This is a genomic window from Streptomyces sp. NPDC091272, from assembly GCF_044757485.1.
In the GTDB taxonomy this organism is placed as follows: Bacteria; Actinomycetota; Actinomycetes; order Streptomycetales; family Streptomycetaceae; genus Streptomyces.
In genome coordinates, this window is the sequence record NZ_JBIVVC010000007.1 from 317,288 (window position 1) to 431,879 (window position 114,592).

The window sequence follows — 114,592 nt, forward strand, 5'->3', positions numbered from 1 at the left end:
GATGCCGCGCACCAGCGCGGCCCCGACGCCGAGGCCGCGCGCCGCCCCGCTCACCGCGAGCCGCCCGAGCGAGCCGACCTCCGGGCCCGCGCCCGTCCGGTCCGCCGCGTCGGCCCCGTGCAGCAGCCGGCCCGTACCGAGCGGGGTGCCGTCGTCGGCGACCGCCAGGACGTGCACGGCGCTCTCGTCGCAGGAGTCGTACTCAAGCTCCGCCGGTACTTCCTGCTCGACGACGAAGACCTCCTTGCGCACCGCGAAGCACGCTTCGACGTCTCCGGGCCCCACGGCCTCGCGCACCGTGTACGCCGGGGCGCTCACTGGCTCTCCTCGCGGATCACGTCCAGCGCGTGCTGAAGGTCGCCCGGGTAGGGGCTCTCGAACTCGACCCAGTCACCGGTGCCCGGATGCGTGAACCCGAGCCGCATCGCGTGCAGCCACTGCCGGGTCAGACCCAGCCGCTTGGCCAGGGTCGGGTCCGCGCCGTACGTCACGTCGCCGACGCAGGGGTGGCGGTGGGCCGACATGTGCACCCGGATCTGGTGGGTGCGGCCCGTCTCCAGCTTGATGTCGAGCAGGCTCGCGGCCCGGAACGCCTCGATGAGGTCGTAGTGCGTGACGGACGGCTTGCCCTCGGCGACGACGGCCCACTTGTAGTCGTGCTGGGGGTGCCGGCCGACGGGGGCGTCGATGGTGCCGCTCATCGGGTCCGGGTGGCCCTGGACGAGGGCGTGGTAGCGCTTGTCCACGGTGCGCTCGCGGAACTGGGTCTTGAGCGAGGTGTACGCGCGCTCCGACTTGGCCACGACCATCAGACCCGACGTGCCGACGTCGAGCCGGTGCACGATGCCCTGGCGCTCGGCGGCGCCGGAGGTGGAGATGCGGTACCCGGCGGCGGCGAGGCCGCCGATGACGGTGGTGCCGGTCCAGCCGGGGCTGGGGTGGGCCGCGACGCCCACCGGCTTCACGATGACGAGGACGTCGTCGTCGTCATGGATGATCTCCATGCCCTCGACGGGCTCGGCGACGATCTGGACGGGGGCGGCGGGGGCGGGCATCTCGACCTCCAGCCAGGCCCCGCCGTGCACGCGTTCGGACTTCCCGACCACCGCGCCGTCGACCTGGACCTTTCCGCCGGCGGCGAGCTCGGCCGCCTTCGTCCGGGAGAACCCGAACATCCGGGAAATGGCGGCGTCGACGCGCTCGCCCTCAAGGCCATCGGGAACGGGCAGGGCGCGGATCTCGGGAATCGTACTCACCCGTCGAGTATGCAGGACCGCACCGACAAGCCTTTACCGAAAGCCGGTGCGGGCTGCCTCCCGCCTCAGCTCTTGTGCACGGTCCCGTCCGGGTCCAGGCCCCGGAACGAGAGGATCACGATCAGGATGCCGCCGCAGACGACGGCCGAATCCGCGAGGTTGAAGACCGCGAAGTGCGCGGGCGCGATGAAGTCGACCACCGCCCCCTGGAGGAATCCGGGGGTACGGAAGACGCGGTCGGTGAGGTTGCCCAGCGCCCCGCCGAGCAGCAGCCCGAGCGCGATGGCCCACGGCAGGCTGTAGAGCTTGCGCGCCAGCCGCGCGATCACCACGATCACGGAGGCCGCGATGATCGTGAAGACGATCGTGTACGCCTCGCCGATGCCGAACGCGGCCCCGGCGTTGCGGATCGCCCGCAGCTGCAGGAGCTCGCCGATCAGGGAGATGGTCTCGCCGCTTGGCTCCAGCTTGGCCACCACGAGCAGCTTGCTGCCGAGGTCGAGCGCGTAGGCGACGAGCGCGATCGCGAAGAGGACCGCGAGCCTGCGCCTGCCGCGCCCGGCGGGCGCGGCGGTGGCTCCGCCCTCGGAAGGCGCCGCTGCCTCGGACGACGCCGCTGCCTCGGACCGCGCATCGGCCTCGGAGCCGTCGTCGACGACGGGGCCCGTCGCCCCGGCGGCGCCGTCCGCGGCCCGGCCGTCGGGCCGTCCGCCGGCCATCGGCCCGGTGGCCTTGCTCCCGGCGTCGTGCGTTCCGCCGACGTCCGCGCGGGCACCCTCACCACCCGAGGACTGCTCCGGCCCGGCTCCCTCCACATCTGGCGTACCGATGATGCGCTCCGCCTCTGCCACGTCAGTCCCTCGCCCTCGTACCTGAATGAGCACGAGAGTACGGCACACACGTACGGACCCAGGTGGCCCTCGCCCCGCACCGCGCCCGGATCCGCCGTACGGACCCAGGCCCGCGCGCGTGCCGGGACGCTAGTACCGCCGCTCCTGCTTCTGCTTGCACTCGACGCAGAGCGTGGCGCGCGGGAAGGCCTGCATCCTGGCCTTCCCGATCGGCTTGCCGCAGTTCTCGCAGATGCCGTACGTCCAGCTGTCCAGGCGGTCGCGGGCCCGTTCGATCTGCTCCAGCATCTCGCGCGCGTTGGCCGCCAGGGACATCTCGTGCTCACGGGTGATGTTCTTGGTGCCGGTGTCCGCGTCGTCGTCCCCCGCGCCGTCGCCCGAGTCCCGCATCAGTCCGGCCAGCGCCTCCTCGGACGACACGATCTCGGCCCGCAGCCGCAGGATCTCGCTGTCGAGTTCGGCCCGCGCCTCGGCGATCTCCTCCGCCGTCCAGGGGTCCTCCCCCGGTCGTACGGCGAGCTCGCCCGGCACCACGGCCGCGCCGCCGGCCGATGCCGGCGCCGCCTTCTTCCTGGCCGTCGCCGTCCCCTCCGTCTCCGTCGTGGCGTGAGGCGCACTCTTCTTCGCAACCACCGATTCGGCTCCCGTCTCCGCGGCCTGGGCCGCCCCCTCGGCCGCGGGCGCGGCCACCTGCCCGGCCGCCGCGGCAGGTTCCGCGGCGGCCGCCCTCCCGGCGTCGGCCTTCTTGGCCGGCGCCTTACTCGCCGCGGCCTTCCTGGCCGGTGCCTTCTTCGCCGGTGCCTTCTTCTCCCCGGCCTTCTTCTCCCCGGCCTTCTCCGTCGCCTTCTTTCCGGGCGTCCTCGCGACCGGTGCCTTGTCCGAGGCCTTGTCGGGTGCCTTGTCCGACGCCTTGTCGGGCGCCTTCTCCGACGCCTTCCGGGTCGTCTTTCTCGCGGCGGCGCTCCGCTTCGCGGGCGCCGCGGCGCCCTGGTCCTTCTCGGCGAGCGACTCGGCGAGTGCCGCCGCGAACTCGTCGGCGGACTCGTCGGCGGAAGTGTCTTCGGCCGCCGCTCCGGTGGTACTCATCGACGCCGTCTTCTTCGTTCCGGCGGTCTTCTCAGCCACCATGGCCGCGGCCCCTTCACATTTTGTGATCTTGCACGCGAATCGTGCTGGGACGATAAGTCGACCCCAACGCCGCGGCAACGGGGCACGCCGCCGGTTTCGTCCTCCCCACGCCGTGTCGAGTCGAACCTGCATCCGTTGTGCCCAGCTCTCCGCCGGGTAATCGCGCCCGCGCCGCGGCCCGGGAGCCCGCGGCGCCCCGTATGCCCATTCGGGTCACGCCCGGCCCGCCCACGAGCCCCTCGGCCGTACCGCCCGAGCCCCCCGAAAACCGTCTGCCGCGGCGTTCCCCGCCCCGTACACTGGGCGGAGCGAAAGGCGTCGATGGGGCCGAGTAGCGCCGCACGCAGCGATGAGCGATCCGGGGACGGTGAGAGCCCGGGGGCGAGCACGGCGTGAAGCATCACCCCGGAGCCGCCGGAAGAAAGCCCGCCCCTGCCGGGGCAGGCCGGTAGACCCGGCATCGCGCCCCTAATGAGGGGGCCGCGGACGTACTGCGTCCGGGGCCAAGGAGGGTGGTACCGCGGGAGCAGCAGGACGCTCTCGTCCCTCCGACGGAAGCAACGAGTCCGCCGGAGGAAGAAGACCCCCATGACCAAGCCGACTGAGCCGACAGCGTCGACAGAACCGACTGCGCCGACAGCGCCGATGCCGACGTACAACCCGGTCCCCGCCCAGGTCGACCTGCCCGCCCTGGAGCACGCCGTGCTCGACTTCTGGGAGAGCGCGAAGGTCTTCTCGAAGTCCCTGGAGGCCTCCGAGGGCCGCCCGGAGTGGGTCTTCTACGAGGGCCCGCCGACCGCCAACGGCATGCCCGGCGCCCACCACATCGAGGCCCGCGTCTTCAAGGACGTCTTCCCCCGCTTCCGTACGATGCAGGGCTACCACGTCGGCCGGAAGGCGGGCTGGGACTGTCACGGCCTGCCCGTCGAGCTCGCGGTCGAGAAGGAACTCGGCTTCACCGGCAAGAAGGACATCGAGAACTACGGCATCGCCGCGTTCAACGACAAGTGCCGCGAGTCCGTCACCCGCCACACCGACGCCTTCGCCGAGCTCACCGAGCGCATGGGCTACTGGACCGACCTCGACGACCCGTACCGCACGATGGACCCGGAGTACATCGAGTCCGTCTGGTGGTCCCTGAAGGAGATCTTCAACAAGGGCCTCCTCACCCAGGACTACCGTGTCGCCCCCTGGTGCCCCCGCTGCGGCACCGGTCTCTCCGACCACGAGCTGGCGCAGGGCTACGAGACGGTCGTCGACCCGTCCGTCTTCGTCCGCTTCCCGCTGACCGGCGGCCCCCTGGCGGACCGGGCGGCGCTCCTGGTCTGGACGACGACCCCCTGGACGCTGGTCTCCAACACGGCCGTCGCCGCCCACCCGGAGGTCCGCTACGTCGTCGCCACGGACGGCTCGGAGAAGCTGGTCGTCGCCGAACCGCTGCTGGAGAAGGCACTCGGCGAGGGCTGGACGACGACCGGCGAGTCCTTCACCGGCGCCGAGATGGAGCGCTGGACCTACCGGCGCCCCTTCGACCTCGTCGAGTTCCCGGCCCCCGCGCACTACGTCGTCAACGCCGACTACGTCACCACCGAGGACGGCACCGGCCTCGTCCACCAGTCCCCCGCCTTCGGCGCCGACGACCTCGTCGTCTGCAAGTCCTACGGGCTCCCGGTCGTGAACCCGGTCCGCCCCGACGGCACCTTCGAGGAGGACGTCCCGCTCGTCGGCGGCGTCTTCTTCAAGAAGGCCGACGAGACGCTCACCGCCGACCTCGACGCCCGCGGCCTGCTCTTCCGGCACGTCCCGTACGAGCACAGCTATCCGCACTGCTGGCGCTGCCACACCGCGCTGCTGTACTACGCGCAGCCGTCCTGGTACGTCCGTACGACCGCCGTCAAGGACCGTCTCCTCGAAGAGAACGAGAAGACCAACTGGTACCCCGAGACGGTCAAGCACGGCCGCTTCGGCGACTGGCTGAACAACAACATCGACTGGGCGCTGTCCCGCAACCGCTACTGGGGCACCCCGCTGCCCATCTGGCGCTGCGAGGAGAACCACCTGACCTGCGTCGGCTCCCGCGCCGAGCTCTCCGAGCTGTCCGGCGAGGACCACAGCGCGCTGGACCCGCACCGCCCGTTCATCGACGACGTCACCTTCCCCTGCACCCACGAGGGCTGCTCGCTCACCGCGACGCGCGTGCCCGAGGTCATCGACGCCTGGTACGACTCGGGCTCGATGCCGTTCGCGCAGTGGGGTTACCCGTACAAGAACAAGGAGATCTTCGAGAAGCGCTACCCGGCGCAGTTCATCTCGGAGGCCATCGACCAGACCCGCGGCTGGTTCTACACGCTGATGGCCGTCGGCACCCTCGTCTTCGACAAGTCCTCCTACGAGAACGTGGTGTGCCTCGGCCACATCCTCGCCGAGGACGGCCGCAAGATGTCCAAGCACCTGGGCAACACCCTGGACCCGATCCCCCTGATGGACCAGCACGGCGCGGACGCGGTGCGCTGGTTCATGGCGGCCGGCGGCTCCCCGTGGGCGGCCAGGCGGGTGGGGCACGGCACCATCCAGGAGGTCGTCCGCAAGACCCTCCTCACGTACTGGAACACGGTCGCCTTCCAGGCGCTGTACGCCCGCACCTCCGGCTGGGCCCCCAGCGCCGCCGACCCGGCCCCGGCGCAGCGCACGGTCCTCGACCGCTGGCTGCTGTCCGAGCTGAACGCGCTCGTCGACCAGGTCACCGGCGCCCTGGAGTCGTACGACACCCAGAAGGCGGGCAAGCTCCTGTCCGCCTTCGTCGACGACCTCTCCAACTGGTACGTGCGCCGCTCGCGCCGCCGCTTCTGGCAGGGCGACAAGGCGGCCCTGCGCACCCTGCACGACGTGGTCGAGACGGTCACCTGCCTGATGGCGCCGCTCACCCCGTTCCTCACCGAGCGGGTCTGGCAGGACATGGTCGTGCCGGTGACGCCGGACGCCCCGGAGTCGGTCCACCTCGCCTCCTGGCCGAAGGCCGACCTCACGGCGATCGCCCCGGCCCTCTCCACCCAGATGGCTCTGGTACGCCGCCTGGTCGAGCTGGGTCGCGCCACGCGCGCCGAGTCGGGCGTCAAGACCCGCCAGCCGCTCTCCCGGGCCCTGGTCGCGGCGCACGGCTTCGCCGCGCTCTCCCCGGAGCTCAGGGCGCAGATCACCGAGGAGCTCAACGTCTCCTCGCTGGCCTCCCTCTCCGAGGAGGGCGGCTCCCTGGTCGACACGACCGCCAAGGCGAACTTCCGCGCGTTGGGCAAGCGGTTCGGCAAGGGCGTCCAGGACGTGGCGAAGGCGGTCGCCGCGGCCGACGCGGCAGCCCTCTCCCTCGCCCTGCGCGACGGCGAGGCCCCCCTCGTGGTGAACGGCGAGACGATCCTCCTCACCCCCGAGGAGGTCATCATCACCGAGACCCCGCGGGAGGGCTGGTCGGTGGCGTCCGACTCCGGCGCCACCGTCGCGCTCGACCTGGAACTCACCCCGGAACTGCGCAAGGCGGGCCTCGCGCGGGACGCGATCCGCCTGATCCAGGAGGCCCGCAAGAACTCCGGTCTGGACGTCGCCGACCGCATCGCGGTCCGTTGGACCGCTGCGTCCCCGGAGACGGCCGAAGCCCTCTGCGCGCACGCGGGACTCATCGCGGACGAGGTCCTGGCCACGGACTACGCCCAGGGCCCCGCGGACTCCACCTACGGCTCCCCCTTCACGGACGAGCCTCTCGCCCTGACCTTCCACCTGCGCAAGGTCTGACCGGGGGTCGGCCCACTCGCGCAAGGTCTGACCCGGGATCGGGCCACCCGCGCGCAATCCCCGCGCGAGCAGGCCCGCCCCCACCCCGAAGGGCCCGGAAGCACCCAGCCTCCGGGCCCTTCACCTTGCCCTGCACTCACCTTTGCGGGTACCGCTGCACGCGCCCCTTGCGGGTCGCACTGCACACACCCTTGCGGGTCCCGCTGCGCGGATCCGTGCGGGCACGTCGTGGCTGATCGCGCAGTTCCCCGCGCCCCTAAAAGCCTGCCCCCTCCCTCCCCCAGCCCCCTCGGGCAGCGGGGCCGCCCCTTCCCTCCCCCTCCCAGCCCCCTTGGGCAGCGGGGCCGCCCCCCGGGGGCGGGACGGGTGGGCAACAGGGCGGCCCCTTGCGCGGAGCGCCACGTCCCCCGACCGGCCCGCCCCGCGACCGCTCGTCCCGCGACGGTTCGCACGGCCGATCGCCACCCACCCGGCCGCCCACGGCAAAAGGGCGGGCCCTGGGACCGAATGGTCCCAGGGCCCGCCCCCAGCCTGCCGACGGCTACGCGCTCATCACGCGCACCAACCGCCTCAGTTGTCGTCCTCGTCGATCAGGAACCCACGCATCGGCGAAGGCGCCTGCTGCATCGGCTGCTGGCCCTGCGGCCGCACCGGCGCCATCGGCTGGGTCATCGCCGGCGTCATCTGCTGCTGGCCGCCGTAGGACGGAGCGCCGTTGGCCGGGCCGTTGCCCATCGAGGACGGCGCACCCATCGAAGGGTTGCCACCCATCGAGTGCCCCATCGACGAAGCACCGGCAGGAGCCATCGAGTTACTCATCTGCGGAGCCGGCGGCAGCGAAGCCGTCGCCGGGGTCCGCGGCGGAGCCAGCGAGTCGTCCGCCTGGGTCTCCAGCTGACGCAGCTGCGACTCCAGGTAGGACTTCAGCCGCGTACGGTACTCGCGCTCGAAGCCGCGCAGGTCCTCGACCTTGCGCTCCAGCGTCGCGCGGGCGGACTCCAGCGAGCCCATGGCGACACGGTGCTTCTCCTGCGCGTCCCGCTCCAGCGCGTCCGCCTTGGCGCGGGCGTCCCGCTCCAGACCCTCGGCACGCGAACGAGCCTCGCCGACGATCTTGTTGGCCTCGGAACGGGCCTCCGCGATCGCCTGGTCGGCGGTCTGCTGCGCCAGCGAGAGCACGCGCGCGGCGCTGTCCCCACCGGGCTGCTGCATCTGCTGCGGCGGCTGCTGCTGCATCGGGGGCTGGCCCATGGGGCCGCCCATCGGGCCCTGGCCCATGCCCTGCTGCTGGCCCATGGGGCCACCCTGCTGCATGGGGTTCTGACCCATCGGGCCCGGACCGTGCTGGCCCTGCATCGGACCCTGGCCCATCGGACCGGGACCGTGCTGGCCCTGCTGCGGGCCGGGGCCGTGGCCACCGGGGCCGGCCGGGAGCTGGAGCGGTCCACCCTGCTGCTGCATCTGCTGCTGGGGCGGCTGCTGCTGTTGCTGCTGCTGAGGCGGTCCGGATATGGCCGCGGGGACGGGCGCGCCCGGTCCACCGGGACGGTTGTCCTGCGGCTCCGGCTTGCGCATGCCCTGCTGCTGCTGGTTCTGCGCGGCCGCACGGGTCGCTGCGGCGAGCTTGGCCCGCAGGTCCTCGTTCTCGCGGAGCAGACGGGTCAGCTCGGACTCGACCTCGTCGAGGAAGGCGTCAACCTCGTCCTCGTCGTAGCCTTCTCGAAGGCGGACGGTCGTGAACTGCTTGTTCCGCACGTCCTCGGGGGTCAGCGGCATCTCTTCTTCACCTCTACGTAGTCGTCGGCAGTCGGCAAGACCGTATCGCTCACATCCCGCGCCCAATGTTGTTCACAACACTGATCAGGATGTAGACGATGATCATCAGAACGAAGAAGGACAGGTCGAGTGCCACGCCCCCGAGACGCAGCGGCGGAATGAACCGCCGCAGAAGCTTGAGCGGTGGATCGGTGACAGTGTAAGTGGCCTCAAGAACGACCACCATCGCCTTGCCGGGTTGCCAGGAGCGCGCGAACTGAAACACGTAGTCCATGACGAGCCGGAAGATCAGCACGACGAGGAAGCACATCAGCGCGATGTAGATCACGTCCAGTGCGATGCCCATTCCCCTGCGTCCCTCTCCCCTGGCTCTCGCCTCGGTCCGGCCTCAAGGCCGGTTGTGTCCGGTTGTGTTGCTCTCGGCTCTGTCAGCTCTGGTTGAAGAAACCGCCCTCTGCGATACGGGCCTTGTCCTCCGCCGTGACATCGACGTTAGCAGGCGACAACAGGAACACCTTCTGCGTCACTCGCTCAATGCTGCCATGCAGACCGAAGACGAGTCCCGCGGCAAAGTCGACAAGTCGCTTCGCGTCCGTGTCGTCCATCTCCGTGAGATTCATGATCACCGGCGTGCCCTCGCGGAAGTGTTCCCCGATGGTACGGGCCTCGTTGTAGGTCCGGGGGTGCAGCGTGGTGATGCGGTAGGGCTCCCGCTCGGACACGACCTTGGGCATGATCACCGGTGCGTTCTTCTCCAGGCTCGGTCGTTCAGGTGTGATGGACGCCACGGGGGCGATTCGCGCAGGTCGTCCGCTTTCCGCCGGAAGCTGAACGGGCTCGCGGGGGGCCGGGGGCTGCACCACTCGTACCGGTTCGTCCCGCTCCCGCTCGACCTGGTGCGGGGGCTGGTGGCGGCGGTGGTCACGCTCCGGCTCCGGCTCGGGCTCGAAGTCGTCGTCGGGGTCGAAGCCCCGGCCGTCGTACCCATCGTCCTCCACGAGGCCGAGGTAGACCGCCATCTTGCGCATAGCGCCGGCCATTTCCTGAGTCCTCCGCTCTGTGGTGGATCGGCCTCGTCACCAAGTGCCCGCGATCCACTGGGTCTGCCCCCGAATAGTGGGGATGACCATATTTTCTGCTGTGGTCCGACTGCTTCGCGACGTTACCCGAGGGGAGGGCGGAGGCCGAGTACCGCAGTGCCGACGCGCACATGTGTCGCACCGGCAGCCACCGCCTCATCCAGATCCGCACTCATCCCCGCAGACACCATGGTGGCAGCCGGATGTGCCGTGCGCAGGCGGGACGAGATTTCCGTCAGCGCGGCGAAAGCGGCCCCCGGGCGCCCGGCGTAGGCCCCGGAGAGGGGAGCGACGGTCATCAGGCCGTCCAGCCTGAGCCCTTCGGCGGCGGCCACCGCGGCGGCCAACTCCTCCACCCCGGCGGGGGAGACGCCGCCCCTCTCACCGCGTCCGCCCACCTCGGCGTCCAGGGCCACCTGGAGCAGACAGCCGACCTCGCGCTCGGCCCGCACGGCAGCGGCGGACAGCGAACCGACCAGCTTGAGGCGGTCCACGGACTGCACCTCGGCCGCGTAACCGACCACCGAGCGCACCTTGTTGGTCTGCAACTGACCGACGAAGTGCCAGGTCAACGGCAGATCGGCACACTCGGCAGCCTTGGGGGCCGCGTCCTGGTCGCGGTTCTCGGCGACATGGCGCACCCCGAGCTCGGCCAGCAGCCGTACGTCGCTCGCCGGGTAGGTCTTGGTGACCACGATCAGGGTCACCTCCGCGCGTGCGCGCCCGACCGCGGCGCACGCGGCAGAGATACGTTCCTCCACCCGCGCCAGGTTCGCCGCGAGCTGCTCCTTGCGCGCCGAGGGCCCGGAGGCCTCCGCGCGTTCCGTACGGTCCGTCATGTCCTACCCGTCCAACCAGACATAGCCGGCGAGCCGTCCCGTGGTGCGGTCCCGCCGGTAGGAGAAGTGGTCGCCCGACTCGCGTGTGCACACCGGCGAGCGCGACCGCGACCGCACCCCGAGGGCCGCGAGCTGGGCGTGCACTCCCGCGGTGACGTCGACCGCCGGGGTCCCCCAGCTCGTCTCGGCCCAGCAGGCAGGTTCGATCGCGGCGGCGTCCGCGCGCATCTGTTCGGGCACCTCGTAACAGCGCCCGCAGACCGAGGGGCCCGTCCAGGCCCGGGTACGAGCGGGCTCGGCGCCGAGCGTGACCATTGCCCGCACCGCGGCGGGCACCACCCCCGCCAGCATTCCGGGCCGTCCCGCGTGGGCCGCCGCGACGACTCCGGCGACCGGGTCGGCCAGCAGCACGGGGGTGCAGTCCGCGGTGAGCACCGCGAGGGCGAGTCCCCGACGGGCACTCACGACCGCGTCGGCCGGGGGAATTTCGGCGCCCGGGGCCCAGGGCCCCTCGACCACCGCGACGTCCCGCCCGTGCACCTGGTTCATCCACACCACACCGGCCGCGTCGAGCCCCAGGGACTCCGCCGCGAGCCGGCGGTTGCTGCGTACCGCGCCGGGGTCGTCGCCGACCGCCCCGCCGAGATTGAGCTGCTCGTACGGAACGGCGCTCACCCCGCCCCACCTGTCGGTGAAGGCGAAGTGCGCGCCGTTCTCGTCGTCGTACCGCTGTATCACTGAAGGCTTCCGGACTACTTCAGGAAGTCCGGTACGTCCAGCTCCTCGGCCGCGCTGTCCGCGTAGGACGGGCGGGCCGGCGGGACGTGCGGGGAAGCCGGCGGGGCCGGTGCCTCGTTGACCGGTGCGGGCTGCTCGGCCGGGGCCGGGGCCTCCTCGCGCACCGGGACGGACCCGATGCCGCTCGCCCGCGTGGGCTCCGGGGCCGGGCGCGTGGCCGGGGCCGCCTCCTCGCGCTTGCCCGCTCCCGCGCCGAGCACGTTCTCGCGCCGGGCCGGCGGCTGACCGCCGTCGAACCCGGCGGCGATCACGGTGACCCGTACCTCGTCGCCCAGGGCGTCGTCGATGACGGCGCCGAAGATGATGTTCGCCTCCGGGTGGGCCGCCTCGCTGACCAGCTGGGCCGCCTCGTTGATCTCGAAGAGACCGAGGTCGGATCCGCCGGAGATGGAGAGCAGCACCCCGCGGGCGCCGTCGATGGAGGCTTCGAGGAGCGGCGAGGAGATCGCCATCTCCGCCGCCGCCACCGCGCGGTCGTCGCCGCGCGCCGAGCCGATGCCCATGAGCGCCGAACCGGCCTCGGACATGACCGACTTGACGTCGGCGAAGTCGAGGTTGATCAGGCCCGGGGTGGTGATCAGGTCGGTGATGCCCTGGACACCGGACAGCAGGACCTGGTCGGCCGACTTGAAGGCGTCCAGGACCGAGACCTGACGGTCGCTGATCGACAGCAGCCGGTCGTTGGGAATGACGATGAGGGTGTCGACCTCTTCGCGGAGCTGGGCGATGCCGTCCTCCGCCTGGTTCGCGCGCCGCCGGCCCTCGAAGGTGAACGGGCGGGTGACCACACCGATCGTCAGGGCGCCCAGCGAGCGGGCGATGTTGGCGACGACGGGGGCGCCACCGGTTCCGGTGCCACCGCCTTCGCCTGCCGTCACGAAGACCATGTCGGCCCCCTTGAGGACCTCTTCGATCTCTTCGCGGTGGTCCTCTGCCGCCTTCCGGCCGACGTCCGGGTTGGCGCCGGCGCCAAGGCCTCGGGTGAGTTCACGGCCGACGTCCAGCTTGACGTCGGCGTCGCTCATCAACAGCGCTTGCGCGTCGGTGTTGATCGCGATGAACTCGACGCCCTTGAGACCGACCTCGATCATCCGGTTGATGGCATTGACACCACCGCCGCCGACACCGATGACCTTGATGACTGCGAGGTAGTTCTGCGGTGCTGCCACGTCGAAGGCCTCTCGCCTCGATTTACGTGCCGCCACGGAGTTTGCAGCGCCGCGACGACTGATGCCGATTTGGGACGGTCCGAACGCCGACCCGAACCCTAACGCTGAAGTTTAGGGTTACCAGTGTGTCTGTTCCTTGGACTCTTCCGAACAGGACACTAAGTCGACAAGTGGTGCGCGTTCAACGAACACGCCGAACCTCCCGTTTTTCTTTTCACCCTATGTGATCACCCATATCGATGACCAACCAGGGGGCTGGCCTGGCCGAATGGCCGTCAACTCCCGCTCGCCGCCGGGGCGGTGGGGGCACTTACGTCGAAGTGTCCCGCTTCGGGTGCCGCTTTCATGAGAGCGAGCAGCGCGCGCGACTTGGCCGCACCCTCCTCGCCACTGCCCCAGAAGGCAGTTCGGCCGCGGCCGAGTCCCAGGGTGATCGAGTCGAACGAAGTCACTTTCACCGCCGTCAGGTTACGGGCCAGGGCCGTCGGAAGCTCAACGGTGACGCGCACCGCCTCGTCCAGCAGCCGCTGTTCACCGAAGCGACGCAGGCTCGGGGAGCGCTGTGCCGCCAGTTCGAGAACAGGTACCCCGGCAGGAGCTTTCGTCACAGTGGCGAACCGCACACCTTCCCGGTCCACTTCGGTGAACTTCGCGTCCTTCTCGATGAGGAGCACGGGCTTTCGCTCCGTCACTTTGAGACCGATTCCGTGCGGCCACGACCGGACCACGTCGATCGTGTCGATCCGGGGCAATTGTTCGCGGAGCCGGTCCTCGATGGCTCCCGTGTCGACGGAAATCATCGGTACCCCGGTCACGACCGCGGCGGCGGCGACCACCTCGTCGGGTGTCAGGGCCCGGGTCCCGCTGGCCTTCACCTGCTCCACCCGCAGCCATTCGGAGCCGTACAGCGCCCAGACCGCGCCACCGGCGAGCAGTACCGAAAGGGCGAGCGCGAGAACCACCGGGCGGCCGACGGAGATCCGCCGCCGCCCGTCCCCGCGTTCCTTGCGGGGCGGCCGGGGCGCGGCCGGGCCCGACTTCTCGTCGCTGCCGCGTTCGCGGGTCGTCGGTCCGGCCACGTGGGTGTCGCCTCCTGCGTCGGGGGCCGGTCAGCCGGCCCGGCGTTCTGCGATCGCCTGGTAAACCATGCCGACGAGAAGCTCGTCGGCGTCCCGGCGGCCGAACTCGGCGGCCGCGCGCGACATCTCGTACAGCCGGTGCGGATCGGCGAGCACCGGCAGGACGTTGCCCTGGACCCACTCGGGGGTCAGGGCCGCGTCGTCCACCAGCAGTCCGCCGCCCGCGTTGACCACCGGCTGGGCGTTGAGCCGCTGTTCACCGTTGCCGATGGGCAGCGGGACGTAGGCGGCGGGCAGCCCGACGGCGGAGAGCTCGGCGACGGTCATGGCGCCCGCACGGCAGAGCATCATGTCGGCCGCCGCGTACGCCAGGTCCATCCGGTCCACGTACGGTACCGGGATGTAGGGCGGCATTCCGGGCATGTTGTCCACGCGCGGCAGTTCGTTCTTCGGGCCGACCGCGTGCAGGATCTGGATGCCTGCCCGCTGGAGGTACGGGGCGGCCTGCTGGACCACCTCGTTGAGCCGGCGGGCACCCTGCGAGCCGCCGGAGACCAGCAGCGTCGGCAGGTTCGGGTCGAGCCCGAACGCGGCGCGTGCCTGCGGGCGTACGGCGGCCCGGTCGAGGGTGGCGATGGTGCGGCGCAGCGGGATGCCGATGTACCGGGCGTTACGCAGTTTGCTGTCGGGCGTGGAGACCGCGACCGCCGCCGCGTACCGCGAGCCGATCTTGTTGGCGAGGCCCGGCCTGGCGTTGGCCTCGTGCACGATGATCGGCACGCCGAGGCGCTTGGCCGCGAGGTAGCCGGGCAGCGCCACGTAGCCGCCGAAGCCGACGACGCAGTCCGCCTTGGTGCGCTCCAGGATCTGCTCGGCGGCCTTGATGGTGCCGCGCAGCCGTCCGGGGACGGTGATCAGCTCGGGCGTGGGCTTGCGCGGCAGCGGCACGGCGGGGATGAGACCCAACTCGTAGCCGCGTTCGGGTACGAGCCTGGTCTCCAGCCCCCGTTCCGTGCCGAGCGCCGTGATCCCCACGGTGGGGTCCTGCCTGCGCAGGGCGTCCGCGAGGGCGAGCGCGGGCTCGATGTGGCCGGCGGTCCCCCCACCGGCGAGTACGACATGCACCGAAATTCACCGCTCTCCGGACGGACGCTTCTTGACGCGCCGTCTCATCGTTTTCCATCTCGTCCCGGGCCGCCTCATGGCCAGTGCGGCCCGCGCCGCCGGGTCCTGACGCGCGAAGGCGATCAGCAACCCCACGGCGAACATGGTCGGCAGCAGGGCCGAGCCCCCGTACGAGAACAGCGGGAGCGGGACCCCGGCGATCGGCAACAGGCCGAGCACCGCACCGATGTTGATCGTGGCCTGCGCCATGATCCAGGTGGTCACACCTCCCGCTGCGTACCTCACGAAGGGGTCCTCCGTGCGTCCGGCCACGCGGATACCCGCATAGCCTAGGGCCGCGAACAGGGCGAGTACCGACAGCGTGCCCGCCAGACCCAGTTCCTCACCTGTGATGGCGAAGATGAAGTCGTTGTGCGGCTCCGGGAGTTGGCCCCATTTTTCCACACTCGCGCCCAGCCCGGATCCGAACCAGCCGCCGGACGCGAGCGCGTAGATTCCGTGCACCGCCTGCTGGCACTGCCCCTCGGGGCCCATCTCCGTGCTGAGTACGCAGTCGAGCCGGGCCATCCGGTTGGAGCTGGTCTTCACCAGGACGAAGCCCAGGAATCCGGCGAAGCCGAGGACCCCGGCGAACAGCCGGGTCGGCGCACCCGCCAGCCACAGCAGCCCGAAGAGGATCGCGGTGAGGATGATCGCCGTGCCCATGTCCCCGCCGAGCATGATCAGCCCGAGCAGCATGAAGGCGACCGGCACCAGCGGGACCAGCATGTGCTTCCACTGGGCCAGCAGGTGCTTGTCCTGCTTGCGGGCCAGCAGGTCGGCGCCCCACAGGACCAGCGCGAGCTTGCCGAACTCGCTCGGCTGGAGCTGGAAGGGGCCGCCCAGCGAGATCCAGTTCTGGTTGCCGCCGACCGCGTGCCCTATCCCGGGGACCTGGACCAGCGCCATCAGGAAGACCGTGCCCGCCAGCAGCGGGTAGGAGAGCGCGCGGTGCAGCTTGACCGGCATCCGGGCCGCGGCGAGCAGGAGAACGGCGCCGATCAGCGCGGCCAGGAACTGCTTGCGGAAGAAGTACGAGCTGACCAGGTTGAGCTGGAGCGCCTTGATCATCGACGCGGAGTAGACCATCACCAGGCCGAGCCCGGTGATGAGCAGCGCGCTGCCGAGGATCACGTAGTACGCCGTCAGCGGCCGGTCCCAGGCCCTGCGGAGCTGCTCGTACAGCTTGCGGGGACCGCCGGGGCCGCGCGGACGGCTCACCGTCGCCCGGCCGCGCGGGGCGGCGGGGCGGGTGCCTGACGTTCTTCTGGCCGTGGCCGGCATCTCGATGGTCCCCTCCGACAACAGTTGCGCTGATGAGCCGGGGCGCGGCGCCTGGGGCGGTTGCTACGGCCGGGTCTCAGCCAGTTCGCGTACGGCGTCGGCGAAGGCCTCGCCGCGCTTGTTGTAGTTGGCGAACATGTCCATCGAGGCGCAGGCCGGGGCCATCAGCACCGTGTCCCCGGGCCCCGCGAGTGCAGCCGCTTCGCGGACCGCCGCCGACATCGCCCCAGTGTCGGTCCGGTCGAGGTCGACCACCGGCACCTCGGGCGCGTGTCGCGCCAGGGCTTCGCGGATGAGAGCACGCTCCGCGCCGATCAGTACGACGCCACGCAGGCGCTTCGCGGACTTCTTCACCGTCTCGTCGAAGGTGGCGCCCTTGGCGAGCCCCCCGGCGATCCAGACGATGGAGTCGTACGCGGCCAGGGACGCCTCGGCAGCATGCGTGTTGGTGGCCTTGGAGTCGTCGACGTACGCGACGCCGGCGACGTCCGCGACGTGCTCGATGCGGTGCGCGTCCGGCCGGAAGGCGCGCAGACCGTCCCGTACGGCCGCGGGCTCCACGCCGTAGGCACGGGCCAGCGCGGCGGCCGCGAGGGCGTTGGCGAGGTTGTGCGGGGCGGCGGGGCGCACGTCGGAGACCTCGGCGAGCTCCTGGGCGTTCTTCTGCCGGTTGGTGACGAAGGCGCGGTCGACCAGGATGCCGTCGACGATGCCCAGCTGGGAGGGGCCGGGGGTGGCGAGGGTGAAGCCGATCGCGCGGCAGCCCTCCTCGACGTCGGCCTCGCGGACCAGGTGCTCGGTGGCGGGGTCGGCGGCGTTGTAGACGCAGGCGACCTGGTTGCCCTCGTAGACGCGGCCCTTGTCGGCGGCGTAGGCGTCCATGGAGCCGTGCCAGTCGAGGTGGTCGGGCGCCAGGTTGAGGACGGCCGCGGAGTGCGCGCGCAGGGAGGGCGCCCAGTGCAGCTGGTAGCTGGAGAGCTCGACGGCGAGGACGTCGTACTTCTCGCCCTGAAGGACCACGTCGATGATCGGGGTGCCGATGTTGCCGACGGCGGCGGTGCGCAGGCCGGCCGCGGAGAGGATCGACGCGAGCATCTGCGTGGTGGTGGTCTTGCCGTTGGTGCCGGTGATCGCGAGCCAGGGCGCGGCGCCGGGGCCGCGCAGTTGCCAGGCGATCTCGACGTCGCCCACCACGTCGACGCCCGCAGCCGCGGCGTGTGCGAAGAGGTGGCTGGAGGGCTTCCAGCCGGGTGAGGTGACGACCAGGGCGGTCCCCTCGGGGAGGCTGTCCGCGTCGCCGAGGCGCACGGCGACGCCGTCGGCCTCCAGCTCCGCCGCGCGGGTCCGGTGGGCGCCGCTGTCGCCGCCGTCGACGACGGTGACGCGGGCGCCGAGGCCGGCCAGGGCGCGGGCGGCGCTGACGCCGCTCACGCCGAGGCCGGCGACGGTGACGTGCTTGCCGTTCCAGGTGTCCCGGGAGGTCACTTGCCCGCTGCCCATCCTGCGTAGAAGAGACCGAGGCCGACGATCACGCACATGCCCTGGATGATCCAGAAGCGGACCACCACAAGGACCTCGGACCACCCCTTGAGTTCGAAGTGGTGCTGCAGTGGCGCCATCCGGAAGACCCGCTTGCCGGTCATCTTGAACGAGCCGACCTGGATGACCACCGACATGGTGATGAGGACGAAGAGCCCGCCGAGGATGGCCATCAGCAGCTCGGTGCGCGAGCAGATCGCGAGGCCGGCGAGGGCGCCGCCGAGTGCCAGCGAGCCGGTGTCGCCCATGAAGATCTTGGCGGGCGAGGTGTTCCACCACAGGAAGCCGAAGCAGGAGCCCATCAGCGCGGAGGCCACGACCGCGAGGTCCAGTGGGTCCCGTACCTCGAAACACGCGTTGGGGTTGGTGAGGCTCGTCGCGTTGGCGCAGGACTCCTGGAACTGCCACAGCCCGATGAAGGTGTACGCGCCGAAGACCATCACGGAGGCGCCGGTGGCCAGTCCGTCGAGGCCGTCGGTGAGGTTCACGCCGTTGGACATCGCGAGGATCATGAACAGTGCCCACACCACGAACAGCACGGGCGTGATCGCCCAGCCGAAGTCCGTGACGAAGGACAGCCGGTCGGACGCCGGGGTCTGGCCGCGGGCGTCGGCGAAGTTGAGCGAGAGCACCGCGAAGGCGATGCCGACGATCAGCTGGCCGAGCATCTTGGCCTTGGCGCGCAGACCCAGCGAGCGCTGCTTGACGATCTTGATGTAGTCGTCGAGGAACCCGACCAGGCCCATGCCCGCCATCAGGAACAGCACCAGCCCGCCGGACAGGGTGGGCTGACTGGAGGTCAGCACCTTCGTCAGGGCGTACGCGATGAGCGTGGCCAGGATGAAGGCGATGCCGCCCATCGTCGGCGTACCGCGCTTGCCGTGGTGGCCGCGGGGCCCGTCGTCGCGGATGAACTGCCCGTAGCCCTTGCGGGCGAGCAGCTTGATCAGCAGCGGTGTGCCGATGAGCGTCAGGAAGAGGCCGATGGCCCCTGCGAAGAGGATCTGGCTCATGCGCCTGCGACCTCACCCTCGGTGGCGGGTTCGAGCAGTGCCTGGGCGACCGATTCGAGACCGACCGACCTGGATGCCTTCACCAGCACGACGTCTCCCGGCCGCAGTTCCCCGCGCAACAGGTCGATCGCCGCCTGCGTGTCGGACACGTGCACCGACTCCTCACCCCACGAACCCTCGTTATAGGCGCCCAGTTGCAGCCAGGACGCTTCCCTGCCCCCGACTGCCACGAGCTTGCTGACGTTGAGCCGGACGGCGAGCCGTCCGACCGCGTCGTGCTCGACGAGCGAGGTGTCCCCGAGTTCGGCCATCTGGCCGAGCACCGCCCACGTACGCCGCCCCTTGCCCATGGACACGAGCGCGCGCAGGGCGGCTCGCATGGATTCGGGGTTCGCGTTGTAGGCGTCGTTGACAACCGTCACGCCGTCGGGCCGCTCGGTGACCTCCATGCGCCACCGGGAGAGGGACCCCGCCCCGGAGAGCGCCTCGGCGATCTCGTCGGCGGACAGGCCCAGCTCATGGGCGACGGCGGCCGCGGCGAGCGCGTTCGACACGTGGTGCTCACCGTACAGCCGCATGGTCACGTCACTGCACCCGGAGGGTGTGTGGAGCGTGAAGGACGGGCGGCCGTCCTCGGTGAGGTGCACCGCGGAGGCGCGTACGTCGGCGCTCTCGGACTCGCCGAAGTACAGGACGCGCGCCTTGGTGCGCGAAGCCATCTCGCGTACCAGCGGGTCGTCCGCGTTCAGCACGGCGACCCCCTCGGCGGGCAGCGACTCGACCAGCTCGCCCTTGGCCACCGCGATGTTCTCGCGGCTGCCGAACTCGCCGACGTGCGCGGTCCCGACGTTGAGCACCACGCCGACGCGCGGCGGGACCAGCTCGGTCAGGTACCGGATGTGGCCGATGCCGCGGGCGCCCATCTCCAGGACCAGGTGCCGGGTGTCCTCGGCGGTCCGCAGGGCGGTGAGGGGCAGGCCGATCTCGTTGTTGAGGCTGCCCTCCGTGTAGACGGTGGGGGCCTTGCGCGCCAGGAGCTGGGCGACCAGGTCCTTGGTGCTGGTCTTGCCCGCGGAGCCGGTGAGGGCGACGACGTCGGTGCCCAGGCGGTCGACGACGGCGCGGGCGAGTGCGCCGAGCGCCTCGGTCACGTCGGGCACGACGATCGCGGGCACCCCGACGGGGCGGGTGGCCAGGACGGCCACCGCGCCCGCCTGCACGGCGCGCTGCGCGTAGTCGTGGCCGTCGACGCGTTCACCGACGTACGCGGCGAAGAGGCTGCCGGGGCCGACCTGCCGGGAGTCGATCACGACAGGACCGGTGACGGTGACCGCACTGTCCGGTATGTCGTGCGGCTGCCCGTGGACGAGGTCGGCGATCTCGGCGAGGGAGAGGGCGATCACTGCTTCATCCCATCTCGTGCCGGCGGCGCTCGATGGCGTCGCGCAGCACCTTGCGGTCGTCGAAGGGGCGGATCACTCCGGCGATGTCCTGGCCCTGTTCGTGGCCCTTGCCCGCCACGAGGACGGTGTCACCGGTCTTGGCGCGGGCGACGGCCTCGGCGATGGCGGCGGCCCGGTCCTCGAACACGGCGACGTCGCCGCGCTGGTGGGCCGGCACCTCGGCGGCGCCCGCGAGCATGGTCGCGAGGATCGCGAGGGGGTCCTCGGAGCGGGGGTTGTCCGAGGTCAGTACGGCGGTGTCGGCGAGGCGTGCGGCGGCCGCGCCCATGGCGCCGCGCTTCTGCCGGTCGCGGTCGCCGCCGCAGCCGAGCACGATGTGCAACTCGCCCTCGGTGACCTTGCGCAGGGCGCGCAGCACCGATTCGACGGCGTCCGTCTTGTGGGCGTAGTCGACGACGGCGAGGAAGTCCTGGCCCGCGTCGACGCGCTCCAGCCGGCCCGGCACGCCGGGAACGGCGGCGATGCCGTCGGCGGCGGTCTGCGGGTCGTACCCGGCGGCGGCCAGGGTGACGATCGCGGCGAGGGTGTTGGCGACGTTGAACGGGCCGGGCAGCGGCGCGGTGGCGCGCAGGTGCTCGCCCTGCGGCCCGGTCACGGTGAACGTGCTGGACTGCGGGCCGACCTCGACCTTCTCGGCGCGCCAGTCGGCGTCCGGGTGGCCTTCGGCGGAGAACGTGATCACCGGCACGGTGGCCTCGGTGACCAGCCTGCGGCCGTACTCGTCGTCGAAGTTCAGGACACCGAGCCTGGACCGCTCCGGGGTGAAGAGCATGGCCTTCGCCTGGAAGTAGTCCTCCATGCCGGAGTGGAACTCCATGTGCTCGGGGCTCAGGTTGTTGAAGACGGCGACGTCGAAGACGCAGGCGTCCACCCGGCCGAGCACCAGGGCGTGGCTGGAGACCTCCATGGCGACCGACTTCACGCCGCGTTCGCGCATCACCGCGAACAGGGCCTGGAGGTCGGTGGCCTCGGGGGTGGTCCGCTCGGACTTGATGCGCTCGTCGCCGATCCGCATCTCGACCGTGCCGATGAGCCCGGGGAGGTCTCCCGCGGCCTTCAGACCGCCCTCCACGAGGTACGCGGTGGTGGTCTTGCCCGAGGTTCCGGTGATGCCGATCTGGAGCAGGTCGAGACCGGGGTTGCCGTAGATGTCGGCGGCGAGCTGGCCCATGCGGGCGCGCGGGTTCTCGACGGCGAGCACGGGCAGCCCGGTCGCGGCGGCACGTTCGGCGCCCGCCGGGTCGGTGAGGACCGCGGCGGCGCCGAGCTCGGCGGCCTGCGAGGCGAAGTCGGCGCCGTGGAAGCGGGCGCCGGGCAGGGCCGCGTAGATGTCGCCGGGGCGGACCGCGCGGGAGTCGTGGGTGATTCCGGTGGTCTCCCCGGGTCCTGGGGACGCGATGCCCAGCCGTTCGGCCAGCTCCCCGAGGGTCGTCGGGCGGACCCGGTCCGGCCTGGGCGCTCCGGGGTAGTTCACCGGGGCGTCCTTCTGGGTGGTTTGGGACTGATCAGCGTGTGGCACGGCGGTGAGCGTACCCGGCGGACCGGGCTCCGGGCGAAAGCAGGGGGCCTGCGCAACCCGTTTTCCGGAGTCGTTGGTGAGGGTTGTCACTGAGGGTTTCCGCTTCGGTACGGGGGAATGTGGTGGCGGTCCGCGGATCCGGGCGGCCGGCCCCGGCCGGATTCCGGTGCGGGAGCCGGGCGGATCCCGGCGCGGTGGCAGGGCGGGCCCGGGTCCGGGGGCCGCGCCGGGCCCGCGGGCCGGGCCCTGCCGGTGCGGGGTCCCGCCCCCGGCCAGGGGCGGGATCCGGCCATTCGGCCGGAAGTCCGGGACAGGTCCCCGGCGGGAGTGTCGCGCCCGGCCCTCGGCCGGAATTGCGGCTTCAGGAGCCCGGGGTGATGTTCAGGAGCCCGGAGTGAAGGAGACCGGGAGTCTGGCGGGTGCGCCGCCGGTCGGGGCGACCTGGCGGGTCTTCAGGGCGAACTCCATCACCTGCTTGTAGATCGGGCCGCAGATCTGTCCGCCGAAGTAACTGCCCTGCGTGGGGTTCTGGATGGCGCAGTACACGGTGATCCGCGGCTTGTCGGCGGGCGCGAAGCCGGCGAAGGACGCCGTGTAGCCCTTGTAGCGGCCCGTCTCGGGATCCACCCGGTTGGACGTGCCGGTCTTGCCGCCGACCCGGTAGCCGGGGATGCGTGCCTTGGTCCCGGTGCCCTCCTCGTCGTCGACGACCGACTCCAGCATCTTGGCCAGGGTCCTGGCCGTCGGCCCGCTGACCACCCGGGTCTTCTTCGGGGCGGGGGCGGGCGTGAAGCGCCCGTCCGGGCCCTTCGTACCGCGTACGAGGGTGGGTTCGATCCGCACTCCCCCGTTGGCGATCGTGGAGTACACGGAGGCGGCCTGCATCGCGTTGATCGAGAGCCCCTGGCCGAACGGGATCGTGTACTGCTGCGAGGTGCTCCACCGGTCCGCCGGGGCCAGGATCCCGGACGTCTCGCCGGGGAAGCCGAGACCGCTGCGCCGGCCCATGCCGAACTTCGTCAGGTACGAGTGGAGGATCCGGTTCGACTCGGGCTGGGTGGCGCCGAGCTGTCCGGTGGCCAGGATGGTGCCGATGTTGGAGGACTTGGCCAGGACCCCGTTGAGGGTGAGGTTCCAGGTCGGGTGGTCGACGTCGTCCTTGAACAGCCGGTCGCCCCGCTTGAGCCGGTTGGGGACCACCACGTGGGTGGCGGGGGTGGCGGTCTTCTCCTCCAGGACGGCGGCCATCGACATGATCTTGGAGGTGGAGCCCGGCTCGTACGCGTCCTGGAGGGCGGCGTTGCCCATCGCGGCCGAGCTCGCCCGGGAGAGGTCGTTGGGGTCGAAGCCGGGCGCGTTGGCCATGGCGAGGACCTCGCCGGTCTGCGTGTCCTGCACCATGACGTAACCGCGGTCCGCCTTGGACTTCTTGACCTGTGTCTCGATGGCGCTCTGCGCGGCCCACTGGATGTCGCGGTCGATGGTGAGCTCGATGTCGGAGCCGGGCACGGCGGGGGTCTCGTTGCCGCCCGCCGTGGGCACCCGGCGGCCGTTCGCCTGGGCGAAGGTGACCTCGCCGTCCCGGCCCGCGAGTTCCTTGTCGAGCTGGACCTCCAGGCCGCCCGCGCCGCGGCCCGCCGCGTTCACGTAACCCAGTATCCCGGCGGCCAGGTCCCCGTTGGGGTAGACGCGGGTGCTGCTGGGCTCCTGGAGGATGCCGCCGAGGAGGTTGACGGCCGATTCGGGCTTGCGCTTGTTGGCGGCGGCGGCCCGGTCCCCGTACACGCTCTTGAGGTCCTTGATCTGCTTCCAGACCTGCGGGGTCTGACGGCGGGCCAGCACCACGTACCGCGTTTTGGGTGTGGAGAGCTTCTTCGCCAGTTCGGCGGGCGGCCTGCCGAGGATCGGGGCGAGGATCGCGGCGGCCTGCTGCGGCGCGTCCGCGATCTTGGCCTGCCCCGGGGTGTACAGCCAGGGGTCGGCGGTGATGTCGTGCGCGTCGACGCTGGTGGCGAGCGCGATGCCGCTGCGGTCGGTGATCTCGCCGCGCTCGGCGGTCAGGGTGTGCCGGGCCTGGCGCTGCCGTTCGGCCTTGTCGGTGTACGTGGCCGCGTCGACGGCCTGCACCTGGAACAGCCGTACGACGAAGGCCAGCATCACCAGCGCGAGCCCGAGGCTGACCAGCCGCAGCCGGGGCTTGGGGCTGCCGAGCCGGAGCGTCTTGGCCTTGGTGGCGGGGCGGGCGGCGGGCCGCCGGGCGGCCGGGCGGCCCGGCGCGGGGATCCTTCGGCGCGGTGGTTCCTTCGTCGGGGGCACTGCGTCACCTGCCGGAGGTCGTCGGGGTCTGCCGTACGGGCGAAGACGTTCCGGCGGCTGCCGGCGGGGTGGGGGCGGAGTGGGTCGAGGACGGGGCCCGGGACGCGGAGGGGGCCTGCGAGTTCACGGGCGACGACGGTACGACGGGGGCACGTTGCGGTGTCACGGGCTCGGCGGCCTGCTCCGGCGGCGGGGCCTCGCTCGGCTCGCCACGGACCTTTCCGTCCGGGCCGAGGAAGGCCGGGGGGCCGCCGGGAACCATGCCGAGCTCACGGGCCCTGCGCTCCAGGGCGCCGGGGGCCGAGCGGTCGTCGACGTCGCGCTGGAGGGCCTGCTGCTCGTCGGTGAGCTCGGTGGTCTGCTTCTTGAGGTCGTTCAGCCTGAACGAGCCCTCGTTGAGAGCCGAGTTCAGCATCAGCAGACAGATCAGTCCGCCGCCGAGCAGCACCACGACCAGCAGCACGAAGGGGGCGCGGGCCGCCTGCGGGGGCCCGGAGGGCATCAGTTCGGAGAGCCTCGCGGCCCTTCCTCTCAACTGCTGGCCCCGCACCTGCTTGGCCGGTCCGCTCACTCGGCTTCTTCCTCCCGGATGCGCTGGGCGCCGCGCAGCCGGGCGGGAGCAGCCCGGCGGTTCTCGGCGACCTCTTCCTCGGTGGGCAGTTCGGCGCCGCGGGTCAGCAGCTTCAGGCGCGGCTGGTAGCGCTCGGGCACGACGGGCAGTCCGGCCGGCGCCGTGTTGGCCGCGCCTGCGGCGAAGACCTGCTTCACCAGGCGGTCCTCCAGGGACTGGTACGACATGACCACGACCCGGCCGCCGACCGAGATCGCCCGTACGGCTGCCGGAATGGCGGCCTCCACGCTGTCCAGCTCCCCGTTGACCTCGATGCGCAGGGCCTGGAAGGTGCGTTTGGCAGGGTTGCCGCCGGTGCGCTTGGCGGCCTGCGGCAGCGAGTCCCTGATCAGCTCGACGAGCCGGGCGCTGTTGCTGAAGGGTTCCTTCTCGCGTTCGCGCACGATCGCGGAGACGATCCGCTTGGCCTGCTTCTCCTCGCCGTACTGGCGCAGGATGCGCACCAGTTCGCCGGGCGCGTACGTGTTGAGGACCTCGGCCGCGCCCATCCCGGTCGACTGGTCCATCCGCATGTCGAGCGGGGCATCCTGCGCGTAGGCGAAGCCGCGGTCCGCCTCGTCGAGCTGCATGGAGGAGACACCCAGGTCGAACAGGACGCCCTGCACGCGCGGCAGACCGAGCGTGGCCAGCACCTCGGGCAGCTCGTCGTACACCGCGTGCACGAGGGTGGCCCGCTCACCGAAGGGGGCGAGGCGTTCGCCGGAGAGCCGCAGCGCCTCCTTGTCCCGGTCCAGGCCGATCAGGCGGATCCCGGGGAACCGGGTGAGCAGTGCCTCGCTGTGGCCGCCGAGCCCGAGGGTGCAGTCGACGACGACCGCTCCTGGCTCGGAGATGGCCGGGGCCAACATGTCCAGGCACCGCTGGAGCATCACCGGGACGTGTCGGGACTGGCTCATGCGCCCTCTCAGACAGGGGCGCGCGACGTCGTGACTCCCGGATACGTACGGCCAGGTCCCCACCCGCTCGGGAAGGGGAGCCGGCCGCGGGGGCCGGCGACGAGCGGGCGGAGGCCGGGCCGTACGTCGTGGTGAAGGAGCAGTAGCGCCGCGCGCGGGGAACTTCTGGATTTCGTACAACGCGTCACTTTAGTCCACCGGCCCGCACGGTCAATCAACGGGCGGCGCACCGCGCGCCGTGCCCGCGACAGACCGGCGGGCCGGATGTTCACTCGTACGAAGCAAGGAATCCACCCCTTGGGAAAGGCCTGTGGGTTAGCTCACAACCGGGCCCGTTGACGTTCTTTTCCGCCGCCCCGGCGGGCCCGGACCCGCTGTGACCATTAACGTCATAGGCATGTCGACTTCCCCCTCCTTCTCCGACGGTTCCGACGACCCCAAGGTCATCGACCGCCTCGTCGCGGCCAACCAGCGGTACGCCGCCGGCTTCGAGGACCCCGGCATGGACGCGCGTCCCGTGCTGCGGGTCGCCGTGGTCGCCTGCATGGACGCCCGGCTCGACCTGCACGACGCGCTGGGCCTCGAACTCGGTGACTGCCACACCATCCGCAACGCGGGCGGCGTGGTGACCGACGACGTGATCCGCTCCCTCACCATCAGCCAGCGGGCGCTCGGCACCCGCAGCGTCATACTCATCCACCACACCAACTGCGGTCTGGAGAGCCTCACCGAGGACTTCCGGCACGAGCTGGAGGACGAGGTGGGTCAGCGTCCCTCCTGGGCCGTCGAGGCGTTCCGCGACGTGGACAAGGACGTCCGGCAGTCGATGCAGCGGGTGCGGACCTCGCCCTTCCTGCTGCACGCCGACGACGTGCGCGGCTTCGTCTTCGACGTCAAGAAGGGGCTGCTGCGGGAGATCGACCCGGCCTGACCCGGCCCGGACCGGCCTGTTCCGGCACAAAAAAGCCCCAACTCCGGCATTTCGCATTCACTTGTCCACAGGCGAGTGACACGAAGCGGTAACGGCAACAAGAATGCGTGCAGGACACCCGGCCGGGACCCTCCGGCCGTGTGTCCGTGTTTCGGGGTGGGCCGCTCGCGTCGTCGTGACGCCGGCCCGAAAGGGCCGAGGAGGGCCGGGTGACGACCTATGACGATCGAGCGAGCCTCGCAGATCTGACCACCACCGCGGAGCGGATCCGCGGGTCGGTGGAGGCTGTGATCGAGGGCAAGCCTGAGGTCGTACGGCTTTCGCTGACCGTGCTGCTCGCCGAGGGCCATCTCCTCATCGAGGACGTGCCGGGCGTGGGCAAGACGATGCTGGCGAAGGCGCTGGCGAGATCCGTCGACTGTTCCGTGCGGCGGATCCAGTTCACGCCGGACCTGCTGCCCTCCGACATCACCGGGGTGTCGGTCTACGACCAGCAGCGGCGCGACTTCGAGTTCAAGCCGGGTGCGATCTTCGCGCAGATAGTGATCGGCGACGAGATCAACCGCGCGTCGCCCAAGACCCAGTCCGCTCTCCTGGAGTCCATGGAGGAGCGGCAGGTCACCATCGACGGGCAGACCTACGAACTGCCCAGCCCCTTCATGGTGGTGGCCACCCAGAACCCGGTCGAGATGGAGGGCACCTACCCCCTCCCCGAGGCCCAGCGCGACCGCTTCATGGCCCGCGTCTCCATCGGATACCCCTCCCCCGAGGCGGAGTTGCAGATGCTGGACGTGCACGGCGGGATCTCCCCGCTGGCAGATCTCCAGCCGGTGGCGCACGCGCACGACATCGTGAAGCTGATCGACGCCGTCCGCACGGTGCACGTCGCCGACGCCGTCCGGCGGTACGCGGTGGAGCTGACCGGCGCCACCCGCAACCACCCCGACCTGCGCCTGGGCGCCTCGCCCCGGGCCACCCTGCACCTGTTGCGGGCCGCCAAGGCCTCCGCCGCGCTCAGCGGCCGTGACTACGCGCTGCCCGACGACGTACAGGCCCTGGCGGTCGCGGTCCTCGCGCACCGGCTGCTGCCCACCGCGCAGGCGCAGCTGAACCGGCGCACCTCCGAGCAGGTCGTGCTGGACATCCTGCAGCGGACCCCGGTGCCCACCGGCGGCGGCACTCCCGTGCCGCCGTACGGCACCCCCGGCGGCCGGCCGCTGTGATGCAGGGGGCGGGCCCCGAGGCCGAGCCCGGGGAGCGGAACGGCTTCCGGGCCGCGCTGTCCGGCCTGACCACGCGCGGCCGTTCGTTCCTCGCGGCGGGACTGGCCGCGGGGGCCTGCGCCTACATCCTGGGCCAGGGGGACCTGCTGCGGGTGGGGCTGCTCCTCGCGGTGCTGCCGCTGATGTGCGTGATCGTGCTGTACCGCACCCGCTACCGGGTCGCGGGCAGCCGCCGGCTGACCCCCGCCCGGGTGCCGGCCGGCTCCGAGGCCCGGGTGCACCTGCGGATGGAGAACGTCTCACGGCTGCCCACCGGCCTCCTGATGCTCCAGGACCGGGTGCCGTACGTGCTGGGGCCGCGCCCCCGCTTCGTGCTGGACAAGGTGGAGGCGGGCGGGCGGCGCGAGGTGTCCTACCGGGTCCGCTCCGACCTGCGCGGGCGGTATCCGCTGGGGCCGCTGCAGCTGCGGCTGACCGACCCGTTCGGGATGTGCGAGCTGAGCCGCTCGTTCAGCGCGTACGACACGCTGACGGTGATCCCCCGGGTGGAGGCGCTGCCTCCGGTACGCCTCACCGGCGAGGCCAACGGGTACGGCGACGGGCGGCTGCGGTCGCTCGCGCTGGCCGGCGAGGACGACATCATTCCGCGCGGCTACCGGCACGGCGACGACCTGCGCCGGGTGCACTGGCGTTCCACCGCGCGCCACGGCGAGCTGATGGTGCGCCGCGAGGAACAGCCGCAGCGGGCCCGCTGCACGGTACTGCTCGACACCCGGCGCTCCGCCTACGCGGGGGCCGGTCCCGACTCGGCGTTCGAGTGGGCGGTCTCCGCAGCCGCCTCCTCGCTGGTGCACCTGCTCGAACGGGGCTTCTCGGTACGGCTGCTGACGGACGACGGGACCTCGGTGCCGGGGGACGGCGGGGGCGGGTTCGCGGGCGCCACCCAGGAGTCGGCGGACGCGGCCGGGCTGATGATGGACACCCTGGCGGTCGTCGGGCACTCGGAGGGCGGCGGTCTCTCCCCCTCGTACGAGGTGCTGCGCGGTGGCAACGAAGGCCTGCTGATCGCCTTCTTCGGCGATCTCGACGAAGAACAGGCGGCCGTGGCCGCGCAGATGCGCCAACGCAGCGGCGGGGCGGTCGCGTTCGTCACGGACAGCACGCTGTGGACCGAGGGCGGGGACCCGGCGCAGGCGTCGCGGGAGCGGGCCGAGGAGCGGCTGCGGCTGCTGCGGGACGCGGGCTGGACGGCGGTCTCCGTACCGCCAGGGGCGCCGCTGCCCGACATGTGGCGGCAGGCGGAGGCGCAGCGCACCGGCGGCGCCGGGACGAAGAGCATGAGGACGGGAACATCGGGGATGTCGGGGATCTCGGGGGGCTGGTCGTGAGCGGGCGCGGGCGGATGACGCTCTGTGCGTTCGCGGCCACCCTGATGGCGTCCGCGGCGCTGATCCCGCTGGTGACGGACGCCGGATGGATCGTCACGGCGGCGGTCCTGCTGGCCGTGCAGGCGGGGGTCGGCACGCTCACGCGCCGGGTGCCGCTGGCCAGGGCGCTGACGGTGGCGGTGCAGCTGCTCGTCTCGATGCTGCTGATGACCCTGCTGTTCACGGGGACGAAGGCGGTGCTCGGGGTGCTACCCGGCCCGGAGGCCGTCGAGGAGTTCGGCCGGCTGCTGAGCACCGGCGCCGCCGACATCAACAGGTACGCCATTCCGGCGCCGGCGTCCGAGGGCATCCGGCTGATGCTGATCGGCGGGGTGCTGCTGATCGGCCTCGCGGTGGACACCCTCGCGGTGACGTTCCGCAGCGCGGCGCCGGCCGGACTGCCGCTGCTCGCCCTGTACTCGGTGGCCGCGGGCCTCTCGGGCGGCGGTGCGAGCTGGCTGTACTTCCTGCTGGCCGCGTCCGGTTATCTGCTGCTGCTCGTCAGTGAGGGCCGGGACCGCCTCGCGCAGTGGGGGCGGGTGTTCGGCGGGGCAGCGCCCGGCGGGGCGCGGCAGGGCGCGGGCGCGCTGGACGCGGGCAGCGGATCGCCGCTCGCCCCGGTCCGTACCGGGCGGCGCATCGGCGTCCTCACGCTGGGCGTTGCCCTGCTGGTTCCCGCCCTGCTGCCCGCCCTGGACGGCGGTCTGCTCGGTGGCACGGGCGGGGGCCGTGGCGGCGGTGGGGGCGGCGGCACGATCTCCGCGGTGAACCCGGTGGTCTCCCTCCAGGAGAGCCTCAACCAGCCGGTCGACCGCGAGGTGCTGCGCTACCGCACGACGGCGCCGCAGACGCAGGACATGTATCTGCGGCTGCTGGCCCTGGACGAGTTCGACGGCACGGCGTGGAAGTCCTCGGAGCGCAAGCTCCGTGAGGTGTCGAGCCCGCTCCCCCGCCCCGCGGGCCTGAACCCGGACGTCCCCGCCACGGAGATCTCCACCAACATCTCGGCGGCCGGGTCGTACTCGCAGATCTGGCTGCCGATGCCGTTCCCCGCGTCGCAGGTCGACATCGACGGCCGCTGGCGGTACGAGCCGGAGGGCCGCACCCTGATCGGCGACGGGGGCCAGACCACCAGCGGGGTGAAGTACAGCGTCCGCAGCCTGGCCGTGCAGCCGACCAAGGACGACCTGGTGGCGGCCCCGCAGGCCTCGCCCGGGTTGCGCAGGGAGTACACCAGGGTGCCCGCGGACCTGCCGCCCGTGGTGCGGCAGACGGCCCGCGAGGTGACCAGGGCCGCCGGGAACGACTACGAACGCGCGGTCCTCCTGCAGGACTGGTTCGCCTCCGAGGGTGGCTTCACCTACGACACCCAGGTGCAGTCGGGCACCGGTTCCAAGGCCATCGCCCGCTTCCTGGAGCAGAAGGAGGGCTTCTGCGTCCACTTCGCCTTCTCGATGGCGGCGATGGCGCGGACGCTGGGCATCCCGGCGCGGGTCGCGGTGGGCTTCACCCCGGGCACGGTGAAGCCGGACGGCACGATGTCGGTGGGGCTGCGGGACGCGCACGCCTGGCCCGAGCTGTACTTCGAGGGTCTCGGCTGGACCCGCTTCGAGCCGACCCCGACCCGGGGCACCGCGCCCGCGTACACCCGGCAGGAGGCTCCGTCGGGCGGGGCCAGCGACCCGGCGCAGCCGTCGGCGGGGGCGTCGTCCGCGCCGTCCGCGGCGCCGAGGCCCTCGGACAGCTGTCCGGCCGCCGAGCGGCGCCAGGGCAACTGCGGTCAGAGCGCCCAGCCAGGCGCGGCGGGCCCGACCGACACGGGCCCGCCGGCCGGCACGGTTCTGGCGATCGCGCTGGGAGCCCTGGCGCTCGTCCTGGTGCCGTCGCTCCCCCTGCTGTGGCGGACCCGGGTACGGGCAGGGCGGCTCGGCTCCTCGGGACGCACGCCCACGGACGCGGCGGGGCGGACCCTCGCCGCCTGGCGGGAGATCACCGATTCGGCGTGGGACCTGGGCATCCCGCCCGACGAGTCGCAGACGCCCCGCAGGACGGCGGCGCGCATCGTCCGGCTGGGCTCGCTGACGGGCCCTGCCGCGGAGGCGGCGCACCGGGCGGCGGGCGCGGTGGAACAGGTGCTGTACGCGCCGGTGCCGCAGGCGAGCAGTGGGCTGGTGGACGACGTGCACCGGGTACGGGCCGGCCTGCGGGAGTCCGCGAGCCGCCGGACCCGGCTCCGCGCACTGCTGCTGCCCCGCTCGTCCGTCCGGGTGGTCTGGGCCCTCTCCGCACACCGGGCAGCCCTCACCGCCCGGTGGTCGGCACTTCGGCCCCGACTGGACGGCTGGTCGGCGACGATCCGACGCAGGGCGGCCAGACAGCGGGGGTGAGTGAGTGCGGCGGGGCTTGATGCGGGGGTGCTGGGGGCGGGGTGCCCGCAGGCCCCGGAGGCCCGGGGGCGAGGCTTGGCGGCCCGGGGTCGGGAGACCGGCGGCCCGGGGTCGGGAGACCGGCGGCCTCCGGAGGCCCGGAGGCGAGGCTTGGAGGCCGGGGGTCGGGAGGGCCGGCGGCCCGGGAATGCTCCCAGGCTCGCAGCCAGCTGGTGGCGGGGACATGCGTGAGGGGCGGTCCCCTCGGGGGCCGCCCCTCACACGTTCGCTTGTGCGCACCGCTCGTGTCTGCGGACAGCTGAGGCCCCGCCAGGGCCCGCGCGTCCGCGTCCGCTCAGTGCGTCCGCACCGTCCGCCCGCCTACGTGCCCACGTCGCACCCGCCCTGCGTGCCCGCGTATCGCGTCCGCCCTGCGTGCCCGCGTCACACCCGCCCCGCATGCCCGCGTCGCGCCCGCGCTCCATGCGGCTGGGCGCTTCGGTCAGCGGGTCCGCTGCCGCCGTGCCGTGCTCAGCCGCCCTGCTCGTCGCGGCGGCGCTGCCAGCGCTGTTCGATGCGGTTCATCACCGAGCGGCGCTGCCTGGGCTCCTGGCGGCCTGCGGCCGCCGCTCCGGGCACGGGTTGTTCGCCCGGCTTGGGAGCCTTGCGCCAGCCGGTGACCGCGAGGACCGCACAGCCGAGCATGACAAGGAAGCCGACCACGCTCACCCAGATCTGCTGGGCGACCATTCCGGCCATGAGGAGCACGATTCCCACTAGAAAGCCTGCGACCGCCTGGTAGACCCGTCGCCGGGTGTACGTACGCAGCCCGTTTCCCTCAAGCGCTGTCGCGAATTTGGGATCTTCGGCGTACAGCGCTCGCTCCATCTGCTCGAGCATTCGCTGCTCGTTCTCCGAGAGCGGCACGGAGTCCTCCTACTCGTCGGTCGCGGGGGGCGACCGGATGCGGCCCTTTCAGAATAGGCAGGGAATCGCCCCCGTGAAACCCGCCCTCTACGCCATTTCGCCAATCCCGGGCCGCCGTGCCGGCTTGGCTGTTGAAGCGTGCATTCCCCAACGGCCGACCCGTCATGCCGACGGTGTCCTCCGATCATACGGGGCCCGGACGCGGATCGGGGGGCCTGCGGCGGACTCCGTACCTGACTCCTACCCGGCCCCGTCCCTGATCAGCCCCCGTCGGGGGGCCGTTCGACGGGGGCCCAGGTGTTGCTCCGGACGTGCTCAGGGGCCGCCGTGACGCGTTCCGAGGGCTCAGGCGGCGGCGCGCTTGGCACCCAGTACGTGCAGCTGGGTGGCGACCGCGTGGAACGCGGGGAGCTCGGCGGCGGCGGCCTCCAGCTTCAGGAGGGCCTCCATGGCGCCCGGTTCGGTGTCGACCAGGACGCCGGGCACCAGGTCGGCGAAGACCCGGACGCCGTGCACGGCGCCGACGTCCACGCCCGCGCCGCCCGCCAGCTCCATGAGCTGTTCGGCGGTGAAACGGCGCGGCACCGGGTCGCCCTCGCCCCAGCGTCCCGCCGGGTCGGTGAGGGCGGTGCGGGCCTCGTTGAAGTGGCCGGCCAGGGCGCGGGCCAGGACGGCGCCGCCGCTGCCCGCGGCCAGCAGGCTGAGGGTGCCGGACGGGCGCAGCGCCGCCACCACGTTGCGCAGGCCCTCGGCCGGGTCGTCGACGTACTCCAGCACGCCGTGGCACAGGACGGCGTCGTAGCCCTCGCGCTCCACCACGTCGAACAGGCCGATCGCATCTCCCTGGACGCCTCGGACCCGGTCGGCGACCCCGGCCTCGGCGGCCCGGCGCTCCAGCGCGAACAGGGCGTTGGGGCTGGGGTCGACGACGGTGACGCGGTGGCCGAGCTGGGCGACGGGCACCGCGAAGTTGCCGGTGCCGCCTCCGGTGTCGAGGACGTCCAGGGTGTCGCGGCCGGTCTCCTTGACGCGGCGGTCGAGGGCGTCCTTGAGGACCTCCCAGACCACGGCGGTACGGAGGGAGGCGCGGGGGCGCATCGATTCCGACACGGCATTGACTCCTCGGTGAACAGTGCGGGGCGAACGGTGCGGGCAACCCCGCGGTCAAGGCTCCGTCCAGCCTAATGGGCCCCGGGCCCCGCCCAGGTCACCCCGCCTGTACGGGTCCTGCGCCCGCCTCCTCCTCCCGGGCCCGGGGCAGCACCGGCTGGAGTACGAGCATCCGCTCGACGAGCCGCAGGAACATCGCGGCGTCGCGCACCAGGTCGTCGGCGTCCCGGGCGCTCGCCGCGGCGGATATGCCCGCCTCGGCGCGGGCCCTGCGCTCGGCGCCCGAGGCGAACAGTGCGCTCCACTCCGTCAGTTCGGGCGCGGTCTCCGGCAGCACCTCCCAGGCGCTGCGGATCCGCTGCCTGCGGCGAGGGGTGGATTCGGGGCGGCCCCGGGCGGCGAGGACCGCGGCGGCGGTGCGCAGCGCCGCCAGGTGGGCAGTGGCGTACCGCTCGTGGGCTGCAGCGGTGACGGCGGCCTCCTCCAGTCCCTGACGGGCCTGGGCGAGCAGGTCGAGGGCGGCCGGCGGCGCCGTGGAGCGGCGCTGCACCGGGTGGACGTCGGAGTGAGTATCGGCGTGGACACCAGGTCGAGCCATGACAAGCCTCCTGTCGTCGGGTCAACGGCGCACTGGCCGCATGTGCCCCACTGTGAGGCACGCCACTGACAATCCTTCCTGACCTGCCCTTTTACCCCGAGAGCCGTAGCGCATACTCTTTTGCACTGACCAGTCAGTTCAAAAAAAGGGGGAGGGTGCGTGGACAGCCCGCACACCGGGGCAGCGGTGACCGCAGTGGACTTCGGCCTCAAGGGCCCGCGCGGCTGGGCGTTCCGCGGGGTGCACTGCACCGCGCCCGCCGGGTCGTTCGTCGCGGTGGTGGGCCCTTCGGGGACCGGCCGCACGTGTCTGCTGCTCGCGCTCACCGGACGCATGCGTGCCACCGAAGGCCGCGCCGAGGTGGGCGGACTGCCGCTGCCTAAGAAGATGACGGCCGTACGGCGCCTCAGCGCGCTGGGCCCGGTGGCCGGGGTCAACGAGCTCGACCCCGCCTTCACCGTCGCCGAGCACCTGCGCGAACGGGCCCTGCTGCAGCGCCGCTTCGACGGTTCGCTGCGGTCGCTGCTACGGCGCCCCTCGGTGCGGCGGGCCGCGGCTCGGGCCAGGATCGAGACGGCGCTGACGGCGGCGGGGCTCGACCTCGCCACGCTGGCGAAGGGCGGGCGGACGTCCGTACGGGACCTGGAGCGGCTGGAGGCCCTGCGGCTGTCCGTCGGCCTCGCACTGATGGCGACGCCGCGGCTGCTCGCGGTCGACGACGCGGACCTGAAGCTGTCCGACGAGGAGCGTGCGCAGGCGTGGGAGCTGCTGCGATCCGTCGCGGCGGCGGGGACGACCGTGCTCGCGGTGTGCAGCGAGCCGCCCGAGGACGCGCTGCGGATCAGCACCGTGTCCCACGACGCGCACGACGCGCACAGCAGGTCAAGGACGCAGGACCCGACCGAGGAGGGGGCGGCCGATGCGCTCGCCGAAACTGGCCGCTCTTGAGCTGAAGAGGTTCGGCAGGGGCAGGATGCCGAGGGCCGCGCTGGTGGCTCTCCTGCTGCTGCCGCTGCTGTACGGCGCGCTGTACCTGTGGTCCTTCTGGGACCCGTACGGGCGCCTCGACAAGATCCCCGTGGCGCTCGTCAACGACGACAAGGGGGCGACCGTCGCGGGCAAGAGGATCGCCGCCGGTGACGAGATCACCGGGAAACTCCGCGACAGCAAGGTCTTCGACTGGCAGGAGGTCGGCGCCGACGAGGCGAAGGACGGGGTGGAGAACGGTTCGTACTACCTGTCCCTGACCATGCCGTCGGACTTCAGCGAGCGGATCGCCTCCAATTCGGGCGACCTTCCGGAGACCGGCGCACTCCAGGTGCGTACCAACGACTCCAACAACTACATCGTCGGGCAGATCTCCCGCACGGTGTTCTCCGAGGTCCGCACGGCCGCGTCCACCAACGCCTCGCGCACCTTCCTCGACAAGATCTTCATCTCGTTCTCCGACATCCACGACGCCACCGAGAAGGCGGCCAAGGGCGCGGGCGACCTCAAGGGCGGCATCGGGAAGGCGAAGAAGGGCTCCCAGGACCTCGCCAAGGGGCTGAAGAACGCCAAGAACGGCAGCGGGGAGCTGTCCGGCGGCATCAAGCGGCTCGACAAGGGCGCCGCGGACCTCGCGACCGGCTCCCGGCAGGTCGCCGACGGCACCAAGCAGCTGTCGCAGAAGGTCAACAAGGTCGCGGGCCAGGTCCGCCCCTACCTCCAGGACGACGGCAGATCGATCGCCCGCGCCGCCCAGCTGGTCGCGGACTCCGCGAAGGCGGCCCGCCACCACCTGGAGACCCTGGTGAAGGGCGCCCCGGTGGCCGCGAAGGACGCACGCGCGGCCTCGGACGACCTGGCCGCCGTGCACCAGGAGTTCTGCGTGGATCCGGCCGACGGCGAGGCCACCGCCCCGGACACCGCGGTCAGGGCGCGCGTCTGCCCCGCCCTCAAGAGGGGTGTGACGGCGGCGGCGAACGCTGCGAAGGTCGCGGCCGACGTCGACGCGACGGTCAGGGCCAACAAGGGCGACCTGACCACGCTGGACGGACGGCTCGCGGATCTGCGGACCAAGTCGCAGGCCCTGGTCCGCGAGGCACCGCACCTGGACGACGACCTGAAGTCCGCCGTCGCCAAGGTCAACGCGCTCAACTCCGGTGCCCAGAAGGTCTCCCAGGGCGCCGCCAAGCTGCACACAGGCCTCGCCTCGGCCCGTACCGGTGCCTCCGACCTCGACAAGGGCGTCGGCAGGCTGAGGACGGGGGCGAGCGATCTGGACGGCGGTCTGTTCAAACTCGCCGACGGCAGTTCGAAGCTGGCGGTCGGGCTGCACGACGGCGTGGCCAAGATCCCCGACTACGACAAGGACGCCCGGGACAAGCGGACCGAGGTGATGGCCGACCCGGTGAAGCTCGCCTCGCAGTCGATGCACAAGGCGCCCAACTACGGCACCGGGTTCGCCCCGTACTTCATCCCGCTGTCCCTGTGGGTGGGCGCGATGGTGGCCTACATGCTGATCCAGCCGCTGAACCGGCGTGCGCTGGCCGCCGGAGCCTCCGCCTGGCGGATCGCCTTCGCGGGCTGGCTGCCGGTCGCGGCGCTCGGGGTGCTCCAGATCGCCGCGCTGATGTCCGTGCTCCACTTCGGACTCGGCCTCCAGATGGCGCGCACCGCCGGGACGCTGGCCTTCCTGGCCCTGGTGACGTGCTGCTTCTCCGCGATCGTGCAGTGGCTGAACGCCCGCTTCGGTGCGGCGGGACGCATCCTGGTGCTCGCCGTGCTGATGCTCCAGCTGACGTCGGCGGGCGGCACCTACCCGGTCCAGACGTCGCCGCCGTTCTTCAACGCGATCCACCCGTTCCTGCCCATGACGTACGTCGTCGAGGGGCTGCGCAGGCTCATCTCGGGCGGTCCCCTGGAACCGGTCTGGACGGGCAGTGCGGTGCTGGCCGCCTTCACCTTCGGCGCGCTCGCCCTGACGGCGCTGTCGGCACGGCGCAAGCAGGTGTGGACGCTGGATCGTCTCCACCCGGAGCTGAGTCTGTGAGCGCACAGCGGGAAGTGGGACGCGGACCTGTGAGAATCGACCTCATGGACAGCACCGGCACGCGCCGCCGCAACACCCGGCAGAAGCTCTACGAGGCGGCCGTGACCCTGATCGCCGAGAAGGGCTTCTCCTCGACCACGGTGGAGGAGATCGCCGACCGGGCCGGCGTCGCCAAGGGGACGGTGTACTACAACTTCAAGAGCAAGAGCGAGCTGTTCGAGGAGTTGCTGCGCCACGGCGTCGGACTGCTCACCGCCTCCCTCCAGGAGGCCGCCGACGCGACCGCCGCCGGGGGCGGCGGCAAGGTCGAGTCGCTGGACGCGATGATCCGGGCGGGGCTGGTGTTCATCGACCGCTACCCGGCCTTCACCCAGCTGTACGTGGCCGAGCTGTGGCGCACCAACCGGGCGTGGCAGTCGACGCTCCTGGTGGTGCGTCAGCAGGCGGTGGCCGTGGTCGAGACCGTCCTCACCGAGGGGGTGACGAGCGGCGAGCTGAGCGCGGAGATCGACATCCCGCTGACCGCGGCGGCACTGGTGGGGATGGTGCTGGTGGCGGCGCTGGACTGGCAGGCGTTCCAGAGCGAGCGCTCGCTGGACGACGTCCACTCGGCGCTGTCGCGGCTGCTGCACGGCCGGGTGGGCGGCGCCCCGCACTGAGCACCCGGCCACGCGGCGGGGTGCGGGGTGCGGGGAGCGGGGTGCGGCCCTGAGTATCCGTACCTAGTACGAGAGATGAGTAGGTACACGGATGGGCTCCCACCTGCTCGGACGGCAGAGTGGGAACCACGGAAGGGGCGCTCGCGCCGAGACCGCCGACACGGGGCGGCGGAAGCGGCGCGGCACCCTGGACGCAACGGGGAGCGGGGTCACGGGGGAAGACGCACCGGCCCGGCGAGGCTCGGGGGGATCGGGCCTCACCGGGCCGGTGCTTTTCGTGTGCGCGGCGATGCTTTCGCGTGGGGGCGGTGCTCTCGGGTGCGCTGCGATGCTTTCGCGTGGGGGCGGTGCTCTCGGGTGCGGGCCGGTGTCTTCCGTGTGCCGGGGCGGTCGCGGGCCGGGCATCCGCCGGGGGTGGTGGGGGCGGGGCGCGAGGGATGTCGGTGGCGGCCGTTAGGGTCGCTGGCATGGCACGGATTGTGGTGATCGGCGCCGGGCTCGGCGCGATGGCGACCGCCGCCCGGCTGGCCGTCGCAGGCCACCGGGTGACGGTGTACGAGCGCGCGCGGACCTACGGGGGCTCGGTGGGCCGCTTCGAGCGGGACGGGTTCTCCTTCGACACGGGCCCCGACCTGCTGCACCTGCCCGCCGTGTACCGCGACCTGTTCGTGAAGACGGGCAAGGAGCCCCTCGAAGCGTGTGTCGAGATGGCCCAGGTCTCCCCGGCGAGCAGGCACTTCTTCCCGGACGGCACAACCGTCTCGCTGCCCGACGCCTCGCGCGCGGGCGTCGTCTCGGCGCTGGACGAGGCCCTGGGCGCCGGAATCGGCGCGCGGTGGGGCGAGTTCATGAACCGTGCCAGGGACGCCTGGGACCGGACGCGCCGACCGCTCCTCGAAGAGCCGTTGCGGGCCGACCGGCAGGTGCTGGGCCGCGATCCGTACCCCTCCGTACGGCACAGGCGGCTGCTGCGCCCCGACCGGCAGGCGGCCACCCTCGCCGAGGTCGCCGCCTGGGAGCTGGCCGACCCCCGGCTCGTCGCCCTGCTGGAGAGCTACGCGCTGGCGTACGGCCTGGATCCGCGGGACGCCCCCGCGTCGGCCGCCGTACTGCCCTATCTGGAGCAGACCTTCGGCAGCTGGTACGTGGCCGGCGGCACCGGGGAGCTCGCCCGCGCACTGTACGAACGGTGCCTGGCCCGCCGGGTGGAGTTCGTGTTCGGGGCCGAGGTCGCCGCGGTCGTCGAGAAGGACGGCAGGGCGGTGGGCGTGGAGCTGGCGGACGGGACGGCCGTCGACGCGGAAGCGGTGGTCGCCGCGGTACCGCCGGAGCGGCTGTCCGCGCTGCTGGGCGGGCGGGCGGCGGACGGGACACCGGCGCAGCGGCCGGCGCCGGTGCGGGCCGGCCGGGTGTCGGTCTTCCTGGCCCTCGACGGGGCGCGGGAGCCGGGCGCCGTGCACCGGAGCGTGGTGCACCCGGCGGACCGGGAGTCCGAGCTCGCCGAGGTCTTCGACGGATCTCCCCGCGGCCCTCTCGACCCGACCGTGTTCGTGTCCCGCCCCGACGATCCGGCCCTGCGTCCCGACGGCGGGCACGAGAGCGTGGTGCTCACCGCGGCCGCCCCGGCGCACGGTGTGCACGACTGGCGCACCCCGGGCTCGGCCGACCGCTGGGCCGACCGCATGGTGGCCGCCGCTGCGGTCGCGGTCCCAGGCCTTACCGACCGGATCCGGCTGCGCGAGGTCCGTACGCCCCTGGACACCCGTCTCGCGACCGGCGCGGCGGACGGTGCGGTTCCGCCGCCCTCGCTGGCCGGTCGGTCCGGCCGCTTCCTCGCCCCGTCCAACACCACCGTGCTGCCCGGTCTGTTCGCGGCAGGCGGCTGGGCGCACCCGGGCGGCGGGCTCGCGCACGCCGGGATGTCGGGGGCGCTGGTCGCCGGGCTGATCGTGGAGGGCGACGGCTTCCGCGGCTCGCAGTGACGCGCCGCACGGGAGGCCGGTGACGACGCCCGGCACAGGGTTCAGTACCGGTACTGGCCGTTCGCCCCGGTGTCGTAGCCGTTCGGCTGGCCGGCCGGCTGCTGCGGCGCCTCCGGGCCGAGCGGCTGCTCGCCGTCGCGCTGGTGCGGCACCCACACCCCGCCGGGCGGCGTCTCGCCCGCGTAACCGTCGCCGTACCCACCGCTGTACTGCTGCTGGCCGGCGTACGGGTCGTAGTCACCGCCGCCGTAGGACTGGCTGCCGATGTACGGGTCGGAGTAGGCGGCGTACTGCTGCTGCCCGCCGCCGTACGTGTAGGCCCCGGAATGGTCGTCGCCCTGGCCGCCCTGCGGGTCGTAGCCCGGGTAGGTCCCGCCGCCGTAGGGCGCGGAGGAGCCGTAGATCCCGTACCCGTTGGTGTCGTCGGGCATGGGCTGCGGGTCGTAGAGCGCGCTCTGCGGTTCGGGGTGGGCGGTCGTGCCGTGCTGCCCCTGGGAGGCAGGGCCCGGCGCTCCGTCGAAGCCCTGCGCCGGGTCGTAGCCGTTGGTACCGCTGAAGGCGTTCGCACCTTCGAAGGCGTTGGCCCTGTCGTATCCCGGTGCGGCGTCGTATCCCGAAGGACGGTCGTAGCCCGGTGCCCCGTCGAAGCCGTTCGCCGGCTCGAAGCCGTTCGCCGGCTCGAAGCCGGGTGCGTCGTAGCCCGCGGCGGGCCCGCCCTGTCCCGCGTACTCCAGGTCCGAGACCTGCAACGTCGGCTGCTGTGCGGCGGATTCGTCCGCACCGCCCCTGCGGCGCTTGCTCTCACCCGGACTGCCGCCGATCGCCCAGCCCGTGGAGAAACCGCGGCGGAAGGAGAGCGTGACGTACGTCTGGCCGACGGCGAACGCGACGGCGCCCGCCGCGATCACCAGGACGGACGGCAGCAGCACGCCGACCACGACGACGGCGAAGCCCGCGAAGGCGAGCACCCGCCAGCGCAACCGCGCCTTGTACTGCAACAGCACTTCGCCGAGCAGCCACAGCGCGACGACGCCGAATGCGATGTAGAGGACCGTCCAGCCCATGTACGCCCCTCTCCTGCTGCCGCGGATCCCCTGGTGGACTCGGCGGCGCGAGTACAGCTGTGGTGACTGCGCCGACTACGGCCGCGTCGACGGTGACGTCGGGCCGTGCGTCTCGTGCGTGTCGTGCAGTCCGAGATTCTCGTAGATCTCAAGTGTCGCCGTCGAGTTGTTCAGCGTGATGAAGTGCATTCCCGGTACACCTTCGGCAAGCAGCTTCGCGCAGAACTCGGTGGCGAACTCGATGCCAATGGAGCGTACAGCGGCCGGATCGTCCTTGACCGCGAGGATGCGCTCTTTCACGGCGTCCGGGAAATGCGCGTTGCTGAGCTGCGGAAGCCTGTCCAGCTGCTTGACCAGGGTGACGGGCATCACCTCGGGGATGATCGGGGTGTCGCAGCCGGCCGCCTGGACGCGGTCGCGCATCCGCAGATAACTCTCCGGGTCGAAGAACATCTGGGTGATGGCGTAATCGGCACCGGCCCGGCACTTCTCCACGAAGTGGCGGATGTCGGAATCCCAGCTGTCCGAGCGTGGGTGCATCTCGGGAAATGCGGCGACACCGACGCAGAAATCACCCGACTCCTTGATGAGCGCCACGAGTTCGGAGGCGTACGTCACACCTTCCGGGTGCCGCACCCATTCGCCCATCGGGTCGCCGGGCGGGTCGCCGCGCACCGCGAGGATGTTCCTGATGCCGGCGTCGGCGTACTGCCCGACCATGTTGCGCAGTTCGGCGATCGAGTGGTCGACGGCGGTGAGGTGCGCGACGGGCGTCAGGGTGGAGTCGGAGGCGATCTTCTGGGTGGCCTTGACCGTGCCTTCGCGGGTGGAACCGCCCGCGCCGTAGGTCACGGAGACGAAACTCGGGCCCACCGCCTCGACGCGACGCAGGGCGTTCCAGAGGTTCTGCTCACCCTTCTCGGTCCTGCGTGCCGAGAATTCGAAGGAAAACGACGTCTTTCCGGTCTCCAGCAGCTCACGCACCGTAAGTGCGCGATCGGATCTGGTGGAAGCTGTGCCATGGGCCATGCCGAAAGGTTAGCCAGGGGCACGGCACAGCCCCAACCGAGCAGGCGCCAAAGTTCCGTTATGCCGGTTTCTTGTCCACCCTTCGGACAGTTGACCGGCAACCGCCTGGCGCTATCGGTCGTATGACCTGATCCGTTTGGCCAGGTCGGCCGCGGCCACGGCCGGGTCGGCTGCCTGGGTGAGGGCCCGGACCACCACGACCCGGCGGGCGCCCGCGGCCAGCACCTCGTCGAGGTTCTGCTCGTCGATGCCGCCGATGGCGAACCACGGCCTGGCCGTTCCCAGCGAGGCCGCGTACCGCACCAGGCCGAGGCCGGGGGCGAACCGTCCCGGCTTGGTGGGGGTGGGCCAGCAGGGGCCGGCGCAGAAGTAGTCGACGCCCGGCTCGGCCGCGGCGGCGTCGACCTCGGCCTCCGCGTGCGTGGAGCGGCCGATCAGGACGTCGTCGCTGCGGGAGCCGAGGATGGCGCGGGCGGCAGGGACCGGCAGGTCGCCCTGGCCGAGGTGGAGGACGTCGGCGCCGATGGCGTGCGCCACGTCGGCGCGGTCGTTCACGGCCAGCAGCTTGCCGTGCTTGCGGCAGGCGTCGGCGAGGACGGCCAGGTGCTCCAGCTCCTCGCCTGCCTCCATGCCCTTGTCACGGAGCTGGACGATGTCGACCCCCGAGGAGAGCACCGCGTCGAGGAAGGCCGGGAGGTCTCCCTGTTCCTTCCGGGCGTCCGTGCAGAGGTAGAGCCGGGCGTCGGCGAGCTGCGCGCTGGGCGTGGGCATGGTGCGGTTCCCCCCGGGGCCGACGGGGTGTCCCCCGTCGTAGGTCGGCGGGGTCGTCCCCCGCGCTCGGTCGGCGGGGCGCTCCCCGCGCTCGGTCGGTGAGGTCGGCCGCCGCGGGGCGGCTGGGTCGCTCCCCGCGCTGCGGCGGCAGGGGGGCGTCCCGCGTCGTCACCCGGCGGGGCCGTCCCCGTGGTGGTGCGGCGGCGGGTGTGCGGCGCACCCCGAGGGGCGGACCGCACACCGCCGAGAGGTGGTGCGGCGTCGTTCGTTCAGAGGGCGAGCGCCTGGGCGCGGCGCTTCACCTCCGTGCCGCGATTCTCGCTCAGGGCCTGGGCGGGGGTGCCGGGCAGGGTCGGGTCGGCGGTGAACAGCCACTCCAGCATCTCCTCGTCGGAGAAGCCGTCGTCCTTGAGGACCGTCAGCAGGCCGGGCAGGCCCTTGACGATCTTGTCGCCGTCGAGGAAGGCGGCAGGCACCTGGAGCGCGCGGTTCTCACCCCGCCGCACGGCGATGAGCTGGCCGTCCTTCACCAGCTGCCGCACCTTCGTCACCTCCAGGTCGAGCATCTCCGCGATGTCGGGGAGGTAGAGCCAGGCGGGGACGAGGGAATCGATCTTTGCGTCAATCTCGGTCACAGGACAAGCCTGCCACCTGGGACCGACAGCCGGTACCCGGGCCCGTCCGGGCGGGGGATCCGCCCTGCCCCGCTGGGGCCCCTACAGCTTCCGCACGGCCGATTTCAGCGGTACGGAGGGATCGGCGGCCAGCTCCGGGTCGAGCGCCGCCCCCGCCTCCACCAGCTTGCGCCCCTGCGCCAGGTCGCGCGGGCGGCCCACCGCGAGCAGGGCCACCAGGGCGCCGCCGCGCAGCCAGCACACCGACCAGGAGAGGCCGCCGGGGTCGCCGCGCCAGATCATCTCGTCGGCGTCCGCGTGATGGCCGACGTACTGCACGAAGCGGCCGAACTGCTCGGACCAGAAGTACGGCACGGGGTCGTAGGGCAGCGTGGCGCCGCCCAGGATGTTCGCGGCGACGGTGCGCGGGCCCTGCAGCGCGTTGTCCCAGTGGTGCACGAGCAGCCGGGCGCCGTACCGCCCGGAGGGGAAGGAGGCGCAGTCGCCCACCGCGTGCACGTCGGGGGCCGAGGTGCGCAGGTGCGCGTCCGCCGTGACGGAGCCGTCCGGGCCGAGCTCGATCCCGGAGCCCGCCAGCCAGGCCGTCGCGGGTCTGGCGCCGACGCCGACGAGGACGGCGCCGGCCGGGATGCGGCGGCCGTCGGCGAGGAGCACCGCGCCCGGCTCGACCGCCGCCACGCGCGCGTGGGTGAGGAGCTCGGCTCCCCCTTCGGCGTACCAGGCGGACATCGGGGCGGCGATCTCGGCGGGCATCGTCCCGGCGAGCGGCCGGTCGGCGGCCTCCACCACGGTGACCGTGCAGCCGGCCTCCCTGGCGGCGGTGGTGAACTCGGCACCGATCCAGCCCGCGCCGACCACCACCACGTCCTGCTGCGCCTCCAGCACCGGGCGCAGCCGCAGTGCGTCGTCGAGCGTGCGCAGCAGATGGACGCCCGGCACACCGACGGTGCCGGGCAGGGTGACCGGGTCCGCCCCGGTGGCCAGGACCAGCGAGTCGTACGCGAGAGGGCCGGCCGGGGTGTCGATCTCGTGGTCCGCCGGGCGTACCCCGGTGACCTGGAGCCCCAGCCGGAGCTCGACCCCGAGCGCGTCGAAGTCGACCTCGAAGGCCGTCGTCCCGGTCTTGCCGAGCAGGACCGCCTTGGACAGCGGCGGCCGGTCGTACGGCGGGTGGTGCTCGGCGCCGATCAAGGTGATCCGGCCCTCGAAACCCTGCTCCCGCAGGGCCACCGCGGTCTGCACACCGGCCATGCCCGCGCCGACGACGACGATTCGTTTCTGCTCGCTCACCCGATCACCTTACGTATCTGACGCCCCGTCAGGAAGGGCTCCTCGCACGGGTCCGGGTCCGTCAGGACGCGAGCTCCTCGACCACGCTCGTGCCACTGCCGTCCTGGGAGTCCCATGCCCAGCTCTCCCGGAGCCGAACGCGGCCGTCCACGAGGAGCGTGACCTCGGACAGACAGTGTCCGGACGATGTCGTTCCGTCCCGCTTCAGCTGTACGTACCTGAAGTCGAGCCGGTCCCCCGCGCGCGTGCCGACCAGATGCCCGCGCACCACGTCACCGCCCGCGTAATCGGCCCAGATCACGCCGTCCTGCTCGTGGTAGGCAAAGCGGGTGGCGGTGCCGACCTGCCCCGGGGCCTGGTCGGCGACCGGCGCGAGGAGAAGTCCGTCGAGCGAACGGGGCACGGGGGCGCTCCCTCACAGTACGTGGAACCCAAGGATTAGTCTGGTCACCGTACAAGCACTCACGGGAGCCCGGCGGACCGGGCTGAGAGGGAGGCGCCACCGGCCTCCGACCGTACGAACCTGATCCGGATCATGCCGGCGAAGGGAGGGGCTGGACGCCCATGCAGTCTTCTGAACCCTCGGGACAACGGCCGTACGACGTCCTGGTGATCGGGGGCGGGATCATCGGTCTGGTCACCGCCTGGCGGGCCGCGCAGCGCGGTCTGCGCACCGCGCTCGCCGACCCGGAACCGGGTCGCGGCGCGGCCGGGGTGGCGGCCGGAATGCTCGCCGCCGTCACCGAGCTCCACCACGGCGAGCAGACCCTGCTCGCTCTCAACCTCGCCTCCGCGCGCCGCTTTCCGGACTTCGTGGCCGAGCTCCAGGAGGTGTCCGGGCAGGACACCGGCTACCGCGCGTGCGGCACGCTCGCCGTCGCCCTGGACGCCGACGACCGGGCCCACCTGCGTGAACTGCACACCCTGCAACGGCAGTCCGGGCTGGAGTCGGAGTGGCTGACCGGACGAGAGTGCCGCCGCCTGGAGCCGATGCTCGCCCCCGGCGTGCGCGGCGGGCTGCGGGTGGACGGCGACCACCAGGTCGACCCCAGACGCCTGGCAGCGGCCCTCGTGACGGCCTGCGGTCGCGCCGGTGTGGTGGTGCACCGTGCGGCAGCGGAGAGGCTGTCCGTCGTACGGGACCGGGCGGCGGGCGCCCTGCTGGCCGACGGGAGCGAGCTGGTCGCCGACCAGGTGGTGCTGGCGGCCGGGTCGCTCAGCGGCCGGCTCGCCGGGGTACCGCCAGAGGTGCTGCCACCGGTGCGCCCGGTCAAGGGGCAGGTGCTGCGGCTGACGGTGCCGCCCTCGTACGCGCCGTTCCTGAGCCGTACGGTGCGCGCCGTGGTGCGCGGCGGCGAGGTCTATCTGGTGCCGCGTGAGAACGGTGAGCTGGTACTCGGCGCGACCTCCGAGGAACTGGGCTGGGACACCACCGTCACCGCGGGCGGCGTCTACGAGCTGCTGCGCGACGCCCACGAGCTGGTCCCGGGCATCACCGAGCTGCCGCTCACCGAGACCAGGGCGGGGCTGCGTCCCTGCTCCCCCGACAACGCCCCGCTGCTCGGGCCGACCGCCCTGCCGGGCCTGCTGCTCGCCACCGGGCACCACCGCAACGGGGTGCTGCTGACGCCCGTCACCGGGGACGTCATGGCGGACGTGCTGACCACCGGCGAGCTCCCGGGCCCGGCGAGGCCGTTCACCCCGCGGCGCTTCGCGCCCGTACCCCCGCCCGTACGACAGGAACGACAGGAGCTGTCCGCATGAGTACCTCGGTGCACGTGACCATGAACGGCGAGGGGCACCAGGTCTCCGTCGGCACGACCCTCGGCGACCTCGTCGCGACGCTCACGCGCGCCCACGCGGGCGTGGCCGCCGCACTCAACGAGACAGTGGTACCGCGGGGCCGGTGGGCGGCCACCGCCCTCGGTGACGGCGACCGCGTGGAAGTACTGACCGCGGTCCAGGGAGGCTGAAGGACATGGCGGACGATCTCTTCGAACTGGGCGGCGCCGGCTTCTCGTCCCGGCTGATCATGGGGACGGGCGGCGCGCCGAGCCTGGACGTGCTGGAGCGCTCGCTCGTCGCCTCGGGCACCGAGCTGACGACGGTCGCGATGCGCAGGCTGGACCCGTCGGTGCAGGGCTCCGTGCTGTCCCTGCTGGAGCGGCTGGGCATCCGGGTGCTGCCCAACACGGCGGGCTGCTACACGGCGGGCGAGGCCGTGCTCACGGCGCGGCTCGCACGGGAGGCGCTGGGCACGGACTGGGTGAAGCTGGAGGTCATCGCGGACGAGCGGACCCTGCTGCCCGATCCGGTCGAGCTGCTGGACGCGGCGGAGCTGCTGGTCGACGACGGCTTCACCGTGCTCCCGTACACGAACGACGACCCGGTGCTCGCGCGGAAGCTGGAGGACGTGGGCTGCGCGGCGGTGATGCCGCTGGGCTCGCCGATCGGCTCCGGGCTCGGCATCCGCAACCCGCACAACTTCGAGCTGATCGTGGAGCGGGCCGGGGTGCCGGTGATCCTGGACGCGGGGGCGGGGACCGCGTCGGACGCGGTGCTGGCGATGGAGCTGGGGTGCGCGGGTGTGATGCTCGCCTCGGCGGTGACCCGGGCGCAGGAGCCGGTGCTGATGGCGGAGGCGATGCGCCACGGGGTGGAGGCGGGGCGGCTCGCGTACCGGGCGGGGCGGATTCCGCGCCGGTACTTCGCGCGGGCGTCGTCCCCGGAGGAGGGGCGGGCCAGGCTGGACCCGGAGCGGCCGGCGTTCTGAGGGGGGCGGGGGCTGCGGGGGGGCGCTGCGTCGGAGGGAGCGGGGCCGGGGGCGCGGGCCGGGGCGTCAGCGGGAGTGGGGCCGGGGCTCGGGCGAGGGCGCGGCGTCCGCCGGGGGCCGCTCCCTTGCCCGCCCTGTCACAGCTCGGCTTCAGTACGGGTGGCTGTGGGGATCGTCGTCCGGCCCGTCGCCACCGGCTCGTAGACTCCCTTCGTGGACACGACCCTCCAGGACCCCCTCGTCGGGCAGCTGCTCGACGGCCGCTACCGCGTCGAGGCACGCATTGCCGTCGGCGGGATGGCCACGGTCTACCGGGCCGTGGACACCCGGCTCGACCGGGAGCTCGCGCTCAAGGTGATGCACCCCTCGCTGGCCGCCGACGGCTCCTTCGTCGAGCGGTTCATCCGGGAGGCCAAGTCCGTCGCCCGGCTCGCGCACCCCAACGTGGTCGGCGTCTTCGACCAGGGCACCGACGGGAACTACGTCTACCTGGCGATGGAGTACGTCGCCGGCTGCACCCTGCGCGACGTGCTGCGCGAGCGCGGCGCCCTCCAGCCGCGGGCCGCGCTCGACATCCTGGAGCCGGTGCTTGCCGCCCTGGGCGCCGCGCACCGCGCCGGGTTCGTGCACCGTGACATGAAGCCGGAGAACGTCCTGATCGGGGACGACGGCCGGGTGAAGGTCGCCGACTTCGGTCTCGTACGCGCCGTGGACACGGTCACCAGCACGACGGGGTCCGTCCTCGGCACGGTGTCCTACCTCGCCCCCGAGCAGATCGAGCACGGCACCGCCGACACCCGCGCCGACGTGTACGCCTGCGGTGTGGTCCTGTACGAGATGCTCACCGGCGCCAGGCCGCACTCCGGCGCCACCCCCGCCCAGGTGCTCTACCTCCACCTCAACGAGGACGTGCCGCCGCCGTCCGCCACGGCCGACGGCCTGGCCCCCGAGCTCGACGAGCTGGTGGCGCGCGCCACCGCACGCGATCCGCAGGCCCGGCCGTTCGACGCGGTGGAGCTGCTGGGGCTGACGCGGGCCGCGCGGGCCGTGCTCGACGACGCGCAGCTGGACGTGGTGCCGCCGCGCGCGAAGGAGGCGCCGAGCGCCGGTCCCGAGGAGCGGACCAGCGTGATCCCGCGCACCCTGCCCACCGAACAGCACACCAGCAGGCTGCGGACGCCGCTGCCGCAGGAGCCCGTGCCTGCGCGCCGGCGGCGGCCGTCGCCCTCGCGCCGCGGACTGCTGGCGCTGGTCACGGCCGTGCTGTTGGTGCTGGGACTCGGCGCCGGGGTCTGGTACATCAACTCCGGACAGTTCACCCAGGTCCCGCCGCTGCTGAGCCAGTCGGAGAAGGACGCCCGCACGAAGCTGGCAGCCGCCGGTCTCGACGTGAAGGGCGTGGACCGAAAGTTCAGCGACACCGTCGCGCGCGGCGCCGTACTGAACAGCGACCCGGCGCCCGGCGAGCGGATCCGCACCAACGGCTCGGTGACCCTGGTCCTCTCGCGCGGCCCCGAGATCGTGAAGGTCCCCGACCTCGCCCGGGTGCCGCTCGCGAAGGCCAGGGACGAGCTGAAGGACGCGGGGCTGGCGCCCGGCGTCGTCACCAAGGCGTTCAGCGAGGACGTCCCGCAGGGCGCCGTGATCAGTACGGACCCCGCGGCCGGGAGCGGCCGGGCGCCGGACTCCGCGGTGGCGATGGTCGTCAGCAAGGGCTCCCCGGTGGACGTGCCGTCCGTGACCGGGCAGGACGTCGACGCCGCCAGGAGCAGGCTCGAAGGGCTCGGCCTGAAGGTCACCGTCGCGCCGGGGCAGGTCCACTCCCCCGTGGAGGCGGGCAAGGTGGCACGGCAGTCGGCGGCCGAGGGAACCCGCCTCGGCGAGGGCGAGCGCGTCACGCTCACCGTCTCCAAGGGGCCCCGGATGATCCAGGTGCCCGACGTGGTCGGCAAGGACCGCGACGAGGCGGCCCGCGCCCTGAAGGAGGCGGGCTTCGCGGTCGAGGTGGAGCGGCCGTTCCTGTCCTTCAGCAAGGTGATCGACAAGCAGTCGGTGGCCGGCGGCGAGCGGGCCCCGGAGGGCAGCACGATCACCATCACGACGAAGGTCCTCTAGCCGGAGGCCTGCGGCCAGGGGTGTCGGTGGGGTGCGGCATCCTGGACGGTGATGAGCACCGCAGACACTCCCACCCAGCCCCCCGCCGCAGTCCCCGTGCCCCGCAACCCGGTCGGCGGTCACATCCCCGTCGCGGGCGGACTCGCCTCGACCGGGCTGCCGTACGCCCGTGAGATGGGCGCGGAGGCCGTCCAGGTCTTCGTGGCCAACCCGCGCGGCTGGGCGACCCCGGCAGGCAACCCCGCGCAGGACGAGAAGTTCCGCACCGCCTGCGCCGAGGCGCGGATCCCGGCGTACGTCCACGCCCCGTACCTGATCAACTTCGGTTCGCACACCGCGGCGACGGCCGAGAGGTCGGTGGACTCACTGCGTCACTCGCTGCGCAGGGCCCGCGACATCGGCGCCCTGGGGGTCGTGGTGCACACGGGCTCGGCGACCGGTGGGCGGCCCCGCGCGCAGGCCCTGGCACAGGTCCGGGAGCACATGCTGCCGCTGCTCGACGAGCTGACCCACGAGGACGACCCGTACCTCCTCCTGGAGTCGACCGCCGGACAGGGCTTCTCGCTCTGCTCGCGGACCTGGGACTTCGGCCCGTACTTCGAGGCCCTGGACTCGCATCCCAGGCTGGGTGTCTGTCTCGACACGTGCCACATCTTCGCGGCGGGCCACGACCTGGCGGGACCGGGCGGTATGAAGCAGACCCTCGACCTGCTGGTGGACACCGTCGGTGAGGGGCGCCTCAAGCTGGTCCACGCCAACGACTCCAAGGACGTCACCGGGGCGCACAAGGACAGGCACGAGAACATCGGCGCGGGGCACATCGGCGAGGAGCCGTTCCGTGAACTGTTCGCGCACCCGGCGACCGAGGGGGTGCCGCTGGTGATCGAGACCCCCGGCGGCAAGGAGGGGCACGCGGCGGACGTGGCCCGGCTGAAGGCGCTGCGCGCGTTCTGAGCCCCCGCGGGCCCGCGGGCCGCCCTTCGGGCCCGGCGGCGCTACAGCTCGGGGCCGTCCTTCGGCCCGGCGGCGCTACAGCTCGGGGCCGTCCCCCGGTTCCTCCTGGTAGGAGTAGCGCTGCTCGCGCCAGGGGTCACCGTGGTTGTGGTAGCCGCGCTCCTCCCAGAAGCCGCGGCGGTCCGCCGTCATGTACTCGATGCCGCGGACCCACTTGGGGCCCTTCCAGGCGTACAGGTGCGGGACGACCAGGCGCAGCGGGAAACCGTGCTCGGCGGTGAGCAGGTCTTCGCCCTTGTGCGTGGCGAAGATGGTGCGTGCGTCGGTGAAGTCCTCGATGCGGACGTTGGCGCTGTAGCCGTACTCGGCCCACACCATCACATGCGTGACGTTCGGGGCGGGCGGGGCGAGTTCCAGTACCGTACGGGCGGCCACGCCACCCCATTCGGCCCCCACCATGCTGAATTTCGTCACGCAGTGCAGGTCGGCGACGACCGTGTCGAAGGGCAGTGCGGAGAACTGCTCGTGGTTCCAGCAGTGCTTCTCGCCGTCCGCGGTCGCGCCGAAGACGCGGAACTCCCAGCGCTCGGGCTTGAACTTCGGGACGGGCCCGTAGTGGGTGACCGGCCAGCCGCGCTGCAGCCGTTGTCCCGGCGGAAGCTCGGAGTGCTCGATTTCGCGGTAATCCCGGCTTTCCGGCTGACCCATGCCTTCCATGGTGACAGACCACGGAGGGTGGTCATGACCGGGTCTGGCCCGATTCGGGCAACTCCTACTAAGCATGCACTTACTGGACGGGTCCTCGGGGGCGGTGCGAGGATTCGCGCATTCTGCCCGGCCACACCCCTGGAAGGAGCCCCAGCGATGCAGGGCGACCCCGAGGTCATCGAATTTCTCAACGAGCAGCTGACCGCCGAACTGACGGCGATCAACCAGTACTTCCTCCACGCCAAGATGCAGGAGAACTTCGGCTGGACGAAGCTCGCCGCCTACACGCGGTCGGAGTCGTTCGACGAGATGAAGCACGCGGAGCTGCTGACCGACCGCATCCTGTTCCTGGACGGCCTGCCGAACTACCAGCGGCTCTTCCACGTCCGCGTCGGCCAGACCGTCACGGAGATGTTCCAGGCCGACCGGCAGATCGAGGTCGAGGCGATCGACCGCCTCAAGCGCGGCGCCGAGGTTATGCGGGCCAAGGGCGACATCACGTCCTGCAAGATCTTCGAGGACATCCTGGCGGACGAGGAGCACCACATCGACTACCTCGACACCCAGCTGGAGCTGGTGGAGAAGCTCGGTGAGCCGCTCTACATCGCCCAGCTGATCGAGCAGCCGAGCGGGGCCTAGGCCGCCGCCCTGTCGTCCGTCTCCTGGGCCACCTGCTCGGCCGTGGCGGCCAGTTGACGCTTCTCGATGAGGTCGCGGCGCGGGCACGCACCCCGGCCCAGCAGTCCCTGGATGGTACGGACGCAGTTCCCGCAGTCCGTGCCGGCCTTGGTGACGGAGGCTATCTGGCGCGGGGTGCACGCTCCGGCGGCGGCGTGCGACTTGATCTGCTGGTCGGTCACGCCGAAGCAGGAGCAGACGAACACGCGGACACCTCGATCCCTCAGCCAGGCCGGTCCTTGGTCAGGTAAACCTAACCTTACCCGTGGCGAGGTGTGCGGGAAACCCCCGTTACGCCGGTGGGGCACGGATCACAAGGATCCGTGCCCCACCGTCACGCGTACGCGTCCCGCCTACTGGTCGCGGTACATCTCCGCCACCAGAAACGCCAGGTCCAGCGACTGGCTGCGGTTGAGCCGCGGGTCGCAGGCCGTCTCGTAGCGCTGGTGCAGGTCGTCGACGAAGATCTCGTGTCCGCCGCCCACGCACTCGGTGACGTCGTCACCGGTGAGTTCGACGTGGATGCCGCCCGGGTGGGTGCCGAGGCCCTTGTGCACCTCGAAGAAGCCCTTGACCTCGTCCAGGACGTCGTCGAAGCGGCGCGTCTTGTGGCCGGAGGCGGCCTCGAAGGTGTTGCCGTGCATCGGGTCCGTCACCCACGCCACGGTGGCGCCGGAGGCGGTGACCTTCTCGACCAGCTCGGGCAGCTTGTCGCGGACCTTGTCGGCGCCCATGCGGACGATGAAGGTCAGCCGGCCGGGCTCGCGGTCCGGGTCCAGCTTGTCGACGTAGCCGAGCGCCTCGTCGACGGACGTCGTGGGGCCGAGCTTGATGCCGATCGGGTTGCGGATCTTCGACGCGAACTCGATGTGCGCGCCGTCCATCTGCCGGGTGCGCTCACCGATCCAGACCATGTGGCCGGACGTGTCGTAGAGGGTCCCGGTCCTGGAGTCCACCCGGGTCAGCGCCGACTCGTAGTCGAGCAGCAGTGCCTCGTGCGAGGCGTAGAACTCCACCGTGCGGAACTCGGCCGGGTCGGTCCCGGCCGCCTTCATGAAGTTCAGCGCGTTGTCGATCTCGCGGGCGAGCTGCTCGTAGCGCTGGCCGGACGGCGAGTTCTTCACGAAGTCCTGGTTCCAGGCGTGCACCTGGCGCAGGTCCGCGTAACCGCCGGTGGTGAAGGCGCGCACGAGGTTGAGGGTGGAGGCGGAGGCGTTGTACATCCTCTTGAGCCGCTCGGGGTCCGGGATCCGGGCCTCCTCGGTGAACGCGAAACCGTTCACCGAGTCGCCGCGGTACGTCGGCAGGGTTACGCCGTCGCGGGTCTCGGTCCCCTTGGAGCGCGGCTTGCTGTACTGACCGGCGATCCGGCCCACCTTGACGACGGGCACGGACGCGGCGTACGTCAGCACGGCGCCCATCTGGAGGAGCGTCTTGAGCTTGTTGCGGATGTGGTCGGCCGACACGGCGTCGAACGCCTCCGCGCAGTCGCCGCCCTGGAGCAGGAACGCCTCGCCCTTGGCGACGGCTCCCAGTCGGGCGCGCAGCTGGTCGCACTCGCCCGCGAAGACGAGCGGCGGATACGATTCGAGGTCCGCGACAGCATCGCGCAGCGCCTCAGCATCGGGGTACTCGGGCTGCTGCGCCGCAGGGAGGTCACGCCAGGTGTTGCCACCGTTGAAGGTGGTCTTCGCGTTCACGGTCACTCGGCCAGCCTACGGGGTACGACCCGGTGCTCCGTGCCGCGCTCACAAGATGAGACGTCCGGTCCACCACGGGGACGCGGCCCGTGGGGTATCGTGCGGCACATGTTCGCGCAGCCCCGTACGACCCAGATCCAGAACTGGTGGTGGACCGCTCATCCGGCGGCCCACTGATCGCGCGTACATCCACTGACGCACAGGCCGCCCCAGGAGGGCGGCCTTTTCTGCGTCACCGGCCGTTCCTCCCGCAGGCTTCCCCCCGCCCCGGAAGGAACTCCCCCGATGCTTCCCGCGAACCTCCCGCAACGGCTGCTCGACCCCGCCTGCCCGCCCTTCGCCCTGCTGCGCCGCCGCACCCCCGGCCGCGACCACGACACCGTCGAGGTACTGATCGGCCCGGTGCACGAGGCCCAGCGGCTCGCGGACCTGCCGGTGGGCGAGGAGGGCAGGCCCGCCCTCGCCCTCGTGCCGTTCCGGCAGATCAGGGAGCGCGGCTTCGACGTGCGCGACGACGGGACGCCGCTGAGCGTGCTGGTCCCGGACGAGGTCCACGAACTGCCCCTCGACCGGCTGCGGGACGCGCTGCCCGCGCACGACGTCCGGGTCCTGGGTGGCGCCTTCGACGTCGGCGACGCGGAGTACGCCGAGATCGTCTCCCGGGTCGTCGAGAGCGAGATCGGCCGGGGAGAGGGCGCGAACTTCGTCATCCGGCGTACGTACACGGGAGAGATCCCGGGGTTCGGCGCGGCGGACGCGCTGGCGCTCTTCCGCCGGCTGCTCGACGGCGAGCGGGGCGCGTACTGGACGTACGTCGTGCACACCGGCGACCGGACGCTGGTGGGTGCGAGCCCCGAGGTCCATGTGCGGATGTCGGGCGGGACGGTCGTGATGAACCCGATCAGCGGCACCTACCGCTACCCGGCCCAGGGCCCCACGTCGGACGACCTGCTGGACTTCCTCGCCGACCCGAAGGAGACCGAGGAGCTGTCGATGGTCGTCGACGAGGAGCTCAAGATGATGTGCACGGTCGGGGACATGGGCGGCGTCGTCGTCGGCCCCCGGCTCAAGGAGATGGCCCATCTGGCGCACACGGAGTACGAGTTGCGGGGGCGCAGCTCGCTGGACGTGCGGGAGGTGCTGCGCGAGACGATGTTCGCGGCGACGGTGACCGGCTCGCCGGTGCAGAACGCGTGCCGGGTCATCGAGCGGTACGAGCCCGTCGGGCCGGACGGCGCGGGGCGCGGCTACTACGCGGGCGCCCTCGCGCTGCTCGGCCGGGACGCGTCCGGGGCGCAGACCCTGGATTCGCCGATCCTGATCCGCACCGCGGACATCTCCCGCGACGGCCGGCTGCGGGTGCCGGTCGGCGCCACGCTCGTACGGCACTCGGACCCGGCGGGCGAGGTGGCCGAGACGCACGCCAAGGCGGCGGGGGTGCTGACCGCCCTGGGGGTGCGCGGCGGGCGCCCGCGGGAGGAGTCGGCGCGGCCCCCGCTGAGCGACGACGCCCGGGTGCGGGCGGCGCTGGACGGCAGGCGGGCGCGGCTGGCGCCGTTCTGGCTGAAGATGCAGGAGCGCACCCGGACACTGTCGGGGCACGCGCTGGTGGTGGACGCCGAGGACACCTTCACGGCGATGCTGGCGCACGTGCTGCGCGCCTCGGGCCTCGATGTGTCCCTGCGGCGCCACGACGAGCCGGGGCTGCGGGCTGCGGCGCTCGCGCACAGGGGGCCGGTGGTGCTGGGTCCCGGCCCCGGCGACCCGAGGGACGCCGCCGATCCGAAGATGCGGTTCCTGCGAGCCCTGACCGCGGACCTGCTGAGCGGGGGCGCGGGCGGACGGGTGGCCGGCCTCGCGCCGGGTTCCGCGCCGGGTTCCGCGCCCGGTTCCGCGCCCGGGGTGCTCGGGGTGTGCCTGGGGCACGAGCTGATCGCGGCGGAGCTGGGCCTGGACATCGTGCGCAAGCGGGTGCCCCACCAGGGGGCGCAGGAGCGCGTCGAGCTGTTCGGGAGGCCGGAGACGGTGGGGTTCTACAACAGCTTCACCGCGGTGTGTGACGCGGCTGCCGCGACGGAGCTGGCCGCGCACGGCATCGAGGTGTCCGCGGACACCGGGTCGGGCGAGGTGCACGCGCTGCGCGGCCCCGGCTTCGCCTCGGTCCAGTTCCACCCGGAGTCGGTGCTGAGCCTGCGGGGCACGACGGTGGTGACGGAGCTGCTGGCGGGGCTACTCAGCCCGACCGGGGTCTGAGTGGCGGTGCGGGGCCCGGTCCTCCCGGGCCGGGCCCCGCACCAGGAAGTTGTCGCCTGCGCGGCCCGCCAGGTAGTCGGTGACGTTCTGCACGGTCGCCTCGATGATCTGCCCGAGGGCGTCGACCGTGTAGTAGGCCTGGTGCGAGGTGACCAGGACGTTCGGGAAGGTGACCAGGCGGGCCAGGGTGTCGTCCTCGACGACCTCCAGGGACTTGTCGAGGAAGAACAGGCCTGCCTCCGCCTCGTACACGTCCAGTCCGATCCCGGCGAAGCGCCCGGCGCGCAGCTCATCGACGAGGGCGTCGGTGTCGACGAGCCCGCCCCTGCTGGAGTTCACCAGGATCGCGTCGTCCTTCATGGCGCGCAGCGCGGTGGCGTCGATGAGGTGGCGGGTGCTCGGCAGCAGCGGCACGTGCAGGCTGACCAGGTCGGCCGAGGCGAGGAGCTCGTCCTTGTCGACGTACCGCATGCCGAGGTCCAGGCACTCCTGGTTGGGCGCGACGTCCCAGCCGAGCAGACGCATCCCGAAGCCGTGGGCGATCCGGGTGAACGCCTCGCCGATCTTGCCGGTGCCCACCACCCCCGCCGTACGCCCGCGCATGTCGCGGCCGAGCAGCCCGTCGAGCCGGAAGTCGAAGTCACGGGTACGGCCGGCCGCGCGGACGATGCGGCGGTTGACGGCCATCGCGAGGGTCCAGGCGAATTCGGCGACGGAGTAGGGCGAGTAGTGCGAGACCCGGGCGACACAGAGACCGAGTTCGCGGGCCACGTCGAGGTCGATGTTGTTGAAGCCGGTGGAGCGCTGGGCGATCATGCGGGTCCCGCCGTCCGCGAGCACGCGCAGCACGCGCGCGTTCAGATCGGCGTTGACACTGGTGCTGATCACCTCGTGGCCCGCGGCGATGGGAGCGGTGTCCGCGGTGAGGAAGACCTTGAGGCAGTGCACGCCGACCGGATCACCGCCTCCCGGGGCGGACGCGCCGCCGGCTTCGGCGAAGGCCTGTTCGATCAGCGGCTGCTCGTCGGCCTGCACACCGAATGCCAGGATTTCCACGGTATCCACCAGTTTCGAGAGGCTCGGGCCGGATCAGCCCAATATCGCCGATCTGCCCGGCCCGAGCCACTCACAGGCGTCAGCCGAAGAAGACCTCCGCCTCCGCGTACATCGCCGCCGGCACCGTCTTGAGCTTCGCCGTCGCCTCAGCGATCGGCACCCGCACGATGTCCGTGCCCCGGAGCGCGACCATCGTCCCGAAGTCCCCGTCGTGCACGGCGTCGATCGCGTGCAGGCCGAAGCGGGTGGCGAGCCAGCGGTCGAAGGCGCTGGGCGTACCACCGCGCTGGACATGGCCCAGGACGGTCGTACGCGCCTCCTTGCCGGTCCGCTTCTCGATCTCCTTCGCCAGCCACTCCCCCACACCCGACAGCCGTACGTGCCCGAAGGAGTCCAGCGTGCCGTCCTTGAGCACCATGTCGCCGTCCTTGGGCGCGGCGCCCTCCGCGACGACGACTATCGGCGCGTAGGAGGACCGGAAGCGCGAGGAGATCCAGCCGCAGACCTGCTCGATGTCGAAGCGCCGCTCGGGCAGCAGGATGACGTTGGCACCGCCCGCCAGTCCGGAGTGCAGCGCTATCCAGCCCGAGTGCCGGCCCATCACCTCCACCACCAGGACCCGCATGTGGGACTCGGCGGTGGTGTGCAGCCGGTCGATGGCCTCGGTGGCGATGGAGACCGCGGTGTCGAAGCCGAAGGTGTAGTCGGTGGCGGAGAGGTCGTTGTCGATGGTCTTGGGCACGCCGACACAGGGGATGCCGTACTCGCCGGAGAGCCGGGCCGCGACGCCGAGGGTGTCCTCGCCGCCGATGACGATCAGTGCCTGGACACCGTGCCTGGCCATCGTCGCCTCGATGAGGCGCACACCGTCCTCGCCGTCGGTGAGGGGATTGGTGCGCGAGGAGCCGAGGACGGTGCCGCCGCGGGGCAGGATCCCCCGGACCGCCTCGACGTCCAGGCGTACCGTGCGGTGGTCGTCCAGGACGCCCCGCCAGCCGTCCCGGAACCCGACGAACTCGTAACCGTAGCTCTGCACGCCCTTGCGGACGACGGCGCGGATGACCGCGTTGAGCCCCGGGCAGTCACCACCCCCGGTCAGAACTCCGACCTTCAACGCGGTGTTCGTTTTCAACTGCTGGTCCCTTCGCCGCACCGAGCACTGGGACCCACCAAGCTAGAGCGCCCGCTCAGGCGTCGTCGAGACCGCGCTCGATCGCGTACCGCACCAACTCCACGCGGTTGTGCAGCTGGAGCTTGCCCAGGGTGTTCTGGACGTGGTTCTGCACGGTGCGGTGCGAGATCACCAGCCGCTCGGCTATCTGCTTGTACGAGAGTCCCTTGGCGACCAGCCGCAGCACCTCCGTCTCACGGTCGGTGAGCTGCGGGGCCTTCGGCTCGTCGGGGGCCGCGGGCGCCGGGTCGGAGGCGAGCCGCCGGTACTCGCCGAGCACCAGTCCCGCGAGTCCCGGCGTGAACACCGGGTCGCCGGCCGCGGTGCGGCGGACCGCGTCGCAGAGTTCCTCGGTGGACGCCGACTTGAGCAGATAGCCGGTCGCCCCGGACTTCACCGCTTCCAGTACGTCCGCGTGCTCGCCGCTCGCGGACAGCACCAGGACCCGCAGCCCGGGGTCGGCGCCGACCAGTTCCTTGCAGACCTGGACGCCCGGCATGCCCGGCAGGTTGAGGTCCAGCACCAGCACGTCGGGCGCCGTGGCCCGAGCGCGCCGCACCGCCTGCGGGCCGTCACCCGCGGTGGCGACCACGTCGAACCCCGCCGCGTCGAGGTCACGGGCGACCGCGTCCCGCCACATCGGGTGGTCGTCGACGACCATCACCTTGACGGACGGGTCGCCGTGGCACGGCTCGGCCTGCTGCTCCGTCTGCTGCTCGGCCCGCCCCGCCGTCTGGTGCTCGGCCCGCAGTTCCGTCGACTGCCCGGCCTGCTCCGCCGTCTGCTGCTCGGCCCGCTGTTCCGTACGCCGTTCCGGCTGCTGTTGTGTCACGTCGCTCATCGTTCCGTCTTTCCCCGTGGTGGCCGCGCCGCGCGCGGCACCTTCAGTTCCACTTCCGTGCCCTGCCCCGGGACCGAGAGCAGCTCGGCGCTGCCGCCGAGTTCCCGCAGCCGTCCCCGGATCGACAGGGCGACCCCGAGCCGCCCTTCCCCCTCCGCCTGCGCGAGCCTCCCCTCCGCGATGCCGGGGCCGTCGTCCCGTACCGTCACGATCACCTCGTCCGGCTCGTCCTCGACCAGGATCCAGGCCTGCGCCCCGGTGCCCGCGTGCCGGCGGACATTGTCCAGGGCGGCGCTGACGGCCGCCGCGAGCTCCCTGGCCTCCGTGGGCTCCAGCAGCACCGGGGCACCCGGCTCCGCGAAGCAGACCTTCGCTCCCGCGTGCGGGGCGAGCAGCGAGCGCAGATCGACCGGGCCGGCCGGGGCGCCGGGCCCCTCCGGCTCGTCGACCTCGACGTTACGGACCACCGCGCCCAGCGAGGCGTCCTCGGACGCCCGCGTGGTGGGGACCAGGCCGCTGGAGACCAGGGTTCGCAAGGCGACCTCCTGCTCCCCCGCCATCCGGCCGAGTTCGGCCGCCTCACCGCCCAGTGCGCTGCCGCGCCGCTGCACCATGGCGAGCACCTGCAGGACGCTGTCGTGGATGTCCCTGGCCAGGCGCTCGCGCTCCCGGGTGGTGGCCTCGATCTCCAGGGCGCGGGCGAGGGTGCGCTCGGAGGCGCGGGCCACCTCGACGACGTACCCGATGGCGATGGAGGCGACCCAGACCAGGAGCACGTTGTGCAGGGTGTCGCGGGTGGGCGTGCCGCGCTCGACCAGGTTCGCGACGGCCACCAGCGTGGAGGCGAGCGCCGCCCACCGCCAGCCGCCCTTGATGGCGTACGCGAGGACCGCTCCGGCGGTCCATATGGTCGGCAGGGTCGGCCCGTCCACCTGCTGCGCCTGAAAGTTGGCGAGCGGCGTGAGCAGGATGCCCACGAGGGCGACCGTCAGGTCGGCGACCAGGAAGCGCTTGGTGCAGCTCGCCGCGTTCGCCACCTTGGGGAGCGTGCCGAGGGTCCACAGCGTCATGACCGCCAGATATGCGATCGCCACCCAGGACCGCTCGAAGTCCTCCCTGGTGGCCACGTACAGCAGGACCGCGTACACCATCGTGAGCACGCGGTAGCCGGTGAGCGCGCGCCACAGCGGCTGCTCCACCGACATCCGTACGACGCGCTCGCGCTGCGCCTTGGCCATCTCCCCCACCCCTGGACGGACCTCCGGGGACCGGCGCCCCCGCGGGCCGGCCCCCCTGTACGACGGACGACGCCGTCAGCCCCCGGAACGTTCCTTGTGCGCCTTCTCCAGCTCGGCCTGGTGGGCCTTCTCCGCCTTCTCCAGCTCCGCCTGGTGAGCCTTCTCCGCCTTCTCCAGCTCGGCCTTCTCCGCCTTGGCCGCCTTCTCGGCGTCCGCGATCTGCCGCTTCGCGGCGGTGGCGTAGATGTCGACGTACTCCTGGCCGGAGAGCTTCATGATCTCGTACATGACCTCGTCGGTCACCGAGCGCAGGATGAAGCGGTCGCCGTCCATGCCGTGGTAGCGGCTGAAGTCGAGCGGCTTGCCGATCCGGATGCCCGGTCGCAGCAGCTTGGGGACGACCTTGCCCGGCGGCTGGATCTTCTCGGTGTCGATCATCGCGACGGGAATCACCGGGGCGCCGGTCGCGAGCGCCACGCGCGCGAGGCCGCCGGGCTTGCCGCGGTAGAGGCGTCCGTCCGGGGAGCGGGTGCCCTCCGGGTAGATGCCGAACAGGCCGCCGCCCTCGACGACCTGGATGCCCGCCTTGATCGCCGCCTCGCCCGCACCGCGCCCGCCGGAGCGGTCCACCGGGAGCTGGCCGACGCCCTTGAAGAAGGCCGCGGTGAGCTTGCCCTTCACGCCGGGCGAGGTGAAGTACTCCGCCTTGGCGATGAAGGTGACCTTCCGGTCCAGCACGGCCGGCAGGAAGAAGGAGTCGGAGAACGACAGGTGGTTGCTCGCGAGGATCGCCGGCCCGTCCGCGGGGATGTTCTCGAGGCCCTCCACCCAGGGCCTGAAGGCGAGCTTCAGGGACCCTCCGATGGAGAACTTCATTGCGCCGTAGATCAACGTGTGCCTTCCCTCGTCTGTCGAAAAGACCATAACCCGCGTGCGGCCTGCGCTCCCGCCCACGCGCGCGGGTCTGCCGCCGCCGGCCGGCAGGCCTGCGGATCTGGTCGGTGTCGGTCCGGTCGCGTACGGTGAAGTCATCTTCAGCGCCTCCTCACGTCCTCGGCGTCGCTCCGTATCTCCGTATCTCCGCCTCGCCGACCCGTCCGTCCTCGCGGACACCCGTCCTTCCTCATGAACACCCGTCCTTCTTCATGAACAGGAGACCCCGGTGCCGGTCCTCCCTGGAGCCGAGCCGTTCCGCCACGAGGGCGGAGAGGTAGGCGTCCTGCTCTGCCACGGCTTCACCGGTTCCCCCCAGTCGTTGCGGCCGTGGGCCGACCACCTGGCCGAGCGCGGCCTGACGGTGTCACTGCCGCTGCTGCCCGGCCACGGCACCCGCTGGGAGGACATGCAGCTCACCGGCTGGCAGGACTGGTACGCGGAGGTGGACCGGGAGCTGCGCGCCCTCCGCGAGCGCTGTTCCCGGGTCTTCGTGTTCGGTCTGTCCATGGGCGGCGCGCTCGCGCTGCGGCTGGCCGCCAAGCACGGCGAGGCGGTCGACGGAATCGTCGTCGTCAACCCCGGCAACAAGGTGCACGGCCTCGCGGCCCGCACCCTGCCGCTCACCCGCCATCTCGTGCGCACGACCAAGGGCGTGTGCGACGACATCGCACGGGAGGGGTCCCACGAGGTGGCCTACGCCCGGGTCCCGCTGCACGCCGCGCACTCGCTGCGGCAGTTCTTCAAGATGGTCGACGGCGAGCTGCCGCAGGTCACGCAGCCGCTCCTGCTGCTGCACAGCCCGCAGGACCACGTGGTGCCGCCCGCCGACTCGGCCCGGGTCCTCAGCCGGGTCTCGTCGCACGACGTCACCGAGGTCCTGCTGGAACAGAGCTACCACGTGGCGACGTTGGACCATGACGCGAAGCGGATTTTCGACGAGAGTTACGCGTTCATCGGCCGCCTCGCTCCGAGCGTCGGGAAGAAGGGGAGCACTGCCGGTGGCTGAGCACAACGCGGAGCGCGCGGACCGCGAGGAGGAGCGGGAGCCGGAGGCCGTCACGGGCGGACCGAAGGACGACGCCGCGACGCCTCTGGACGAGGCCGCTGTCTGGGAGGCGATCGTGGCGGGTTACGGGGCCGAGCCGCCGGACCCGCCGGGGGCGAAGCCCTTCAAGTCGGTGGACGACCTGGCACGCATGGAGGAGGGGGTCAACGGGGACGGGCCGGCTGCCGAGTCCGCCGTTCCCGCCGACGACCGGCCGCTGGGCAGCTCCGTCGTCTTCGCCCCCGGTGTCGGTACGTCCGGCCCCCGGGACTTCGCGCCCGCCGAGGCGAAGGACGACGACCTCGACGAGAGCGACGAGGGGCACTTTGTCCCGCCGGACCCGGACCTTCCGGAGGCGGACGTGACCTCCAAGTTCGCGTGGCTGGCGGTGGTCGGCGGTCCGCTGCTGCTGCTCCTCGCGGTGGTGCTGGGGTGGGACATGACCTGGTGGCTCCAGGTCCTGGGCATCGGCGGCTTCCTCGGCGGGTTCGCGACGCTGGTGGCGCGGATGTCGCACGGGTCGGACGAGGACGACGAGGACCCGGGGCGTGGAGCGGTGGTCTAGGGCGACCGGCGGGGGGGTGGGGTGAGGGCTGGCTGGGGTGGGGTGGTACGTGCGGGTCCGATGTGGCTGGTCGCGCAGTTCCCCGCGCCCCTAAAAGCCTGGCCCCCGTTCCTTGCGTGGCTAGCCTTCGGGCGGGAGGCGTAGGGAGGCCAGGAGTGGTAGGTGGTCCGTGGCGGCTTGCAGGTCCGTGGGGGGCAGGTCCGGTACTCCGCAGCCCAGGACCTGGACGCCCTGGGTCGCGAAGAGCGCGTCGATGCGCTGGTGCGGGTTCTCCGGTACGGACGTGTACTCGCCGCCCCACGGCGCCACCGCCCAGCAGTCCTGCAAGGCGCTCGCCAGCAGGCCGAACGAACGGCCCTCGGGGCGGTCGTTGAGGTCGCCGCCCGCGATCACGTGCGGCACCCCGGCCGCCCGCATCTGCTCGACCCGCTCCAGCAACAGCCCCGCCTGCGCGTACCGTTCCTCCGCCTGGAGGCTCAGGTGGCAGCTCAGCACCCCGAGCCGCGCGCCACCGATCCGTACCACCGCCGTGGCGAACCCCCGCTGGTGCAGGCCCGGTGTGCGGGGCAGCAGCACGTCCTCGGTCCGCTCCACCGTCGCCCGCAGCGAGCACAGCAGCAGCGGGCCCGCCGCCGTCGCGCCGCCGCCCAGGACCACCAGGTCGCTGTGGGCGGCGAGCCAGGCTGCCTTCTTGCGCCAGCGGAAGAAGCGCGGCGCCTCCTGGATCAGTACGAGGTCGGGCGCACAGGCCCGTACCACCCTGGCCAGCGCGTCCCGGTCGTCGCGCATGGAGCGGATGTTGTAGCTGAGGACGCGGACGACGGCCGAGCCGTCGGGTTCCGTGACGGACGGGGGCAGAGGATCGGTCGCCATGCGGGCCAACATAGACCGGTGCCCGCCGCGTCCTGAAGAGGACGCGACGGGCACCTTGGACGGGTGCGGGCCCGGCTCAGCCCTGGCGGGCCAGGTCCGCCGCGCCGACCAGCCCGGCCTCGCCGCCGAGCTGCGCCGCGAGCACCTGCGCGTGCGGCCGCCACTGGCCGCCGATCAGCCAGCGCCGGAACGACTTGCGGATCGGGTCCAGGACCAGCTCGCCCTCGTCGGAGACACCGCCGCCGACGATGAACGCGGACGGGTCGAAGAGGGACGCCAGGTCGGCCAGGCCCGCGCCCGCCCAGCGGGCCAGTTCGCGGAAGGAGTCGATCGCGACCGGGTCGCCCTGCCGGGCGGCGGCGCTGATGTGCTTGCCCTCGATGCCTTCGACGGAACCGTCGCCGAGCCCGAGCAGCACCTCGGCGTTCTCGGGGGTGGCGTTGGCGCGCTGGCGTGCGTAGCGCACGAGGGCGCGGCCCGACGCGTACTGCTCCCAGCAGCCCTGGCTGCCGCAGCCGCACAGCAGGCCGTCCGGGACCACCCGGATGTGACCGAACTCGGCCGCCACACCGAAGCGTCCGCGGCGCAGCTTGTTGCCGATGATGATGCCGCCGCCGAGGCCGGTGCCCAGCGTGATGCAGATGACGTCCTCGTGGCCCTTGCCCGCGCCGAACTTGTACTCGCCCCAGGCGGCCGCGTTGGCGTCGTTCTCCACGACGACCGGCAGGCTGACGCGCTGCTCGACCTTGTCCTTGAGGGGCTCGTGACGCCAGTTGATGTTGGGGGCGAAGAGCACGGTGGCGCGCTTGTCGTCCACGTAACCGGCGGCGCCGATACCGACGGCCTCGATCTTGTGGCCCGTGCTGACCTCGGAGACCGCCTTGGAGATGGCGTCGACCATCGCCTCGGGAGTCTTCGGTGTCTTCACCTTGTACGTCTCGAGGATCTGTCCCTCTTCGTCGACCACTCCGGCCGCGATCTTCGTGCCGCCGATGTCGACGCCGATGGTGAGTCCCATGTGTCCCTCAGTTCAGGTCGAGCCCTGCTCGGAGCCGGAGACAGGCTCCAGGGGCCACCGTACCCGAGGAGGGGTCTCAGTCGAGGTCGATGTGTTCACCTTTTGAACGGTCATCGGGGTCGTCCGGTCCCTCTTCGGATGACTTGGGCGACTTGTCCGCCCGGTCCGCCGGGCGGTCCGTACGGCCTGCGGAGTCGGCGGACTCCCGCGTCCAGCGCTCCTCATGGCCGGCGACTGCCGACCGGTAGGCGGCGAGCAGTTCGTTTCCCGCCGCCGCGAGGTGGTCGAAGACCTGCGGGTTGCGCTCCACGACCGGCTCGACGACTGCCTTCGCCTGCTGAACGAACTGCTCGGCCACGCCCTGTGCGGCCATGCCGAGCAGCGGCGACCGGAGCGAGGAGACCTTGCCGGCGACCGCGTCCATCAGCCGGCGCAGTTCCTCGGCGGCCGATCCGGTCTGCGGCCCGTACTGCGCACGGCGGCGGGCCTTCTCGGCGGCGAGGTCCTCCTCGCACGCCGTCGCCCACGCGTCCGCGTCGTACGCCCCGGACGTGCGGGACTCGTCGGGGCGGTCGGTGGCTTCGCTCATGGCGCACTCCTGCGACGCGGGGTGGGGTAACGGGTCCTTGCCCACTCGACGTTACCCGAACAGCGGTACGCCGTTCAGGGCCTCGCCGTCCCCTGCCCGGCCCCGCGCACGGGCCGGCCGGGGTTCAGCGGCCCCGCGGCCACAGCCCGGGGTCGGGGGTGAAGCGCACCCGGAGCACACCGTCGGCCAGGGCGGCCCCCGACACGGTGCACCTGCGCAGCGCGGACGGCAGCGGCAGTGTCCGCCGGAACCGGCCCACGGTCAGGACGAGTTCGTCGCCGCGCCGCACCAGGCCGAGCTCGCTCTTGACGGCCCCCGGCAGCGGCAGGTGCCACACCAGCACCCCGTCCTCGGCGATCCGGTCCTCCACGGTCGGCCGGCTCACGCCGTCCCCCGGCCCCCGCCCCGTCTCGTACGAGAGCAGGGCCAGGTCCTGGACGCCGCGCGGGGCGCGGCCGAGGTGGGGCAGTTCGCACACCGGCTGCGGGCCCTCGCGCACCTCCTTGAGGTGTTCCTGCTGCTGGGCGCCGAGCGCGACGAGCCAGGGGTCGGGCGAGGCGGTCGGCAGCACTCGGTTGGCGACCACCGCGTCGAGTGCGAGGCCGTGCAGGGCGAGGCCGAGGCGGGCGGTGCGCAGGGCGTCGGCGGCGGCCGGTCCCGGCTCGACGACCAGACGCACCGACAGGGCCGGGCTCTCGACCACGGCCTGGGTGGCGGCCAGTTCGGACTGCCAGCGCGCGGCGGTCGCGTACAGCCACTCCGCGGGCATCGGCACCCCGGCGAGCTGGGCCAGCATCGGGCGCAGCGAGCGGGCGGCCTGCCGCTCGGGCGGCAGGAGCCGGCGCAGATAGCGCCGGAGCTGTTCCGGCAGCGCGAGGGCGTCGAGGGTGGCGTGCGTCGGCGGCATGTCGACGACGACCAGGTCGTACCGGGCGGGCACGGTACGCAGGGCGCGCAGCAGCGCGAACGGCTCGGCGCCGGGGAGTTCGGTGAGCTCGTCGTCGTCCAGGGCGGTGGCGCGCAGCAGGTCGAGGGCGGTGGCGGCGCGCTCCTGGAGCGCGGCCAGTTCGGCGCGGAAGTCGGCGGCGGCGTCGACGCGCGCGACGGACAGGTTCGCGGCGACCGCCCGGACGGCCGGAAACGCGGGAACCGCGAACGCCACGGGAGTACCGGACGCACCGCCGGGAGGCACGACGGACGCACCGCCGGGAGCCACGTCGGGTGCACCGCCGGGAGCCACGTCGGGCCCGCCGCCGGGAGCCACGTCGGGCCCGCCGCCGGGAGCCACGTCGGGTGCACCCTTGGGGGACACCTCGGACGCTCCGCCCGCAGAGCCGTCGGGCGCACCGCCCGCAGCCCCCTCGACCTGCTGGGCGCCACCGCCCGGACCCACATCGGCCGCACCCGGTGCCGCCGGCGCCGAGCCGGCGGGTGTCCCGAGGAGGCGGCCCAGGGTGTCCTCCCGGTCGGTGCCCAGCAGCAGCACGCGTGCCCCCTCGCGGGCGGCGGCCAGCGCGGTCGCGGCCGCCACCGTGGTGCGACCCGCACCCCCGGGGCCGGTGACCAGGACCGTACGCACCACGCTCATGCCCGCACCCCGTAACCCCGTCCCGCCACAGCCCGGGTCAGTTCGCGGGACGGTCGGTCTCGACGCGCTTCTTCAGTCCGGCCAGGGCGCGGTCGATGATGACCTTCTCGGCCTTGCGCTTGATCATGCCGAGCATCGGGATCTTGACGTCGACGGTGAGCCGGTAGGTCACCTCGGTCCAGCCGTTCGCGGCCGGCGCCAGGAGGTACGAGCCGTCGAGGGCGCGCAGCATCTGGGACTTGACGAGGGTCCAGCTGACCTCGTTGTCGCCGGTCCAGGTGTAGGCGAGGGTGTGGTCGTCCTTGATCGCGCCGGCGTCGAGCACCAGGCGCACCTTCTCCGCGCGGCCGCGGGCGTCCCTGGCCTGCACCTCGGCCTCCTTCACCTCGCCCGTCCAGTCCGGGTAGCGGTCGAAGTCCGCGATGACGGCCATGACCTCTGCCGGCGGGGCCTCGATGGTGATGCTAGAGCTCGTGTGTTCCGCCATCGCGCTGGCTCCTCAGGTTCCGGACCGGGGTGGGGTGGCTGGTGCGTGCCGCGTGCAGGCTATCGTGACCGGCCCTGTCCACCGCCCCAGGGCCTGCCGCCCCGGGCCTCCGCCGACCCCGGAACCGGGCCCTCGCCCCGCCGGTGGCGCCGCCTCACCACTCCAGGACCCAGGGCCGCCCCGTGGAGGCGAAGTGCCCCACGTTCACGCACTCGGTCGACCCGATCCGCATCCGGCGCACCAGCGGCTGGTGCACGTGCCCGAACAGGGAGTACCGGGGCCTGGTCCTGCGGATCGCCGCCAGGAGGGCCCGGCTGCCGCGCTCGAAGCGGCGCGCCACCGTGTCGTACAGGAGTTCCGGCACCTCCGGCGGGATGTGCGTGCAGAACACGTCGACCTCGCCGAGCGCCTCGACCTTGGCCGCGTACTCCTCGTCGCCGATCTCGAAGGGGGTGTTCATCGGGGTGCGCAACCCGCCGCCCACGAAGCCGAAAACCAGCCCGCCGATCTCGACGCGCTCCCCGTCGAGCACCTGGGTGCCGGGGCTGACGGTGCCGGGCCCGGTGAAGTCAGGCCAGAGCGTCGGCATGTCGACATTGCCGTACGTGGCGTACGTCGGCGCGGGGAGCGCGGCGAACATCTCCCCGTACTGCCTGCGTACCGCGGCGTCGGTGGCGCTCTGGCGGTCGAGGTCGAGACCCTCCCACAGCCGGCGGCTCAGCTCGCGGGCCTCGTCGAAGCGGCGGGCGGTGCGCAGCCGCACGACGAGATCGGTGTTCTCGGTGCCGAAGAGGTCGGGGAAGATGCCGCGCGAGTGGTCGGCGTAGTCGATGAACAGGACGAGGTCGCCGAGACAGATCAGCGCGTCCGCGCCGTCCCCCGCGCGGGCCAGGTCCGCCGCGTTCCCGTGCACGTCGCTCACCACATGAACTCGCATGGCGATCAGCCTAGGACCCCGGCCTGCCGCCGGGTAGGGGCGGCTTCCGGCGCCGTGCGCCCTACCACGAAAGCACTGCCGGGAGCGGGCGGACCTGCGGTTACTTCCGAGTCGCCCGACATGTGGACTACTGTGCGCGAAGAGCGGCCCGAGTGGTGTGACGCAGCGTACATCTGGCCGTGACCCCCTATCGGGAACCTAGTACTGGTGGGTAACGTCCGGGCAGTCCAGTCGTGCTCATCCCCCACTGAGCACCTGCCCGACCTTGGACCGCAGCCGGCTCCACACAGACGTGGCGACCGGTGCCTGATGAGGAGCAGCAGTCTTGCGCGAGTTCAGCCTTCCGGCCCTGTACGAGGTCCCTTCGGACGGCAATCTGACGGATCTCATCCGCCGCAACGCCGCTCAGCACCCCGACACCGCGGTCATGGGCCGCCAGGTCGCCGGTACGTGGACCGACGTCACCGCCACGCAGTTCCTGGCCGAGGTGCGGTCCGCCGCCAAGGGCCTGATCGCCGCCGGCGTCGAGCCGGGCGACCGGGTCGCCCTGATGTCGCGCACCCGCTACGAGTGGGTGCAGCTCGACTTCGCGATCTGGAGCGCGGGCGCGGTCACCGTGCCGGTGTACGAGACCAGCTCCGCCGAGCAGGTCCGGTGGATCCTCGGCGACTCCGGCGCGGTCGCCGTCCTGGTCGAGGGCGAGTCGCACGCCGCGTCCGTGGAGTCCGTACGGGAGCACCTGCCCGCCCTCAAGCAGGTCTGGCAGATCGAGGCGGGCGCGGGCATCCCCGGCGCGATCGAACAGCTGAACGCGCTCGGCGCGGACGTCGCGGACACGACGGTCGACGAGCGCAGCGCGGTCGCGGGCGCCGACGACCCGGCCACCATCGTCTACACCTCGGGCACCACGGGCCGCCCCAAGGGCTGTGTGCTCACCCACCGCAGTTTCTTCGCGGAGTGCGGCAACGTGGTGGAGCGTCTGAAGCCGCTGTTCCGTACCGGCGAGTGCTCCGTGCTGCTGTTCCTGCCCGCCGCGCACGTCTTCGGACGGCTGGTCGAGATCGCGTCGGTGATGGCGCCGATCAAGCTCGGCTGCGTACCGGACATCAAGAACCTCACCGACGAGCTGGCGTCGTTCAGGCCGACACTGATCCTCGGTGTGCCGCGCGTCTTCGAGAAGGTCTACAACTCGGCGCGTGCCAAGGCGCAGGCCGACGGCAAGGGCAAGATCTTCGACAAGGCCGCCGACACGGCGATCGCCTACAGCCGCGCGCTCGGCACCCCCGAGGGCCCGGCGCTGGGTCTCAGGATCAAGCACAAGGTCTTCGACAAGCTCGTCTACAGCAAGCTGCGCGCGGTGCTCGGCGGACGCTGCGAGTTCGCCATCTCCGGCGGCGCCCCGCTGGGCGAGCGCCTGGGCCACTTCTTCAGCGGCATAGGGTTCACGGTCCTTGAGGGCTACGGGCTCACCGAGTCCTGTGCGGCGACCGCGTTCAACCCCTACGACCGGCCGAAGATCGGCACGGTCGGGCAGCCGCTGCCAGGCTCGGTGGTGCGCATCGCCGACGACGGCGAGGTGCTGCTGCACGGCGAGCACATCTTCAAGGGGTACTGGAACAACCCCGCGGCCACCGCCGAGGCGCTGACCGACGGCTGGTTCCACACCGGGGACATCGGCACCCTCGACGAGGACGGCTACCTCGCGATCACCGGCCGCAAGAAGGAGATCATCGTGACGGCCGGCGGCAAGAACGTCGCCCCCGCCGTCATCGAGGACCGCATCCGGGCGCACGCGCTGGTCGCGGAGTGCATGGTGGTCGGCGACGGCAGGCCGTTCGTCGGCGCGCTGGTCACCCTCGACGAGGAGTTCCTCGGCCGGTGGGCGGTGGAGCACGGCAAGCCCGCGCACTCCACGGCGGTGTCGCTGCGGGACGACGCCGAGCTGCTCGCCACCGTGCAGCGGGCGGTGGACGACGGCAACGCGGCCGTCTCCAAGGCGGAGTCGGTCCGCAAGTTCCGCGTCCTGCCGACCCAGTTCACCGAGGAGGCGGGCCACATCACTCCGTCGCTGAAGCTGAAGCGGAACGTGGTGGCGAAGGACTTCGCGGACGAGATCGAGGCGATCTACCGCGGCTGAGCCCGCACGCGGACGGACATGGGTAAGGGGCTGCCTCCTGGAGACAGCCCCTTACCCGTGTCCGTCGACCCCGGGTCAGAGCAGGGTCTTGAGCTTTTCCGCGAGCAGGTCCCAGCGCCACTTCTCCTCGACCCACTCCCGCCCGCGCGCGCCCATCCGGCGCCGCAGGTCCGGGTCCTGGAGCAGGGTCACGACGCGCTCTGCGCAGGCGGCCGGGTCGCCGCCGCGCACCACCCATCCGCTCTCGCCCTCCAGCACGGCGTCCGGCGCGCCCCCGGAGTCGCCCGCCACCACCGGCAGTCCGGTCGCGGACGCCTCCAGGTAGACGATGCCGAGCCCCTCGACGTCCAGCCCGCCGCGCCGGGTGCGGCACGGCATGGCGAAGACGTCACCCGCCCCGTAGTGCGCGGGCAGCTCCGCCCAGGGCACCGCCCCGGTGAAGCGCACCGAGTCCCCGACCCCGGTCTCCCGCGCCAGCTTGCGCAGGTCCTGCTCGTACGGCCCGCCGCCGACGATCAGCAGGACGGCGTCCGGCACCGCGCGCAGGATCTGCGGCATCGCCTCGATGAGGGTGTCCTGCCCCTTGCGCGGCACCAGCCGGGACACGCACACCACGACCGGGCGGTCGGTCAGCCCGAGCCGCTCCCGTACCGCGGCGCCGCCCGAACCGGGGTGGAACGTCTTCTCGTCGACGCCCGGCGGCAGCTGCACCATCCGTCCGGCGGCCTGCGGGGTGAGCGCGGCGGCGATCCGCGAGCGGGTGTACTCGCCCAGGTAGGTGATCGTGTCCGTGCCCTCGCCGATCCGCCGCAACAGCTGACGGGAGCCCGGGAGCTGCGCCCACCCCGCCTCGTGTCCGTGCGTGGTGGCGACCAGCCGCCGGGCGCCCGCGCGCCGCAGGGCCGGCGCCATCAGCCCGAGCGGCGCGGCGGCCCCGAACCACACCGAGGTGCAGCCGTGCTCCTGGAGCAGCCGTGCGGCGCGCCGGGTGACCCGCGGGGTCGGCAGCAGCATCGTCGTGCGGTCCCGCACCACCGGGAAGGGCTGCTCGGCGTCGAAGGCGGCGGTCGCCTCCGCACCCTCGCGCCCGCGCTTCCAGGTGGACGCGTAGACGACCAGCTGCCCCGGTTCGAGGCGCAGCGCCATGTTGTGCAGGAACGCCTGGATGCCACCGGGGCGCGGCGGGAAGTCGTTGGTCACGATCAAGGTCTTGTCCATCGCCGCCGACAGTACCGGGCGGCCCCGGGTCATCGCCCAGGCACGTCCGCGCCCTGCATCATGTCCCTACCGAATTCCCTGGCACAAGGATGGTCATGACAGTGAGCGGCACCGGACGCCCCGGCCTCCCGGCCCCGACCGGCGTACGCGCCGTGGCCCTCACCCGCTTCCCGTGCACCCTGCCCGTCGCCCTGTGGGCCCTGACCCGGGCCCTGCTGCTGCTCTGTGTGTTCAAGGTGCTGACCTTCCCCGGCCCTGACGTCACCAGCGACGTCTCGGTCATCTACCGGGGCTGGTACGAGGTGTTGCGGACCGGCACCTTCCCGCTCGACGACGTCACCTGGCAGTACCCGCCGGCCGCCGCCCTCGCGGTGCTCTCCCCCGGGCTGTTGCCTTTCCTGGACTACGCGCACGCCTTCTTCCTGCTGGCGTTCCTCGCCGACGCCCTGGTGACCGGGCTGCTGCTGTACGCGGGGCGCCGCCCCGGCAAGCGGCTCGCGGGCGCCTGGGTCTGGATCGCCGGTCTCGCGCTGCTCGGCCCCACCTCGTACGCCCGCTACGACGTGCTGGTGTCCGCCGTCGCGGTGGCCGGGCTGCTCGCGGGAGCGCGCAGGCCGCGCGTGCTGGGGGCGCTGGCGGCTCTGGGGGCGCTGCTGAAGGTCTGGCCCGCCGTGCTGCTCGCGGGGACCGCACGCGGGCGTACGACGCGTACGTCGTGGTCGGCGTTCCTGCTGACGGCGGGCGCTCTGGTGCTGCTGTTCTCGGCGTCGATGCCGGGGGCCCTCGCGTTCCTGACGTTCCAGCGGGACCGGGGCACCGAGGTGGAGTCGCTGGGCGCGCTGGTCTTCCACGTGGCCCGGCACTTCGGCTGGGAGGGCGAGGTGCTGCTGAACTACGGCTCGGTGGAGTTCCTCGGCCCGTACGTGCCCCTGGTGAGCAGCCTCGCGATGGCGCTGACCGTGCTGGCCTTCGGCTGGCTGCTGCTGTGGCGGCTGCGGGCCAGGACGTTCGGCGCGTCGACGGCCTGCGACGCCGCCTTCGTGGCGGTGCTGCTGTTCACCACCACCAGCCGGGTGATCAGCCCCCAGTACATGCTGTGGCTGGTCTGCCTCGCGGCTGCCTGCCTGGTGTTCCGGGGCAGCCGGATGGACCGGCCGGCGCACCTGGTGCTGGCGGCGACCCTGGTCACCTGCTTGGAGTTCCCCGTCTGGTTCTCGCACGTGGTCGCGAGCGACGCGCTGGGCGTGCCGCTGCTGTTCGTACGCAACGGCCTGCTGGTGGCGGCGACGGTGCTGGCCTGCCGCACCCTGTGGCGGCACACGGTCACCGGGTCCGCGGGCCCCGATCCGCTGCCCGTCCAGCGGCACGTGCCGGCGAGGAAGCAGCCGACGCGGTCGCGTCAGCCGAGCTGGGCCCGCAGGTAGTCACGCCAGCGGGCGGTGAACGCCTCGGGGCCGGTGCCGAGTTCGCCGTTCAGCGCGTTTTCCACCGCCCCTTCGCGCTGCGGGTGCGCGCCGACGGCCCGGTAGAAGGCCAGCAGCTTCGCCTCGCCCGACTCCTCGGCGATCATCCGGCAGGCCAGCCAGCCGCCCTCGTAGGCCTCCGCGAGCCTCTGCGCGTCCTGGGAGAACCCGAAGTCCGCGTCGGGCGGCAGTGCGGCGGGCGGACCGTTGCGGCTGACCGTCCGGCGCAGTTCGGGCGCGATCTGCGCGGCGGTGCGAGCGCCGCCGCGGTAGGCGACCCAGTCGGCGAAGCCCTCCGAGAGCCACATGGGGGTCGACGCGGTGGTCTGCGTCCTGGTCGCCACGTGCGTCGTCTCGTGGGTGAGCACCACCTCCTGCCCGGCCGCCCCCAGCACCCCGTACGCCTCCGGGTTGACGATCACCCGGTCGGCCGAGGTGCGCCGGCCGCCGCCGCTCGCCCCGGTGGTGACGGCGGCGATGCCCCGGTACCCGGCGGCGGGGGCCCCGAGCAGCGCCCCCATCCCGTCCAGCGTCGGCGGCACCAGCAGCACCTCCTTGAGGTCCCGTGCCCCGGTCCACGCGGCGGCGACCGCCGACACCGCCCGGTCCGCGACGTCCGCGATCCCCCGCAGCTGCTCCCGGCCCTGTCCCGCGCCCAGGACGACCGCGCGGCTGCCGCGCACCACGGTCACCGGCCCCTGCTGCCAGATCTCCTGCTCGCCCGCCTGCCGGGGCCGCTCCCCCGCCACGAACCACCGCCCCCCGCGGCGCACCAGGTCGACGAGGCGGGCGGAGACGGCGGGCAGCGTGTCGTACCCGTCGATCCTGTACCGCAGCTCCACCTGCGCGGTGGCGAGCCCTTCGCCGGTCCGGTCGAGCCCGGTCAGCCGGTACTCCCAGGACGCCAGCGGCACTCCCGCCAGATGGCCGAACTCCTGCTCCTGCCGGTCCCGCAGCCCGTCGGCGCCCGGTTCGAGCACACCGAGGAAGGCGGCCCTGTCCCGGCCGAGCAGCGCGGCGGCCCGGCGTTCCAGCAACCGCCGCACCTCCGGCGACGCGGTGTCCGCGGGGGCGGGCGGGGCCGCGCAGGAGCCGGCCGGCAGAGCGCCCGCGCCGAGCGCCAGACCGAGCACCGCCCGCCGCCCGTACCGTCTGCCGCCCGTGTGACCTGCCATCCGGCGATCGTACGGGGCGGGGGCAGCGTGGCGCGGTGCGCGGGGGCCGGGGCCGCGGGCCGGGGACGGCGGGCCGGGCCGCGCCCGCGGATCAGACCCGGGTGACCGAGGAGACCGGCATCATGCCGACCGGGTCGTAGCGCACCGGGGCGCCGGGGTAGGGCGCGTGCACGACCTGCCCGTTGCCCATGTACATCCCGATGTGGCTGGCGTCGTCGCGGTAGGCGACGAGGTCGCCCGGCTGCGCCTGGTCGAGCGAGACCTGCCGGCCGGAGTGGCGCTGCGCCTGCGAGGTACGCGGCAGGGAGATCCCGGCCTGGCTGTACGACCACTGCATGAGGCCCGAACAGTCGAAGCCGGAGGGGCCGTTGGCCCCCCAGATGTACGGCTTGCCGACCGCGTTGCGAGCCGCCAGGACCGCGGCGGCGGCGCGTGCCGAGGCGGGCATCGCACCGGACATGCCGGGCATCGCCTCGCGTCCGCTGCGGTTCGCGCGGTCGAACTGCGCGCGCTCGGGGTCGGGCAGCGCCTGGAGCATCCGGCGGGCCTCGGCGAGCTTGTGCTCGACGGCGCGCTTGTGGCGCGAGACGACGGCCCGGCTGCGGTCCAGCTCGGCGAGCTTGCGGGTGGCCTCGACGCGCTCCTGGCCGAGCAGCCGCTGGGCCTCTACGAGTTCGCGCAGCTTGCCCGCGTGGCGGGCGCTGATCCGGTCGAGGGCGGCGGCCTTGTCGAGATAGCCGTCGGGGTTCTCCGACAGCAGCAGCGACACCGAGGGGTCCATGCCGCCCGCCCGGTACTGGGCGCCCGCCAGCAGGCCGAGCACCCCGCGCATCCGGTTGATGCGCTCCTGGCCGCGGGCGGTGCGGTCGCGGGCCCTGCCGACGTCCTTGCGGAGCGCGTCGGTGCGCTCGGTGGCCTTGTTGAATGCCTCGGTGGCCTTCTCGGCCTGCGCGAAGAGCCGGTCCACGCCTGCCTGGGTGACCGTGCTAGCACCCGCCGGGTCGGCGGTGGCCGGGGTGGCCCCGAGAGCCGCTGCCGCGGTGGCGGCGGCGGCCGACAGGACGGTGACCCGGGTGCTCTGTGTGAGCCCGGACTGCGAGGGACGACGGTGTGACGCCACAGGAAGCCGCACTCCTTCCACTGCTGGGGGGCAGCGCCCCGCCGCCCGGGGCGGGCGGACTGCTCGACGGGAGCTGCGCGAGCAGACAGTAGCGGGACGCTCACACCACGGCCAACGACCTCGGCCGGCGATCGGGGTGCGCCACAGCACGACGCCCCGCCGGTGACCAGGTCATCGGCGGGGCGGGCAGTCAGCTTCGGGTGCGGCGATTCGCCCGAACGGGCGGTGTGTTCGGCCGCGACTTCCGGGTACCGCGGGCGTGTCGCCGGCGGTTGCGGCAGCGGCCCGGTGTGGCGGCCCCGGCCCGCTCCCCCGGTACGGCAGCGGGCCAGCGCGGTGGGCTCAGCCGCCGACGCGTACTCCGTACATGAACGGGCCGAGGTACTTCATGTCCTCGACGCGCACGTTGGCACCGGGGTACGGCGCGTGCAGCGACATGCCGTTGCCCGCGTAGAAGCCCACGTGCTGGAGGTCGTTGAAGAAGACCAGGTCGCCGGGGCGCAGCTCGGACCGGTTGTAGATCTTCGGGCCGTCGTCCATCTGGCTGTACGTACTGCCGCCGACCTCCCGGCCGACCTGCTGGAACGCCCAGTAGACGAGCCCGGAGCAGTCGAAGGCGTTGGGGCCCTTGTTGCCCCAGTCGTACGGCGCGCCTATCTTCGTCCTGGCCTGGGCCATGGCGGCGGCGCCGATGCCGGAGCCGGCCGCGACCTCGCCGCCGAAGTCGGCGCGCTCCCCCGCGTCGCGGCTGGCGCGCTCCTCCTCCTGCTTCTCCAGGGCGGCCTGCTCGGCGGCGGTCAGCGTGTTGTACAGCCGCTGCGCCTCGGCGAGCTTGCCCTGCACCGTCTGCTTCTTCGCGCTGAGCTCCTTGCGCACCGCGGACAGGTCGGCGAGCTTGCCGCTCGCCTCCTCGCGCTGCTGGGCGAGGGTGCGCTGCTTCGCCTGGATCTTGCGCAGCGACTCGGCCTGCTTGGCCGTCAGCTGGTTCATCGTCGCGGCGCGTTCGAGGAACTGGTCCGGCTCGGCGGAGAGGAAGAGCTGGAGCGAGGGGTCGACGCCGCCCGAGCGGTACTGCGCGGTGGCGAGCGAACCGAGGCCCTTGCGCAGCTCGTTGAGGTCCGACTGGCCGCGGGCCGCGGTGTCCTGGAGGTTCTTGACCTGCTTCTCCAGGGTCCCCTGCTTCTCCTTGGCGGCGTTGTACTTCTCGGTGGCGCCCTCCGCCTCCTCGTGAAGCTTGTCGACCTTCGCCTTGACTTCCTTCTTGTCCGGCTTGGGCGCGGCGTTGGCCGCCTGGGAGGACATGACCACGGCTGCGGCGGCGGTCACGGTGAGCGCGGTCACCCGGAAGCGGCTCGGCTGCTTGGGTCGACGGTGGGACGCCACGGAGGCGAGCTCCTTCTTCCTCAGCCGCCGACCAGCGAGGTTGGCGGGGCCCTTCACTGATACTCCGGATGAGTGATCAACCGCGCGAAGGTTCGAGCCCAGACCTTAGTGACCTTCTTGTGATCAGTTCAAATCCTCACAGGAAAAATCTCGCCCTCGGGCCACATTCCTTACTCCCGTCACACGGTGAGTCATGGGGAGTTGACGGAGCGCCAGCGGCGGGCCGTTTCAATTCGGGCATACTCCACGGAAGTTGGGCAACACGCCCTCGACTCCCCTAAACGCGCGAAAGCCTCTTCAGCAGCACCACGGAAGCGACCGGCCTGGCACCGGACTTCGCGACCCCGTCCGCGACCTCGCGGTCCGTGGAGACCACGATCATCGGCCGTCCGGACGGCTCCGCCCGTACCAGCTGACGGATCAGCTCGTCGGCCGTCACCCCCGCCTTGCTGAACAGCACCCGCACCCCGCGCGGCGGGGCCAGCAGCACCGGGGCGGCCAGCTCAGCGCCGTCGAAGACACAGGTGACCTCGGCGCCGGAAGCGGCGGCCAGCATGGACAGTCCGCCCAGCAGCCGCAGCCGCTGCTTCTCCAGCGGCATGGTCGGATAGCCCGTCTTGGTCACGTTGTAACCGTCCACCACCAGGTGCGCCTGGGGCAGCGCCAGCAGCTGGTCAAGGACGGCCGGATCGGTGTCGGACAGGGCCCGCGCCGCGATGTCCTTGGGCGACATCCGCCCCGGCTCGACCGCGTCCACGGTGTCCGCGGGACGCCCGCTGGACGGCGGCAGGGCAAGCTCCCTGCGCAGCCCCTGAGCGGCTTCGAGGACCGTGTCCAGGAGCAGCCGCAGCCGCATGTCCTCGACACTGCGCCCCTCCCGTACGGCCCGGCGGCCCGCCTCGGCTGAGGCCTCCGCCTCGCCGAGCCTGGCCCGCAGCCGGCGCGACTCGGCCTCGGCCGCGGCCACCTGGGCGGCCGCCTCGGCGCGGATGCCGTCGATCTCGGCCTGGTTCTTGCGCAGCGCCGCCTCGCCGCGCTTGACGTCGCTCAGCGCGCCGCGCAGCTTGCGCTGGGCGGCGTCGGACTCCCTGCGGGCGCCTTCGAGTTCGGCGCGCAGCCGGTCGGTCTCCGCCTTGGTGCGCTCGCGCGCCTCGGCCAGCTCGCCGCGCAGCTGCTCCAGTTCGCGCTGGGTGGCCTCGTCGGCGCGCTCGGCGTCGGCGCGCTGTGCCTCCTCGCCCGCGGCCGCCACCAGCTTCACCCAGCCCGCCGGGCGCAGGACGTACGCCGCCGCGGCGACGTCCACGGGGTCGGCGGCGGCAGGCGGCGACCCGGCCTCCAGCGCGCTCGACAGCTCGGCCTGCGCCTCGCGCAGCCGTTCACCGATGCGCCGACGGAAGAGCGGCTCGCTCTCCAGCGCCGCCGCCATCGCGTTGCCCGCGAACTTGGCGCGCCGGGTGGGGGTGAACCGGGCGTACTGCCTCAGCTGCGCCGGGAGCTCCGCGACGCTCAGACCGCCGAACGCGTCCGAGACCAGCGTCACGACCCGTCGTCGCACGCCCTCCGGCAACGGACGGTCGAGCGCCTCCGCGGCGTCGTCGGCCGGGCCGGCCGGCTCAGCACCGCCTGCAGGCTCCACGATCCGTCACCCCACTACCTTCCGTACCCTCAACGGTACCGGGCCCTGCCGGGCACCGGCGTTCCCGGGGCCGCCTAGGAGGCGGTGTCCGGCCTGTCCACCAGTTCGATCTGGTCCACCGCGTTGCACCAGCGGCAGCGCACCGACTCGATGGTCTCACTGACCACCTCGCGTTCCTCGACCTTCGCCTCCCCGGCCAGGTCGAGGTGGACGTACTCGACGACCTTCGACGAGCGGGTCACGTCGAACCGCGTGAGGTTTCCGCAGAGGGTGCACCGCCACCGGGTGGCGGCGGTGGGCAGGGGAACCGTCGTCGTCATGCGTACCGTCCTCTTCGTCCAAGCCTCGTCACGCGCCTTGCACACGTGCCGTCGTACGTCGTTGCCGCGGTGCGCCGTCGAACTGCGGATACCCTGCGCGCAACCCTACGGCCTCACGGTTGCCCCGCGTGGCGGGCGGCCGACCCTTGAGACCGGTGGGGCCGCGGCGGGGGCGGCTGCGGACGGGAGCGGCGAGGCTGCCCGGCGGGAGCGCGTCGGTGCGCCATGCTCGAACCCATGCTCAAGGTCACGCGGGCCACCGGGACGGTCAGGGACGCCGCCACCCGCCGGCAGGACCTGCGCCACGCGCCCCTCGTGACGTACGCCCTGATCGCCGTGTGCTGCGTGGTCTTCCTGCTCGGCCCCGCCTCCGGCCTCAATCCCGCGTACGGCACGGGCGAGACCCTGAACGCCGCCCAGAGCGCCTACTTCGAGCGCCGCGGCGTCGTCCCCGCCGAACTTCTCACCCTCTCCCGGCACGCGCTGGCCACCCCGTTCACCGCGCTCTTCGTGCACGGCAACTGGCTGCACCTGCTGGGCAACATGCTCTTCCTGTACGTCTTCGGCGCGATGACCGAGGAGCGCATGGGCCGCGCCGCCTTCGTGCTCTTCTACGTCGCCACCGGCTATCTCGCCCTCACCGTGTACGCGCTGGTGCACGCGGACTCCCACGAGACGCTGGTCGGCGCGTCGGGTGCGATCTCCGCCGTCCTGGGCGCGTTCCTGCGGCTGTTCCCGAGCGCCCGGGTCACCAGCGTCTTCCCCTTCCTGTTCTTCCTGCCGCTGCGCTTCCCCGCCCGGCTCGTGCTGATCTTCTGGTTCGTGCTCCAGTGGCTGGCCGCCCAGGGCCTGGGCACGGGATCAGGTGTGGCCTATCTGGCCCACGTGGTGGGCTTTGCCGGGGGCTTCCTCTACGCGTGGGCGCGATATCGCCGTACGACTAGAGTGAACAGCTACGCAGCACCACCGGCCACCGAGGGAGAAAGCCAGCCGTGATCACCGCGATCGTGCTCATCAGGACCAGCGTGGACCGGATCCCGGAGATCGCCGAGTCGATCGCCGCGCTGGAAAGCGTCAGCGAGGTCTTCTCCGTCACCGGTACGTACGACCTGATCGCCATGGTGCGCGTGGGGCGGCACGACGACCTGGCGGACATCATCCCGGGCTCCATCAGCAAGATTCCGGGGGTCGAGGGCACGGACACGCACGTCGCGTTCCGCACCTACTCGCAGCACGACCTGGAGGCCGCGTTCGCGATCGGGCTCGACGGCTGACCCTTCTCCCGTACGACCGCTCCGGCGGCCACGACCGTACGACCGAGGCCGCCGCGGGTTCCCCCGGGGCGGCCTCCGCCTTTACGTGACTGCGGTTGCGTGACTGCGGTTGCGTGACTGCGTTTGCGTGACACTCAGACGGCGGGCACGCAACGCCCGTCCTCGGTCCGGTAGTTCCAGCGGGCGCCGTTCGCGACGAGCTCCTTGACCGCCCGTACGAACCGCTCCACGTGCTCGTCCGGGGTGCCCGCGCCGAAGCTGACCCGGATGGCGTTCAGCGAGCGCTCGCCCGGCTCGGCCTCGGGGGCGCCGCACTCGCCCGGGTCCTGCGGGTCGCTGCCGAGCAGCGTGCGGACCAGCGGGTGGGCGCAGAACAGGCCGTCGCGCACGCCGATCCCGTACTCGGCGGAGAGCGCCGCGGCGAAGTGCGAGCTGTTCCAGCCGTCCACCACGAAGGAGATGACCCCGACGCGGGGCGCGTCGTCGCCGAACAGCGACAGCACCTGGACCGCGTCTACCTCGGCGAGGCCCTCGCGCACCTTGCGCACCAGCGCCTGCTCGCGCTCGACCAGCGTGTCGAAACCGGCCTCGGTGAGCGCCTTGCAGGCGGAGGCGATGGAGTAGACGCCGATGACGTTCGGCGATCCGGCCTCGTGGCGGGCCGCGGTGGTGTGCCACTCGACGTCCACGCCGCCGTCCGCGCGCCGCGCCACCTTCTTCGAGGCGCCGCCGCCCGCCAGGTAGGGGTCGCCTGCCTGGAGCCAGTCGGCCCGGCCCGCGAGGACCCCGGAGCCGAACGGCGCGTACAGCTTGTGCCCGGAGAAGGCGACCCAGTCGACGTCCAGCTCCTTGACGGACACCGGGTGGTGCGGTGCGAGCTGGGCCGCGTCCAGCACGATCCGCGCGCCGTGCGCGTGCGCGGCGGCGGCCAGCTCCTTCACCGGCCAGATCTCGCCGGTGACGTTCGAGGCGCCCGTCACGCAGACCAGCGCGGGGCCGTACGGGTCCCGGTCCGCCAGTGCGCGCTCCAGCGTCTCGACGGCCTGGGCCTCGGTGCGCGGGGCGTTGAGGTAGGTCACCTTGGCGTCCTGCCAGGGCAGCAGCGACGCGTGGTGCTCGGTCTCGAAGACGAACACCTGGCAGTCGGCGGGCAGTACGGCGGCCAGCAGGTTCAGCGAGTCGGTCGTGGACCGGGTGAAGACGACCTGGTCGCCGTCGCGGCAGTCGAGGAACTCGGCGACCGTCGTGCGGCTGTTCTCGAAGAGGTCGGTGGAGAGCTGCGAGAGGTATCCGGCGCCGCGGTGCACGCTGCCGTAGTACGGGGCGTAGGCCGCCACGTCGTCCCACACCCGCTGCAGCGCCGGCGCGCTGGCGGCGTAGTCCAGGGCCGCGTAGGTGACCTCGCCGCCGGTGACGAGCGGCACGGCCACGTCCCGGCCGAGGACGGGCAGCGGCGCCGCGCAGCAGGGGTCGTCGGCCCCGGCGGCGGGGGCGGCGGAGGTGGCGGTGGGGGCGGCGGAGGTGGCGGTGGGCGCGGCGGAAGTGCGGGTGGCGGGCGATGCGGACATGGCGAAACTCCTGGCAGGACAAGGCGGAATGGCTTCAGAAGGCCCGCGGGGTACGGCTCGATGGTCGTACGCACGACGGGAGTTGCCTCGACGCGCGGTGCCACGGGGCGACCGTACGGAGGTGAAGGTGGAACGGGGCCGACCGGTCCTATCGCATTCGCTTGCTCACGAGACTGCTCCCTTGAGGACCAGGACCCCAGGGGCGCGACACTCCGAGAAGAGTGCGCAGGGGTCCGCGCTTGCCGCAGACCTCGCTGCCTACGACCTGGTCTTCACCCGGGGCACCCCGCCACGGACGGAGGGTTGCCGGACAGCGGGCCGGGGCCGTAGTCGCTGTCACTCATGACCTGTGCAGCATCCTGCCACATGAGCGGATCCGTGCAAGAGCGCAGTCCGGTTGATGAGACATCTCCCCTGCGCTCTGCGTCACACACGGACGTACCCAGAGGGGCCGCGCGCGGGTCTCGCGCGCGACCCCTCAGGGGGTTCAGGCGTTGCTCGCCGCCACCCAGCGTTGCAGCGCCCGCAGCGCCGCCCCGGAGTCCAGGGACTCGCGGGCCTGCTCGATGCCGGCCGCGATCTCCTCGTTCAGGTCGCCGCCGCCCGGGTTCAGGGCGACCAGCGCCGCCGCCGTGTTGAGCAGCACCGCGTCCCGCACGGGACCCTTCTCGCCCGCGAGGAGCCTGCGGGCGACGTCCGCGTTGTACGAGGCGTCGGCCCCGCGCAGCGCCTCCACCGGGACGATTCCCAGGCCCACGTCACGCGGGTCGAAGGCCTCCTCGCGGACCTCCCCCTGCCGTACCACCCAGACCCGGGAGGTGGCGGTGGTGGTCAGCTCGTCGAGGCCGTCGTCACCGCGGAAGACCAGTGCGGAGTTCCCACGCGCGGCGAGCACACCGGCCACGATCGGGGCCATCCGGGCGTCGGCCACCCCGACGGCCTGGGCGCGGACCTGGGCCGGGTTGGTGAGCGGCCCCAGGATGTTGAAGGTGGTCTGCGCGCCGAGTTCCTTGCGGGCCCTGGCCGCGTGCCGCAGCGCCGGGTGGAACTTCACGGCGAAGCAGAAGGTGATGCCCGCCTCCTCCGCGACCTCCACCACCCGCCGCGGCGTCAGGTCGAGGTTGACGCCGAGCTTCTCCAGTACGTCGGACGAGCCGCTCGCCGACGACGCGGCCCGGTTGCCGTGCTTGACCACCTTGGCGCCCGTGCCGGCGATGACGATCGCCGACATGGTGGAGATGTTGACGGTCTTCGCCAGGTCGCCGCCGGTGCCGACGATGTCGACGCTGGGGCCCGGCACCTCGATGGTGCGGGCGTGCGCGTACATCGCCCGTACCAGCCCGGTGACCTCCTCGACCGTCTCGCCCTTGGCCCGCAGCGCGACCGCGAAGCCGGCGATCTGCGCGTCGGTGGCCTCCCCGGACATGATCCGGTCCATCGCCCAGGCGGTGTCGTCCGCGTCGAGGTCCTCGCGTCGCAGCAGGAGGTTCAGGATGCCCGGCCAGCCGCGGGCCGCCACGCTGTCGCCGCCTGCCGGGGTCACAACGTTCATGGTCCGCTCCAGGGTCCACGTGCCCCTCAGGGCAGCCGATAAGGGATGGGAACACCCTATCCAGCCCCGGGGACGGCAGAGAGCCCCGTCCCGGTGTGCGGGACGGGGCTCTCGCCGTGGCGAACATGACGGTTCGTCTCGAACCGGTTCAGGTGATCAGTGGTGGCCGTGGCCGCTGGTGATCTCCTTGTACTCCTCGGCGGTGGGCTTGGCGATCTGGTTGCCCTCGCCGTACATGCCCTTGCTGAGCTTGGCGCGCAGCTTCTGGGTGGCGCCCACCTTGCGCTCGACGCCGTTCTCGTCCACCTCGGGACCGATCTCGGCCGGCGCGTACTGCTCGTGCGCCGTGAGCGTGTGCAGCTTGTCCTGGCCGAGCGGCTCGTGCACCTCGACGAACTCGCCGTGCGGCAGCCGCTTGATGATGCCGGACTCGCGTCCGTGCAGCACCTTCTCGGCGTCCCTGCGCTGGAGGCCCAGGCAGATCCGCTTGGTGACGATGAACGCCAGGACCGGACCGACGAAGAAGCCGATGCGCACGAACCAGCTGATCGAGTTGAGCGACAGGTGGAAGTGCGTGGCCCACAGGTCGTTGCCACCGCCGACGAGGCCGATGAAGTAGACCGTGATCCAGGCGACGCCGAACCCGGTGCGGGTCGGGCTGTTGCGCGGACGCTGCGCGATGTGGTGCTCGCGCTTGTCGCCGGTGACCCACGACTCCAGGAACGGCCAGACGGCGATGACCATGAGGATCACACCGAAGAGCACCAGCGGGATGAACACGCCCAGGACCAGGGTGTGGCCCCAGAGGTTGATCTCCCAGCCCGGCATGACACGCACCAGGCCCTCGGCGAAGCCCATGTACCAGTCGGGCTGGGCGCCGGTGGACACCTGGTCCGGACGGTAGGGGCCGAGCGCCCAGACCGGGTTGATCGTGAACGCCGCGGCGATGACCGCGATGATGCCGAAGACCAGGAAGAAGAAGCCTCCGGCCTTGGCCATGTAGACCGGCAGCAGCGGCATGCCGACGACGTTCTTGTTCGTCCGGCCGGGGCCCGCGAACTGGGTGTGCTTGTGGTAAAAGACCAGGATCAGGTGAGCCACCATCAGGCCGAGCATGATGCCCGGCAGCAACAGGATGTGGATCGAGTAGAACCTGGCGACCATGTCGTGGCCGGGGAACTCTCCGCCGAACAGGAACATCGAGATGTACGTGCCGACGACCGGCACGGACAGGATCGCGCCCTGCGTGAAGCGGACACCGGTGCCCGACAGCAGGTCGTCCGGGAGCGAGTAACCGGTGAAGCCGGTGAACATGCCCAGGACGAACAGCAGGAAGCCGAACAGCCAGTTGACCTCGCGCGGCTTGCGGAAGGCACCCGTGAAGAAGACGCGCATCATGTGCACGAACATCGCCGCGAGGAAGATCAGCGCGCCCCAGTGGTGGATCTGCCGGATCAGCAGACCGCCGCGGACGTCGAAGCTGATGTCCAGCGTCGACGCGTAGGCCTCCGTCATACGGATGCCGTGCATCGGCGCGTAGCTGCCGTGATAAACGATCTCGTTCATCGACGGGTGGAAGAACAGCGTCAGGTACACACCCGTGAGGATGATGATGATGAAGCTGTACATGCAGATCTCGCCGAGCATGAAGGACCAGTGGTCCGGGAAGATCTTGCGCATGTTGGACTTGGCGAGGGAGTAGATCCCCAGCCGTCCGTCCGCCCAGTCGGCGACCCGCTCACCGGCGGGTGCCTTCTGCTGCGGCTTGGTCGTAGATGTCGTCGCAGTACTCATCCGCGCTCCCAGAAGGCAGGACCGACGGGCTCTTCGAAGTCGCCCAGCGCTTCGAGGTAACCCTCGTCATTCACGCCGATCCGCAGCTGCGGCAGGGCGTGACCGGCCGGGCCGAAGATGACTCGGGCACCGTCGGAGAGGTCGAAGGTGGACTGGTGGCACGGGCAGAGCACGTGGTGCGTCTGCTGCTCGTACAGGCTGATCGGGCAACCCACGTGGGTGCAGATCTTCGAGTAGGCCACGATTCCCTCGTGCGACCACTCGCGCTGCTGCTTGTCCTTGATCTCGTCCGGCTGGATGCGGACGATCATCAGGGCGGCCTTGGCGATCTCCTGGTTGAACTCGTGGTCGTCCTCCTTCAGGCCTTCCGGCATGGCGAAGGTGAGCGAACCCACGACGACGTCCTCGGCGCGCAGCGGCTCCATCGTGTTCTGGTTGATGAGCAGCTTGCCCTTCGCCCAGAGCGTCTCGCGGAGCTTCTTCTCCGGCAGCGGACCGAGGTCGCGCAGCAGGACGACGCCGGACAGCGGCACCAGGGCCAGTGCGCCGAACATCGTGGTGCGGATCAGCTTGCGGCGGCCGATCGCGGACTCCTGGGCGCCGGCCTTGAAGTCGGCCAGGACCTTGGCCTTGACCTCGGGCTCGGCCGAGATCGGGTGGCGCTCGTCGGCGACCTCGACGTCGGACATCAGGGTGCGGGCCCAATGGACCGCGCCCGCGCCGATGCAGAAGAGGGCGATGCCGAGCGTGAGGCCGAGGGAAAGGTTCAGCGCGCTCACGTGGCCGAGCGGCCAGACGTACACGATCTTGTCGATCGGGAACGCCACGAAGGAGGCGATGAACGCCACCGTGGCCAGCATGGAGAGCGTGAACAGGAAGGCGACGACGCGCTCGGACCGCTTGGCCGCCCGCTCGTCGATGTCCTGGATACGCGGCTTGTGCGCCGGCAGGCCGGGGTCCGCGAACGGATCGTCCTGGCGTGCTACCTCGCCGTGCGCGCCGTGCGCGCTGCCCTGCTCAGCCGGCAGGGCCTCTTCTGGATTCTCGTTGCTACTCATGACTTCTTGGCCTTAGCGGTGTGGGCCGCGACCCAGACGGCAACTGCGATGAGCGCACCCAGACCGAAGATCCAGGCGAACAGACCCTCACTGACCGGGCCGAGATTGCCCAGTCCGAAGCCACCGGGGCTCGGGGTCTCTTCGCCGTTCACGGCCTTGACGTACGCGATGATGTCCTTCTTCTCCTTCTCCGGCATGGTGCTGTCCGGGAAGGAGGGCATGTTCTGCGGGCCGGTCTGCATGGCCTCGTAGAGGTGCTTCGGCGAGACGTCCGCCAGGGACGGAGCGAACTTGCCGTGGGTCAGGGCGCCGCCCTCGCCGGTGAAGTTGTGGCACTGCGCGCAGTTGGTGCGGAACAGTTCGCCACCCTTGCCGACGTCGGCCCCGTCAGGGTTGGTCTGGCTTTCGGTCGGCGTGATGGGGCCGGCGCCGAGGGAGGACACGTACGCGGCGAGCTGATCGATCTGCGCCTGCGTGTAGATGACCTTCTTCTTGGGCACCTGCGCGCCGGGCTGCTGCGCCGGCATGCGGCCGGTGCCGACCTGGAAGTCCACAGCGGCGGAGCCCACGCCCACGAGGGAGGGACCGTCGGTGGTGCCCTGACCGCCGGTTCCGTGGCAGCTTGCGCAGCCAACGGCGTAGAGCTTCTTGCCCTCCTCGATGGCGAGGGACTGGGAGGTGTCGTCGGCCTGCGCCTTGCCCGCGGGCGCAAGTGCGGCGTACAGCCCCCCAGTGGCCGCCAGCGCGAGGAGTAGGACGACGACCGCCGCCAGCGGATGGCGTCGTCGTGCGGAGAGCTTTTTCACGGATTACCCCGGTGTCAGGATCTTCTGCGTCGATGCGGGAAGTGTTGCGGGCTCGAGCCCGTTCGTTGGTGGGCCCTGATTACTTGATCATGTAGATCGTGGCGAACAGGCCGATCCAGACGACATCGACGAAGTGCCAGTAATAGGACACGACGATGGCGGCTGTCGCCTGCTCGTGGGTGAATCTCTTGGCGGCGTACGTCCGGCCCAGGACCAGCAGGAAGGCGATGAGTCCGCCTGTCACGTGCAGTCCGTGGAAGCCGGTCGTCAGATAGAACACCGAGCCGTACGGGTCCGACGAGAGCGAGAGGCCCTCGTGCTTGACCAGCTCGGTGTACTCGTACACCTGGCCGCCGATGAAGATCGCACCCATCACGAACGTGATGATGAACCAGGTCCTGAGCTTCTTCACGTCGCCCCGCTCGGCGGCGAAGACGCCGAGCTGACAGGTGAGGGAGGAGAGCACCAGGATCGAGGTATTGGTCAGCGAGAACGGAAAGTTCAAGGCCGAGGCCTTTTCCGCCCAGAACTCGGGACCCGTCACCGATCGCAGGGTGAAGTACATCGCGAAGAGGGCCGCGAAGAACATCAGCTCGGAACTCAACCAGATGATGGTTCCGACGCTGGTGAGGTTCGGTCGATTGACCGACGGGTGCGCGTGCCCGGTATCTACTGTCGTTGCTGTCGCCACGACCGACATTATGTCGGTCGCTTATCCCGCCCTCACCCCGGGGGGTGCCGTTCGGAGTGTCAAGAGGGTGTGTCCTGCCCGAACGGCCCATCGAAGGACCGTACGAACCGGTGTGGCGGGAGGGTCTGACGGAGTAGCATCCGCGCATCGGAACCGGCCCGGCCGGCCGCCTGCAGAGCCCTGAAAGCCCCGAAAACACCGAGATCACCGCGCAGAGCACCGCGCAGTTCACCGCGTAACCGGACGTCACGGAGGAACAATGCAGCAGCCGACCGCCACGGTGCTGGTCTACAGCGACGACGCCAACACCCGCGAGCAGGTGCGCCTCGCGGCCGGCCGCAGGCCGGCCGCCGACGTACCGCCGGTCGAGTTCCTGGAGTGCGCCACGCTGCCCGCCGTGCTGAAGGCGCTGGAGGCCGGGGGCGTCGACGTGTGCGTGCTGGACGGCGAGTGCGTCCCGGCCGGCGGCATGGGCGTCTGCCGGCAGATCAAGGACGAGGTCTTCAACTGCCCGCCCGTACTGCTGCTGATGGGCCGCCCGCAGGACGCCTGGCTGGCCACCTGGAGCCGTGCGGAGGCGGCGGTGACGCTGCCCGTCGAGCCGGTCGAGTTCGCCGCCTCGCTGGCCGCCCTGCTGCGCTCCCGCCTCGCGGGCGGCAAGGACACCGTCGTCCGGGCCTGAACCGCCCGGCCGCACGCCCCTTTCCCCGCCGCTCCCCGCCGCCCCTCAGATCTGCGGGCGCAGGCGGGGGGTGTGCGTGCGGTCGCGCTGCTCCTCGGTGGAGGCGAGCAGCGCGCTGCCCTTGCGCCACTTGTTCCAGGGGACGTTCCAGTCCCCGTAGCCGTTGCCGAACGGGTCCATCTCGTCGCCCCAGCTGCCGACGACCTTGACGATGTCGCCCGCACGGACGGTCTCGTAGAACCAGGCGGCGTTGCCCGTGGACATGCCCGTGCAGCCGTGGCTGACGTTCGCGTAGCCCTGCGAGCCGACCGACCACGGCGCGGCGTGCACGTACTCGCCGCTCCAGGTGACCCGTGTCGCGTAGTAGACCGGCAGGTCGTACGAATCACTCGTACCGGTCGGGATTCCGATGCTGGTGCCGCGCATCCGTACGAAGTACTCCTTGCCCAGTACGACCTTGACGCCGTTGCGGGTGGAGTAGCCGGGCTTGCCCGTGGTCACCGGGATGGTGTTGATCACTTCGCCGTTGCGCATGACGGTCATCTGGTGCGACGAGGCGTCGGTGACGGCCTCGACGCGGTCGCCGATGTTGATCCGCAGCGGCTCGGACGGGGCCCCGTACAGGTCCTTGGCGACCTTGATGCCCTCCAGGTTGCTGTACGCCCGCACGGTGGAGCCCGCGTCCCAGTAGGAACGCGGGCGGTAGTGCAGGAGGTTGTCCTCCACCCAGAACCAGGAGCCCTCGACCGACGGCTTGGCGTCGACCTTGAGGGAGCGCTCCACGACCGCCCTGGCGCGCGGGTCCTTGACGGGGGCGCTGAGCGTGGCGGTGATCGGCTGCCCGACGCCGTACTTCCCCTCGTCCGGCCCGAAGGTGACCTTCAGCTTCTTCTTGCCGGGGGCGGTCTGGAAGCTGAGCCTGCGCACACCGGGGGCGCCCTCGTCGTCCTCGGTGCTGACCCTGACCGTGTACCGGGCCCCTGCGGCCAGCGGGGCGGTGGAGTGCCAGCGGGCCCCGTCGGCGGAGAGTTCGCCCGCCACCTGGCGTCCTGCGGCGTCCGCGGCGACGACGTCGGTGATCCGGCCGTCCTGGCTGTTGGCCGTGACCTCCAGGGGCTTCTCCGGGTCGACGTCGGTGCTGCCCGGCCGCCCGTTGAAGGAGATCTGCTGCGCCGCGTCGTACGGCGCCGAGGCGAGCGGACTGCCGTCTGGCCCCCCGCACGCGGTCAGGCCCGCCCCCAGGGAGGCGATCAGCAGGGAGCAGCTCAGGACCGTCCAGGTTCGGGGTGCGTGGCTCATGATCACACGATATGAAGCGTCGTCGGTCCGGGCGCGCTGGAAGGCCGGATGTGACTGCAAACGAATGAGGGGCCCGAACACCTGAACGTTCTCAGGTGTTCGGGCCCCTCAAGGGGACACCGCCGCCACGCGGCCGGTCCCCCGGTGTCCGCGGTCCTACTGGGTGCGGTTCTCACCGCGGTAGAACTCGAAGACCCAGCCGAACAGTCCGACCATGATCAGCGGCAGCGAGAAGAACAGCAGCCACCAGCCGATCGCGATCGACAGGAAGGCGAACGCGCCGCCGATGCCCAGCGCGAGCGGCTGCCAGCTGTGCGGGGCGAAGAAGCCCAGCTCGCCGGCCTCGTCCGCGACATCGGCCTGCTTGTTGTCCTGGGCCATGGAGTCGGCCCGCTTGGCCGTGAAGGCCAGGTAGAAGCCGATCATGAGGCTCAGCCCGAAGGCCAGGACGAGCGCCGTGGTGCCCGCGGGCTCCTTGGACCACACGCCGTACACGACGGCCATGATCCCGACGAACACGCTCAGCCAGATGAACAGCCAGCCTTGGATCTTCACTTGCCCGACTCCTTCGCGCTGAGGGCGAGCGACTCGATGCCGTTGTCCCGGTGGTTCTCGAGCTGGTCGATCGCGGAGATCTCCGGGTGGTGCAGGTCGAACGCCGGGGACTCGGACCGGATGCGCGGCAGCGTGAGGAAGTTGTGCCGCGGCGGCGGGCAGGACGTCGCCCATTCGAGCGAGCGGCCGTAGCCCCAGGGGTCGTCGACCTCGATCTTCTTGCCGTACTTCGCGGTCTTCCACACGTTGTAGAAGAACGGCAGCATCGACAGACCCAGCAGGAAGGAGCTGATGGTCGAGATCGTGTTCAGCGCGGTGAAGCCGTCGGCCGCGAGGTAGTCCGCGTAACGACGCGGCATGCCCTCGGCGCCCAGCCAGTGCTGCACCAGGAAGGTGCCGTGGAAGCCCACGAACAGCGTCCAGAAGGTGATCTTGCCGAGCCGCTCGTCCAGCATCTTGCCGGTGAACTTCGGCCACCAGAAGTGGAAGCCGGAGAACATCGCGAAGACCACGGTGCCGAAGATGACGTAGTGGAAGTGCGCGACGACGAAGTACGAGTCGGAGACGTGGAAGTCCATCGGGGGCGAGGCCAGGATGACGCCGGTCAGACCACCGAAGGTGAAGGTGATCAGGAAGCCGACGGCCCAGAGCATCGGTGTCTCGAAGGACAGCGAGCCCTTCCACATCGTGCCGATCCAGTTGAAGAACTTCACACCGGTGGGCACTGCGATGAGGAACGTCATGAAGGAGAAGAACGGCAACAGCACGCCGCCCGTCACATACATGTGGTGGGCCCAGACGGTGACCGAGAGGCCGGCGATGGCGATGGTCGCGGCGATCAGACCGATGTAGCCGAACATCGGCTTGCGGCTGAAGACCGGGATCACCTCGGAAATGATTCCGAAGAATGGCAACGCGATGATGTACACCTCTGGATGGCCGAAGAACCAGAAGAGGTGTTGCCAGAGGATCGCGCCGCCGTTGGCCGCGTCGAACACATGGGCACCGAATTTACGGTCCGCCTCCAGGGCGAACAGCGCGGCGGCCAGCACCGGGAAGGCGAGCAGGACCAGCACACCGGTCAGCAGCACGTTCCAGGTGAAGATCGGCATCCGGAACATCGTCATGCCGGGTGCGCGCATGCAGATGATCGTGGTGATGAAGTTGACCGAGCCGAGGATCGTGCCGAAGCCGGAGAAGGCCAGACCCATGATCCACATGTCGGCGCCGACACCCGGCGAACGGACCGCGTCCGACAGCGGGGAGTAGGCGAACCAGCCGAAGTCGGCCGCACCCTGCGGGGTGAGGAAGCCGGCCACCGCGATGATCGAGCCGAAGAGGTACAGCCAGTACGCGAACATGTTCAGCCGCGGGAACGCCACGTCGGGCGCGCCGATCTGCAGCGGCATGATCCAGTTCGCGAATCCGGCGAACAGCGGCGTCGCGAACATCAGCAGCATGATCGTGCCGTGCATCGTGAAGGCCTGGTTGAACTGCTCGTTCGACATGATCTGCGTGCCGGGACGAGCGAGCTCGGCGCGCATGAAGAGCGCCATCAGTCCGCCGATGATGAAGAACACGAACGACGTGATGAGGTACATCGAGCCGATCGTCTTGTGGTCAGTGGTGGTGAGCCACTTGATCACGACGTTGCCCGGCTCCTTGCGCCGTACCGGCAGCTCGTTCTCGGACGAGTCGATTGCTGCCGCGGCACCCTTGGGTTCGTTGAGGATGCTCACAGTTTGTTCGTCTCCGCATTCCTGGCCGGGTCGGTCAGCTCGATACCGGACGGGATGTATCCGGTCTGGCCCTTCTCCGCCAGGTCCTTGAGGTGCTGCTTGTACTCCTCGGGGGAAACGACCTTGACGTTGAAGAGCATCCGGGAGTGGTCCACGCCGCAGAGCTCTGCGCACTTGCCGAGGAAGGTGCCCTCCTGAGTGGGGGTCACCTCGAAGGCGTTGGTGTGGCCCGGGATGACGTCCTGCTTCATCAGGAACGGCACCACCCAGAAGGAGTGGATGACGTCACGCGACGTCAGCACGAACCGGACCTTCTCGCCCTTGGGCAGCCACAGCGTGGGCCCGGGGTTGTTGGTGTCCGGGTTCCGGGTGCCGGGGATGCCGTAGTCGTAGACGCCTTCGGCACCGTTGGGGAACTGCTTGGAGTACTTGTCCGGGATCGCGCCGAGTTCCTTCGGAACGCCGGTCTTCAAGCCGGTCTTGGCATCGGTCTGCGGACCGGTGGACGTGTTGCCGTCCACGTCCTCGACGTAGTTGAAGCCCCAGCTCCACTGGTAGCCGACCACGTTGACGGTGTGGGTCGGCTTCTCGTCGAGATGCAGAAGCTTCGATTCGTCACGGGCGGTGAAGTAGAACAGCACCGAGACGATGATGAGCGGGGCGACCGTGTACAACGCCTCGATGGGCATGTTGTAACGAGTCTGCGGAGGTACCTCCACCTTGGTGCGGCTGCGCCTGTGGAAGATGACACTCCACAGGATCAGGCCCCACACCAGCACGCCCGTGACGAGCGCTGCCGCCCACGAGCCCTGCCAGAGGGAGAGGATCCGCGGCGCCTCTTCCGTTACCGGGGTGGGCATCCCCAGACGGGGGAAGTCCTCCCATGTGTACGAGCAACCAGAGGCGGTCGCCAGGACCACGCCCGCGGTCAGCACCTGGAGCAGCTTCCGCCGCATCGGGCGCCGCGACGAGCGGTCGGAGCCGTTGGGACTCACGTAGCGCCTTCCCGAGAGTCTCGCCCGCGCGTGTGTTGGCTGCGGCCGTCTGACTGGTCGGTCGCCGGCCCTGACGCGGGCAGGGGTTTGGATGTTTATGCGGACCAAACCCTACTGGACGCTATTTGGGGTCGCGCGGGGAGGGTGCCCAACGCGCCGCACCCCACCCCGAAGGGGTGGCTCCGCCGCGGGCCGCCGGGGCACGGCGGCCGGAACCCCCGCCTCCGCCCGGGAACTGACGCCCCCTCCCCCGATGGCGGTACGGGAGCGCCGGACGGCGGCGGCTAGCGTGGCCGGGTGCCCTACTTCGACGCCGCGTCCGCCGCCCCCCTGCACCCCGTCGCCCACCAGGCGCTGCTTGCCTCCCTGGACGAGGGGTGGGCGGACCCGGCCCGCCTGTACCGCGAGGGGCGACGCGCCAGGATGCTTCTCGACGCCGCCCGGGAGGCGGCGGCGGAGGCCGTGGGGTGCCGTCCGGACGAGCTCGTTTTCACCCCTTCGGGCACGCACGCGGTGCACTCGGGAATTGCCGGAACCCTCGCGGCGCGTCGGCGTGTCGGCCGCCACCTGGTGACCTCCGCGGTCGAACACTCGTCGGTACTCCAGTCGGCCGCCCGCCAGGTGGCGGACGGCGGGTCGGCGAGCGAGGTCCCGGTGGGCCGCGAGGGGGCGGTCGACGTCGCGGCCTTCGCACAAGAGGTGCGCGCGGACACCGCGCTGGCCTGTCTGCAGTCGGCCAACCACGAGGTCGGCACCGTCCAGCCGGTGGCGGAAGTCGCACAGCAGTGCCGGGAGGTGGGTGTGCCGCTGCTGGTGGACGCGGCCCAGTCGCTGGGGTGGGGCCCGGTGGCGGGCGACTGGTCGCTGCTGACCGCCAGTGCCCACAAATGGGGCGGGCCCGCCGGGGTCGGCCTGCTGGTGGTGCGCAAGGGAGTGCGGTACGCGCCGCAGGGGCCCGCGGACGAACGCGAGTCGGGCCGCTCCCCCGGCTTCGTGAACCTGCCGGCGATCGTCGCGGCCGCGGCGTCGCTGCGCGCGGTGCGGGCGGAGGCCCGGGAGGAGGCGGAGCGGCTGCGGGCCCTGGTGGACCTGATCAGGACACGGGTGCCGGAGCTGGTGCCGGACGTGGAGGTGGTCGGGGACGCGGTACGCAGACTGCCGCACCTGGTCACGTTCTCGTGCCTGTACGTGGACGGGGAGAGCCTGTTGCACGCGCTGGACGGCGCCGGGTTCTCGGTCTCGTCGGGCTCCTCCTGCACGAGCAGCACACTGACGCCGAGCCATGTGCTACGCGCGATGGGCGTGTTGTCGGAGGGCAACGTGCGGGTCTCGCTGCCCCGGGGGACGGCGGCCCCGGACGTGGAGAGGTTCCTGGAGGTGCTGCCGGGGGCGGTCGCCGGGGTCCGGTCGGCCCTGGGAGCACCGGAGCCCGCACCCCCGGCGCCGAACGACGCGGCCGTTTCCTCCGTCGTGGTGGACGCGCTCGGAAAGCGGTGCCCGATCCCGGTGATCGAGCTGGCGAAGGTGATCGGGTCCGTGCCGCCCGGCGGCACGGTCACCGTCCTCGCCGACGACACGGCGGCCCGCCTGGACATCCCGGCCTGGTGCGAGATGCGCGGCCAGGAGTACGTGGGTGAGGAGCAGCGGGAGCGGGGGACGGCGTACGTGGTGCGGAGGGTGGGCTAGCGGCCGTGCAGGGCGGGGCCTCGCGCGCGGTGGCCGCCCCCCGTGCGGGAGGCGGCCCCGGGGTGTTCAGCTCAGGTGGCCGCGGACCTCTGCCGCCGCCTCGTCGCCGTAGGCCTTGGCGAAGCGGTCCATGAAGCCCGCCCTGCTCAGGGCGTACTCCTGGGTGCCCAGGGTCTCGATCACCAGGGTCGCCAGCATGCAGCCGACCTGGGCCGCCCGCTCCAGGCACACACCCCACGCCAGACCGGACAGGAATCCGGCGCGGAACGCGTCGCCGACACCCGTCGGGTCGACCTTCGCCTCCTCCTCCGGGCAGCCGACCTCGATCGTGTCGAGGCCGAGCTTCTCGATGCGCACGCCGCGCGAGCCCAGCGTGGTGACCCGGTGGCCGACCTTGGCGAGGATCTCGGCGTCCGTCCAGCCGGTCTTCGACTCGATGAGGCCCTTCTCGTACTCGTTGGAGAAGAGGTACGTGGCGCCTTCCAGAAGCGTGCGGATGTCGTCGCCCGACATGCGCGCGATCTGCTGCGAGAAGTCCGCGGCGAACGGGATCGTCCGCGCCCGGCACTCCTCCGTGTGACGCAGCATCGCCTCCGGGTCGTCCGCACCGATCAGGACGAGGTCCAGGCCGCCGACCCGGTCGGCCACCGACTTCAGTTCGATCTGGCGGGCCTCGCTCATCGCCCCCGTGTAGAAGGAGCCGATCTGGTTGTGGTCGGAGTCGGTCGTGCACACGAAGCGGGCCGTGTGCAGGACCTCCGAGATGCGCACCGATGCCGTGTCGACGCCGTGCCGGTCGAGCCAGGCGCGGTACTCGTCGAAGTCGGAGCCGGCCGCGCCGACCAGGATCGGCCTGCTGCCGAGCTGCCCCATGCCGAAGCAGATGTTGGCGCCCACCCCTCCGCGCCGCACGTCGAGGTTGTCGACGAGGAAGGAGAGGGAGACCGTGTGCAGCTGGTCCGCGACCAGCTGGTCGGCGAAACGGCCGGGGAAGGTCATCAGGTGGTCGGTGGCGATGGAGCCGGTGACTGCGATACGCACGACGGGGCTGCTCCCTGCGGGGATGGTGGGAAGACTGACGATGACAGGCGTGACAGTTCAAGCTACCGGGTCCCGCCCGTACGGCCGAAGCGGCAAAACTACCCGATAGTAGGGCTTTTGTGCTGAGGCGGCAGGTGCCTACGGTGCGAGGAGACCGGGGTTCCGCGGATCCGTCGGACCCCTTGAGCACGGGAGCTCCACGCATGCCGAAGCGAGACGTCCGTACCCCCGCCGTCGTTGTTCCCCCTGCCGAGGCGGACGGCGGCTGGGCGCAGTTGCGCGGCGACTGCGCCCGCATGGTGCCGCACTGGGCGGTGCCCGCCGCCGCCGCCGAGAGTGTGCCCGCGTCGCTGATCCACGGTGTCGTGGTGCCGTCGGCCTCGGCCCGGCTGGTGGGAGCGATGCCGGAGTACGGGGCCTGACCGGGGTGCGGGGCAGGTCCGGGTGCGGAGGCTGGTCCCGCGTACCGGGCGGATCCGGGTGCGGCGCTGTCCCGGTACGGGAACCGGAAGCCCGTCCGCGCCGTCCCACCGGTGCCTCCTGTGAAGGGGCGTCCGCATCAGCCGCCCCTCGGGCGCAGGCGAAGGAGCGATCCGGTGAGCAGCGAGCAGCAGGCGCGACCCACTCCCCCCGGGCGGCGGCGCACCCCGCCGGTCGCCGCCTCCGTGGCGGTCGCCGTGCTGCTGGTGGGCGGCGGGGGCGCGTACTGGGCGTCCACCGCGGGTGACGGAGGCGTGAGCCGCCCGGGGGGTGCCGGCGCCGCTCCCCCGCCGCTCGCACTCGACGGGTACACGGACGCGGGCTCCGGCGGGACCGGCTCCGCCGTGACCTCGCCCGCGCCGAGTGGCAGCGGGCCGGCGGGGATCGCGCCGGGCGAACCCGATCCGCACGGCGGTGGGTTCGGCCAGGTGGTCTACCGCGCCGCGGGCGAGCTGCCGGAAGGACCCGCTTCCGGCCCGGTGCACCGGGCGCAGGGCACCGTCGGCGCGGACGAGGTGAACGCGCTGGCAAGGGCCCTCGACGTGGCGGGCACCCCGCGCCTCGCCGGTGGTTCCTGGCTGGTCGGCGCACTGCCGGACGGTACGGGCCCGCAGCTGCGGGTGAGCGAGCAGGCGCCCGGCACCTGGAACTTCGCACGCGGCGCGCAGCCCCGCGGCAGCACCGACTGCGTGCGGGGCAAGCAGTGTGTGACGGGCACGCCGGTGGGCGAGGAGGCCGCGAAAAAGGCCGCCGCCCCGGTGCTGAAGGCGCTGGGCCTCGCCGGCGCGAAGCTGGACGCGGCGCAGGTGCTGGGCGGCGCCCGGGTGGTCAACGCGGATCCGGTGGTCGGCGGGCTGGCGACCTACGGCTGGACGACCGGTCTCCCGGTCGGTCCCGACGGCCGGGTGCTGGGCGGCAGCGGGCAGCTGAAGGCTCTGACCAAGGGCGCCGAGTACCCGGTCGTGGATGCGGCGAGGGCGTTGGAGCAGCTCAACGCGGCCGGCCGGTCCGCCGCCCCGCCGAAGCCGGAGGACTGCACCGGTCCCGTACCGGCGAAGGGGTCAGGGCTTGCCGGGGAGCCGGTGGAGCCGGGGCCGCCGCGGGGGGAGACCCCGCCGTGTGAGCCGCGCCAGGTGCCCCGGCCGGTGGTGACCGTGGACTCCGCGGCCCTCGGCCTTGCCGCGCAGTACGCGGACGGGCAGCGGATGTTGGTCCCCTCGTGGCTGTTCCGGGTGCGGCCGACGGGTGACGAGAAGCCGTACACGGTGACGTACCCCGCGGTGGACCCGAAGTTCCTGGTGACCCCCGCGCCGCCCCGGGCGACGGGCCCCGCGACGGACCCCACGGCCGGCCCGGGTACCACTCCCGACCGGCACGTCGAGTCGTACCGTACGGACGGCCGCAAGCTCTCCCTCACCTTCTGGGGCGGCGCGTGCAGCGACTACGCGGCGGAGGCGGCCGAGGAGGCCGGGACGGTCAGGGTGCGGATCGTCGAGTCGAATCCTGATCCGGAGCGGGTCTGCATCGCGGTCGCCAGAAAGCTGACGCAGACGGTCACGCTGGAGCGGCCCTTGGCGGGCCGGAGCGTGCTGGGCGAGGACGGCAAGGCCGTACCGAAGGCCTGAGCCACGTCGGCCGGGCGCGAGCCCCCTACCAGGCAGCCGGGCACGACGAAGGCGACAGGCACCCAGACATGACGAAGGCGGTTGCCCCGATGGTCCGGGGCAACCGCCTTCGCGTTGCTGCTAGCTGAACGAGTCGCCGCAGGCGCAGGAGCCCGTGGCGTTCGGGTTGTCGATCGTGAAGCCCTGCTTCTCGATGGTGTCGACGAAGTCGATGGAAGCTCCGCCCAGGTACGGGGCGCTCATGCGGTCGGTGACGACCTTCACGCCGTCGAAGTCCTTGAGGACGTCGCCGTCGAGTGAGCGCTCGTCGAAGAAGAGCTGGTACCGCAGGCCCGAGCAGCCACCGGGCTGCACGGCGACGCGGAGCGCCAGGTCGTCCCGGCCTTCCTGGTCGAGCAGGGCCTTGACCTTGGCCGCGGCGGCGTCGGACAGGAGAATGCCGTCGCTCACGGTGGTCTTGTCGTCCTGAACGGACATCTACATCTCTCCCGGGTTGTACGGACTGCTTGCCGACGGTTGCAACCGGCGTGGCCGCGGATTCATTCCGGGCCGGAGCGTGTGTCTTGCTCTTTCATGCTCGCACACCCTCCTCCTTAGGGGTGCTGGGCCGGTGGACGCACTGTCCGTGACCGCGCCGACCCGGAATTCGTCACATCGACGAGATCGGCATCGTCAAAGTGACGTGAAGCAGTTATGATAGATAACGTCATTTCGACGAAAAGGCCCTCCGTTACTGCATTCCGGGCCCCTCTCGCATATCGCAGAACAGAAAGGGTGCGTGTCGTGACCACCGCCCAGCCCCGTCAGATCGACCTCGACGTCCAGCCGTCGCCCCTCGCACTGCTGATGCTCGGCCGCGAGGCCGACCCCAGGAGTGAGCGCGGCGTGGAGTGTCCCGGCGACCTGCCCTCGCCGTCCGACCCGGACCTGGTGGAGCGCGCCCGCGCGGCCAAGGAGAAGCTCGGGGACAAGGTCTTCGTCCTCGGCCACCACTACCAGCGCGACGAGGTCATCCAGTTCGCCGACGTGACGGGCGACTCCTTCAAGCTCGCGCGGGACGCGGCGGGCAGGCCGGAGGCCGAGTACATCGTCTTCTGCGGTGTGCACTTCATGGCCGAGTCCGCGGACATCCTGACCTCGGACGACCAGAAGGTCGTCCTGCCCGACCTGGCCGCGGGCTGCTCGATGGCCGACATGGCCACCGCCGAGCAGGTCGCCGAGTGCTGGGACGTGATCACGGACGCGGGCCTCGCGGACTCCGTGGTGCCCGTCTCGTACATGAACTCCTCCGCAGACATCAAGGCCTTCACCGGCAAGCACGGCGGCACCATCTGCACCTCGTCGAACGCGAAGAGGGCGCTGGACTGGGCCTTCGAGCAGGGAGAGCCCCAGCAGACCAAGGTGCTGTTCCTGCCCGACCAGCACCTGGGGCGCAACACCGCGGTGCGGGACATGGGAATGTCCCTGGACGACTGCGTCCTCTACAACCCGCACAAGCCGAACGGCGGGCTGACGGTGGAGGAGCTGCGGGCCGCCAAGATGATCCTGTGGCGCGGCCACTGCTCGGTGCACGGCCGGTTCTCGGTGGAGTCGGTCGAGGACGTACGGGCGCGGATCCCCGGCGTGCGGGTGCTGGTCCACCCGGAGTGCAAGCACGAGGTGGTCGCGGCGGCCGACGAGGTCGGCTCGACGGAGTACATCATCAAGGCCCTGGAGGCCGCTCCCGCCGGTTCCAGGTGGGCGATCGGGACCGAGCTCAACCTCGTACGCCGGCTGGCGAACGCGCACCCCGACAAGGAGGTCGTCTTCCTCGACAAGACGGTCTGCTTCTGCTCGACCATGAACCGCATCGACCTGCCCCACCTGGTGTGGACCCTGGAGTCGCTGGCCGAGGGCAACCTGGTCAACCGGATCGAGGTCGACCGGGAGACGGAGAGCTTCGCCAAGCTGGCGCTGGAACGGATGCTGGCGCTCCCGTAGCGGTCCAGGGGCCGATGAGTTTCGCTTGAAGGGGCGGTCCACCCTTCAGCACCGTACGGAACGCCGTACGAAGCCCGTCGGCCCGAGGAGAGCGCCATGCTGTACATGATCCAGTTGAACGTGGACGCCGATGCGTGGGACAGCGTCATGTCCTCGTACTCGCAGGACGACATGCGGGCGATGTTCGCCCACATGGAGAACCTCAACGACGAACTGACCGCGGCGGGCGAGATGGTCGAGGCGCGCGGGCTCGGCGGGCCCTCGCTGGCCAAGACGGTACGGGCCGGGTCCGACGGGAAGCCCCAGGTCACCGACGGCCCGGCCATGAAGGGGCCGATCCTCGCCGGTTACTGGGTCGTCGACGTCAAGAGCGAGGAGCGGGCCTACGAGATCGCCGCCCGCGCCTCCGCGTGTCCCGGCCCCGGCGGCGAGCCGGGCAACGACCCGGTCGAGGTGCACCCGGTCCCGGACGACCCCACGGTCTGACGCGTGAGCACCGGTGAGTCCGAGCACCCATGAGTAAGGGGCGCCCTCCAGGGAGGGCGCCCCTTACTCATGTCCTGACGAGGATCAGACGGTCGCGTGCTCGCGGTCGTCGTCCTTCGTGCCGGTGTCCGCGCCCTGCGTCGTCACCCCGCCCCGCTTGGCCGCCTTCTTCGCCGCCCGGCGCTCCTTGCGGAGCTCCACCATGGCGTAGAGGGTCGGTACGAGGAGGAGGGTCAGCAGGGTCGACGTGATCAGACCACCGATCACCACGATGGCGAGCGGCTTGGAGATGAAACCGCCCTCGCCCGTGATGCCCAGTGCCATCGGCAGCAGCGCGAAGATCGTCGCCAGTGCCGTCATGAGGATCGGGCGCAGTCGGTGCCGGCCGCCCTCGACGACTGCTTCGACGACGCCCAGGCCCTGGGCCCGGTACTGGTTGATCAGGTCGATCAGCACGATCGCGTTGGTGACCACGATGCCGATGAGCATCAGCATGCCGATCATCGCCGGAACGCCCATCGGGGTACCGGTGGCGAGCAGCAGGCCGATCGCGCCGGTCGCCGCGAACGGGATCGAGACCAGCAGGATCAGCGGCTGGATCAGCGACCTGAAGGTCGCGACCAGCAGCATGAAGACGATCGCGACGGCCGCCAGCATGGCGAGGAAGAGCTTGCCGAAGGTGTCGTCCATGTCGGAGGAGACACCGCCGATCTCGACGCTCGCGCCCGCGGGCAGGTCCGCCTTGATGTCGTTGATCTTCGACTGGAGCGCGGTGCCGACCGCACCCGTGTTGTCGCCGACCGGCTTGGCGGTGACGGTCGCCGAGCGGGCGCCGTCGATGCGGGTCATCGAGACCGGGCCGTTGACGAGCTTCACGTCGGCGATCTGGCCGAGGGTGGCTCCCGGGCCGACCGGCAGCTTCTTCAGCTGCTCCATCGTGGTGGCGGGCCTGGCCGCCTTGATGACGATGTCGCGCTCGGTGCTGTCCAGCATCGCCTTGCCCGACGGGGTGCCCTGGACGGCCTGGGCGACGACCGCGCCGAGCGCCGCGTCGTTCAGACCCGCCTCGGCGGCCTTCGGGGTGCCCTTGACGGAGATGCGCGGCACGGACTGCGCGAGGTCGCTGGTGACGTCGGTGACGTCCTTCAGCCCGGCGACGGCGGAACGTACCTGCTCCGTCGCCTTGGTGAGGGTGGCCGCGTCGGCCGCCTTGACGACGACGCTCAGGTCCTGGCTGCCGAAGCCGCCGCCCGCACCGACCTTGGTGTCGCCGGCGCCCTTGAGCGCGGCGAGCTTGTCCTCAAGCTCCTCGGTGGCCGCCGCGGTGTCCTCGGCGCTCTTCAAAGTGAGCTGGTACGAGGCCTGGTTGGCGCCCGAGCCACCGCCGAAGGCGGCCATCATCCCGGAGGAGCCGACGGTGACCTGGTAGTCCTTGACCTCGTCGACGGACTCGATGACCTTCTCGACCTTGAGGGCCGCGGCGTCCGAGGCCTGCAGGCTGGTGCCGGGGTCGAGCTTCTGGGTGAGCGAGAGGGTGTCCTGCTCGCCCTGGTCGAAGAAGTTGGTCTTCAGCAGCGGGGCCATCGCGAACGTGCCGACGAGCACCACGAGGGCGATCGCCACGCTGACCAGGCGGCGCTTGGTCGCGAAGCGGAGCACGGGGACGTACATCCGCTGGAGGCGGCTCTTGTTCTCCTTCTCCTCGGAGCGGCGGCGCAGTTCCTCGGGCGCGACGCCCTCGGAGCCCTTCGGCGCGCGCAGGAACCAGTACGAGAAGACCGGGACCACGGTGAGGGAGACGAGCAGCGAGGCCAGCAGGGCGGCCGTCACCGTGATGGAGAACGAACCGAAGAGCTGCCCGACCATGCCGCCGACCAGACCGATCGGCAGGAACACCGCGACCGTGGTGAGCGTGGAGGAGGTGACCGCGCCGGCCACCTCCTTGACCGCGGTGGTGATCGCCGCGTAGCGCTCCTCGCCGTAGGAGAGGTGGCGCTTGATGTTCTCAAGCACGACGATCGAGTCGTCGACGACCCGGCCGATCGCGATGGTCAGCGCGCCGAGGGTGAGGACGTTGAGGGACAGGTCCCTGGTCCACAGCACGATCAGCGCCAGCACCACGGAGAGCGGGATGGAGATCGCGGTGACCAGCGTCGAGCGGATCGACGCCAGGAAGATCAGGATGATGACGACCGCGAAGGCCAGACCGAGCGCACCCTCCGTGGTGAGGCCGGAGATCGACTTGGAGACCGAGGGGCCCTGGTCGAAGACGGTGGTCAGCTCGCTGCCGGCGCCGAGGCTCGCACGCAGCTCGGGGAGCTTGTCCTTGACCGCGTCGGAGATGGCGACCGCGCTGCCGTCCTGGTCCATGGTGACCGAGAGCGACAGGCTGGGCTTGCCGTTGGTGCGGGTCAGGGAGGTGGCCGCGGCGGGCTGCTCCTTGACCGTGGCCACGTCACCGAGGCGGACGGGCCTCGGCGGGGTCTGACCGGGCGTGGCCTGGCCGCTGATCCGCAGGTCCTCGATCTGGCGCAGCGAGGTGAGGCTGCCGCCGACCTGCACGGTGCGGCTCTTGCCGTCCTCGGCGAAGGCGCCCGCCGGAACGGTGGCGCCCGCCTGCTGGAGGGCCTGGCCGAGCGTCATCGCGTTCAGCCCGGCGGCGGCCAGCTTGGCGTCGTCCGGGGTGACGGCGACCTGGAGGTCCTGGACACCCGCGACGGTGACCTGGCTGACGCCGTCGATGTTCTGGAGCACCGGGACGACCGAACGGTCCAGCCGGTCGGCGAGCGCCTGCTGGTCCTGGTCCGAGGTCACGGCGAGGGTGACGGTCGGCAGGTCGTCGGTCGAACCGGCGACGACCTGCGGGTCGACGTCCTTGGGCAGCTGGGCCCTGGAGCGGTTCACGGCCTGCTGGACGTCGGCGACGAGCTGCTTGGTGCCGTCGTCCCCGAAGTCGAACTGGGCCATGATCACGGCGGAGCCCTCGCTCGCCGTGGACGTCACGGCCTCGATGCCGTCGACGGCCTTGAGCGAGTTCTCCAGCGGCTCGACGACCTGCTTCTCGACCACATCGGGTGCGGCGCCCTGGTAAGGGGCGATCACGGACACCATCGGGAGTTCGATCGTGGGCAGCAACTGCTGCTTGAGCTGCGGAATCGCGATCGCGCCGAACACGATCGCGACGATCGATATCAGCCCGATCAAGGCCCGCTGGGCGAGGCTGAACCTGGACAGCCAGGACATGGGTGGGGTCTCTCTTCTGTGGCGATCTGTGGCGGGCGGGGCAGGCGGCCCCGGTTCCGCTCGCGTGCCGCGGCGGACGGCGTCCGTGTGCGTCACGAGGCGCGGCGGACGGGCGTCCGCGTGCGTCACGAGGGTCCGTTCATACGATCAGCCATCGGAGAAGGTCGATTCCTCGCTCCCAGGTCCCTTTCTCACCCGGGACGTACCGCAGGTGGAGTACGCGGAACTGCGCCCTCACTCCACCCTTGGGCGTACAAGGCCGGACTCGTACGCGAATACCACCAGTTGTGCCCGGTCACGGGCGCCCAGCTTGGCCATCGCGCGGTTGACGTGGGTCTTGACGGTGAGCGGGCTGACGGCCAGGAGTTCGGCGATCTCGTCGTTGGAGTTGCCGCCCGCGACATGGGCGAGCACCTCGCGTTCGCGGACGGTGAGGGTGGCCAGGCGGACGGCGTGCGCGCCGTCCGCCGACGAGGGCGCGCCGAGGGAATCGCCCTGCGCGAGAAAGGTCGCGATGAGGCCCTTGGTCGCGGCGGGCGACAGCAGGGCCTCGCCGCCGGCGGCGATCCGGATGGCGTTGAGGAGTTCGTCGGGCTCGGCGCCCTTGCCGAGGAAGCCGGAGGCGCCCGCCCTGATCGACTCGACGACGTACTCGTCCACCTCGAAGGTCGTCAGCATCACGACGTGCACGGCGGCCAGCGCGGGGTCGGCGCCGATCGCGCGGGTCGCGGCGAGTCCGTCGGTGCCCGGCATCCGGATGTCCATCAGGACGACGTCGGGGCGGTGCGCACGGGCCAGTTCCAGGGCCTGCGTGCCGTCCGCGGCCTCTGCGACGACCTCCATGTCCGGCTCGGAGTCGACGAGGACGCGAAAGGCGCTGCGCAGAAGGGCCTGGTCGTCGGCGAGGAGGACCTTGATGGGCGGCAGGGCGGGGGGAGGCTGCGGCTGGTACGTGCTCATGTGTTCTCCCCCGGGCCTGCCGGTGTACGGGCCGGTGGTCCGGCCGTCGTGGTGGTGGCGGTGGCCGCCGTGGCTCCCTGCGGGGCAGCCGTTGCGCCGGGCGCGTCGGGGGCGTGTGAGGTGGCTTGCGCGACGGTGACTTGTGCGGTGGTCTGCGCTGGGGTGGGCTGTGCGGTGGCCTGCGCAGGGGTGGGCTGTGCGGTGGTATGCGCAGGGGTGGGCTCTGCGGTGGCGTGTGCGCCGGTGGCCTGCGCAACGGTTGCCTGCGCGACCGTGGCCTGCGCGGGGTTCTTCTTAGCGGCTGTAGCGGCTGTAGCGGCTGTGTGGGGCAGGATCGCATGGACGCGGAAGCCCCCTCCGGGGCGGGGGCCCGCGGTGAGGGTGCCGCCCAGGGCGCTGACGCGTTCGCGCATCCCCAGGAGCCCGTGACCGCCGCCGTCGTCGGACGACGGGCTCTGCGCTCCGTCGTCGATGACGGTGACCTCGACGGACGCCCCGACCCGTACGACGCTGACCTCAGCCTTCGCGTCCGGGCCCGCGTGCTTGCGGACGTTGGTGAGCGCCTCCTGGATGATCCGGTACGCGACCAGGTCCACGGAGGCGGCCAGGCTCTCCTCGTCGGTACGGGCCAGTGCCACGGGCAGTCCCGCGTTGCGGAACGTGTCGAGCAGGCCGTCGAGGACGGCCAGGCCCGGGGCCGGCTCGGTGGGGGCCTGGGGATCGCCGGACTGGCGGAGCAGGCCGACCGTGGCGCGGAGTTCGCCCAGCGCCGACCGGCTGGCCTCGCGGACGTGCGCGAGCGCTTCCTTGGCCTGGTCGGGCCGCTTGTCCATGACGTGCGCCGCCACCCCCGCCTGGACGTTGACCAGGGCGATGTGATGGGCGACCACGTCGTGCAGGTCGCGGGCGATGCGCAGCCGCTCCTCGGCGACCCGGCGCCTGGCCTCCTCCTCACGGGTCCGCTCGGCGCGTTCGGCGCGCTCACGCATCGCGTCGATGAACGCCCGGCGGGAGCGGACCGCGTCGCCCGCGCTCGCGCCGATCCCCGTCCAGGCGAACAGCCCCAGGTTCTCCTGCGCGTACCAGGGCCCCTCGCTGAAGAGCATCGCCGCACCGGTCAGCGCCGCCATCGTGAGCAGGCCGGTGCGCCAGGTGGTGGACCTGTCGGTGCGGGCCGCGACGGTGAACAGCGCGACGACGGCGCTCATCGCGACCGGGGCGGGCGGGTCGACGGGGGCGACGGCGAACCCGGCGACGGTGAGCGCGCTGGTCACCGCCAGGACGGGGAGGGGCCGGCGGCGGCGGTACACCAGGGCGAAGGCCGCCAGCACCATCAGGACGACACCACGGGCATCGGGGGTGCGGGTGCCGAAGGAGGGGCCGTGCATGCCGTCGTGCGGGTCGGCGAACGAGCCGACGACCATGCACGTGAGGACGACCGCGGCCAGCACGGCGTCGGGCACCAGGGGGTGGGCGCGCAGCCAGGACCGGAGGCGGGCGAGACGGCCGGCGCGGAGGCTGGGGGCGGTCATCCTCTTACCGTACGGGGCGGGCGGACCCTGGGACGGGCCGCGGTCGGACCGGGTCCGGGGGTGACGGCCGCGCGTGACGTCCGGCGGGCGCGGGTCCACGTACGCGTGAGGGGTGCTCCCCGGCACCTCGGTGTCGGGGAGCACCCCTCACGCAATCGTTGGAGTGGAACTGGGCTCGGGCCGGAGTCAGCCCGGGATCAGGCCGTCCTCGGTGAGCATGGCGCGGACCTCTTCCAGCGTGGAGTCCGGGGCCGGAAGGATCAGCTCCGACGGCTCCAGCGAGTCGTCGGCAAGCGGCGAGCCCAGTGTGCGCACCGCGTCCAGCAGAGCCTCCAGCGTGCGCCGGAAGCCCGGCCCGTCGCCGTTCTCCATCTCGGCCAGCAATTCGTCGTCGAGCTTGTTGAGCTCGGCGAAGTGGCTGTCGGCCAGGTCGAGCTGGCCCTCACCCATGATCCGTACGATCACGGCGCACCTCCTCCTCGGACGGCCGCTGCTACTGCTTGTCGAACTTGGGGTGGGACTGGCCCTGCCCGTTGCCCGCCGCGTCCTGCTGGCCGCCCTCGATGGCCTGCTGGGACGGGCCGCCGGCCAGTTCCGCCTTCATCCGCTGGAGCTCCAGCTCGACGTCCGTACCGCCGGAGAGGCGGTCCAGCTCGGCCTGGATGTCGTCCTTGGCGAGGCCGGACTGGTCGTCCAGCGCCCCCGAGGCGAGCAGCTCGTCGATCGCACCCGCGCGGGCCTGCAGCTGCGCGGTCTTGTCCTCGGCGCGCTGGATCGCGACGCCGACGTCGCTCATCTCCTCGGAGATGCCGGAGAAGGACTCCGCGATCCGGGTCTGCGCCTGGGCCGCCGTGTAGGTGGCCTTGATGGTCTCCTTCTTCGTACGGAAGGCGTCGACCTTGGCCTGGAGGCGCTGTGCGGCGAGGGTGAGCTTCTCCTCCTCGCCCTGCAGGGTCTGGTGCTGCACCTCCAGGTCGGAGACCTGCTGCTGCAGCGCGGCGCGGCGGGACAGCGCCTCACGGGCGAGGTCCTCCCGGCCCAGTGCCAGCGCCTTGCGGCCCTGGTCCTCCAGCTTGGAGGACTGGCCCTGCAACTGGTTCAGCTGCAGTTCCAGGCGCTTGCGCGACGTCGCGACGTCGGCGACCCCCCTGCGTACCTTCTGGAGCAGTTCGAGCTGCTTCTGGTACGAGTAATCCAGCGTCTCCCGCGGGTCTTCGGCCCGGTCAAGGGCCTGATTCGCCTTCGCGCGGAAGATCATCCCCATACGCTTCATGACACCGCTCATGGGCTTCGCGCGCCCCCTTCTGACGGACTCCGGCTCCTGGCCACTCCAACAGACCCAACAGTACGGGCCCTGTGTCCATTACCGCACTGTTCCGGCGCCGATGCGCTCCTCCTCCAGGACGACTGTGCGGGGGCGGGCTCAGGCGTAGGGAGTAGAGGGAACCCTGGTACAGGTGTCGTGAGGCGTCACGGGGGGCCGTTCGGGCGTGGTCGGGCACAGGTGTTGCCGGATCGTTCCCCTCGGGGCTGGGGTCCATGCGCCGCAACACGTACCCTTGGGTTTTGTGTTCCGTAGCCGTGCCACCTCCAGCGCTGAGAAGACCGCCGTCTCCGACAAGGTGACAGCCGACCTCTCCAAGCAGCCCCGTGACCCGCAGGCGCCCAAGGGGCGCCCCACCCCCAAGCGCGCCGTCGCGCAGTCGCAGCGCCGCAGCGCCGCGACCGTGCCGGCGAACCGCAAGGAGGCGATGAAGCGCCAGCGGGAAGCCCGCCGTGCCGACCTCGCCAAGCAGCGCGAGGCGCTCGCCAGCGGTGACGAGCGCTACCTGCCCGTCCGCGACAAGGGTCCGGTGCGCCGCTTCGTGCGCGACTACGTCGACTCGCGCTTCTGCGTGGCGGAGTTCTTCCTGCCGATGGCAGTGGTCATCCTCGTGCTGAGCATGATCCAGGTCGGCAACCTCCAGACGATCTCCCTGCTGCTGTGGATGATCGTCATCGTGCTGATCGTCCTCGACTCGATCGGTCTCGCGATCCGCCTCAAGAAGCAGGTAGGGATCCGCTTCCCCGACGAGCCCAAGCGCGGCGTCGTCGCGTACGGCCTGATGCGCTCGCTGCAGATGCGCCGCCTGCGCCTGCCGAAGCCGCAGGTCAAGCGCGGAGAGCGGCCCTGACCTGGGAAGCCCCCCACTCTTCGGGAGCCCCGTCGACCGCCGTTCCGGCCGGTGTCGACGGGGCTTTCGCCGCATGGCCGACCGGTCCGGGGGGACTTTCCGACACGATCGGGCAGGAACTGGTCGCCCGCCAGCTCGACGAGCAGATGTCCGGCCGCTTCCCGGTCGGACAGCGGCTGCGGATACTCGACGTCGGCATGGGCCGGGGCACCCGGGCACTGCGCCTGGCGCGCGCCGGGCACCAGGTCACCGGCCTGGAGGCCGACGCTGTCCTGCTGGCGACGGCGCGGGAGGCCCTGGCCGTCGAGCCCGCCGGGATCCGTGAGCGGGTCCGGCTGATGCAGGGCGACGGCCGGGAGACCGGGGTGCACTTCCTGCCGGGCAGCTTCGACGTCGTGCTGTGCCACGGGGTGCTGATGCACGTGGCCGAGCCCGACCCCCTGGTGGCGGGACTGGCCCGGATGCTGGCCCCGGGCGGAATGCTCTCCCTGCTGGTACGCAACGCGGACGCGCTGGCGATGCGCCCCGCGCTCGCCGGCGACTGGGCGACCGCGCTGGACGCGCTGGACCCGGCCGCCTGCACGGACCCGTGGGGTGTGCCGGTGCGGGCCGACCGGCTCGAAGCGCTGACCGCGACACTGGCGGGTATCGCGGCCCCGCTGCACGCCTGGTACGGCGTGGGGGTCTTCACCGACCACGTGCCGAACGGGGCACCGCCCGCCGGCGAGGAGCTGGCGCGGCTGCTCGCCCTGGAGGACAGGGCGGGGCGCACCGAGCCCTACCGGCGGGTGGCGGCGCTGTTGCACCTGTGCGGGGTACGGGGCTGAGATCGGCGGGCGGACGCGGTCAGGTGGCCGGCCCGGCCCTGCGTCCTGAGTGACATGACGACGACATCCGCCGGGCCTGCGGAGCAGACGGGTGCGCCCGCGGGCGCACCCGCGCTGCCCGCGCGGGAGACCTGGCGCGCGCTCTACCGGCACTTCAGACCGCACCGCTGGGCCGTCGGGCTCGGCGCGCTCCTCACCCTGGTCGGTTCGGTGACCGGACTCGCCCAGCCGCTCGCCGCCAAGGCGCTGGTCGAGCGGCTGGGCCAGGACGAGTCGATCGCCGGGACCCTCCTGCTGCTCACCGCCCTGGTGGTGCTCGGCACCGTGGTGGCCTCCTTCGGCTCGTACGTGCTGGAGCGCACCGCCGAGTCGGTGGTGCTGGTCGCCCGCCGCGATCTGATCGGCCGGCTGCTGCGACTGCGGGTGCCCGCCGTGGAGCGGACCCAGCCCGGGGACCTGATGTCACGGGTCACCTCCGACACCACCCTGCTGCGCTCGGTGACCACGACCTCGATCGTCTCGGCGGCGACCGGGGGCCTGACGTTCCTGGCGACGGTCGCGCTGATGGGGTTCATGGACCCGGTACTGCTCGCAGTCACGCTCGGGGTGATCGTGCTGATCGGCGGCTCCGTCGGGTTCGTCATGCCGAAGATCGCACAGGCGACCAAGCAGTCCCAGGAGGCCGTCGGCGCCATCTCGACCGTCCTGGAGCGGGCCTTCGGTGCCTTTCGCACGGTGAAGGCGTCGGGCGCGGAGGCACGCGAGGCAGCCGTGGTGGAGGCGGCCGCGCAGGAGGCCTGGCGGCACGGCGTGCGCTCGGCCAAGTGGCAGGCGGTGGCGGGGAGTTCGGTCGGTCTCGCGGTTCAGGTGTCGTTCCTGGCGGTGCTGGGGATCGGCGGGGCGCGGGTCGCGTCGGGGGCGATGTCGGTGGCGGCCCTGATCGCCTTCCTGCTCTATCTCTTCTATCTGATCGACCCCGTCTCGCAGTTGGTGAACGCGGTCGTCCAGTACCAGGTCGGCTCGGCGGCCGTCGCCCGGATCGTGGAGGCGGAACAGCTGGAGGTGGAGGATCCGGGCACGGTGGAGGGACCGGGCGCGGTGGAGGGGTCTGGCGCGGTGGAGGGGCCCGGCGCGGTTGCGGGACCGGGCAGCGTGCCCGTCCCCCCGGTTGCCGGGGGCCCCGCGAGGGTCGCCTTCGAGGGCGTCGCCTTCCGCTACCGGGACGACCTTCCCTACGTCCACCACGGCGTCGACTTCGAGGTGCCGGGCGGTGGCATGACCGCGTTCGTGGGGCCTTCGGGAGCCGGGAAGACGACCGTGTTCGCCCTCGTCGAGCGGTTCTACGAGGTGACCGGCGGCCGGGTGCTGGTCGACGGCCGCGACGTACGGGACTGGCCGCTCGCCGAACTGCGCGCCGCGATCGGGTACGTGGAGCAGGACGCGCCGGTGCTGGCGGGGACGCTGCGGGAGAACCTGGTGTTCGCGGCCCCGGACGCCTCGGCGGACGCGATACGGGAGGTACTGGTCAAGGCCCGGCTGGACGGCCTGGTGGAGCGGCTGCCCGACGGGCTCGACACGGTGGTCGGGCACCGGGGGTCGAAGCTGTCGGGCGGCGAGCGGCAGCGGGTGGCGATCGCGCGGGCACTGCTGCGCCGCCCCCGGCTGCTGCTCCTCGACGAGGCGACCTCGCAGCTCGACGCGGTGAACGAACTGGCGCTGCGGGACGCGGTCGCGCAGGCCGCGCGGGAGACGACGGTACTGGTGGTCGCGCACCGGCTCTCCACGGTGACCCTCGCCGACCGGATCGTGGTGATGGACGCGGGCAAGGTACGGGCGGTGGGCACGCACGCGCAGCTGGTGTCGGGGGACGCGCTGTACGGGGAGCTGGCGGCCACGCAGTTCCTGACGGCTTCGGCGGGGGCGGCGGGGGCCGGGGACAGGTGAGGAGCTCAGCCGGCCGGTGAGGAGCTCAGCCGGCCGGTGAGGGGCGCGGGGACCGGTGAGGGGCGCGGGGGCCGGGTGACCCCCTGATCGGACCCTTCCGACGGGCCGTGGGGTGCGCACCGAAGGGAGACTCCAGTCATGGACTTCCGTTCTTCGCATCGCGCTGACCGCATTTCCGTACGCCGGCGAGTACTGCTGCCGCTGACCGTCTGCTCCGCGGTGCTCGCGGGGGCAGGGCTCGCGGGGTGCTCGGAGCCCGCGTCGCAGACCTCGGGGCCCGCCGCGTCCGCCTCCGCGGCGGCGGCCTCCGACCCGGGCTCGCGGGCCTCCGGGACGCGGGAGCTGGAGAAGGACTACCAGAGGGTCATCCAGGACGTGCTGCCCTCGGTCGTCCAGATCGACGCACGGAGCGGGCTGGGCTCCGGGGTCGTGTACGACAACAAGGGGCACGTCGTCACCAACGCCCATGTGGTGGGCGACGAGAAGGAGTTCAAGGTCACCATCGCCACCGAGGGCGGTGACCCGATGGCCGCGAAGCTGGTGGCGGCCTACCCGGAACAGGATCTCGCGGTCATCAAGCTGGACCAGGTGCCCGAGGGGCTGAAGGCGGCCCGCTTCGGGGACACCGAGAAGGTCGAGGTCGGGCAGATGGTGCTGGCCATGGGCAGTCCGCTGGGGCTGTCCAGCAGCGTCACCCAGGGCATCGTCTCGGCGGTCGGCCGCACGGTCAGCGAGCCCCGGCAGGGCGGCAGCGCCGGCGCCACGCTCGCGAACATGGTGCAGACCTCGGCGGCGATCAACCCCGGCAACAGCGGCGGCGCGCTCGTCGACCTGGACAGCCAGGTGGTCGGCATCCCGACCCTCGCGGCGACGGACCCGCAGCTCGGGGGTTCGGCGGCGCCGGGCATCGGGTTCGCGATCCCGGCCTCGATGGTACGGACGGTCGCCGACCAGATCATCAAGGACGGCAAGGTGACGGACTCGGGCCGGGCGGCGCTCGGGGTGTCGGGCCGGACGGTCCTGGACGACAACTTCCAGCCGGCGGGCGTGGCGGTGGCGTCCGTCCAGAAGGACGGGCCGGCGGCGAAGGCGGGCATCGAGGCCGGCGACATCCTGGTCACGTTCGGCGGCCGACAGCTGACAACGATCACCTCCCTGAGCGAGGCACTGGCGTCCTCGAAGCCGGGGGCGAAGGTGGGGGTGGGGTACGAGAGGGACGGAGCGAGGCGGAATGTGGAGGTAACTCTCGGCGAAATGTAGCCCCTCGGACCAGCCCCGCCCCCAGCCCTCTTGGGCAGCGGGGCCGCCCCCCGGGGGGGGCGGGACGGGTGGGCAAGGGGGCGGCCCCACGCGCGGAGCGTGACCCTTCGCGTGCCCCCTCTCGCGATGCCCCTTCGCGCGGGCGCGTCGTGGTCGCTCGCGCAGTTCCCCGCGCCCCTGGAAGTTGCCCCCTGGGCGTCGGTGCGGGACGTGCGGGCGCGTCGTGGCTGGTCGCGCAGTTCCCCGCGCCCCTGGAGGGGCGCCCCTGGGCGTGGGTGCGGGACGTGCGGGTGCGTCGTGGTTGCTCGCGCAGTTCCCCGCGCCCCTGGAGGGGCGCCCCCAGGGCCCTCCGCGGGGGGCGCCCCCCGCGGAGGGCCGGGGGCGGCTAGGCCTCCGCGTTCAGGCTCATTGGGCCGTAGATCTTTGTTCCGTCCTCCGAGAGGATCACCTGCTTCGCCCCGCCCTCCAGGAGGTCCTTCCAGACCTCGCCGAGCCAGGACTCCGCGTCGCCCTGCGTGGTGAACTCCTCCGGCTCGACCGCCGGTTGGACCTCGGTCCCGTCCGCCGTCTCGAATCGCCACGTCCACGCCATGTACGCCTCCCGGGTCGTCTCGATGCTGCCCGCAGCGTAACCGGGCGCGCAGCACACACAAGGACGCGGGAGGATCGTCCCGTGGAACTCACTCTCCTCGGCACGGCCGCACCCACCGGACTGCCCCGGCCCGACTGCCCCTGCGCGAACTGCGCCGGCGCGCGGGGGGCGCACGCCCGCGCCGCGACCTCGCTGCTGGTGGACGGGGCACTGCTGCTCGACCTGACGCCAGGAGCGGCCCTCGCCGCCGCCCGGTCGGGCCACTCGCTCGGGGGCGTACGGCAGGTCCTGCTCACGCATCCGCACGACGGGCCGCCCGTCGAGCTGCCCCCCGGGCTGCCGCGGGCCGGACGGGTGCCGGACGGACAGGAGTTGACGCTGATCAGCGGGCACCGGGTGCGGGCGATGCCGATGGACTCCCCCGGCACGGGGTACGAGGTCACGTCCGCCGAGGGCGATCGGCTGCTGTACCTCCCCCGGGGCGGCTCGCCCGCCGGGGACGGCGGCACACGTCCGTACGACCTGGTGGTCATGGACGTCGTCGGACGGCCCGACGCACTGGCCAAGCTGCGTGGCCTGGGCGCGGTCACCTCGGCGACGGACGTCGTCGCCGTCCACCTGGACCATGACCTGCCGGCCGGTGCCGAGACGGACCGCCGGCTGGCCTCGCTGGGCGCCAGGGCCGTGCCGGACGGCACGACACTCGTGCTCGGCGAGTACCGGGACGTGCCGGAGCTGCCCCGGCGCACCCTCGTACTGGGCGGCGCCAGATCGGGGAAGTCCGTGGAGGCCGAGCGGCGGCTGGGAGCCTTCCCCGGGGTGGTGTACGTCGCGACCGGCGGGCGGCGCGGCGGCGACCGGGAGTGGGCGGAGCGGGTCGGCCTGCACCGGGAGCGCCGGCCGGGCAGCTGGCGCACCGAGGAGACCTGTGAACTGGTGGGGCTGCTGGGCACCCAGGGCCCGCCGCTGCTGATCGACTGTCTGGCCCTGTGGCTCACGGACGCGATGGACCGGGTCGGGGCGTGGGACGACGACAAGTGGGCGACGGGCGGGCAGCGGGCCCTGCGCGAGCGGACCGGGGAGCTGGTGCGGGCGGTACGGGAGACCCGCCGCACGGTCGTCGCCGTGAGCAACGAGGTGGGCTCGGGGATCGTCCCGGCGACGGCGAGCGGCCGGCGCTTCCGCGACGAACTGGGCCGGCTGAACGCGGCCGTCGCGACGGAGTGCGAGCAGGTGCTGCTGGTGGTGGCCGGACAGACCCTGGTACTCCGCTGACAGCCCCGCCCCCGAGCCGGCCCACCAAGCCCCTGGGTGTGCGGCCGGGTGCGGGGAGGGCTGAGGGCGGGGCCGGGCGGCCGGTACTGTTCGGCGAATGAGCGCGCTGAATCTCGACGACTTCTCCGACCTGATCGAACGCCCCGACAGCGGCGTCCGGCGTGACGCCGAGGACCGCCGGGAGCGCCTCGCCGTGGCTCCCGGCACCCTCGGCAGGCTCGACGAGCTGGGCGAGTGGCTGGCCGCCGCCCAGGGCGCGGTGCCCGTCGTGCCCGTGCAGCGGCCCAAGGTGGTGCTGTTCGCCGGTGACCACGGGGTGGCCGACCTCGACGTGTCGGCCGGGGCCGCGGGTTCCGCGCACCGGCTGGTGCGGGCCACGCTGGACGGCGCGAGCCCGGTGGCCGTGCTCGCCCGGCGGCTGGGCGTGCCGGTGCGGATCGTCGACGCCGGTCTCGACTGCGACCCCGCGCTGCTGCCCGAGGAGGTCGTACGGCACCGGGTGCGACGCGGCTCGGGGCGGATCGACATCGAGGACGCGCTGAGCGTGCAGGAGGCCGAGACCGCCGTACGGCTGGGCATGGCGATCGCGGACGAGGAGGCCGACTCGGGTACCGACCTGGTGGTGCTCGGGGATCTGAGCGTCGGCGGGACGACCGTCGCGGCCACCCTCGTCGCCGCGCTGTGCGGGACGGACGCCTCGGTGGTCACCGGGCGCGGTGGCGCCCGCATCGACGACCTGGCGTGGATGCGCAAGTGCGCGGCGGTGCGCGACTCGCTGCGCCGGGCCCGGCCGGTGCTCGGCGACCAGCTGGAGCTCCTCGCCGCGGTGGGCGGTGCGGACTTCGCGGCGATGACCGGGTTCCTGCTC

101 protein-coding genes, 1 pseudogene and 2 riboswitches (2 of these 104 cut by a window edge) are annotated in these 114,592 nt (G+C 71.9%); of the genes and pseudogenes, 35 read left to right on the forward strand and 67 right to left on the reverse strand.

Features of this window, described 5'->3' with window-relative positions; translation table 11 throughout:
* The 4 genes from ACIQM4_RS21620 to ACIQM4_RS21635 form a co-directional block, all read right to left on the reverse strand.
* Positions 1–318: the 5' portion of a GNAT family N-acetyltransferase gene (locus ACIQM4_RS21620; protein ID WP_401593852.1), read on the reverse strand. 153 nt of this gene lie to the left of the window's left edge; only the first 318 of its 471 coding nucleotides appear in the window; its start codon is at positions 316–318; the stop codon falls past the left edge of the window.
* Positions 315–1,256, reverse strand: coding sequence for an RluA family pseudouridine synthase (locus tag ACIQM4_RS21625; protein WP_401593855.1), 942 nt, complete (start codon positions 1,254–1,256; stop codon positions 315–317). Before ACIQM4_RS21625 ends, ACIQM4_RS21620 begins: the two co-directional genes overlap by 4 nt.
* A gap of 65 nt (positions 1,257–1,321) precedes the next feature.
* Positions 1,322–2,107, reverse strand: a complete 786-nt coding sequence (gene lspA / locus ACIQM4_RS21630) for a signal peptidase II (protein ID WP_401593858.1) — start codon at positions 2,105–2,107, stop codon at positions 1,322–1,324.
* A gap of 129 nt (positions 2,108–2,236) precedes the next feature.
* A complete protein-coding gene (locus ACIQM4_RS21635; RefSeq protein ID WP_401593860.1) occupies positions 2,237–3,235 on the reverse strand; it encodes a TraR/DksA family transcriptional regulator in 999 nt (332 codons plus the stop codon).
* Positions 3,236–3,880: 645 nt separating this feature from the next.
* On the opposite strand from ACIQM4_RS21635, the gene ileS reads away from it, so the two are divergent.
* Positions 3,881–7,018, forward strand: a complete 3,138-nt coding sequence (gene ileS / locus ACIQM4_RS21640) for an isoleucine--tRNA ligase (protein WP_401594186.1) — start codon at positions 3,881–3,883, stop codon at positions 7,016–7,018.
* Between the two features lie 570 nt (positions 7,019–7,588).
* Here the strand turns inward: ileS and ACIQM4_RS21645 are convergent.
* The 16 genes from ACIQM4_RS21645 to rsmH form a co-directional block, all read right to left on the reverse strand.
* A complete protein-coding gene (locus ACIQM4_RS21645) occupies positions 7,589–8,794 on the reverse strand; it encodes a DivIVA domain-containing protein (protein WP_401593863.1) in 1,206 nt (401 codons plus the stop codon).
* Between the two features lie 49 nt (positions 8,795–8,843).
* Entirely contained in the window at positions 8,844–9,140 is a 297-nt protein-coding gene (locus ACIQM4_RS21650) for a YggT family protein (RefSeq protein ID WP_185025697.1), read from the reverse strand.
* 82 nt (positions 9,141–9,222) lie between these two features.
* A complete protein-coding gene (locus ACIQM4_RS21655; protein ID WP_401593867.1) occupies positions 9,223–9,834 on the reverse strand; it encodes a cell division protein SepF in 612 nt (203 codons plus the stop codon).
* Positions 9,835–9,956: 122 nt separating this feature from the next.
* Positions 9,957–10,712: a YggS family pyridoxal phosphate-dependent enzyme gene (locus ACIQM4_RS21660; protein ID WP_401593870.1), complete on the reverse strand. Its 756-nt coding sequence runs from the start codon at positions 10,710–10,712 to the stop codon at positions 9,957–9,959.
* Between the two features lie 3 nt (positions 10,713–10,715).
* On the reverse strand, positions 10,716–11,450 hold the full coding sequence (gene pgeF, locus ACIQM4_RS21665) for a peptidoglycan editing factor PgeF (protein WP_401593873.1): 735 nt from the start codon (positions 11,448–11,450) through the stop codon (positions 10,716–10,718).
* Positions 11,451–11,464: 14 nt separating this feature from the next.
* Complete coding sequence (ftsZ, locus tag ACIQM4_RS21670) at positions 11,465–12,679, reverse strand: cell division protein FtsZ (RefSeq protein WP_401593876.1); 1,215 nt, start codon at positions 12,677–12,679, stop codon at positions 11,465–11,467.
* A 275-nt stretch (positions 12,680–12,954) separates the two neighbouring features.
* Positions 12,955–13,758 carry a cell division protein FtsQ/DivIB gene (locus tag ACIQM4_RS21675; RefSeq protein ID WP_401593878.1) on the reverse strand — a complete coding sequence of 268 codons (804 nt, stop codon included), beginning with the start codon at positions 13,756–13,758 and terminating at the stop codon, positions 12,955–12,957.
* 30 nt (positions 13,759–13,788) lie between these two features.
* Positions 13,789–14,883 carry an undecaprenyldiphospho-muramoylpentapeptide beta-N-acetylglucosaminyltransferase gene (murG, locus tag ACIQM4_RS21680; protein WP_401593881.1) on the reverse strand — a complete coding sequence of 365 codons (1,095 nt, stop codon included), beginning with the start codon at positions 14,881–14,883 and terminating at the stop codon, positions 13,789–13,791.
* A gap of 6 nt (positions 14,884–14,889) precedes the next feature.
* Entirely contained in the window at positions 14,890–16,206 is a 1,317-nt protein-coding gene (gene ftsW / locus ACIQM4_RS21685) for a putative lipid II flippase FtsW (protein ID WP_401593884.1), read from the reverse strand.
* Between the two features lie 63 nt (positions 16,207–16,269).
* Positions 16,270–17,706 (reverse strand): UDP-N-acetylmuramoyl-L-alanine--D-glutamate ligase, encoded by a 1,437-nt coding sequence (gene murD, locus ACIQM4_RS21690; RefSeq protein ID WP_401593887.1) that lies wholly within the window; start codon positions 17,704–17,706, stop codon positions 16,270–16,272.
* Positions 17,688–18,758, reverse strand: a complete 1,071-nt coding sequence (gene mraY, locus ACIQM4_RS21695; protein WP_401593890.1) for a phospho-N-acetylmuramoyl-pentapeptide-transferase — start codon at positions 18,756–18,758, stop codon at positions 17,688–17,690. Before mraY ends, murD begins: the two co-directional genes overlap by 19 nt.
* Positions 18,755–20,161 carry a UDP-N-acetylmuramoyl-tripeptide--D-alanyl-D-alanine ligase gene (gene murF, locus ACIQM4_RS21700; protein ID WP_401593892.1) on the reverse strand — a complete coding sequence of 469 codons (1,407 nt, stop codon included), beginning with the start codon at positions 20,159–20,161 and terminating at the stop codon, positions 18,755–18,757. Before murF ends, mraY begins: the two co-directional genes overlap by 4 nt.
* A gap of 4 nt (positions 20,162–20,165) precedes the next feature.
* Positions 20,166–21,830, reverse strand: a complete 1,665-nt coding sequence (locus tag ACIQM4_RS21705; RefSeq protein WP_401593894.1) for a UDP-N-acetylmuramoyl-L-alanyl-D-glutamate--2,6-diaminopimelate ligase — start codon at positions 21,828–21,830, stop codon at positions 20,166–20,168.
* Positions 21,831–22,121: 291 nt separating this feature from the next.
* On the reverse strand, positions 22,122–24,056 hold the full coding sequence (locus ACIQM4_RS21710) for a peptidoglycan D,D-transpeptidase FtsI family protein (RefSeq protein ID WP_401593897.1): 1,935 nt from the start codon (positions 24,054–24,056) through the stop codon (positions 22,122–22,124).
* Positions 24,057–24,060: 4 nt separating this feature from the next.
* On the reverse strand, positions 24,061–24,558 hold the full coding sequence (locus ACIQM4_RS21715) for a cell division protein FtsL (protein WP_401594189.1): 498 nt from the start codon (positions 24,556–24,558) through the stop codon (positions 24,061–24,063).
* A 65-nt stretch (positions 24,559–24,623) separates the two neighbouring features.
* Complete coding sequence (gene rsmH, locus ACIQM4_RS21720; protein ID WP_401593900.1) at positions 24,624–25,583, reverse strand: 16S rRNA (cytosine(1402)-N(4))-methyltransferase RsmH; 960 nt, start codon at positions 25,581–25,583, stop codon at positions 24,624–24,626.
* A 397-nt stretch (positions 25,584–25,980) separates the two neighbouring features.
* Here rsmH and ACIQM4_RS21725 point away from each other — a divergent pair, with 397 nt between their 5' ends.
* From ACIQM4_RS21725 to ACIQM4_RS21740, 4 genes are all read left to right on the forward strand, one after another.
* Positions 25,981–26,514: a beta-class carbonic anhydrase gene (locus ACIQM4_RS21725; protein WP_401593903.1), complete on the forward strand. Its 534-nt coding sequence runs from the start codon at positions 25,981–25,983 to the stop codon at positions 26,512–26,514.
* A 209-nt stretch (positions 26,515–26,723) separates the two neighbouring features.
* Positions 26,724–27,737: an AAA family ATPase gene (locus ACIQM4_RS21730; protein ID WP_401593906.1), complete on the forward strand. Its 1,014-nt coding sequence runs from the start codon at positions 26,724–26,726 to the stop codon at positions 27,735–27,737.
* Positions 27,737–29,125, forward strand: coding sequence for a DUF58 domain-containing protein (locus ACIQM4_RS21735; RefSeq protein WP_401594192.1), 1,389 nt, complete (start codon positions 27,737–27,739; stop codon positions 29,123–29,125). Before ACIQM4_RS21730 ends, ACIQM4_RS21735 begins: the two co-directional genes overlap by 1 nt.
* Positions 29,122–31,551, forward strand: coding sequence for a transglutaminaseTgpA domain-containing protein (locus tag ACIQM4_RS21740; protein WP_401593908.1), 2,430 nt, complete (start codon positions 29,122–29,124; stop codon positions 31,549–31,551). The genes ACIQM4_RS21735 and ACIQM4_RS21740 overlap by 4 nt, the downstream gene beginning before the upstream one ends.
* 510 nt (positions 31,552–32,061) lie before the next feature.
* Here ACIQM4_RS21740 and ACIQM4_RS21745 read toward each other — a convergent pair.
* The 3 genes from ACIQM4_RS21745 to ACIQM4_RS21755 form a co-directional block, all read right to left on the reverse strand.
* Entirely contained in the window at positions 32,062–32,457 is a 396-nt protein-coding gene (locus ACIQM4_RS21745; RefSeq protein ID WP_401593911.1) for a DUF3040 domain-containing protein, read from the reverse strand.
* Between the two features lie 345 nt (positions 32,458–32,802).
* Positions 32,803–33,567: a methyltransferase gene (locus tag ACIQM4_RS21750; RefSeq protein ID WP_401593913.1), complete on the reverse strand. Its 765-nt coding sequence runs from the start codon at positions 33,565–33,567 to the stop codon at positions 32,803–32,805.
* A gap of 97 nt (positions 33,568–33,664) precedes the next feature.
* A complete protein-coding gene (locus ACIQM4_RS21755; protein ID WP_401593915.1) occupies positions 33,665–34,165 on the reverse strand; it encodes an SAV_6107 family HEPN domain-containing protein in 501 nt (166 codons plus the stop codon).
* A gap of 159 nt (positions 34,166–34,324) precedes the next feature.
* Between ACIQM4_RS21755 and ACIQM4_RS21760 the strand changes: the two genes are divergently transcribed.
* The 4 genes from ACIQM4_RS21760 to ACIQM4_RS21775 all read left to right on the forward strand — a co-directional run bounded on the left by ACIQM4_RS21760 (position 34,325) and on the right by ACIQM4_RS21775 (position 39,840).
* Positions 34,325–35,113, forward strand: a complete 789-nt coding sequence (locus tag ACIQM4_RS21760; protein ID WP_401593918.1) for an ATP-binding cassette domain-containing protein — start codon at positions 34,325–34,327, stop codon at positions 35,111–35,113.
* Positions 35,085–37,199, forward strand: a complete 2,115-nt coding sequence (locus tag ACIQM4_RS21765) for a YhgE/Pip family protein (RefSeq protein WP_401593921.1) — start codon at positions 35,085–35,087, stop codon at positions 37,197–37,199. Before ACIQM4_RS21760 ends, ACIQM4_RS21765 begins: the two co-directional genes overlap by 29 nt.
* Positions 37,200–37,243: 44 nt before the next feature.
* Positions 37,244–37,858 carry a TetR/AcrR family transcriptional regulator gene (locus ACIQM4_RS21770; protein ID WP_401593924.1) on the forward strand — a complete coding sequence of 205 codons (615 nt, stop codon included), beginning with the start codon at positions 37,244–37,246 and terminating at the stop codon, positions 37,856–37,858.
* A 467-nt stretch (positions 37,859–38,325) separates the two neighbouring features.
* Complete coding sequence (locus ACIQM4_RS21775; RefSeq protein ID WP_401593927.1) at positions 38,326–39,840, forward strand: phytoene desaturase family protein; 1,515 nt, start codon at positions 38,326–38,328, stop codon at positions 39,838–39,840.
* Positions 39,841–39,881: 41 nt separating this feature from the next.
* Here ACIQM4_RS21775 and ACIQM4_RS21780 read toward each other — a convergent pair whose 3' ends face one another.
* The 6 genes from ACIQM4_RS21780 to ACIQM4_RS21805 all read right to left on the reverse strand — a co-directional run bounded on the left by ACIQM4_RS21780 (position 39,882) and on the right by ACIQM4_RS21805 (position 45,032).
* The gene (locus ACIQM4_RS21780; protein WP_401593930.1) at positions 39,882–40,904 is read right to left on the reverse strand and encodes a hypothetical protein; all 1,023 of its coding nucleotides are present in this window, start codon (positions 40,902–40,904) and stop codon (positions 39,882–39,884) included.
* A gap of 75 nt (positions 40,905–40,979) precedes the next feature.
* A complete protein-coding gene (gene metF, locus ACIQM4_RS21785) occupies positions 40,980–41,933 on the reverse strand; it encodes a methylenetetrahydrofolate reductase [NAD(P)H] (RefSeq protein WP_401593933.1) in 954 nt (317 codons plus the stop codon).
* A gap of 111 nt (positions 41,934–42,044) precedes the next feature.
* A complete protein-coding gene (gene thiE / locus ACIQM4_RS21790; RefSeq protein WP_401593936.1) occupies positions 42,045–42,704 on the reverse strand; it encodes a thiamine phosphate synthase in 660 nt (219 codons plus the stop codon).
* 269 nt (positions 42,705–42,973) lie between these two features.
* Positions 42,974–43,339, reverse strand: coding sequence for an Rv2175c family DNA-binding protein (locus ACIQM4_RS21795; RefSeq protein ID WP_401593939.1), 366 nt, complete (start codon positions 43,337–43,339; stop codon positions 42,974–42,976).
* Positions 43,340–43,420: 81 nt separating this feature from the next.
* Positions 43,421–44,629: an NAD(P)/FAD-dependent oxidoreductase gene (locus tag ACIQM4_RS21800; RefSeq protein WP_401593941.1), complete on the reverse strand. Its 1,209-nt coding sequence runs from the start codon at positions 44,627–44,629 to the stop codon at positions 43,421–43,423.
* A gap of 61 nt (positions 44,630–44,690) precedes the next feature.
* Complete coding sequence (locus ACIQM4_RS21805) at positions 44,691–45,032, reverse strand: hypothetical protein (protein WP_401593944.1); 342 nt, start codon at positions 45,030–45,032, stop codon at positions 44,691–44,693.
* A gap of 51 nt (positions 45,033–45,083) precedes the next feature.
* Positions 45,084–45,196: riboswitch (TPP riboswitch) on the forward strand.
* On the opposite strand from ACIQM4_RS21805, the gene thiO reads away from it, so the two are divergent.
* The 5 genes from thiO to ACIQM4_RS21830 all read left to right on the forward strand — a co-directional run bounded on the left by thiO (position 45,194) and on the right by ACIQM4_RS21830 (position 50,471).
* Positions 45,194–46,393: a glycine oxidase ThiO gene (gene thiO, locus ACIQM4_RS21810; RefSeq protein ID WP_401593947.1), complete on the forward strand. Its 1,200-nt coding sequence runs from the start codon at positions 45,194–45,196 to the stop codon at positions 46,391–46,393. It overlaps the preceding riboswitch by 3 nt.
* Complete coding sequence (gene thiS / locus ACIQM4_RS21815; RefSeq protein ID WP_401593950.1) at positions 46,390–46,602, forward strand: sulfur carrier protein ThiS; 213 nt, start codon at positions 46,390–46,392, stop codon at positions 46,600–46,602. Before thiO ends, thiS begins: the two co-directional genes overlap by 4 nt.
* Before the next feature lie 5 nt (positions 46,603–46,607).
* The gene (locus tag ACIQM4_RS21820) at positions 46,608–47,402 is read left to right on the forward strand and encodes a thiazole synthase (protein WP_401593953.1); all 795 of its coding nucleotides are present in this window, start codon (positions 46,608–46,610) and stop codon (positions 47,400–47,402) included.
* A 213-nt stretch (positions 47,403–47,615) separates the two neighbouring features.
* A complete protein-coding gene (gene pknB, locus ACIQM4_RS21825; RefSeq protein WP_401593955.1) occupies positions 47,616–49,517 on the forward strand; it encodes a Stk1 family PASTA domain-containing Ser/Thr kinase in 1,902 nt (633 codons plus the stop codon).
* A 51-nt stretch (positions 49,518–49,568) separates the two neighbouring features.
* Entirely contained in the window at positions 49,569–50,471 is a 903-nt protein-coding gene (locus ACIQM4_RS21830) for a deoxyribonuclease IV (RefSeq protein ID WP_401593958.1), read from the forward strand.
* Positions 50,472–50,546: 75 nt separating this feature from the next.
* On the opposite strand, the gene ACIQM4_RS21835 is transcribed toward ACIQM4_RS21830, so the two are convergent.
* Positions 50,547–51,179, reverse strand: coding sequence for a sulfite oxidase-like oxidoreductase (locus tag ACIQM4_RS21835; protein WP_401593960.1), 633 nt, complete (start codon positions 51,177–51,179; stop codon positions 50,547–50,549).
* 156 nt (positions 51,180–51,335) lie between these two features.
* On the opposite strand from ACIQM4_RS21835, the gene bfr reads away from it, so the two are divergent.
* Positions 51,336–51,818 (forward strand): bacterioferritin, encoded by a 483-nt coding sequence (gene bfr / locus ACIQM4_RS21840; RefSeq protein ID WP_401593963.1) that lies wholly within the window; start codon positions 51,336–51,338, stop codon positions 51,816–51,818.
* Here the strand turns inward: bfr and ACIQM4_RS21845 are convergent.
* Both ACIQM4_RS21845 and ACIQM4_RS21850 read right to left on the reverse strand, forming a co-directional pair.
* The gene (locus tag ACIQM4_RS21845) at positions 51,815–52,063 is read right to left on the reverse strand and encodes a bacterioferritin-associated ferredoxin (RefSeq protein WP_401593965.1); all 249 of its coding nucleotides are present in this window, start codon (positions 52,061–52,063) and stop codon (positions 51,815–51,817) included. The genes bfr and ACIQM4_RS21845 overlap by 4 nt on opposite strands.
* 147 nt (positions 52,064–52,210) lie before the next feature.
* Positions 52,211–53,563: a class II 3-deoxy-7-phosphoheptulonate synthase gene (locus ACIQM4_RS21850; protein WP_401593968.1), complete on the reverse strand. Its 1,353-nt coding sequence runs from the start codon at positions 53,561–53,563 to the stop codon at positions 52,211–52,213.
* 102 nt (positions 53,564–53,665) lie between these two features.
* Between ACIQM4_RS21850 and ACIQM4_RS21855 the strand changes: the two genes are divergently transcribed.
* Both ACIQM4_RS21855 and ACIQM4_RS21860 read left to right on the forward strand, forming a co-directional pair.
* The gene (locus ACIQM4_RS21855; protein WP_401594195.1) at positions 53,666–53,734 is read left to right on the forward strand and encodes a trp operon leader peptide; all 69 of its coding nucleotides are present in this window, start codon (positions 53,666–53,668) and stop codon (positions 53,732–53,734) included.
* Between the two features lie 108 nt (positions 53,735–53,842).
* Positions 53,843–55,810 (forward strand): anthranilate synthase family protein, encoded by a 1,968-nt coding sequence (locus ACIQM4_RS21860; RefSeq protein ID WP_401593970.1) that lies wholly within the window; start codon positions 53,843–53,845, stop codon positions 55,808–55,810.
* Here the strand turns inward: ACIQM4_RS21860 and ACIQM4_RS21865 are convergent.
* From ACIQM4_RS21865 to ACIQM4_RS21885, 5 genes are all read right to left on the reverse strand, one after another.
* Positions 55,787–56,866, reverse strand: a complete 1,080-nt coding sequence (locus ACIQM4_RS21865) for a 2-hydroxyacid dehydrogenase (protein WP_401593973.1) — start codon at positions 56,864–56,866, stop codon at positions 55,787–55,789. The genes ACIQM4_RS21860 and ACIQM4_RS21865 overlap by 24 nt on opposite strands.
* A gap of 79 nt (positions 56,867–56,945) precedes the next feature.
* The gene (locus tag ACIQM4_RS21870) at positions 56,946–57,980 is read right to left on the reverse strand and encodes a 6-phosphofructokinase (protein WP_401594198.1); all 1,035 of its coding nucleotides are present in this window, start codon (positions 57,978–57,980) and stop codon (positions 56,946–56,948) included.
* Between the two features lie 73 nt (positions 57,981–58,053).
* Complete coding sequence (locus tag ACIQM4_RS21875; protein WP_401594200.1) at positions 58,054–58,698, reverse strand: response regulator; 645 nt, start codon at positions 58,696–58,698, stop codon at positions 58,054–58,056.
* A 176-nt stretch (positions 58,699–58,874) separates the two neighbouring features.
* Positions 58,875–60,116: a MacS family sensor histidine kinase gene (gene macS, locus ACIQM4_RS21880; protein ID WP_401593976.1), complete on the reverse strand. Its 1,242-nt coding sequence runs from the start codon at positions 60,114–60,116 to the stop codon at positions 58,875–58,877.
* Between the two features lie 75 nt (positions 60,117–60,191).
* Positions 60,192–60,992 carry a lysophospholipid acyltransferase family protein gene (locus ACIQM4_RS21885; RefSeq protein ID WP_401594203.1) on the reverse strand — a complete coding sequence of 267 codons (801 nt, stop codon included), beginning with the start codon at positions 60,990–60,992 and terminating at the stop codon, positions 60,192–60,194.
* A gap of 286 nt (positions 60,993–61,278) precedes the next feature.
* Here ACIQM4_RS21885 and ACIQM4_RS21890 point away from each other — a divergent pair, with 286 nt between their 5' ends.
* Together ACIQM4_RS21890 and ACIQM4_RS21895 are read left to right on the forward strand one after the other, a co-directional pair.
* A complete protein-coding gene (locus tag ACIQM4_RS21890) occupies positions 61,279–62,058 on the forward strand; it encodes an alpha/beta hydrolase (RefSeq protein ID WP_401593978.1) in 780 nt (259 codons plus the stop codon).
* Positions 62,051–62,662: a hypothetical protein gene (locus tag ACIQM4_RS21895; RefSeq protein ID WP_401593981.1), complete on the forward strand. Its 612-nt coding sequence runs from the start codon at positions 62,051–62,053 to the stop codon at positions 62,660–62,662. The genes ACIQM4_RS21890 and ACIQM4_RS21895 overlap by 8 nt, the downstream gene beginning before the upstream one ends.
* A gap of 120 nt (positions 62,663–62,782) precedes the next feature.
* Here ACIQM4_RS21895 and ACIQM4_RS21900 read toward each other — a convergent pair whose 3' ends face one another.
* From ACIQM4_RS21900 to ACIQM4_RS21925, 6 genes are all read right to left on the reverse strand, one after another.
* Positions 62,783–63,535 carry an endonuclease/exonuclease/phosphatase family protein gene (locus ACIQM4_RS21900; RefSeq protein ID WP_401593984.1) on the reverse strand — a complete coding sequence of 251 codons (753 nt, stop codon included), beginning with the start codon at positions 63,533–63,535 and terminating at the stop codon, positions 62,783–62,785.
* A gap of 76 nt (positions 63,536–63,611) precedes the next feature.
* Positions 63,612–64,553 carry an ROK family glucokinase gene (locus ACIQM4_RS21905; protein WP_401593987.1) on the reverse strand — a complete coding sequence of 314 codons (942 nt, stop codon included), beginning with the start codon at positions 64,551–64,553 and terminating at the stop codon, positions 63,612–63,614.
* 76 nt (positions 64,554–64,629) lie between these two features.
* On the reverse strand, positions 64,630–65,142 hold the full coding sequence (locus ACIQM4_RS21910; protein WP_401593990.1) for a DUF5304 domain-containing protein: 513 nt from the start codon (positions 65,140–65,142) through the stop codon (positions 64,630–64,632).
* Positions 65,143–65,266: 124 nt separating this feature from the next.
* The gene (locus ACIQM4_RS21915; RefSeq protein WP_401594206.1) at positions 65,267–66,721 is read right to left on the reverse strand and encodes an ArsA-related P-loop ATPase; all 1,455 of its coding nucleotides are present in this window, start codon (positions 66,719–66,721) and stop codon (positions 65,267–65,269) included.
* Between the two features lie 46 nt (positions 66,722–66,767).
* A complete protein-coding gene (locus ACIQM4_RS21920; protein WP_401593992.1) occupies positions 66,768–67,217 on the reverse strand; it encodes an SRPBCC family protein in 450 nt (149 codons plus the stop codon).
* Positions 67,218–67,371: 154 nt separating this feature from the next.
* Positions 67,372–68,154 (reverse strand): metallophosphoesterase, encoded by a 783-nt coding sequence (locus ACIQM4_RS21925; RefSeq protein ID WP_401593995.1) that lies wholly within the window; start codon positions 68,152–68,154, stop codon positions 67,372–67,374.
* A gap of 325 nt (positions 68,155–68,479) precedes the next feature.
* Here ACIQM4_RS21925 and ACIQM4_RS21930 point away from each other — a divergent pair, with 325 nt between their 5' ends.
* On the forward strand, positions 68,480–70,291 hold the full coding sequence (locus ACIQM4_RS21930) for an AMP-dependent synthetase/ligase (protein WP_401593997.1): 1,812 nt from the start codon (positions 68,480–68,482) through the stop codon (positions 70,289–70,291).
* Between the two features lie 75 nt (positions 70,292–70,366).
* Here the strand turns inward: ACIQM4_RS21930 and ACIQM4_RS21935 are convergent, their stop codons facing one another.
* Positions 70,367–71,509 carry a glycosyltransferase family 4 protein gene (locus ACIQM4_RS21935; RefSeq protein WP_401594000.1) on the reverse strand — a complete coding sequence of 381 codons (1,143 nt, stop codon included), beginning with the start codon at positions 71,507–71,509 and terminating at the stop codon, positions 70,367–70,369.
* A 95-nt stretch (positions 71,510–71,604) separates the two neighbouring features.
* Between ACIQM4_RS21935 and ACIQM4_RS21940 the strand changes: the two genes are divergently transcribed.
* The gene (locus tag ACIQM4_RS21940) at positions 71,605–72,933 is read left to right on the forward strand and encodes a glycosyltransferase 87 family protein (protein WP_401594002.1); all 1,329 of its coding nucleotides are present in this window, start codon (positions 71,605–71,607) and stop codon (positions 72,931–72,933) included.
* Here ACIQM4_RS21940 and ACIQM4_RS21945 read toward each other — a convergent pair.
* The 5 genes from ACIQM4_RS21945 to ACIQM4_RS21965 all read right to left on the reverse strand — a co-directional run bounded on the left by ACIQM4_RS21945 (position 72,909) and on the right by ACIQM4_RS21965 (position 78,606).
* Positions 72,909–74,147 carry a hypothetical protein gene (locus ACIQM4_RS21945; protein WP_401594004.1) on the reverse strand — a complete coding sequence of 413 codons (1,239 nt, stop codon included), beginning with the start codon at positions 74,145–74,147 and terminating at the stop codon, positions 72,909–72,911. The genes ACIQM4_RS21940 and ACIQM4_RS21945 overlap by 25 nt on opposite strands.
* Before the next feature lie 91 nt (positions 74,148–74,238).
* Entirely contained in the window at positions 74,239–75,267 is a 1,029-nt protein-coding gene (locus ACIQM4_RS21950) for an NlpC/P60 family protein (protein ID WP_401594007.1), read from the reverse strand.
* Between the two features lie 342 nt (positions 75,268–75,609).
* Positions 75,610–76,650, reverse strand: a complete 1,041-nt coding sequence (locus ACIQM4_RS21955; RefSeq protein WP_401594009.1) for an NlpC/P60 family protein — start codon at positions 76,648–76,650, stop codon at positions 75,610–75,612.
* A gap of 277 nt (positions 76,651–76,927) precedes the next feature.
* A complete protein-coding gene (locus tag ACIQM4_RS21960; RefSeq protein ID WP_401594209.1) occupies positions 76,928–78,289 on the reverse strand; it encodes an NYN domain-containing protein in 1,362 nt (453 codons plus the stop codon).
* Between the two features lie 71 nt (positions 78,290–78,360).
* Positions 78,361–78,606: a hypothetical protein gene (locus tag ACIQM4_RS21965; protein ID WP_401594012.1), complete on the reverse strand. Its 246-nt coding sequence runs from the start codon at positions 78,604–78,606 to the stop codon at positions 78,361–78,363.
* Between the two features lie 237 nt (positions 78,607–78,843).
* Here ACIQM4_RS21965 and ACIQM4_RS21970 point away from each other — a divergent pair, with 237 nt between their 5' ends.
* Together ACIQM4_RS21970 and ACIQM4_RS21975 are read left to right on the forward strand one after the other, a co-directional pair.
* The gene (locus ACIQM4_RS21970) at positions 78,844–79,602 is read left to right on the forward strand and encodes a rhomboid family intramembrane serine protease (protein ID WP_401594015.1); all 759 of its coding nucleotides are present in this window, start codon (positions 78,844–78,846) and stop codon (positions 79,600–79,602) included.
* Positions 79,599–79,880 (forward strand): Lrp/AsnC family transcriptional regulator, encoded by a 282-nt coding sequence (locus ACIQM4_RS21975; protein WP_401594018.1) that lies wholly within the window; start codon positions 79,599–79,601, stop codon positions 79,878–79,880. Before ACIQM4_RS21970 ends, ACIQM4_RS21975 begins: the two co-directional genes overlap by 4 nt.
* 134 nt (positions 79,881–80,014) lie before the next feature.
* On the opposite strand, the gene ACIQM4_RS21980 is transcribed toward ACIQM4_RS21975, so the two are convergent.
* The 6 genes from ACIQM4_RS21980 to ACIQM4_RS22005 form a co-directional block, all read right to left on the reverse strand.
* Positions 80,015–81,448, reverse strand: coding sequence for an aminotransferase class V-fold PLP-dependent enzyme (locus ACIQM4_RS21980; RefSeq protein WP_401594020.1), 1,434 nt, complete (start codon positions 81,446–81,448; stop codon positions 80,015–80,017).
* A 230-nt stretch (positions 81,449–81,678) separates the two neighbouring features.
* A riboswitch (SAM riboswitch) is annotated at positions 81,679–81,796 on the reverse strand.
* Between the two features lie 139 nt (positions 81,797–81,935).
* A complete protein-coding gene (trpD, locus tag ACIQM4_RS21985; protein WP_401594023.1) occupies positions 81,936–83,000 on the reverse strand; it encodes an anthranilate phosphoribosyltransferase in 1,065 nt (354 codons plus the stop codon).
* A gap of 156 nt (positions 83,001–83,156) precedes the next feature.
* A complete protein-coding gene (locus ACIQM4_RS21990) occupies positions 83,157–84,794 on the reverse strand; it encodes a cytochrome bc complex cytochrome b subunit (RefSeq protein WP_401594025.1) in 1,638 nt (545 codons plus the stop codon).
* The gene (locus ACIQM4_RS21995; RefSeq protein ID WP_401594028.1) at positions 84,791–85,852 is read right to left on the reverse strand and encodes a Rieske 2Fe-2S domain-containing protein; all 1,062 of its coding nucleotides are present in this window, start codon (positions 85,850–85,852) and stop codon (positions 84,791–84,793) included. Before ACIQM4_RS21995 ends, ACIQM4_RS21990 begins: the two co-directional genes overlap by 4 nt.
* Positions 85,849–86,658, reverse strand: coding sequence for a c-type cytochrome (locus ACIQM4_RS22000; protein ID WP_401594030.1), 810 nt, complete (start codon positions 86,656–86,658; stop codon positions 85,849–85,851). Before ACIQM4_RS22000 ends, ACIQM4_RS21995 begins: the two co-directional genes overlap by 4 nt.
* 79 nt (positions 86,659–86,737) lie before the next feature.
* Positions 86,738–87,358 carry a heme-copper oxidase subunit III gene (locus tag ACIQM4_RS22005; RefSeq protein WP_189821776.1) on the reverse strand — a complete coding sequence of 207 codons (621 nt, stop codon included), beginning with the start codon at positions 87,356–87,358 and terminating at the stop codon, positions 86,738–86,740.
* A 250-nt stretch (positions 87,359–87,608) separates the two neighbouring features.
* Here ACIQM4_RS22005 and ACIQM4_RS22010 point away from each other — a divergent pair, with 250 nt between their 5' ends.
* Positions 87,609–88,031, forward strand: coding sequence for a hypothetical protein (locus ACIQM4_RS22010; protein WP_401594033.1), 423 nt, complete (start codon positions 87,609–87,611; stop codon positions 88,029–88,031).
* A gap of 45 nt (positions 88,032–88,076) precedes the next feature.
* Here ACIQM4_RS22010 and ACIQM4_RS22015 read toward each other — a convergent pair whose 3' ends face one another.
* The 4 genes from ACIQM4_RS22015 to coxB form a co-directional block, all read right to left on the reverse strand.
* Positions 88,077–89,330 (reverse strand): Ig-like domain-containing protein, encoded by a 1,254-nt coding sequence (locus tag ACIQM4_RS22015; RefSeq protein WP_401594036.1) that lies wholly within the window; start codon positions 89,328–89,330, stop codon positions 88,077–88,079.
* Positions 89,331–89,486: 156 nt separating this feature from the next.
* Complete coding sequence (locus tag ACIQM4_RS22020; RefSeq protein ID WP_401594039.1) at positions 89,487–89,885, reverse strand: cytochrome c oxidase subunit 4; 399 nt, start codon at positions 89,883–89,885, stop codon at positions 89,487–89,489.
* Entirely contained in the window at positions 89,882–91,624 is a 1,743-nt protein-coding gene (gene ctaD, locus ACIQM4_RS22025) for a cytochrome c oxidase subunit I (RefSeq protein ID WP_401594041.1), read from the reverse strand. The genes ACIQM4_RS22020 and ctaD overlap by 4 nt, the downstream gene beginning before the upstream one ends.
* A complete protein-coding gene (gene coxB / locus ACIQM4_RS22030) occupies positions 91,621–92,619 on the reverse strand; it encodes a cytochrome c oxidase subunit II (RefSeq protein ID WP_401594043.1) in 999 nt (332 codons plus the stop codon). The genes ctaD and coxB overlap by 4 nt, the downstream gene beginning before the upstream one ends.
* A 297-nt stretch (positions 92,620–92,916) precedes the next feature.
* Here coxB and ACIQM4_RS22035 point away from each other — a divergent pair, with 297 nt between their 5' ends.
* Positions 92,917–94,305 carry a cysteine desulfurase/sulfurtransferase TusA family protein gene (locus tag ACIQM4_RS22035; RefSeq protein WP_401594046.1) on the forward strand — a complete coding sequence of 463 codons (1,389 nt, stop codon included), beginning with the start codon at positions 92,917–92,919 and terminating at the stop codon, positions 94,303–94,305.
* 66 nt (positions 94,306–94,371) lie between these two features.
* Here the strand turns inward: ACIQM4_RS22035 and ACIQM4_RS22040 are convergent, their stop codons facing one another.
* Positions 94,372–95,346 carry a carbohydrate kinase family protein gene (locus ACIQM4_RS22040; RefSeq protein ID WP_401594048.1) on the reverse strand — a complete coding sequence of 325 codons (975 nt, stop codon included), beginning with the start codon at positions 95,344–95,346 and terminating at the stop codon, positions 94,372–94,374.
* A 203-nt stretch (positions 95,347–95,549) separates the two neighbouring features.
* Between ACIQM4_RS22040 and ACIQM4_RS22045 the strand changes: the two genes are divergently transcribed.
* Together ACIQM4_RS22045 and ACIQM4_RS22050 are read left to right on the forward strand one after the other, a co-directional pair.
* The gene (locus ACIQM4_RS22045; RefSeq protein WP_401594051.1) at positions 95,550–95,768 is read left to right on the forward strand and encodes a hypothetical protein; all 219 of its coding nucleotides are present in this window, start codon (positions 95,550–95,552) and stop codon (positions 95,766–95,768) included.
* Positions 95,769–95,942: 174 nt separating this feature from the next.
* A complete protein-coding gene (locus ACIQM4_RS22050) occupies positions 95,943–97,451 on the forward strand; it encodes a hypothetical protein (RefSeq protein WP_401594052.1) in 1,509 nt (502 codons plus the stop codon).
* A 120-nt stretch (positions 97,452–97,571) separates the two neighbouring features.
* On the opposite strand, the gene ACIQM4_RS22055 is transcribed toward ACIQM4_RS22050, so the two are convergent.
* Positions 97,572–97,928 carry a HesB/IscA family protein gene (locus tag ACIQM4_RS22055; protein ID WP_384344809.1) on the reverse strand — a complete coding sequence of 119 codons (357 nt, stop codon included), beginning with the start codon at positions 97,926–97,928 and terminating at the stop codon, positions 97,572–97,574.
* 297 nt (positions 97,929–98,225) lie between these two features.
* Here ACIQM4_RS22055 and nadA point away from each other — a divergent pair, with 297 nt between their 5' ends.
* On the forward strand, positions 98,226–99,431 hold the full coding sequence (gene nadA / locus ACIQM4_RS22060) for a quinolinate synthase NadA (RefSeq protein WP_401594055.1): 1,206 nt from the start codon (positions 98,226–98,228) through the stop codon (positions 99,429–99,431).
* 96 nt (positions 99,432–99,527) lie between these two features.
* Positions 99,528–99,917, forward strand: a complete 390-nt coding sequence (locus ACIQM4_RS22065; protein ID WP_401594057.1) for a YciI family protein — start codon at positions 99,528–99,530, stop codon at positions 99,915–99,917.
* A gap of 84 nt (positions 99,918–100,001) precedes the next feature.
* Here the strand turns inward: ACIQM4_RS22065 and ACIQM4_RS22070 are convergent, their stop codons facing one another.
* From ACIQM4_RS22070 to ACIQM4_RS22090, 5 genes and pseudogenes are all read right to left on the reverse strand, one after another.
* Entirely contained in the window at positions 100,002–103,160 is a 3,159-nt protein-coding gene (locus ACIQM4_RS22070; protein WP_401594060.1) for an efflux RND transporter permease subunit, read from the reverse strand.
* A 234-nt stretch (positions 103,161–103,394) separates the two neighbouring features.
* Entirely contained in the window at positions 103,395–104,120 is a 726-nt protein-coding gene (locus ACIQM4_RS22075) for a response regulator (protein WP_401594063.1), read from the reverse strand.
* 293 nt (positions 104,121–104,413) lie between these two features.
* Positions 104,414–105,652: pseudogene (locus tag ACIQM4_RS22080) on the reverse strand (sensor histidine kinase); the annotation flags it as partial.
* A gap of 186 nt (positions 105,653–105,838) precedes the next feature.
* The gene (locus ACIQM4_RS22085) at positions 105,839–106,117 is read right to left on the reverse strand and encodes a hypothetical protein (RefSeq protein WP_401594066.1); all 279 of its coding nucleotides are present in this window, start codon (positions 106,115–106,117) and stop codon (positions 105,839–105,841) included.
* A gap of 28 nt (positions 106,118–106,145) precedes the next feature.
* On the reverse strand, positions 106,146–106,937 hold the full coding sequence (locus tag ACIQM4_RS22090) for a PspA/IM30 family protein (RefSeq protein ID WP_401594068.1): 792 nt from the start codon (positions 106,935–106,937) through the stop codon (positions 106,146–106,148).
* 283 nt (positions 106,938–107,220) lie between these two features.
* On the opposite strand from ACIQM4_RS22090, the gene ACIQM4_RS22095 reads away from it, so the two are divergent.
* From ACIQM4_RS22095 to ACIQM4_RS22110, 4 genes are all read left to right on the forward strand, one after another.
* A complete protein-coding gene (locus ACIQM4_RS22095) occupies positions 107,221–107,826 on the forward strand; it encodes a DUF3043 domain-containing protein (RefSeq protein ID WP_401594071.1) in 606 nt (201 codons plus the stop codon).
* A gap of 146 nt (positions 107,827–107,972) precedes the next feature.
* A complete protein-coding gene (locus tag ACIQM4_RS22100; protein WP_401594074.1) occupies positions 107,973–108,653 on the forward strand; it encodes a class I SAM-dependent methyltransferase in 681 nt (226 codons plus the stop codon).
* Between the two features lie 54 nt (positions 108,654–108,707).
* Positions 108,708–110,597 (forward strand): ABC transporter ATP-binding protein, encoded by a 1,890-nt coding sequence (locus tag ACIQM4_RS22105; protein WP_401594077.1) that lies wholly within the window; start codon positions 108,708–108,710, stop codon positions 110,595–110,597.
* Between the two features lie 138 nt (positions 110,598–110,735).
* A complete protein-coding gene (locus ACIQM4_RS22110) occupies positions 110,736–111,857 on the forward strand; it encodes a S1C family serine protease (protein ID WP_401594080.1) in 1,122 nt (373 codons plus the stop codon).
* Positions 111,858–112,242: 385 nt separating this feature from the next.
* Here the strand turns inward: ACIQM4_RS22110 and ACIQM4_RS22115 are convergent, their stop codons facing one another.
* The gene (locus ACIQM4_RS22115) at positions 112,243–112,449 is read right to left on the reverse strand and encodes a hypothetical protein (RefSeq protein ID WP_401594082.1); all 207 of its coding nucleotides are present in this window, start codon (positions 112,447–112,449) and stop codon (positions 112,243–112,245) included.
* A gap of 81 nt (positions 112,450–112,530) precedes the next feature.
* Between ACIQM4_RS22115 and ACIQM4_RS22120 the strand changes: the two genes are divergently transcribed.
* Both ACIQM4_RS22120 and cobT read left to right on the forward strand, forming a co-directional pair.
* Positions 112,531–113,724 carry a bifunctional adenosylcobinamide kinase/adenosylcobinamide-phosphate guanylyltransferase gene (locus tag ACIQM4_RS22120; protein ID WP_401594085.1) on the forward strand — a complete coding sequence of 398 codons (1,194 nt, stop codon included), beginning with the start codon at positions 112,531–112,533 and terminating at the stop codon, positions 113,722–113,724.
* Positions 113,725–113,821: 97 nt separating this feature from the next.
* On the forward strand, positions 113,822–114,592 hold the 5' portion of the coding sequence (gene cobT / locus ACIQM4_RS22125; protein ID WP_401594087.1) for a nicotinate-nucleotide--dimethylbenzimidazole phosphoribosyltransferase. The gene runs 357 nt beyond the window's last position; 771 of the gene's 1,128 nt are visible here — the first part of the coding sequence; its start codon is at positions 113,822–113,824; its stop codon lies off the right edge, out of view.

Bases quoted from the DNA above. Each gene is read 5' to 3' on its own strand.
- ACIQM4_RS21635 (WP_401593860.1), bottom strand. From the start codon at position 3,235: ATGGTGGCTGAGAAGACCGCCGGAACGAAGAAGACGGCGTCGATGAGT.
- ileS (WP_401594186.1), top strand. From the start codon at position 3,881: ATGCCGACGTACAACCCGGTCCCCGCCCAGGTCGACCTGCCCGCCCTG.
- ACIQM4_RS21645 (WP_401593863.1), bottom strand. From the start codon at position 8,794: ATGCCGCTGACCCCCGAGGACGTGCGGAACAAGCAGTTCACGACCGTC.
- ACIQM4_RS21650 (WP_185025697.1), bottom strand. From the start codon at position 9,140: ATGGGCATCGCACTGGACGTGATCTACATCGCGCTGATGTGCTTCCTC.
- ACIQM4_RS21655 (WP_401593867.1), bottom strand. From the start codon at position 9,834: ATGGCCGGCGCTATGCGCAAGATGGCGGTCTACCTCGGCCTCGTGGAG.
- ACIQM4_RS21660 (WP_401593870.1), bottom strand. From the start codon at position 10,712: ATGACGGACCGTACGGAACGCGCGGAGGCCTCCGGGCCCTCGGCGCGC.
- ftsW (WP_401593884.1), bottom strand. From the start codon at position 16,206: ATGCCGGCCACGGCCAGAAGAACGTCAGGCACCCGCCCCGCCGCCCCG.
- murD (WP_401593887.1), bottom strand. From the start codon at position 17,706: ATGGGCAGCGGGCAAGTGACCTCCCGGGACACCTGGAACGGCAAGCAC.
- mraY (WP_401593890.1), bottom strand. From the start codon at position 18,758: ATGAGCCAGATCCTCTTCGCAGGGGCCATCGGCCTCTTCCTGACGCTC.
- ACIQM4_RS21715 (WP_401594189.1), bottom strand. From the start codon at position 24,558: ATGCCCTCCGGGCCCCCGCAGGCGGCCCGCGCCCCCTTCGTGCTGCTG.
- rsmH (WP_401593900.1), bottom strand. From the start codon at position 25,583: ATGAGCCAGTCCCGACACGTCCCGGTGATGCTCCAGCGGTGCCTGGAC.
- ACIQM4_RS21725 (WP_401593903.1), top strand. From the start codon at position 25,981: ATGTCGACTTCCCCCTCCTTCTCCGACGGTTCCGACGACCCCAAGGTC.
- ACIQM4_RS21735 (WP_401594192.1), top strand. From the start codon at position 27,737: ATGCAGGGGGCGGGCCCCGAGGCCGAGCCCGGGGAGCGGAACGGCTTC.
- ACIQM4_RS21755 (WP_401593915.1), bottom strand. From the start codon at position 34,165: ATGGCTCGACCTGGTGTCCACGCCGATACTCACTCCGACGTCCACCCG.
- ACIQM4_RS21765 (WP_401593921.1), top strand. From the start codon at position 35,085: ATGCGCTCGCCGAAACTGGCCGCTCTTGAGCTGAAGAGGTTCGGCAGG.
- ACIQM4_RS21770 (WP_401593924.1), top strand. From the start codon at position 37,244: ATGGACAGCACCGGCACGCGCCGCCGCAACACCCGGCAGAAGCTCTAC.
- ACIQM4_RS21775 (WP_401593927.1), top strand. From the start codon at position 38,326: ATGGCACGGATTGTGGTGATCGGCGCCGGGCTCGGCGCGATGGCGACC.
- ACIQM4_RS21780 (WP_401593930.1), bottom strand. From the start codon at position 40,904: ATGGGCTGGACGGTCCTCTACATCGCATTCGGCGTCGTCGCGCTGTGG.
- metF (WP_401593933.1), bottom strand. From the start codon at position 41,933: ATGGCCCATGGCACAGCTTCCACCAGATCCGATCGCGCACTTACGGTG.
- thiE (WP_401593936.1), bottom strand. From the start codon at position 42,704: ATGCCCACGCCCAGCGCGCAGCTCGCCGACGCCCGGCTCTACCTCTGC.
- thiO (WP_401593947.1), top strand. From the start codon at position 45,194: ATGCAGTCTTCTGAACCCTCGGGACAACGGCCGTACGACGTCCTGGTG.
- thiS (WP_401593950.1), top strand. From the start codon at position 46,390: ATGAGTACCTCGGTGCACGTGACCATGAACGGCGAGGGGCACCAGGTC.
- ACIQM4_RS21820 (WP_401593953.1), top strand. From the start codon at position 46,608: ATGGCGGACGATCTCTTCGAACTGGGCGGCGCCGGCTTCTCGTCCCGG.
- ACIQM4_RS21830 (WP_401593958.1), top strand. From the start codon at position 49,569: ATGAGCACCGCAGACACTCCCACCCAGCCCCCCGCCGCAGTCCCCGTG.
- ACIQM4_RS21835 (WP_401593960.1), bottom strand. From the start codon at position 51,179: ATGGGTCAGCCGGAAAGCCGGGATTACCGCGAAATCGAGCACTCCGAG.
- bfr (WP_401593963.1), top strand. From the start codon at position 51,336: ATGCAGGGCGACCCCGAGGTCATCGAATTTCTCAACGAGCAGCTGACC.
- ACIQM4_RS21860 (WP_401593970.1), top strand. From the start codon at position 53,843: ATGCTTCCCGCGAACCTCCCGCAACGGCTGCTCGACCCCGCCTGCCCG.
- ACIQM4_RS21875 (WP_401594200.1), bottom strand. From the start codon at position 58,698: ATGGTCGTCGACGACCACCCGATGTGGCGGGACGCGGTCGCCCGTGAC.
- macS (WP_401593976.1), bottom strand. From the start codon at position 60,116: ATGGCCAAGGCGCAGCGCGAGCGCGTCGTACGGATGTCGGTGGAGCAG.
- ACIQM4_RS21885 (WP_401594203.1), bottom strand. From the start codon at position 60,992: ATGAAGTTCTCCATCGGAGGGTCCCTGAAGCTCGCCTTCAGGCCCTGG.
- ACIQM4_RS21900 (WP_401593984.1), bottom strand. From the start codon at position 63,535: ATGGCGACCGATCCTCTGCCCCCGTCCGTCACGGAACCCGACGGCTCG.
- ACIQM4_RS21905 (WP_401593987.1), bottom strand. From the start codon at position 64,553: ATGGGACTCACCATCGGCGTCGACATCGGCGGCACGAAGATCGCGGCC.
- ACIQM4_RS21910 (WP_401593990.1), bottom strand. From the start codon at position 65,142: ATGAGCGAAGCCACCGACCGCCCCGACGAGTCCCGCACGTCCGGGGCG.
- ACIQM4_RS21920 (WP_401593992.1), bottom strand. From the start codon at position 67,217: ATGGCGGAACACACGAGCTCTAGCATCACCATCGAGGCCCCGCCGGCA.
- ACIQM4_RS21925 (WP_401593995.1), bottom strand. From the start codon at position 68,154: ATGCGAGTTCATGTGGTGAGCGACGTGCACGGGAACGCGGCGGACCTG.
- ACIQM4_RS21935 (WP_401594000.1), bottom strand. From the start codon at position 71,509: ATGGACAAGACCTTGATCGTGACCAACGACTTCCCGCCGCGCCCCGGT.
- ACIQM4_RS21940 (WP_401594002.1), top strand. From the start codon at position 71,605: ATGACAGTGAGCGGCACCGGACGCCCCGGCCTCCCGGCCCCGACCGGC.
- ACIQM4_RS21945 (WP_401594004.1), bottom strand. From the start codon at position 74,147: ATGGCAGGTCACACGGGCGGCAGACGGTACGGGCGGCGGGCGGTGCTC.
- ACIQM4_RS21965 (WP_401594012.1), bottom strand. From the start codon at position 78,606: ATGACGACGACGGTTCCCCTGCCCACCGCCGCCACCCGGTGGCGGTGC.
- ACIQM4_RS21970 (WP_401594015.1), top strand. From the start codon at position 78,844: ATGCTCAAGGTCACGCGGGCCACCGGGACGGTCAGGGACGCCGCCACC.
- ACIQM4_RS21980 (WP_401594020.1), bottom strand. From the start codon at position 81,448: ATGTCCGCATCGCCCGCCACCCGCACTTCCGCCGCGCCCACCGCCACC.
- trpD (WP_401594023.1), bottom strand. From the start codon at position 83,000: ATGAACGTTGTGACCCCGGCAGGCGGCGACAGCGTGGCGGCCCGCGGC.
- ACIQM4_RS21990 (WP_401594025.1), bottom strand. From the start codon at position 84,794: ATGAGTACTGCGACGACATCTACGACCAAGCCGCAGCAGAAGGCACCC.
- ACIQM4_RS21995 (WP_401594028.1), bottom strand. From the start codon at position 85,852: ATGAGTAGCAACGAGAATCCAGAAGAGGCCCTGCCGGCTGAGCAGGGC.
- ACIQM4_RS22005 (WP_189821776.1), bottom strand. From the start codon at position 87,358: ATGTCGGTCGTGGCGACAGCAACGACAGTAGATACCGGGCACGCGCAC.
- ACIQM4_RS22010 (WP_401594033.1), top strand. From the start codon at position 87,609: ATGCAGCAGCCGACCGCCACGGTGCTGGTCTACAGCGACGACGCCAAC.
- ACIQM4_RS22015 (WP_401594036.1), bottom strand. From the start codon at position 89,330: ATGAGCCACGCACCCCGAACCTGGACGGTCCTGAGCTGCTCCCTGCTG.
- ACIQM4_RS22045 (WP_401594051.1), top strand. From the start codon at position 95,550: ATGCCGAAGCGAGACGTCCGTACCCCCGCCGTCGTTGTTCCCCCTGCC.
- ACIQM4_RS22055 (WP_384344809.1), bottom strand. From the start codon at position 97,928: ATGTCCGTTCAGGACGACAAGACCACCGTGAGCGACGGCATTCTCCTG.
- ACIQM4_RS22065 (WP_401594057.1), top strand. From the start codon at position 99,528: ATGCTGTACATGATCCAGTTGAACGTGGACGCCGATGCGTGGGACAGC.
- ACIQM4_RS22070 (WP_401594060.1), bottom strand. From the start codon at position 103,160: ATGTCCTGGCTGTCCAGGTTCAGCCTCGCCCAGCGGGCCTTGATCGGG.
- ACIQM4_RS22075 (WP_401594063.1), bottom strand. From the start codon at position 104,120: ATGAGCACGTACCAGCCGCAGCCTCCCCCCGCCCTGCCGCCCATCAAG.
- ACIQM4_RS22090 (WP_401594068.1), bottom strand. From the start codon at position 106,937: ATGAGCGGTGTCATGAAGCGTATGGGGATGATCTTCCGCGCGAAGGCG.
- ACIQM4_RS22100 (WP_401594074.1), top strand. From the start codon at position 107,973: ATGTCCGGCCGCTTCCCGGTCGGACAGCGGCTGCGGATACTCGACGTC.
- ACIQM4_RS22105 (WP_401594077.1), top strand. From the start codon at position 108,708: ATGACGACGACATCCGCCGGGCCTGCGGAGCAGACGGGTGCGCCCGCG.
- ACIQM4_RS22110 (WP_401594080.1), top strand. From the start codon at position 110,736: ATGGACTTCCGTTCTTCGCATCGCGCTGACCGCATTTCCGTACGCCGG.
- ACIQM4_RS22115 (WP_401594082.1), bottom strand. From the start codon at position 112,449: ATGGCGTGGACGTGGCGATTCGAGACGGCGGACGGGACCGAGGTCCAA.